The organism is Sulfitobacter sp. D7 (genome assembly GCF_003611275.1).
Lineage (GTDB): Bacteria > Pseudomonadota > Alphaproteobacteria > Rhodobacterales > Rhodobacteraceae > Sulfitobacter > Sulfitobacter profundi.
The window spans coordinates 170,440-282,074 of sequence record NZ_CP020694.1 but is presented as its reverse complement, the minus strand read 5'-3'; the positions used below and the strand labels follow the sequence as shown (position 1 = coordinate 282,074).

At 61.0% G+C, this 111,635-nt stretch carries 108 protein-coding genes, 2 tRNA genes and 2 riboswitches (1 of these 112 running past the window's edge); of the genes, 49 read left to right on the top strand and 61 right to left on the bottom strand.

Going from position 1 to position 111,635, the window contains the following annotated elements; genetic code table 11:
* A protein-coding gene (msrA, locus tag B5M07_RS01305) for a peptide-methionine (S)-S-oxide reductase MsrA (RefSeq protein ID WP_120349909.1) crosses the window boundary here: on the top strand, window positions 1–453 show its 3' portion. It extends 57 nt beyond the left edge of the window; the window shows 453 of its 510 coding nt (coding positions 58–510); the start codon falls outside the window, past its left edge; its stop codon occupies window positions 451–453.
* A gap of 29 nt (window positions 454–482) precedes the next feature.
* Here msrA and B5M07_RS01300 read toward each other — a convergent pair whose 3' ends face one another.
* The 11 genes from B5M07_RS01300 to B5M07_RS01250 all read right to left on the bottom strand — a co-directional run bounded on the left by B5M07_RS01300 (window position 483) and on the right by B5M07_RS01250 (window position 14,670).
* Window positions 483–2,489 (bottom strand): hydantoinase/oxoprolinase N-terminal domain-containing protein, encoded by a 2,007-nt coding sequence (locus B5M07_RS01300; protein ID WP_120349908.1) that lies wholly within the window; start codon window positions 2,487–2,489, stop codon window positions 483–485.
* 11 nt (window positions 2,490–2,500) lie between these two features.
* A complete protein-coding gene (gene queG / locus B5M07_RS01295) occupies window positions 2,501–3,565 on the bottom strand; it encodes a tRNA epoxyqueuosine(34) reductase QueG (RefSeq protein ID WP_120349907.1) in 1,065 nt (354 codons plus the stop codon).
* Window positions 3,565–4,233: an FtsZ-binding protein FzlA gene (fzlA, locus tag B5M07_RS01290; protein ID WP_067624607.1), complete on the bottom strand. Its 669-nt coding sequence runs from the start codon at window positions 4,231–4,233 to the stop codon at window positions 3,565–3,567. The genes queG and fzlA overlap by 1 nt, the downstream gene beginning before the upstream one ends.
* A 58-nt stretch (window positions 4,234–4,291) precedes the next feature.
* Entirely contained in the window at window positions 4,292–5,020 is a 729-nt protein-coding gene (mtgA, locus tag B5M07_RS01285; RefSeq protein ID WP_120349906.1) for a monofunctional biosynthetic peptidoglycan transglycosylase, read from the bottom strand.
* A gap of 7 nt (window positions 5,021–5,027) precedes the next feature.
* Complete coding sequence (locus B5M07_RS01280; RefSeq protein WP_120349905.1) at window positions 5,028–5,732, bottom strand: SGNH/GDSL hydrolase family protein; 705 nt, start codon at window positions 5,730–5,732, stop codon at window positions 5,028–5,030.
* A gap of 117 nt (window positions 5,733–5,849) precedes the next feature.
* Complete coding sequence (gltB, locus tag B5M07_RS01275; protein WP_120349904.1) at window positions 5,850–10,382, bottom strand: glutamate synthase large subunit; 4,533 nt, start codon at window positions 10,380–10,382, stop codon at window positions 5,850–5,852.
* Window positions 10,379–10,813 carry a GFA family protein gene (locus B5M07_RS01270; RefSeq protein WP_067942620.1) on the bottom strand — a complete coding sequence of 145 codons (435 nt, stop codon included), beginning with the start codon at window positions 10,811–10,813 and terminating at the stop codon, window positions 10,379–10,381. The genes gltB and B5M07_RS01270 overlap by 4 nt, the downstream gene beginning before the upstream one ends.
* Window positions 10,810–11,283 (bottom strand): GFA family protein, encoded by a 474-nt coding sequence (locus B5M07_RS01265; RefSeq protein WP_162931780.1) that lies wholly within the window; start codon window positions 11,281–11,283, stop codon window positions 10,810–10,812. The genes B5M07_RS01270 and B5M07_RS01265 overlap by 4 nt, the downstream gene beginning before the upstream one ends.
* Before the next feature lies 1 nt (window position 11,284).
* Window positions 11,285–12,718, bottom strand: coding sequence for an NAD(P)-dependent oxidoreductase (locus B5M07_RS01260; protein ID WP_120349902.1), 1,434 nt, complete (start codon window positions 12,716–12,718; stop codon window positions 11,285–11,287).
* A 159-nt stretch (window positions 12,719–12,877) separates the two neighbouring features.
* A complete protein-coding gene (locus B5M07_RS01255) occupies window positions 12,878–13,684 on the bottom strand; it encodes an undecaprenyl-diphosphate phosphatase (RefSeq protein WP_120349901.1) in 807 nt (268 codons plus the stop codon).
* A complete protein-coding gene (locus B5M07_RS01250) occupies window positions 13,684–14,670 on the bottom strand; it encodes a complex I NDUFA9 subunit family protein (RefSeq protein ID WP_067937423.1) in 987 nt (328 codons plus the stop codon). The genes B5M07_RS01255 and B5M07_RS01250 overlap by 1 nt, the downstream gene beginning before the upstream one ends.
* A gap of 168 nt (window positions 14,671–14,838) precedes the next feature.
* Between B5M07_RS01250 and B5M07_RS01245 the strand changes: the two genes are divergently transcribed.
* From B5M07_RS01245 to sugE, 8 genes are all read left to right on the top strand, one after another.
* Window positions 14,839–14,924: transfer RNA gene (locus tag B5M07_RS01245), tRNA-Leu, on the top strand.
* Between the two features lie 237 nt (window positions 14,925–15,161).
* Window positions 15,162–15,962, top strand: coding sequence for a TIGR04255 family protein (locus B5M07_RS01240; RefSeq protein WP_120349900.1), 801 nt, complete (start codon window positions 15,162–15,164; stop codon window positions 15,960–15,962).
* Window positions 15,962–16,465, top strand: a complete 504-nt coding sequence (locus B5M07_RS01235; protein WP_120349899.1) for a hypothetical protein — start codon at window positions 15,962–15,964, stop codon at window positions 16,463–16,465. The genes B5M07_RS01240 and B5M07_RS01235 overlap by 1 nt, the downstream gene beginning before the upstream one ends.
* An 11-nt stretch (window positions 16,466–16,476) precedes the next feature.
* Window positions 16,477–16,899: a hypothetical protein gene (locus B5M07_RS01230; RefSeq protein WP_254693981.1), complete on the top strand. Its 423-nt coding sequence runs from the start codon at window positions 16,477–16,479 to the stop codon at window positions 16,897–16,899.
* 904 nt (window positions 16,900–17,803) lie between these two features.
* Window positions 17,804–18,169: an IS66-like element accessory protein TnpA gene (tnpA, locus tag B5M07_RS01225; RefSeq protein WP_065331083.1), complete on the top strand. Its 366-nt coding sequence runs from the start codon at window positions 17,804–17,806 to the stop codon at window positions 18,167–18,169.
* Window positions 18,166–18,513, top strand: coding sequence for an IS66 family insertion sequence element accessory protein TnpB (gene tnpB / locus B5M07_RS01220; protein ID WP_017467473.1), 348 nt, complete (start codon window positions 18,166–18,168; stop codon window positions 18,511–18,513). Before tnpA ends, tnpB begins: the two co-directional genes overlap by 4 nt.
* A gap of 69 nt (window positions 18,514–18,582) precedes the next feature.
* Window positions 18,583–20,286 carry an IS66 family transposase gene (gene tnpC / locus B5M07_RS01215; RefSeq protein WP_065331082.1) on the top strand — a complete coding sequence of 568 codons (1,704 nt, stop codon included), beginning with the start codon at window positions 18,583–18,585 and terminating at the stop codon, window positions 20,284–20,286.
* A 32-nt stretch (window positions 20,287–20,318) separates the two neighbouring features.
* Window positions 20,319–20,648, top strand: a complete 330-nt coding sequence (sugE, locus tag B5M07_RS01210) for a quaternary ammonium compound efflux SMR transporter SugE (RefSeq protein ID WP_017467358.1) — start codon at window positions 20,319–20,321, stop codon at window positions 20,646–20,648.
* Window positions 20,649–20,707: 59 nt separating this feature from the next.
* On the opposite strand, the gene B5M07_RS19345 is transcribed toward sugE, so the two are convergent.
* From B5M07_RS19345 to B5M07_RS01175, 9 genes are all read right to left on the bottom strand, one after another.
* A complete protein-coding gene (locus B5M07_RS19345) occupies window positions 20,708–21,049 on the bottom strand; it encodes a hypothetical protein (protein ID WP_065331081.1) in 342 nt (113 codons plus the stop codon).
* 416 nt (window positions 21,050–21,465) lie between these two features.
* Window positions 21,466–22,044, bottom strand: a complete 579-nt coding sequence (locus B5M07_RS19340) for a hypothetical protein (RefSeq protein ID WP_162931779.1) — start codon at window positions 22,042–22,044, stop codon at window positions 21,466–21,468.
* Between the two features lie 279 nt (window positions 22,045–22,323).
* Entirely contained in the window at window positions 22,324–22,626 is a 303-nt protein-coding gene (locus B5M07_RS19335) for a hypothetical protein (RefSeq protein WP_162931778.1), read from the bottom strand.
* Entirely contained in the window at window positions 22,623–22,799 is a 177-nt protein-coding gene (locus B5M07_RS01195; protein WP_120349896.1) for a helix-turn-helix transcriptional regulator, read from the bottom strand. The genes B5M07_RS19335 and B5M07_RS01195 overlap by 4 nt, the downstream gene beginning before the upstream one ends.
* A 104-nt stretch (window positions 22,800–22,903) precedes the next feature.
* On the bottom strand, window positions 22,904–23,539 hold the full coding sequence (locus tag B5M07_RS19330) for a hypothetical protein (RefSeq protein ID WP_162931777.1): 636 nt from the start codon (window positions 23,537–23,539) through the stop codon (window positions 22,904–22,906).
* 71 nt (window positions 23,540–23,610) lie between these two features.
* Window positions 23,611–24,795, bottom strand: a complete 1,185-nt coding sequence (locus B5M07_RS01190; RefSeq protein WP_120349895.1) for a tyrosine-type recombinase/integrase — start codon at window positions 24,793–24,795, stop codon at window positions 23,611–23,613.
* 273 nt (window positions 24,796–25,068) lie between these two features.
* On the bottom strand, window positions 25,069–25,464 hold the full coding sequence (locus B5M07_RS01185) for a response regulator (RefSeq protein ID WP_120349894.1): 396 nt from the start codon (window positions 25,462–25,464) through the stop codon (window positions 25,069–25,071).
* Between the two features lie 75 nt (window positions 25,465–25,539).
* Window positions 25,540–25,719: a hypothetical protein gene (locus tag B5M07_RS01180; protein ID WP_120349893.1), complete on the bottom strand. Its 180-nt coding sequence runs from the start codon at window positions 25,717–25,719 to the stop codon at window positions 25,540–25,542.
* A 129-nt stretch (window positions 25,720–25,848) separates the two neighbouring features.
* Entirely contained in the window at window positions 25,849–26,931 is a 1,083-nt protein-coding gene (locus tag B5M07_RS01175) for an NAD(P)/FAD-dependent oxidoreductase (protein WP_120349892.1), read from the bottom strand.
* Window positions 26,932–27,184: 253 nt separating this feature from the next.
* Here B5M07_RS01175 and B5M07_RS01170 point away from each other — a divergent pair, with 253 nt between their 5' ends.
* Genes B5M07_RS01170 through B5M07_RS01155 form a run of 4 tightly spaced genes read left to right on the top strand, consistent with a single transcriptional unit; the run spans window position 27,185 to window position 31,523 of the window.
* A complete protein-coding gene (locus B5M07_RS01170; RefSeq protein ID WP_120349891.1) occupies window positions 27,185–28,276 on the top strand; it encodes an ABC transporter ATP-binding protein in 1,092 nt (363 codons plus the stop codon).
* Between the two features lie 60 nt (window positions 28,277–28,336).
* Window positions 28,337–29,380, top strand: coding sequence for an ABC transporter substrate-binding protein (locus B5M07_RS01165; RefSeq protein WP_120349890.1), 1,044 nt, complete (start codon window positions 28,337–28,339; stop codon window positions 29,378–29,380).
* Between the two features lie 60 nt (window positions 29,381–29,440).
* Complete coding sequence (locus tag B5M07_RS01160) at window positions 29,441–30,670, top strand: ABC transporter permease (RefSeq protein ID WP_120349889.1); 1,230 nt, start codon at window positions 29,441–29,443, stop codon at window positions 30,668–30,670.
* A gap of 4 nt (window positions 30,671–30,674) precedes the next feature.
* Window positions 30,675–31,523: an ABC transporter permease gene (locus B5M07_RS01155; protein ID WP_120349888.1), complete on the top strand. Its 849-nt coding sequence runs from the start codon at window positions 30,675–30,677 to the stop codon at window positions 31,521–31,523.
* A 62-nt stretch (window positions 31,524–31,585) separates the two neighbouring features.
* Here the strand turns inward: B5M07_RS01155 and B5M07_RS01150 are convergent.
* Window positions 31,586–31,661, bottom strand: a tRNA-Lys gene (locus tag B5M07_RS01150).
* A gap of 104 nt (window positions 31,662–31,765) precedes the next feature.
* On the opposite strand from B5M07_RS01150, the gene dapF reads away from it, so the two are divergent.
* Window positions 31,766–32,599 (top strand): diaminopimelate epimerase, encoded by an 834-nt coding sequence (dapF, locus tag B5M07_RS01145; protein ID WP_120349887.1) that lies wholly within the window; start codon window positions 31,766–31,768, stop codon window positions 32,597–32,599.
* Entirely contained in the window at window positions 32,596–33,849 is a 1,254-nt protein-coding gene (gene mtaB / locus B5M07_RS01140; protein WP_120349886.1) for a tRNA (N(6)-L-threonylcarbamoyladenosine(37)-C(2))-methylthiotransferase MtaB, read from the top strand. The genes dapF and mtaB overlap by 4 nt, the downstream gene beginning before the upstream one ends.
* Window positions 33,850–34,102: 253 nt before the next feature.
* Here mtaB and B5M07_RS19655 read toward each other — a convergent pair whose 3' ends face one another.
* The 5 genes from B5M07_RS19655 to B5M07_RS01115 all read right to left on the bottom strand — a co-directional run bounded on the left by B5M07_RS19655 (window position 34,103) and on the right by B5M07_RS01115 (window position 38,902).
* On the bottom strand, window positions 34,103–35,497 hold the full coding sequence (locus tag B5M07_RS19655; RefSeq protein WP_302649194.1) for a cytochrome c1: 1,395 nt from the start codon (window positions 35,495–35,497) through the stop codon (window positions 34,103–34,105).
* A gap of 11 nt (window positions 35,498–35,508) precedes the next feature.
* Window positions 35,509–36,852 (bottom strand): cytochrome b, encoded by a 1,344-nt coding sequence (gene petB / locus B5M07_RS01130; RefSeq protein ID WP_067265773.1) that lies wholly within the window; start codon window positions 36,850–36,852, stop codon window positions 35,509–35,511.
* 15 nt (window positions 36,853–36,867) lie between these two features.
* Window positions 36,868–37,428 (bottom strand): ubiquinol-cytochrome c reductase iron-sulfur subunit, encoded by a 561-nt coding sequence (gene petA / locus B5M07_RS01125; RefSeq protein WP_007118534.1) that lies wholly within the window; start codon window positions 37,426–37,428, stop codon window positions 36,868–36,870.
* Between the two features lie 190 nt (window positions 37,429–37,618).
* Window positions 37,619–38,227 carry a glutathione S-transferase gene (locus B5M07_RS01120; protein WP_120349884.1) on the bottom strand — a complete coding sequence of 203 codons (609 nt, stop codon included), beginning with the start codon at window positions 38,225–38,227 and terminating at the stop codon, window positions 37,619–37,621.
* A gap of 60 nt (window positions 38,228–38,287) precedes the next feature.
* Entirely contained in the window at window positions 38,288–38,902 is a 615-nt protein-coding gene (locus B5M07_RS01115; RefSeq protein WP_120349883.1) for an FMN-binding negative transcriptional regulator, read from the bottom strand.
* Window positions 38,903–38,960: 58 nt separating this feature from the next.
* Window positions 38,961–39,098, top strand: a riboswitch (FMN riboswitch).
* Between the two features lie 76 nt (window positions 39,099–39,174).
* Here B5M07_RS01115 and B5M07_RS01110 point away from each other — a divergent pair.
* Window positions 39,175–39,657, top strand: coding sequence for a 6,7-dimethyl-8-ribityllumazine synthase (locus B5M07_RS01110; RefSeq protein ID WP_120349882.1), 483 nt, complete (start codon window positions 39,175–39,177; stop codon window positions 39,655–39,657).
* Here B5M07_RS01110 and B5M07_RS01105 read toward each other — a convergent pair.
* The 3 genes from B5M07_RS01105 to thiB are packed head-to-tail and all read right to left on the bottom strand — an operon-like array spanning window position 39,654 to window position 42,842.
* Entirely contained in the window at window positions 39,654–40,346 is a 693-nt protein-coding gene (locus tag B5M07_RS01105; protein ID WP_120349881.1) for a thiamine ABC transporter ATP-binding protein, read from the bottom strand. The two genes, B5M07_RS01110 and B5M07_RS01105, sit on opposite strands and share 4 nt — an antisense overlap.
* Entirely contained in the window at window positions 40,333–41,889 is a 1,557-nt protein-coding gene (locus B5M07_RS01100) for a thiamine/thiamine pyrophosphate ABC transporter permease ThiP (RefSeq protein ID WP_120349880.1), read from the bottom strand. The genes B5M07_RS01105 and B5M07_RS01100 overlap by 14 nt, the downstream gene beginning before the upstream one ends.
* On the bottom strand, window positions 41,865–42,842 hold the full coding sequence (gene thiB / locus B5M07_RS01095; RefSeq protein ID WP_120349879.1) for a thiamine ABC transporter substrate binding subunit: 978 nt from the start codon (window positions 42,840–42,842) through the stop codon (window positions 41,865–41,867). Before thiB ends, B5M07_RS01100 begins: the two co-directional genes overlap by 25 nt.
* Before the next feature lie 34 nt (window positions 42,843–42,876).
* Window positions 42,877–42,978, bottom strand: a riboswitch (TPP riboswitch).
* 92 nt (window positions 42,979–43,070) lie between these two features.
* Between thiB and aroC the strand changes: the two genes are divergently transcribed.
* The 3 genes from aroC to cobO all read left to right on the top strand — a co-directional run bounded on the left by aroC (window position 43,071) and on the right by cobO (window position 45,805).
* Window positions 43,071–44,180 carry a chorismate synthase gene (aroC, locus tag B5M07_RS01090; RefSeq protein WP_120349878.1) on the top strand — a complete coding sequence of 370 codons (1,110 nt, stop codon included), beginning with the start codon at window positions 43,071–43,073 and terminating at the stop codon, window positions 44,178–44,180.
* Between the two features lie 10 nt (window positions 44,181–44,190).
* Window positions 44,191–45,129: a DMT family transporter gene (locus B5M07_RS01085; protein ID WP_067935337.1), complete on the top strand. Its 939-nt coding sequence runs from the start codon at window positions 44,191–44,193 to the stop codon at window positions 45,127–45,129.
* A 70-nt stretch (window positions 45,130–45,199) separates the two neighbouring features.
* Window positions 45,200–45,805, top strand: a complete 606-nt coding sequence (gene cobO, locus B5M07_RS01080; RefSeq protein ID WP_120349877.1) for a cob(I)yrinic acid a,c-diamide adenosyltransferase — start codon at window positions 45,200–45,202, stop codon at window positions 45,803–45,805.
* A gap of 59 nt (window positions 45,806–45,864) precedes the next feature.
* Here the strand turns inward: cobO and B5M07_RS01075 are convergent, their stop codons facing one another.
* A complete protein-coding gene (locus tag B5M07_RS01075) occupies window positions 45,865–47,412 on the bottom strand; it encodes an alkaline phosphatase D family protein (RefSeq protein WP_120349876.1) in 1,548 nt (515 codons plus the stop codon).
* Between the two features lie 207 nt (window positions 47,413–47,619).
* On the opposite strand from B5M07_RS01075, the gene pcaF reads away from it, so the two are divergent.
* From pcaF to B5M07_RS01000, 15 genes are all read left to right on the top strand, one after another.
* Window positions 47,620–48,825: a 3-oxoadipyl-CoA thiolase gene (gene pcaF / locus B5M07_RS01070; RefSeq protein WP_120349875.1), complete on the top strand. Its 1,206-nt coding sequence runs from the start codon at window positions 47,620–47,622 to the stop codon at window positions 48,823–48,825.
* Window positions 48,826–48,853: 28 nt separating this feature from the next.
* Window positions 48,854–49,846 carry a 1,2-phenylacetyl-CoA epoxidase subunit PaaA gene (gene paaA, locus B5M07_RS01065; RefSeq protein ID WP_120349874.1) on the top strand — a complete coding sequence of 331 codons (993 nt, stop codon included), beginning with the start codon at window positions 48,854–48,856 and terminating at the stop codon, window positions 49,844–49,846.
* 5 nt (window positions 49,847–49,851) lie between these two features.
* Window positions 49,852–50,196, top strand: coding sequence for a 1,2-phenylacetyl-CoA epoxidase subunit PaaB (gene paaB / locus B5M07_RS01060; protein ID WP_082849541.1), 345 nt, complete (start codon window positions 49,852–49,854; stop codon window positions 50,194–50,196).
* Window positions 50,197–50,228: 32 nt separating this feature from the next.
* Window positions 50,229–50,951: a 1,2-phenylacetyl-CoA epoxidase subunit PaaC gene (paaC, locus tag B5M07_RS01055; RefSeq protein WP_240791568.1), complete on the top strand. Its 723-nt coding sequence runs from the start codon at window positions 50,229–50,231 to the stop codon at window positions 50,949–50,951.
* Window positions 50,945–51,493 carry a 1,2-phenylacetyl-CoA epoxidase subunit PaaD gene (gene paaD / locus B5M07_RS01050; protein WP_120349872.1) on the top strand — a complete coding sequence of 183 codons (549 nt, stop codon included), beginning with the start codon at window positions 50,945–50,947 and terminating at the stop codon, window positions 51,491–51,493. Before paaC ends, paaD begins: the two co-directional genes overlap by 7 nt.
* A gap of 7 nt (window positions 51,494–51,500) precedes the next feature.
* On the top strand, window positions 51,501–52,565 hold the full coding sequence (locus tag B5M07_RS01045) for a 2Fe-2S iron-sulfur cluster-binding protein (protein ID WP_120349871.1): 1,065 nt from the start codon (window positions 51,501–51,503) through the stop codon (window positions 52,563–52,565).
* A gap of 10 nt (window positions 52,566–52,575) precedes the next feature.
* Window positions 52,576–54,600, top strand: a complete 2,025-nt coding sequence (gene paaZ / locus B5M07_RS01040) for a phenylacetic acid degradation bifunctional protein PaaZ (protein ID WP_120349870.1) — start codon at window positions 52,576–52,578, stop codon at window positions 54,598–54,600.
* Window positions 54,590–55,369 (top strand): PaaX family transcriptional regulator C-terminal domain-containing protein, encoded by a 780-nt coding sequence (locus B5M07_RS01035; protein WP_120349869.1) that lies wholly within the window; start codon window positions 54,590–54,592, stop codon window positions 55,367–55,369. Before paaZ ends, B5M07_RS01035 begins: the two co-directional genes overlap by 11 nt.
* A gap of 55 nt (window positions 55,370–55,424) precedes the next feature.
* On the top strand, window positions 55,425–56,039 hold the full coding sequence (locus B5M07_RS01030; RefSeq protein WP_120352112.1) for a ribonuclease D: 615 nt from the start codon (window positions 55,425–55,427) through the stop codon (window positions 56,037–56,039).
* Window positions 56,036–57,004 carry a KpsF/GutQ family sugar-phosphate isomerase gene (locus tag B5M07_RS01025; protein ID WP_120349868.1) on the top strand — a complete coding sequence of 323 codons (969 nt, stop codon included), beginning with the start codon at window positions 56,036–56,038 and terminating at the stop codon, window positions 57,002–57,004. Before B5M07_RS01030 ends, B5M07_RS01025 begins: the two co-directional genes overlap by 4 nt.
* Before the next feature lie 6 nt (window positions 57,005–57,010).
* Window positions 57,011–57,619: an LPS export ABC transporter periplasmic protein LptC gene (lptC, locus tag B5M07_RS01020; protein ID WP_120349867.1), complete on the top strand. Its 609-nt coding sequence runs from the start codon at window positions 57,011–57,013 to the stop codon at window positions 57,617–57,619.
* 26 nt (window positions 57,620–57,645) lie between these two features.
* Window positions 57,646–58,119, top strand: coding sequence for a lipopolysaccharide transport periplasmic protein LptA (gene lptA / locus B5M07_RS01015; protein WP_386283852.1), 474 nt, complete (start codon window positions 57,646–57,648; stop codon window positions 58,117–58,119).
* Window positions 58,116–58,874 carry an LPS export ABC transporter ATP-binding protein gene (gene lptB, locus B5M07_RS01010; protein WP_120349865.1) on the top strand — a complete coding sequence of 253 codons (759 nt, stop codon included), beginning with the start codon at window positions 58,116–58,118 and terminating at the stop codon, window positions 58,872–58,874. Before lptA ends, lptB begins: the two co-directional genes overlap by 4 nt.
* 308 nt (window positions 58,875–59,182) lie before the next feature.
* The gene (hpf, locus tag B5M07_RS01005; RefSeq protein ID WP_067630564.1) at window positions 59,183–59,749 is read left to right on the top strand and encodes a ribosome hibernation-promoting factor, HPF/YfiA family; all 567 of its coding nucleotides are present in this window, start codon (window positions 59,183–59,185) and stop codon (window positions 59,747–59,749) included.
* 40 nt (window positions 59,750–59,789) lie between these two features.
* Window positions 59,790–60,254, top strand: a complete 465-nt coding sequence (locus B5M07_RS01000; RefSeq protein WP_067630567.1) for a PTS sugar transporter subunit IIA — start codon at window positions 59,790–59,792, stop codon at window positions 60,252–60,254.
* A 37-nt stretch (window positions 60,255–60,291) separates the two neighbouring features.
* On the opposite strand, the gene B5M07_RS00995 is transcribed toward B5M07_RS01000, so the two are convergent.
* From B5M07_RS00995 to B5M07_RS00965, 7 genes are all read right to left on the bottom strand, one after another.
* Window positions 60,292–63,423: an efflux RND transporter permease subunit gene (locus B5M07_RS00995; RefSeq protein WP_120349864.1), complete on the bottom strand. Its 3,132-nt coding sequence runs from the start codon at window positions 63,421–63,423 to the stop codon at window positions 60,292–60,294.
* A complete protein-coding gene (locus B5M07_RS00990; protein ID WP_120349863.1) occupies window positions 63,420–64,661 on the bottom strand; it encodes an efflux RND transporter periplasmic adaptor subunit in 1,242 nt (413 codons plus the stop codon). The genes B5M07_RS00995 and B5M07_RS00990 overlap by 4 nt, the downstream gene beginning before the upstream one ends.
* 42 nt (window positions 64,662–64,703) lie before the next feature.
* Window positions 64,704–65,174: a GbsR/MarR family transcriptional regulator gene (locus tag B5M07_RS00985; RefSeq protein WP_067939715.1), complete on the bottom strand. Its 471-nt coding sequence runs from the start codon at window positions 65,172–65,174 to the stop codon at window positions 64,704–64,706.
* 128 nt (window positions 65,175–65,302) lie between these two features.
* A complete protein-coding gene (locus B5M07_RS00980; protein WP_067629471.1) occupies window positions 65,303–65,869 on the bottom strand; it encodes a PqiC family protein in 567 nt (188 codons plus the stop codon).
* Window positions 65,870–65,872: 3 nt separating this feature from the next.
* Window positions 65,873–67,957 carry a PqiB family protein gene (locus tag B5M07_RS00975; RefSeq protein WP_120349862.1) on the bottom strand — a complete coding sequence of 695 codons (2,085 nt, stop codon included), beginning with the start codon at window positions 67,955–67,957 and terminating at the stop codon, window positions 65,873–65,875.
* On the bottom strand, window positions 67,950–68,609 hold the full coding sequence (locus tag B5M07_RS00970; protein ID WP_201722075.1) for a paraquat-inducible protein A: 660 nt from the start codon (window positions 68,607–68,609) through the stop codon (window positions 67,950–67,952). Before B5M07_RS00970 ends, B5M07_RS00975 begins: the two co-directional genes overlap by 8 nt.
* Complete coding sequence (locus B5M07_RS00965) at window positions 68,567–69,214, bottom strand: paraquat-inducible protein A (protein ID WP_067939709.1); 648 nt, start codon at window positions 69,212–69,214, stop codon at window positions 68,567–68,569. The genes B5M07_RS00970 and B5M07_RS00965 overlap by 43 nt, the downstream gene beginning before the upstream one ends.
* 157 nt (window positions 69,215–69,371) lie before the next feature.
* Here B5M07_RS00965 and B5M07_RS00960 point away from each other — a divergent pair, with 157 nt between their 5' ends.
* Window positions 69,372–69,932, top strand: a complete 561-nt coding sequence (locus tag B5M07_RS00960; protein WP_120349861.1) for a type 1 glutamine amidotransferase domain-containing protein — start codon at window positions 69,372–69,374, stop codon at window positions 69,930–69,932.
* Between the two features lie 51 nt (window positions 69,933–69,983).
* Here B5M07_RS00960 and B5M07_RS00955 read toward each other — a convergent pair whose 3' ends face one another.
* The 11 genes from B5M07_RS00955 to B5M07_RS00905 form a co-directional block, all read right to left on the bottom strand.
* Window positions 69,984–71,087: a CaiB/BaiF CoA transferase family protein gene (locus B5M07_RS00955; RefSeq protein WP_120349860.1), complete on the bottom strand. Its 1,104-nt coding sequence runs from the start codon at window positions 71,085–71,087 to the stop codon at window positions 69,984–69,986.
* On the bottom strand, window positions 71,084–72,055 hold the full coding sequence (locus B5M07_RS00950) for a C45 family autoproteolytic acyltransferase/hydolase (RefSeq protein ID WP_120349859.1): 972 nt from the start codon (window positions 72,053–72,055) through the stop codon (window positions 71,084–71,086). The genes B5M07_RS00955 and B5M07_RS00950 overlap by 4 nt, the downstream gene beginning before the upstream one ends.
* A 17-nt stretch (window positions 72,056–72,072) precedes the next feature.
* The gene (locus B5M07_RS00945) at window positions 72,073–73,530 is read right to left on the bottom strand and encodes a biotin carboxylase (RefSeq protein WP_120349858.1); all 1,458 of its coding nucleotides are present in this window, start codon (window positions 73,528–73,530) and stop codon (window positions 72,073–72,075) included.
* 17 nt (window positions 73,531–73,547) lie between these two features.
* The gene (locus B5M07_RS00940; protein ID WP_120349857.1) at window positions 73,548–76,283 is read right to left on the bottom strand and encodes an aminotransferase class I/II-fold pyridoxal phosphate-dependent enzyme; all 2,736 of its coding nucleotides are present in this window, start codon (window positions 76,281–76,283) and stop codon (window positions 73,548–73,550) included.
* A 65-nt stretch (window positions 76,284–76,348) separates the two neighbouring features.
* Window positions 76,349–77,431, bottom strand: a complete 1,083-nt coding sequence (locus B5M07_RS00935; RefSeq protein WP_067629486.1) for a carbon-nitrogen hydrolase family protein — start codon at window positions 77,429–77,431, stop codon at window positions 76,349–76,351.
* A gap of 67 nt (window positions 77,432–77,498) precedes the next feature.
* Window positions 77,499–77,930, bottom strand: a complete 432-nt coding sequence (locus B5M07_RS00930; protein WP_067940946.1) for a universal stress protein — start codon at window positions 77,928–77,930, stop codon at window positions 77,499–77,501.
* A 12-nt stretch (window positions 77,931–77,942) separates the two neighbouring features.
* A complete protein-coding gene (locus tag B5M07_RS00925) occupies window positions 77,943–80,696 on the bottom strand; it encodes a TRAP transporter permease (RefSeq protein ID WP_067629489.1) in 2,754 nt (917 codons plus the stop codon).
* 103 nt (window positions 80,697–80,799) lie between these two features.
* Window positions 80,800–81,759: a TAXI family TRAP transporter solute-binding subunit gene (locus tag B5M07_RS00920; protein ID WP_067940950.1), complete on the bottom strand. Its 960-nt coding sequence runs from the start codon at window positions 81,757–81,759 to the stop codon at window positions 80,800–80,802.
* 232 nt (window positions 81,760–81,991) lie between these two features.
* Complete coding sequence (locus tag B5M07_RS00915; protein WP_120349856.1) at window positions 81,992–83,593, bottom strand: ABC transporter ATP-binding protein; 1,602 nt, start codon at window positions 83,591–83,593, stop codon at window positions 81,992–81,994.
* The gene (locus B5M07_RS00910) at window positions 83,590–84,405 is read right to left on the bottom strand and encodes an ABC transporter permease (protein WP_120349855.1); all 816 of its coding nucleotides are present in this window, start codon (window positions 84,403–84,405) and stop codon (window positions 83,590–83,592) included. The genes B5M07_RS00915 and B5M07_RS00910 overlap by 4 nt, the downstream gene beginning before the upstream one ends.
* Complete coding sequence (locus tag B5M07_RS00905) at window positions 84,402–85,349, bottom strand: ABC transporter permease (protein WP_120349854.1); 948 nt, start codon at window positions 85,347–85,349, stop codon at window positions 84,402–84,404. The genes B5M07_RS00910 and B5M07_RS00905 overlap by 4 nt, the downstream gene beginning before the upstream one ends.
* A gap of 251 nt (window positions 85,350–85,600) precedes the next feature.
* Here B5M07_RS00905 and B5M07_RS00900 point away from each other — a divergent pair, with 251 nt between their 5' ends.
* Window positions 85,601–86,038, top strand: coding sequence for an HdeA/HdeB family chaperone (locus tag B5M07_RS00900; RefSeq protein WP_120349853.1), 438 nt, complete (start codon window positions 85,601–85,603; stop codon window positions 86,036–86,038).
* 76 nt (window positions 86,039–86,114) lie between these two features.
* On the opposite strand, the gene B5M07_RS00895 is transcribed toward B5M07_RS00900, so the two are convergent.
* Window positions 86,115–87,599, bottom strand: a complete 1,485-nt coding sequence (locus B5M07_RS00895) for an ABC transporter substrate-binding protein (protein ID WP_120349852.1) — start codon at window positions 87,597–87,599, stop codon at window positions 86,115–86,117.
* A 159-nt stretch (window positions 87,600–87,758) separates the two neighbouring features.
* Between B5M07_RS00895 and B5M07_RS00890 the strand changes: the two genes are divergently transcribed.
* The 3 genes from B5M07_RS00890 (at window position 87,759) to B5M07_RS00880 (ending at window position 91,043) form a co-directional block, all read left to right on the top strand.
* Window positions 87,759–89,021 (top strand): Hsp70 family protein, encoded by a 1,263-nt coding sequence (locus tag B5M07_RS00890; protein ID WP_120349851.1) that lies wholly within the window; start codon window positions 87,759–87,761, stop codon window positions 89,019–89,021.
* 198 nt (window positions 89,022–89,219) lie between these two features.
* Window positions 89,220–90,065, top strand: coding sequence for a formate/nitrite transporter family protein (locus tag B5M07_RS00885; protein ID WP_120349850.1), 846 nt, complete (start codon window positions 89,220–89,222; stop codon window positions 90,063–90,065).
* 48 nt (window positions 90,066–90,113) lie between these two features.
* Entirely contained in the window at window positions 90,114–91,043 is a 930-nt protein-coding gene (locus B5M07_RS00880; RefSeq protein WP_067936468.1) for a YihY/virulence factor BrkB family protein, read from the top strand.
* A gap of 3 nt (window positions 91,044–91,046) precedes the next feature.
* Here the strand turns inward: B5M07_RS00880 and B5M07_RS00875 are convergent, their stop codons facing one another.
* Window positions 91,047–91,775 carry a Crp/Fnr family transcriptional regulator gene (locus tag B5M07_RS00875; protein ID WP_120349849.1) on the bottom strand — a complete coding sequence of 243 codons (729 nt, stop codon included), beginning with the start codon at window positions 91,773–91,775 and terminating at the stop codon, window positions 91,047–91,049.
* A gap of 90 nt (window positions 91,776–91,865) precedes the next feature.
* On the opposite strand from B5M07_RS00875, the gene B5M07_RS19325 reads away from it, so the two are divergent.
* Window positions 91,866–92,237 carry a hypothetical protein gene (locus tag B5M07_RS19325; RefSeq protein ID WP_162931776.1) on the top strand — a complete coding sequence of 124 codons (372 nt, stop codon included), beginning with the start codon at window positions 91,866–91,868 and terminating at the stop codon, window positions 92,235–92,237.
* On the opposite strand, the gene B5M07_RS00870 is transcribed toward B5M07_RS19325, so the two are convergent.
* From B5M07_RS00870 to B5M07_RS00860, 3 genes are all read right to left on the bottom strand, one after another.
* Entirely contained in the window at window positions 92,188–92,523 is a 336-nt protein-coding gene (locus tag B5M07_RS00870; RefSeq protein WP_120352111.1) for a phage holin family protein, read from the bottom strand. The genes B5M07_RS19325 and B5M07_RS00870 overlap by 50 nt on opposite strands.
* A 16-nt stretch (window positions 92,524–92,539) precedes the next feature.
* Window positions 92,540–92,845, bottom strand: a complete 306-nt coding sequence (locus tag B5M07_RS00865; RefSeq protein WP_067623987.1) for a DUF883 family protein — start codon at window positions 92,843–92,845, stop codon at window positions 92,540–92,542.
* A 105-nt stretch (window positions 92,846–92,950) separates the two neighbouring features.
* Window positions 92,951–93,760: a response regulator gene (locus tag B5M07_RS00860; RefSeq protein WP_067623984.1), complete on the bottom strand. Its 810-nt coding sequence runs from the start codon at window positions 93,758–93,760 to the stop codon at window positions 92,951–92,953.
* 93 nt (window positions 93,761–93,853) lie between these two features.
* Here B5M07_RS00860 and B5M07_RS00855 point away from each other — a divergent pair, with 93 nt between their 5' ends.
* The 4 genes from B5M07_RS00855 (at window position 93,854) to B5M07_RS19320 (ending at window position 96,613) form a co-directional block, all read left to right on the top strand.
* Window positions 93,854–94,024, top strand: coding sequence for a NepR family anti-sigma factor (locus B5M07_RS00855; RefSeq protein WP_201722086.1), 171 nt, complete (start codon window positions 93,854–93,856; stop codon window positions 94,022–94,024).
* Window positions 94,024–94,581, top strand: coding sequence for an RNA polymerase sigma factor (locus tag B5M07_RS00850; protein ID WP_067623982.1), 558 nt, complete (start codon window positions 94,024–94,026; stop codon window positions 94,579–94,581). The genes B5M07_RS00855 and B5M07_RS00850 overlap by 1 nt, the downstream gene beginning before the upstream one ends.
* 2 nt (window positions 94,582–94,583) lie before the next feature.
* Complete coding sequence (locus tag B5M07_RS00845) at window positions 94,584–96,308, top strand: sensor histidine kinase (RefSeq protein WP_120349848.1); 1,725 nt, start codon at window positions 94,584–94,586, stop codon at window positions 96,306–96,308.
* A gap of 137 nt (window positions 96,309–96,445) precedes the next feature.
* Window positions 96,446–96,613: a hypothetical protein gene (locus B5M07_RS19320; protein ID WP_162931775.1), complete on the top strand. Its 168-nt coding sequence runs from the start codon at window positions 96,446–96,448 to the stop codon at window positions 96,611–96,613.
* Window positions 96,614–96,680: 67 nt separating this feature from the next.
* Here B5M07_RS19320 and B5M07_RS00840 read toward each other — a convergent pair whose 3' ends face one another.
* Window positions 96,681–97,232, bottom strand: a complete 552-nt coding sequence (locus B5M07_RS00840; RefSeq protein WP_067623976.1) for a cupin domain-containing protein — start codon at window positions 97,230–97,232, stop codon at window positions 96,681–96,683.
* A 181-nt stretch (window positions 97,233–97,413) separates the two neighbouring features.
* Here B5M07_RS00840 and gabT point away from each other — a divergent pair, with 181 nt between their 5' ends.
* From gabT to B5M07_RS00815, 4 genes are all read left to right on the top strand, one after another.
* On the top strand, window positions 97,414–98,814 hold the full coding sequence (gene gabT / locus B5M07_RS00835) for a 4-aminobutyrate--2-oxoglutarate transaminase (RefSeq protein WP_205570888.1): 1,401 nt from the start codon (window positions 97,414–97,416) through the stop codon (window positions 98,812–98,814).
* A gap of 250 nt (window positions 98,815–99,064) precedes the next feature.
* The gene (locus B5M07_RS00825; protein WP_120349846.1) at window positions 99,065–100,054 is read left to right on the top strand and encodes a P1 family peptidase; all 990 of its coding nucleotides are present in this window, start codon (window positions 99,065–99,067) and stop codon (window positions 100,052–100,054) included.
* Window positions 100,047–100,856: an alpha/beta fold hydrolase gene (locus B5M07_RS00820; protein WP_120349845.1), complete on the top strand. Its 810-nt coding sequence runs from the start codon at window positions 100,047–100,049 to the stop codon at window positions 100,854–100,856. The genes B5M07_RS00825 and B5M07_RS00820 overlap by 8 nt, the downstream gene beginning before the upstream one ends.
* Window positions 100,853–102,220, top strand: a complete 1,368-nt coding sequence (locus tag B5M07_RS00815) for a tetratricopeptide repeat protein (protein ID WP_162931774.1) — start codon at window positions 100,853–100,855, stop codon at window positions 102,218–102,220. Before B5M07_RS00820 ends, B5M07_RS00815 begins: the two co-directional genes overlap by 4 nt.
* Window positions 102,221–102,235: 15 nt before the next feature.
* Here B5M07_RS00815 and B5M07_RS00810 read toward each other — a convergent pair whose 3' ends face one another.
* The 5 genes from B5M07_RS00810 to hemC all read right to left on the bottom strand — a co-directional run bounded on the left by B5M07_RS00810 (window position 102,236) and on the right by hemC (window position 108,755).
* A complete protein-coding gene (locus tag B5M07_RS00810) occupies window positions 102,236–102,925 on the bottom strand; it encodes a fumarylacetoacetate hydrolase family protein (protein WP_067939374.1) in 690 nt (229 codons plus the stop codon).
* A 98-nt stretch (window positions 102,926–103,023) separates the two neighbouring features.
* Window positions 103,024–104,733 carry a hydantoinase B/oxoprolinase family protein gene (locus B5M07_RS00805; RefSeq protein WP_120349844.1) on the bottom strand — a complete coding sequence of 570 codons (1,710 nt, stop codon included), beginning with the start codon at window positions 104,731–104,733 and terminating at the stop codon, window positions 103,024–103,026.
* A 4-nt stretch (window positions 104,734–104,737) separates the two neighbouring features.
* Complete coding sequence (locus tag B5M07_RS00800; RefSeq protein WP_120349843.1) at window positions 104,738–106,816, bottom strand: hydantoinase/oxoprolinase family protein; 2,079 nt, start codon at window positions 106,814–106,816, stop codon at window positions 104,738–104,740.
* A gap of 62 nt (window positions 106,817–106,878) precedes the next feature.
* Window positions 106,879–107,811 (bottom strand): LysR family transcriptional regulator, encoded by a 933-nt coding sequence (locus B5M07_RS00795; protein ID WP_120349842.1) that lies wholly within the window; start codon window positions 107,809–107,811, stop codon window positions 106,879–106,881.
* A complete protein-coding gene (gene hemC, locus B5M07_RS00790) occupies window positions 107,808–108,755 on the bottom strand; it encodes a hydroxymethylbilane synthase (protein ID WP_120349841.1) in 948 nt (315 codons plus the stop codon). The genes B5M07_RS00795 and hemC overlap by 4 nt, the downstream gene beginning before the upstream one ends.
* Window positions 108,756–108,839: 84 nt before the next feature.
* Between hemC and hemE the strand changes: the two genes are divergently transcribed.
* Window positions 108,840–109,880, top strand: a complete 1,041-nt coding sequence (gene hemE, locus B5M07_RS00785) for a uroporphyrinogen decarboxylase (protein ID WP_120349840.1) — start codon at window positions 108,840–108,842, stop codon at window positions 109,878–109,880.
* A 235-nt stretch (window positions 109,881–110,115) separates the two neighbouring features.
* Here the strand turns inward: hemE and hemF are convergent, their stop codons facing one another.
* Together hemF and idi are read right to left on the bottom strand one after the other, a co-directional pair.
* Window positions 110,116–110,997, bottom strand: coding sequence for an oxygen-dependent coproporphyrinogen oxidase (hemF, locus tag B5M07_RS00780; protein WP_120349839.1), 882 nt, complete (start codon window positions 110,995–110,997; stop codon window positions 110,116–110,118).
* 19 nt (window positions 110,998–111,016) lie between these two features.
* Window positions 111,017–111,547, bottom strand: coding sequence for an isopentenyl-diphosphate Delta-isomerase (gene idi, locus B5M07_RS00775; RefSeq protein ID WP_120349838.1), 531 nt, complete (start codon window positions 111,545–111,547; stop codon window positions 111,017–111,019).
* Window positions 111,548–111,635: the final 88 nt, after the last annotated feature.

Here is a 111,635-nt window from a genome sequence, read left to right as displayed (position 1 = left end):
ATCCGCCGCCGCCCCGGTGTGGTCTCGACCCGCGTCGGCTATACCGGCGGCGACGTGCCCAATGCGACCTACCGCAACCACGGCACCCATGCCGAAGGGATCGAGATCAACTTCGACCCCGAGAAGACCTCCTACCGTGAGCTGCTGGAGTTCTTTTTTCAAATCCATGACCCCACCACGGCGAACCGTCAGGGCAATGACCGCGGGATGAGCTACCGTTCCGCGATCTACTATGTCGACGATGAACAAAAAGCGGTCGCCGAAGATACCATCGCCGATGTCGAAGCCTCTGGCCTGTGGCCGGGCAAAGTCGTGACCGAGATCGAACCCGTTGGCGATTTCTGGGAGGCAGAGCCAGAGCATCAGGACTATCTGGAACGTCTGCCCAATGGCTACACCTGCCATTTCCCGCGCGCCGATTGGGTGCTGCCCAAACGCGCAGCGGCTGAGTAACGATGCTGCCCCCGGCACCGCGCCGGGGGTTAGCCCGCCGCCACGCGCGGCCGCCCCGAGGCTTCGACGGTAAGTGCGGCCTCGACAAACACCTCCCGCCCCTCAATCTCCGCCATACGAATATCGCGCGTCACGTGGCACTCGATCTGTGCGGCCCCGGCTGACTGGGCCCGCCCGCGGGCGGTTTCGGTCAAAGCAGTCTCTGCTTCGGCCAAAGCGCGTTCGGCATCCGGGAAATCCTGTGGGCCATTGGCCAGATGAACGCGAAACACCCCTTCGTGCGGGACGGTGACGGTGCCGCTTTCACGCATGATCACCCGGCCCACCACCGCACCGATGGCATTGGCGACATGGGCGTGGTCGGGCAGGATCATCTCGCTGCCCAGTCTCTTTCCTACCGCCGGGTAATAGGTCGCCGCCGAAGCGCCCAAGCCCACGACAGGCAAGTTCAGACCCGCATCAATCCGCAGCACGCCGCGATGCCCCGACAGGCCACGCTGCATCAAAACATGCCGTGCCAAGGTCTCGGGCGGCAGATCAAAGGCGGGGGATTCTTCGGCAAAAGCAGTCTCTAACAGGGCCAAAGCAGTCTGATCGGTCAGCTGGTCGATGATGATTTTGGCCAGACTCTCAGGCTCGGGGCAGAACCGCAGCCCCGAGCCGCCGCGCTTGCGCCCGAACAGCGCCAACGCCTTGTGGGCAGCCGCGCGGTCCCATGCCGAAAGATGCCCGGCCACATGGCTTGCATCGCTGGGCGTAACCCCCGCCACCTGCACCAGCCCTCGCGCCACCAGCCGGGCCAAAGCGCCCTGTTCGACCCGGTTCCGCAGCACGTCACCCAGGGGCCAGACATCGGTGCCGATCCGCTCCAACAGTGCCAAGTCGCGCGGGACCAGACCCTCGACCTCCTGACCCGGCACGGCCCGCACAAAGCGGCCATCATGCTCCCCCACGACACTCCGCCGCAGTTGGGCGTCCAAGGCTCTATGCACCACCTCGCCCGCCTCCACCGCAAGGAGAGAGACCGGCAGCAGCCGCTTCGGCCCTAGGGTCACGCCCGCGGTCAGACCTTGGGACGTGAAATGCACTTCGCTGTCACCGCCCAAGCCATGGGTCCGCATCGCCACCGCCTCGACCATGGTTCGATAGGGACCAACCTGCGCACCCGCCGGATCAATCGCCGGGCGACCGTCGCGCAACAGCGCTACATCGGTCGTCGTCCCGCCGATATCCGACACCAGCGCCGTCTCTGCCCCGGTCAACCAGCGCGCGCCCACGAGCGACGCAGCAGGGCCGCTAAGGATCGTCTCGATCGGGCGCTCGCGGGCCTGCGCGCTCGACATCAAGGCACCGTCGCCGCGCACCACCATCATCGGGCCGCTGATGCCCAAGCTGCGCAACTGATCCTCGGCCCGGCCAATCAGCCGATCGATCATGCCAATCAGCCGCGCGTTCAGCAAAGCCGTCAGCGCCCGCTTCGGCCCGTTCAGCTTGGCTGAAAGACTGTGAGACGCCGACACCGGACGCCCCGAGACCTCTGCCACCAGTTCCGCGACCCGCTGCTCATGGGCCGGATTGCGCGTGGCGAATTGGCTGGCCACGGCAAAGCCGCTTACATCGGCCCTATGCGTCTCTAAAAAGGCGATTAGGGCTGGCTCGTCCAGCGGCGCAACCTCGGCCCCCGCATGGTCGTGCCCACCAGTCAGCAGCAGGCAAGGGTCACCCCGCAGCGCCTCTGACAGCCCATGCGCTTCAAGATCAGGAGCGCGAAATCCGACATAGATCAGCGCCACGCGCCCGCCCTGCCCTTCGACCAGCGCGTTGGTCGCCAGCGTGGTGGAGAGCGAAGCCATGGCGATCTGATCCGCCGCCACGCCGGACTGCGTCAGCACCGCGCTGACCGCATTGCCCACGCCAACAGCCAGATCGGCGCGGGTCGTCAGCGCCTTGGCCGAAGCGATCACCTCTGACTCATCGCGGATCAGCACCGCGTCGGTATAGGTGCCGCCCGTGTCCACACCCAATAACACCGCCATGGGCGTGCCTCCTATGCCAACAGCTCTGCCGCCCAACGCGCGGCATCGGCCACGGTGGGGTCAGCATCTTCGGTCAGAGATTGCGCCACCGGGCGCAGCCGCGCCAGCCCGGAATTGCCGATGGCATAGAGCACGTTGCGCACAAAGCGATCCCGCCCGATCCGTTTGATCGGAGAGCCGGAATAGCGCGCGCGGAACGCGGTATCATCCAGCGCCGCCAACTCTGCCAAATCCGCCGGCTGCACAGCGGGGCCGTGATAGCGCATATCACTGGCCGCCACGGCGAATTTGTTCCACGGGCAAGCGGCAAGGCAATCGTCGCAGCCATAGATCCGGTTGCCCATCTTCTCACGTAGGTCCAGATCGACCGGCCCTTTGTGTTCGATCGTCAGATAGGAAATGCAACGCCGCGCGTCGAGTTGATAGGGCGCGGGGAAGGCATCTGTCGGGCAAGCCTCAAGGCAGGCGCGGCATGACCCGCAGTGATCCACCTCTCGCGCATCAGGGGCCAGATCAAGCGTGGTAAAAACAGACCCTAAAAAGGCCCAATTGCCGAACTGCCGGCTCAGCAGGTTGGTATGCTTGCCCTGCCAACCGAGCCCCGCCGCCTGCGCCAGCGCCTTTTCCGGCACCGGGGCGGTATCGACGAAAACCTTCACCTCAGGGTCAGCCGCGCGGGCCTCCTCCATCAGCCAACGCGCCAGCCGTTTCAGCCGTTTCTTGACGATATCGTGGTAGTCACGCCCCTGCGCATAGACTGAGATCGCCCCCTTGTCGGGATGCTCCAACACCGCGCGGGGGTCATGGTCGGGGGTGTAGCTTTCGGCCAGCATGATGACCGACCGCGCCTCGGGCCAGAGTGCTGCGGGATTGCCGCGCCAATGCATCCGCTCTTCCATCCAGCCCATCTGCCCGTGAAACCCCGCCTCGACAAAGCGGGCGAGCCTTTCGGGCATTTCGGGCACGTCTTCGGGGCGGCAAATACGGCAGGCGACAAAGCCTTCCTCAAGCGCCCGAGCCACCACCCGCGCCTTGAGGGCCTCCGGCCCGGGGTCGGCGCGGGGGGCGGCGGGCATCAGAAGTCGAGGTTGTTGTAATGCACCGGCGGCGGGAAGCCCGGCAACTGGTCGGCGAGGATCGACCGAAAGGCGGGACGCGATTTGATCTTGGCGTACCAGTCCTTAACCACGTCAGAGCGGTTCCAATCCACGTCCGAGATATAGTCGAGCGACGACAGATGCGCGGCGGCGGCGAAATCTGCCAGCGTCATCACGTCACCCGCCAGCCAGCGGCGGTGATCCAGCAGCCAAGCCATATAGTCGAGGTGATATTTGATCGCCTTGGCCCCGGCCTTCACGTTCTTGCTGTCCGGGTAGCCCTGTTTGGTGACCTTCTTGTTGACCCGCTCGTACAGCAGTTTCGAGGTCACCTCGTCGTGGAATTTGTCGTCGAACCAGCTGACCAGACGGCGCACTTCCAAGCGCTGCACCGGGTCGCTGGGCAGCAATGACGCCTCTGGGCGGGTCTCTTCGATATACTCACAGATCGCGGCGCTTTCCGCCATCATGATCCCGTCAAGCCGCAGCACAGGCACCTTGCCCGCCGGATTGCGGCGCAGGAAATCGGGGTCTTGCTCCCAATAGCGCTCCTCGACCAGTTCCACCTCGATCTTCTTCTCCCCAAGGCTAAGCCGCACCTTGCGACAGAAGGGGGACAAGGGAACGTGAAACAAGCGAGCCGTCATATAAAGTCCGTGTGGTTAAAGGGATTGCACTCTTCCATGCCTGCTGGCGGGAGGATTTTCAACTCTCGAAACAAGCGGCACGACCGTCCGCGCGGATGGTCGCCGCCCCGTCCATGATCTGGGCCGTGCGCTTGCGGGTAAAGTCACCGGGCCGGGAGGCGGAACGCTCTTTCGGGTCGGGCAGGATCGCGGCAAGCCGGGCGGCCTGCGTCGGGCTCAGGTCTGCTGCCGCGACGCCAAAGTAATGCGGGGCCGCAGCACCAACGCCAAAGACACCTTCGTCGAACTCGGCCACATTCAAATAGACCTCGATGATCCGGCGCTTGGGCCAAAGGGTTTCGACCAGCGGAGTCATCCCGGCCTCAAGTGCTTTGCGCAGCCACGAGCGCCCATGCCAAAGATAGACGTTCTTGACCGTCTGCTGGCTGATCGTGGACGCCCCGCGGGCAGAGCCATTTTCAATCGCGGTGCGGATCGCCTGCATGTCAAAGCCCCAGTGGTTGCAGAAATTCGCATCCTCTGCCGCGACAGCCGCGCGGGCCATCACGGGGGCGATCTGCTCAAGCGGCACCCAGTCGCGCTGCACCCCACCCAGACGGCGCGATTCCGAAAGCATGTAGACCCCAGTGGGCGGGTTGACGAAGCGGAACAGCAACACCAGCAGCACAGCCAAGACAAAGGCCAGCGCCAAGGCACGCACCACCCAGCGGCCCGCGCGTTTCTTCAACGGGGGGCTTGTCTTGCTCGATTTCTTGCCCTTGGGGGCGGTCTTTTTCCGTGTCGCCATGGATCAGCTATAGGCCGTCTGCGGGTTTTTGTGAACGGTTGTCGCGCGCGGTGATTTCTTGAGCGAGGTAGGCACCGATCCGGGCAGAGCCACGGGCGGAGGGATGCACGTTGTCCCCGGCGAATAGACCGCGGTCCCCCCGGTCGATCACGTCTTCGGAATCGACGAAATGGATCCTCGGGCGGCCTGCGGCGAAAGTGGCGATGCGGGATTCGATTTCGACCAGATCATCGCGGCATCCGGCAAAGGAGCCTGAGCCGGAGCCTGCGTAATAGCCCATCCACATGACCTGCGCCCCGGTCTGGGCACGGAGGCGTTGCAAGAAGGCGGGGATGCTGCCGCTTTGACCGTCCGGTGCGATCAGCGCATTCACCGAGGCCCCGCAGGCCCCGCAGCCGCAATCGGCGCTCAAATCGTTGGCACCGCCATTCACCACCACCCAGTTCCAGCGCCCGCCGGGGAACTGCTGCTGGATGTCAAAGCCAACGGCAGAGGCGATGGTCGAGCCATTGTCGAGCTGCGCGCCGGGCACGGCACGGCTGGTGACGCTGCGGCCCGTTTGGTTGGCAATGACATCGGGGATGGAGCGGCCTCCATTCCACGCCATGATGGAATCGCCCAGCACGAGGATATCGCCCCCGCCACGCGGTGCGGTGTCGGTGCAGGCGCTGAGGCCTGTGACTATCGCCAATACCGCTAGAATTCTTCGCATGATCCGCCTCCTGTGGAGAGGCAGAGATAGCGCAGAGGTTTTTCAAAACCACCCTTGCCCCGAATCAAGCCGAAGGCGATGGCCCGCCCGCGCGACCGGAGCCGCGCGGGGCAAAGGTTACTCCGCTGGAACTGCCGTCTCTTCCACCGACAGCGGCGCGGGCAGATGCACCAACATCTCCTTCGGGCAGACCTGCAGGAAGTTGTGCTTCTCAGTCTCCCAATGCTGAAGAATATCGGCGGCCTTGCGGCTGTTGGTCTCGGCGACATGACGCTCCAGCAGCCCGTGCAACTGGTCCAACCAATGCTCGACGCTGACCGGGCAGGTCACGATTGTTTCGGCATTCATCAGCTTCGGCGCCAGCCCGTCGGGGTCATAGAGATAGGCCATCCCCCCGGTCATCCCGGCGGCGAAGTTCGCGCCGATCTCGCCCAAGATCACCGCCACACCGCCAGTCATATATTCACAACCGTTACTGCCGCAGCCTTCGATCACCACATGCGCGCCCGAGTTGCGCACCGCAAAACGCTCGCCCGCCCGGCCCGCGGCAAAGAGATAGCCCGCCGTCGCACCATAAAGCACCGTGTTGCCGATGATCGTATTCTCCGACGCCACCACTGGGCTCGCCATCGAAGGCCGCACCACAATCGTACCGCCCGACAGACCCTTGCCGACATAGTCGTTGGCATCGCCCGAGACTTCGAGCTTCAGCCCCGGTGCCGCGAAGGCGCCGAGCGATTGTCCGGCACTCCCGGTCAGCTTCACCGTCAAGTGGTCCGGCTGCAGGGAATTGCGCATACCGAAGCGTTTCACGATATGGCTCGAAACCCGCGTGCCGACCGTCCGGTGCGTGTTCTGCACGGCGTAGGACAGCTGCATCTTCTCACCATCCTCAAGGAAACGCGCGGCATCCCGGACGATCTGCGCATCAAGCGTATCAAGCACCACCTGACGCGGTTTGTCGCGGTCATAGACGTTCTCATGTGCGCCATCGACGGTGATCAACAGCGGGTTGAGGTCCAGATCATCCAAATGCGCCGAACCTCGGCTGACCTGCGTCAACAGGTCCGCGCGGCCGATGACTTCATCAAGGCTGCGCGCCCCGATGCTGGCCAGAATCTCGCGCACTTCGGTGGCATAGAAGGTGATGAGGTTCACCACTTTGTCCGCATTGCCGGTGAACTTGCCACGCAGAGCTTCGTCCTGTGTGCAAACACCCACGGGGCAAGTATTCGACTGGCACTGGCGGACCATGATGCAGCCCATAGCGATCAGCGCGGCGGTGCCGATGCCATATTCCTCGGCCCCCATCATCGCAGCCATGACGATGTCGCGTCCGGTGCGCAGGCCACCATCGGTGCGCAATGTCACCCGGTCGCGCAGGTTGTTCATCGACAGAACCTGATGCGCCTCGGTGAGGCCCATCTCCCACGGCAGACCCGCATATTTGATCGAGGTCGCAGGCGAGGCCCCGGTGCCACCGTTATGGCCCGAGATCAGGATGATGTCGGCCTTGGCCTTGGCCACGCCCGCAGCAATCGTGCCGACACCGCTCGACGCCACCAGCTTGACCGTCACCTTGCAGCGCGGGTTGATCTGCTTGAGGTCATAGATCAGCTGCGCAAGGTCTTCGATCGAGTAGATATCGTGGTGCGGCGGGGGCGAGATCAGCGTCACGCCCTTGGTCGAATGCCGCAGCCGCGCGATCAGATCGGTGACCTTCATGCCGGGAAGCTGCCCACCCTCACCGGGCTTGGCACCCTGTGCGACCTTGATCTCCAACTCTTCGCATTGGTTCAGATACTCCGCCGTCACGCCAAAGCGGCCCGAGGCGACCTGTTTGATCTTGGCCGACGGATTGTCGCCGTTGCTTTCTGGCACGAAATGCGCCGGATCTTCGCCGCCCTCGCCGCTGTCAGATTTCGCGCCAATACGGTTCATCGCCACGTTCAGCGTCTTATGCGCCTCTGGGGAAAGCGCGCCCAGCGACATGCCCGGCGTTACGAAACGCTTGCGGATCGAGGTGATGCTCTCCACCTCCTCCAATGGCACCGGCGTGCCCTTGGGCTTGATGTCGAGCAGGTCACGCAGATGGATCGGCGGGTTGCTCTGCATCTTTTTCGAATACTGCTGCCACATCTGATAGGACGCCTTGTTGCAGGCCATTTGCAGCATATGCATGCTGCTCGCCTCCCAAGCGTGTTTTTCGCCCGTCTTGCGCTGCTTGTAGAAACCGCCAATCGGCATCACGACCCCGTCGCCCTGCCAGCCCTTGGCGTGGACCTCTTCGGCCTTGCGCTGAATGCCGACGACACCGATGCCGGAGATGCGGCTGGTCATGCCGGGGAAATACTCGGCGCACATGGCGCGCGAAAGGCCCACGGCCTCGAAGTTCAGGCCGCCGCGATAAGACGAGATCACGGAAATCCCCATCTTCGCCATGATCTTGAGCAAACCTTGGTCAATCGCCTCACGGTATTTCTGCACCGCCTGCGTCAGAGTCATGTCCAAGAGCCCGCGCTCGATCCGGTCGGCCAAGGAATCTTCGGCCAGATAGGCGTTCACCACGGTCGCGCCGCAGCCGACCAACACCGCAAAGTAATGCGGATCGACACATTCCGCCGAGCGCACGTTGAGCGAGGTAAAGGTCCGCAGACCCTTGCGCACGAGGTGACTGTGCACCGCGCTGGTCGCAAGGATCATCGGCATCGCGACCCGGTCGGCCCCGCTGTGCTGATCGGTCAGCACCAGATGGCCCGCGCCAGAGCGCACGGCGTCTTCCGCCTCGGCCCGAATCCGCGCCAGCCCGGCGCTGAGATTGCCGTTGCCCGCCTCAAATGTGCAGTCGATGGAGACGGTATGCACCTTGAACTGCGCCATCAGTTCTTCGAATTGCGCATTGCCGACGAAGGGACTGTCGAGCACGAGGATCTCGGTCTGGGAGCTGTCTTCGTCGAGCACGTTCTTGAGGTTGCCGAAGCGCGTCTTGAGGCTCATCACCCGGAATTCGCGCAAGGAATCGATCGGCGGGTTGGTAACCTGGCTAAAGTTTTGACGGAAGAAGTGGCTCAGCGGGCGGTACTGGCCGCTCAAGACCGCCGAGGGCGTGTCATCGCCCATTGAGGCCAGCGTCTCTTTCCCGTCCTCGGCCATGGGCGCGAGGATCTGTTCCAACTCTTCGATGGTATAGCCCGCAGCCACCTGACGGCGGCGCAGTTCGGCCCCGTCAAACAGCGGCTTTTCGGTGACGCGGCCAAGGACATCATCCATCTCGGTGATCTTGCCGACCCATTCGCCGAAGGGCTGGTTCGACGCGAGCTTGTTCTTGATCTCGGTATCGTTGAAGAGTTTGCCCTCTTCCATATCGACCGCGATGATCTGCCCGGGGCCAAGCGCGCCTTTGCGCACGACCCGCGCCTCGTCCAGTGGCACCATCCCGGCCTCGGACCCGGCGATCAACATGCCGTCGGAGGTTTCCACATAGCGCATCGGGCGCAGGCCGTTCCGGTCAAGCCCGGCGCAAACCCAGCGGCCATCGGTCATCGCCAATGCGGCGGGGCCGTCCCACGGCTCCATCACGGAGTTGCAGTAGGAATACATGTCGCGCCATGCTTGAGGCAGTTCCACCGCCTGTTTCGACCACGATTCCGGCACCAGCATCGTCTTAGCCATCGGCGCGGAGCGGCCCGCGCGGACCAGCACCTCGAACACGGAATCCAGTGCGGCAGAGTCGCTGGACCCCGAGGCCACGATCGGTTTGATGTCCTCGGCCATGTCACCAAAGGTGGCAGAGGCCATACGGATCTCATGGCTCTTCATCCAGTTCATGTTGCCCTTGAGGGTGTTGATCTCACCGTTATGGGCCAACATGCGGAAGGGCTGCGCCAGCCACCACTGCGGGAAGGTGTTGGTGGAGTAACGCTGGTGATAGATCGCGAAGGCGCTGATGAACTTGTCGTCTTTCAGGTCGGGATAGAATTCGGCCACCTGTTCGGCCAGCATCATGCCCTTGTAGATGATGCTGCGGCAGGACATCGAGGCGATGTACATCTGCGGCACCTGCGCGGCGATGGCGGCTTTCTCGATGCGGCGGCGGATGACATAAAGCTCACGCTCAAAGGTCTCTTCGTCGACACCTTTGGCGTTGGAAATCAGGATCTGCTCAATCTCGGGCCGGGTCGCATTGGCCTTTTCGCCCAACACGGAGATGTCCACCGGCACATGCCGCCAGCCGTAGATGTAATAGCCCATGCGGAGCACTTCGGTCTCCACGATGGTCCGGCAGGTTTCTTGCGCGGCAAAGTTGGTGCGCGGCAGGAAGACTTGGCCCACGGCGATCAACTCGTCCTCGCGCGGGGTGTGGCCGGTGCGGCGGACCTGCTCATAAAAGAAGGGCACAGGGATCTGCACGTGGATGCCCGCGCCATCGCCGGTCATCCCATCTGCGTCAACCGCGCCGCGGTGCCAGATCGCCTTGAGCGCGTTGATCCCGTTCAGCACGACCTCGCGGGTCTTCTCACCGTTGATGTTGACCACAAGGCCCACGCCGCAGGAAGAATGCTCTTCCTCGAAACTATACATGCCCTTATCGGCCATCATCGCGCGTTTGGCTTCTTCGCGGGCCACCCAGGCGTCATCATATTTGGTCATGGCTTGGTTCCTTCCACAAACGCCGCAAATCCTGCTTCGACTTCGGCCTTGGTTTTGATCTCGTGGTCCCCGGCAAAGGCATAGCCGTCGGGCTTCACATCTATGTAAATCTCGGTCTTGAGCGGCAGGCCGCCCGCATTCTCCACCAATCCGGCAGAGAGTGAGTAATAGTCATGCCCCGGCAGCGTGAGGTGATACCAAAGCGTGCTGCCGCAACTGTCGCACCATGCCCGCTCAGCCCAGTCCGAAGAGGCATAGGATTTCACCGGGCCGTCATAGGTCAGGCTGCCCGGTTTCGCGTCAATCTCAAGGAACGCACTGCCGGTCCAACGGCGGCACATCTCGCAGTGGCAGGCACCAAGCGCGTCTTTCAACGGCTCAAAGCTGACCGTGACCGCCCCGCAAAGGCAATGACCGCTCAAAAGGCTCATCGCTTGTCCTCCACATGCAGGGCGCGGGCCCCGTAATCGGCTTTGCTCACCCGCTCCAGTTCCCCGGCCAAGGCAAAGTTGCTTGGGGCGCGGTCGGCATAGACCACGCGCGCCAGCTTTGCCCCGCCAAACCCGTCGAAGAGCCCCGGAGCCAGTTCCAGCAGCTCCGCGTTCTCGCCTTCCGTATCTGCGAACCAAACCGCCGTGCCGCAGGTCTCGCACCACGCCCGCTCGGCAAAGGAGGATGAGGCATAGGTCCGGATCGGCCCCTTGTAGGAAACCCGCGCGCGTGGCACTTCGATCCCCATCTGGACAGAGCCGCTCCACCGGGTGCAGAGGTCACAATGACAGGCCGAAATCGCAGCCAACGGCCCGGTCACATCCACCGTGACCGCGCCGCACAGACAGTGGCCGTGGTGTGCTTCACCCCCCATGGCGTTGTCCGCTTTGATGGCTGCACCAGCACTCATCTCATTCCGCAGCGATGCGCTGCGCCCCGTTGAAATCATCAAGGATTGCCTGCGCGCAGTCGCGGCCATCCTTGATGGCCCAGACCACAAGGCTCGCCCCGCGCACGATGTCGCCCACAGCATAGACGCCATCAAGCGCCGTTGCCCCGGTGACGTAATCGGCTTTGATCGTGCCCCAGCGGTTCACCGGCAACTCCGGTTCGTTCCAAAGGGTCGGCAGGTCTTCTGGCTCGAACCCAAGCGCCATGATGACGAGGTCGGCGTCTTCGACGTAGTCCGCGCCTTCGATCACCTCGGGGGCCTGACGGCCAGTGACATCCGGCGCGCCGAGGCGCATCTTTTGCACCATGACCCCGGTCACCGGATCGCCGACAAAGCCCTTGGGCGCGCTCAGCCATTCAAATATCACGCCTTCTTCCTCGGCGTTTTGCACTTCGCGTTGGCTGCCCGGCATATTGGCCCGGTCCCGACGGTAGAGACATTTGACGCTCTCCGCGCCTTGGCGGATCGAGGTGCGCACGCAGTCCATCGCGGTGTCGCCACCGCCGATCACGACGACTTTCTTGCCCGCAGCGTTCAGGCGACCGCTTTCGAATTCATCGACCGAGTCGCCAAAGCTTTTGCGGTTGGAGGCGGTGAGGAAGTCGATCGCCCGCTCCACGCCGAAACCACCCACACCGGGGGCTTCGATCTCGCGCGTTTTGTAAACGCCGGTGGCGATGATCACCGCGTCATGTTTGCCCCGGATCGCGCCAAAGCTAAGGTCGACGCCCACATCGCAGTTCAATTCAAAGGTCACGCCACCTTCGGCAAGCTGCGCATTGCGGCGCTCGACCACGTCTTTCTCAAGCTTGAAGCCGGGGATGCCATAGGTCAGCAAGCCGCCCGCACGGTCGTAGCGGTCATAGATGGTGACCTGCACGCCCGCGCGGCGCAGCATGTCCGCCGCTGCCAGACCGCCGGGGCCGGCACCGATGATGCCAACGCTTTCAGCGCGCTCTTCGCGCGGGGCGGCGGGTTTGACCCAGCCCTGCTCCCATGCGGTGTCGGTGATGTATTTCTCGATCGAGCCGATGGTGACGGTGCCATGGCCCGACTGCTCGATCACGCAGTTGCCTTCGCACAGGCGGTCCTGCGGGCAGATGCGGCCACAGATCTCGGGGAAGGTATTGGTCGCCTGACTGATCTCATAGGCCTCTTGCAGACGCCCTTCTGCAGTCAGGCGGAGCCAGTCGGGGATGTTATTGTGCAAAGGGCAATGGGTCTGGCAGTAGGGCACGCCGCATTGGCTGCACCGGCTGGACTGTTCAGCCGCTTTCGCATCCGCATATTCGGCATAAATTTCGTCGAAATCCGTCCGGCGCAAATCAGGCGGGCGTTTTTCGGGCATATCCCGCGCAACGTCTGTAAATTTTAGCATGACCTGCTTCGCCATATACCCGTTCCTTCGACAAATTCCGTCAGAAGGCTCGTATACGAGAGCGCCCAAGTAAATAAAAGACAGCAGTGCTGACCTATTTACCTCTTTCCGGGCAAATGGAACGCCCGGAGGTCATTTTTATGCGTCATTTAGGGTCCGATGCGGACCTAACTATCAAAACCCCGCCCAAAGCGCGATGATCACGACACCACCCACAAGGATTCGCCACCACCCAAAAAGCGCGTAGCCATAGCGGCTGATGTAATCGAGCACCCAACGCACCACGAAGACGGCAGAGATAAAGGCCATGACAAAGCCCACGGCGATCTCGCCCATGGCAGAGGCATCCAGCACGTCGCGGTTCTTGTAGATGTCATAGGCAAAGGCGCCCGCCATCGTCGGCATCGACAAAAAGAACGAGAATTCCGCCGCGGCGCGCTTGCTGGCCCCCAGCAACAGGGCGCCAACGATCGTCGCCCCCGACCGCGAGGTGCCCGGCACCATGGCAAGACATTGGATCACGCCGATCTTGAACGCCATGGAAAGGGGGAATTTGGTCGCGTCGGAATAGGTCGGCGCAGGTGCGATGCGATCCACGATCAACAGCACCACCCCGCCCAGCACCAACATGATGGCGATCAGCAAAGGTGTTTCGAACAGGACCGTCTTGATGAAATCATGGGCCAAAACCCCGATGAACACCGCAGGCAGAAAGGCCAGAAGCACCGACCAGATAAACCGCCGCGCCTGCGGATCATGCGGCGCGGCCGAGAATACCGCCCAAAGCCGTGCGGAATAAACCGTCAGGATCGCCAGCACCGCGCCCAATTGGATCACGACTTCAAAGGTCCGCCCGGCGCTCTCAAAGCCCAAGAAGTGACCGGCCAACAGAAGATGCCCGGTCGAAGATACGGGGATGAACTCTGTCAGCCCCTCCAGCAAACCCAGAAAGGCGGCGATCAGAGTGGTCGACTGTTCCATTATCCCTGCCGCAGGTTACGTGCCGATGCTTTGATGGCGTCATATTGCCCCGAGGGTCGGAACCGCCAGAGATAGTCGGGCAGCACCGCGTCCATCGCGGTGGGGGTGATGCCAAGCTCGGTAAAGCCGCGCGCCCCTTCTGCCACAACGTTGTCATTGCGCAGGTTTTTGACCTGATCGCGGGTCAGCATCTTGTTGGTGAAAAGACCAAAGGTCGCGGCCTGCACCATGTCGAACCCAAAGGCGACGATCTTGGCTAAGAACCACGGCATGTTGAGCACCAAACGCCGACGGTGAATCACCTCAAGCATACGCTGCATCAGGCCGCGGAAAGTATCCACATCAGGGCCACCAAGCTCATAGACACCCGCGGGGGCCTGCCCCTCCAGAGCCTTTTCGGCCGCTTTGGCAACGTCATCGACAAAGACCGGCTGGAACCGGGTAGAGGCACCGGCGACCGGTAGGATCGGGCCGGTGCGGGTCATGCCCGCAAAGCGGTTAAAGAACTCATCCTCGGGGCCAAACATGATCGAGGGGCGCAGAATCACGGCCTCAGGCATATGTTTGAGAATGGCGGCCTCGCCCTCGCCCTTGGTGCGGGCATAGTCGCTCTCGGCCTCCATATCCGCGCCGATGGCAGAGACATGCACGAAACGCGCAACTCCTTCGGTTGCGGCCATATGGGCGATACGCTCCGCCCCTTCGGATTGCACCGCGTCGAAACCGTTCTTTCCGGTCTCAACCAAAATGCCCACGCAGTTCACGACCGCGTCCGCCCCACGCAGAGCGTCGCGCACGGAGCCATCGTTGCGAATGTTGCACAAAACAGGTTCGACTTGGCCAACCACACCATAGGTCCGCACAAAGAGCGCTTCGTTGGGGTGGCGCACCGCCACCCGTACCCGCCAACCAGCTCTGGCCATGCGATACGCGATATAGCGTCCGACAAACCCCGAACCGCCATAAATCGTGACCAGCTTAGACATTCTGCCGCTCCTGTAGATAAATTCTCTGACAGGATGTACCCGTGCGCCGCCGCTGTCACAAGGCCAAACCCCCGGTTGTAGCGATCCCCGCGCAGGATTTTCTAGATTTCGCTCAAATTGCGATTGACAGTCACCCGGCTGAGCCTTAGAGCACCCCACACGATACGTGCCCAGGTGGCGGAATGGTAGACGCGCTAGCTTCAGGTGCTAGTACTGGCAACGGTGTGGAGGTTCGAGTCCTCTCCTGGGCACCAATATTCCCCGATAAGTAATTGAAATATATCGGAAATTAGGGATCAGGGGGACCTCCAACCACCTCCCTGACCACCCCAGTCACATCGCTGGACAGCGCAATCATAGAGAATCGCCTAGCAGATTAGCTGCCTTGGCGTCACCGAGAATCAAATTAGTCAAGGAAATTTACTTCCGGGCCCAAGAAAGGACTGGAGTACCGTAGGTTGCTTAGATACAAATTCTCCTAGGGGAGAAAAATGACACGACCAGAACACCTTCCAGACTTTTCCGACCCTCCGCTTGATGAAGTGGTCTTGGGTGTACAGTTTACCCCTGTACCCGGATATCTTGCCGTACACTCTAAAGATCTTTGGGAGTTGTTCCGAGGTGAGTTCCCTTCTGTCGAGGAACAGCCAGTTCTTGATACACACTTCGAAACATTCGGCGGCCCCAACTCCGACCAAGGCCCAAAGTTTCATTTTGGGCAGCCGCCAGTCGGAAGCCGACTTTGGTTCATCTCTGAAGACGGCAACCACATACTTCAATTCCAGCCAGACCGAATGATTACGAATTGGCGGCGTCAGAACTCTCAAGGAACCTATCCGAGATTTGAAGGTATCGCAGACTCTTTCAGCAAAAATCTAACCAAGCTGTTTTCCCACCTTGAAAAGAGCTTCGGACACTCGACCGATGTAAACCAAGCTGAAGTAGCCTATATTAATATCATTCCAGTCGAAGACTTCTCTCACCCATCGAAGTGGTTCAGCTTCTGGAACGACACTCACTTTGAAGTGGAGGGTATTAACACTAGCTTCAGTGAAGTAATAAGGGACGAACACGATAGACCGTTTGCTAGATTGAAGTATGAGATCCAATCGGTTTTTACTCCAGACGGGAAGAGAAGAGCATTTCGATTTTCGCTAACCTATAAAGGTAAACCCGCAGGGCGAGACATCTCTTCTGTAGATGATTTTATCGCGGGTGGTCGTGAAAAGATAGTTACGAGATTTGAAGAACTTACTAGTCAGTCTGCACATGAAATATGGGGCATAAAATAATGAAACGGAATTCGTTGACCAGCTCAGCCTTTCAAGATGAGGTTCCTAACTACTTTGCGGGCACTTCGAATGTATCGTCCATTGGCAGGTTTGGACGCAAAGCTCGCGTCGCCCAACCAACCTCTCCTTGGTTTGAAGAGTTAGAAGACCGTTTAAATGAGCTGACTGCCCTTCCAAGAGGGTGGAATGGGTATGATGGAGCGCCGGTATCATTCACCTGTGCGCAATTTGCGGCAGCTCTCATCGAGAGACTTTTCTGCGCAAATGTGCCCGCCCCACAACTCGTTCCAGGTGATGACGGGACGCTCCAGCTAGAGTGGCACATCAACGGCTTCGATGTAGAGCTCGACGTCCTCGCCCCATATGAAGTGAATGCTAGCCGCTTCGATCATCTTACTGGGGAGGATGAAGAGATCGAAGTACAGGCTGACTTCACTGCATTGACTGAATGGATGTCACAACTAGGTGAGGAGCGCGGTCCTCAGCTGCAAACAGGAACTTAGTACTCTTGCCTGTGCCGCCCTACGACGAAGAGGATATCTCTCCAGAAGCAGTGATTATCCGACGTATTGACCCCAAACAACATATTGTTTGGGACGAAAACAATCAGTGCCACCGTATATCTTCCAAAGCTTACTCCCCTTCATCTGGTGATTATGGAGGTATGTCGGTGGATATCGAGGCTAAGATAATTGCCGCTGGAGTTGAGCCGGCTGAGTTTGTGACTACGCCAGTTTTCACCGGCTCAGTACAATTTTCTGCAAACTCCATCCGCAATCTCAATTTGTGGATTGGTTATGAACCCGTGGATGATAATCCACACCACGGTGAGGTATGGGGAAATCCGCGCCCCAATAAGTTCACCAATGGGCAAAAGCGCGGGCTCCGGCAAGAAGCTACATGGTATGTTCAGCTAGAAAATGTCGAGCTCGTTTAATCTGAGCTGCAGACAACACCAAACAGCGCCTAAGACGCAGCCAAACTTTTCTTACTGAGAAGTCTCGCGCTAGTGCACAAAAGCACTAAGTTACCCAGCTCTGTACTCAATGAGACCTTCAATAAACTTCCCTTCAAAAGACGACGAGCGGGCAAACACCGATTCATGGAGGTAAGAAATTAAAGGACTGCCTGTCGCCTCCGCTAATTCCCTAGAATTTTCGATATAATATGCGAGCTCTGAACGGATATCTTCTGCTGCGCTAAAACCTGTCCGGAACCTGCGCAGAGCTCTCCAAGTTCGAAACGGAACCTCGCCTGTTTCCCAGCTGTCTCGCTCCTCCGCGGAACAAAGACGTCGTTCCAATTTACATAGTGCCCGGTGCGATAACCCAATTCTTCCATCTGGACTTACAAGATAACCCATGACGTCCAGGCCGTCTGCATCACCGAGCTTTGGAGGAGAGAGTTCAAGCGGACCGAAGGAGCACCGATCAAAAGCTTCGGCCAGAATATCCACCATCGTCCGTAGCCCCGCGCGGGTCCGCCCAGCAACGTAAATGTTGTCAAAACAAACCACTATTCTCGCATTGTCGCACTTCGGCATCCGCAGGAGAATACCGTTAATGAACCATGCAAGGATCACGCTTGACGCCGGAGAGCCCTGCAAAAGGCCCCGAGGTCCGCTTGAGTTCTCAATGTCCTCGACCCCATAGGTAGGCAGATTGGAAGCATGCATCCCTCCACCGTCCCTCTGGAATATGAGGTTTCTTGCATCTAAGTTTCTGTAAATCACCTCCTTTGGTAGGTAAGCATCAAGGGAACCCCCTCTATTTTGGGCTGATTTGAGGTGCGATTATTGCGCGAGGCTGGCGATTTGACTGGCGCAATATGAGGGTTTTGAGATGAGTAAACGGCGGGTTGGGCGGGGTTCCAAATACTCGGATGAGTTCAAGCGGCGGTTGGTGGCAGAGAGCCAAGCCGATGGTGTCAGTGTGCCGATGGTTTCTCGCCGTCATGGCGTGCCGACAAGCCGGATTTATTCGTGGCGCAGCGATGACAGGTTTCAACCCGATGGGTCTGATGATGCCGGGTTCATGCCTGTTGAGATTTCAGGCGGCGATCACGATGCAGTACCGATGCTGCCGGAAGCGCGGCCTACAGCCAGCTCCCGGATAGAGATCACGCTGGAGAATGGGCGCAAGCTGAGCGTTAGCGACGGGGTTGATGCTGGCTTTGTGCTGGAACTGGCGCGGGGGCTGGCGGCATGATCCCTGTTCTGGCGGATGCGAAGATCTGGCTGGCGGCGGGTGTGACGGACATGCGGCGTGGGTTCAACGGTCTGGCGGCACAGACCGCGCAGGTTCTGGCGGGCGATCCCTATTCCGGCCATCTGTTTTTGTTCCGGGGACGGCGAGGTGATCAGATCAAGATGATCTGGTGGGACGGTCAGGGTGCATGCTTGTTCACCAAGCGCTTGGAGCGGGGTCGGTTTGTCTGGCCCACGGCCAGCGAGGGTAAAATCAACCTGAGCCGCGCGCAGTTGGCCATGCTGATGGAAGGCATAGACTGGCGCATGCCGCAGAAGACATGGCGGCCCGCGATGGTGGGCTGAGGCAATGTTTTATGGGCTTTCTTGCTGTTTTGGGATTCCCCCTGATGTCCGATTTTGCTATGGAATGGCATGCGTAAGACCCCTCCAAATCTGGCTGATCTGCCACCTGACGTGCAGGCCTTTGTAGCCGCACAAGCGGCGGAACTGGCCCGTAAGGATGCGGAGTTGTTGGGCCAATCGTTGAGCCATGCCTCCGCCCAAAAACGCCTCAAGGATGAGATGGAAGCCGCCCTTGCTGCCGAGCGCACCGCCCATGCGCGGGCCATCCAGAGCCGAGATACCCTCATTGCTGATCTGCGCTTGCAATTGCATGGTCACAAAAAGCACCGCTTTGGGTCAAAGTCGGAAAGCAGCGCGCAACTGGCGCTGGAACTGATCCTCGAAGAGTTGGAGATCGAGCAAGCCGCAGAGACTGAAGGTGATGGTGAGGGCCAGACGTCTTCCGAGGCAGACGTCCCAAAGCCGCCGCGCACCCCGCGCAAACGCAAGCCTTTCCCAAAGGGGCTTAAGCGGGTCAAGAAGACCATCACCCCCGGTGAGACCTGTGAAGACTGTGGTGGCCGCTTCAGGGAGCTGGGAACAGATGTTCTGGAAGAGTTGGAATATGTTCCAGGCCATTACATCGTCAATCAGATCAACCGCCCGCGTTTGGCCTGTAGCTGCTGTGACAAGGTGGTTCAGGCGGAGATGCCAAGCCGCCCCATCCCCAAGAGCTTTGTGGGTCCCGCGCTGATGGCGCATATCCTGTGCTGCAAATACGGCTATCACCTGCCGCTCTATCGCCAAAGCCAGATGTTTGAGAACGAAGGCATCGACCTGAGCGGATCGCTCATGGCCCTCTGGGTGGGCAAATGCACCAAGCTGCTTGAACGCGTGGCAGATGCCATCCGTGACCATGTGTTTGAGGCACAAGCCATCTTCATGGATGATACCACGGTCAAGCTGCTCCAGAAGGGCAAAGGGCGTGGCAAAAACAAGAGCAAAACCGCACGGCTATGGGTCTATGCCCGAGATGAGAGCGCCTGGTCCGGGGCCGCGCCACCCGCCGTGTGGTATCAGTTCTCCACCAACCGAGGTGCGGAACACCCGAGCGAACATCTCAAATCCTACACGGGCTACGCCCATGCGGACGCCTATGCAGGCTATAACGATGCCTACCGCACGGGGCGCATCAAGGAGATGGCCTGTATGGCCCATGTGCGACGGGAGTTTTATGCCCTGTATGAAAGCCTGAAGCTGCCTGTGGCGGGCGAAGCGGTCTTGCGCATTCGAAAGCTCTATGACGTTGAAACACAGGCACGGTTCCTACCACCCCATGAGCGCGTGGCCCTGCGTCAGGAACTCGCCAAGCCCATCTTTGATGATCTGGAGATCTGGCTCAAGGAGCAGTTGGGTAAAATCTCCGGCAAGACGCCACTGGCTAAGGCCATCCGATATGCCCTCGCGCGCCTGCCAAAGGCACGGCCTTATCTCGACAACGGCTTCTTGGAAATCGACAATAACACAGCCGAGCGGGCAGTGCGTCCTGTGGCCGTTGGAAGAAAGAACTACCTCTTCATGGGGTCAGAGGCAGGCGGCAAATCCGCAGCAATCGCCTATACTCTCATCGAGACCGCAAAGATGAACAACGTCAATCCCGAAGCCTGGCTCGCTTGGGTGCTCGAACGCATCCAGGATCATCCCGTCAATCGCATCCCCCTGTTGCTACCTTGGGCATCTCAGGGCATGATCAACGCGCAGAATGCTGAGGTCGGGGATCAACACGCCGCCTGATCAAACTTTTCATTGACGCCTATGGAGGTAAAATGGCTTGGGTTTACTTGTTCTTTGCGGGTCTTCTTGAATGTGGGTGGGTAATTGGTCTGAAATACACTCAAGGCTTCACGAAACTTCAGCCATCTGTCCTGACCGTGCTCGCAATGATCGCAAGCTTCTGGCTCTTGGCTGAAGCAATGAAAGACATTCCCGTAGGTACTGCATATGCCGTTTGGGCAGGTATTGGGGCTGTGGGCGTTGCTATTATTGGAATGACCATCTTGGGAGAGCAAAAAGACTTGGCTCGTGTCGCCTGTCTTCTCTTGATTGTTGCTGGGATTGTTGGGCTGAAACTGGTCGGAACCACGGCCAATCATTAGCGCCGAATGACAATCAACGAGCTGCTATGATCACAGTGCAGAGGGGCTTCCCTGGATGCTTACAATGCGGATACACTTTCGAGGAAATGCTCGGTCAGCATGACATTGACATCTACCATGTCGAGACATTGCGGGAGCTGGCCGAGAAGTTTGTAGATGAAGGGCTTTACGGTGAAATCCCAGAGAGCTTGCAGTATTACTGTTTCTCCTACGACACCCCCTCCAAACTTGTCGATCTGATCAATATAGCGCTTCAATGCACCAAAGATACGGCTGGGCCGGTCCGCATATCCCGGCGCGCGGGTTTCGAGCGTCTTTGCGCTTGTGGCAAGGCCTCGATCTTCGTCGAAGAAATCGAACGTCTTGAAGTTGTCGGGCGTGCGCTCTCCCAAACCGCCCAATCGTTCCAGGTGATCCTACCACGGTCCACCCTGCTCCCTGATCGGCCCGCCCCAGGTGAGGCCGGAGTTTTCGATGACGTCCCAGTCAGGATCAGAGGGCAAGCGGCGCGCCTCTGCCGCCTCATGCAGAAGCGCGTCGCGCATGTCGTCCGCGTCCTGCGCGTCACAGCTCGGCCCGCGCCGCCGCAACGCACCAAAGCAACGAAGAGGCCGTCAACAAGAACGGAGTCTCGCCGGTCTGAAAGCCGCTCAGCAAAGGTTCACCCGAAGAAGCTCTTGGTTGAACGAGATTTGTAAAGATCAGCTCGCGTGACAGGCGCCACCCGGAAAATGTGTAGACAGGCCGACCCAAGTTTTTCCCGGATGGGAAAGGGTAAGAGTTCTGGCTTGTCGTTCCCCTGACTAGGCGGCCCCGTTTATGTCTGCTTTGGTAGTGGCAGTTCATAAAGAGCGTCAGGATTAATGCTCTGGTAGCAGTTCTTCACATCCACCTCAGCAAGGAGACTATGTCCGGACAGCACTAGCTTACGGATGGCCCGGACGGCATCATCACGACTCCGGCCTGCTTGTGGAATCCCGAACAACCCTGGATCGGGCTGAAGTTGGGGTCGAACAGCGAACTCGAGCATCTTATGGCGCGACATTAATACCGGCGAGAATCTACAGATTGGCCGACCTCCGCCTCCATTTTTCTTTTTCTCGTACCAAAAGACAGGGTCAACTTCCGCGCCCCACATGTTCACTGCATCTCTCAGCTCAGTCGCAGTCCTTTGGCAGGGCGTGCCTCCCAGCGCTCTTAATGCTGCGCTCAACCGGACATGCGAGGACCGCAAAAAATCGCGCACAACTGGCTGGGTACGCTTTCCATATTCTGCAGCAAGTTGAATGCGTTGCGACTTCTGAATGAAAGCGGAGTGGGAGTCTGCCTGCATCTTGCGCCAGCTACGCTGTGCGTCTTCCGTTGCAACCCGTTGCAACGATCCAGATCGTTCCATAGCTATTTTCCTCATATCTGGCCTCTATACGCGCACTATTATTGCCGGAGCTTTTTGATCGTAGGTGCGGATTTACCGTTAACGTGAAGCGGGAGAGAAACCGATGGGACGCAACCGCATTGCTGCGCACTATGGCCCGAAACGGGGAGAGGTCCTCGGGAACGGCCCGCCGTTCAGTAAACGTCGCAGTTAATCAGTTCACCTGCAGTATGCATTTCGTTTCTCGCCGAAAGCCCCGCTCAGAAAGCAGGTTTTGCAACGGGTTGCATTGATTCCGGCTCACCCGCTCCGACCCGGTATGTTGAACTTTATCGGCATAAGAACGGAGGCAGGAAAACTATTTCCGGTCTCCTGTTTCCAAACCCTTTCAAGCGCTCGCCTAGAGGTGAAGTACCCAAGTGGAACCCAAAAATCTTGAGCATGAACAGTTTGTCCGGCAAATTTTTGCAGAATCCATTGGAGCCGATCCTCGCACACGATTACCCGATAAAATTTCCAGACGAAGACAACTTCGGAATACAGGTCGGAACATTCACTATGCACCGGAACCAAACGATTGACGGTTTCATCTACCTTCATCATGGACGCTCCAAGAGCGCCAACGCTGTGATGAACTCATCCCTTCTCCAGAGCGAGCGGTGACCGATTTTTACGGGCCCCGGCAGCGTACCGTCTTCGATGCGACGGTAGATAGTTGAGCGACCAAGTCCGGTCAAAATCATGATATCATGAAAGTTATAGTAAAGGGGGGTCATTCTAGGGGCTCCAGCTTGTATCAACTGCACCCAGAATTGGCATAGGGCTCGCCATAAAGCGTGGGTAGAAAGAATTTTTACCCACAGCCTGGCAAGAGTCGGTTTTAACGGCGATACATCTCTATACTCCGTAAGTCTTCTGTGGAGAGTTCGGGTACCGGCAGGCTGAGAGGCCGAATGCCAAAGTACACCGGAACGAGCCAGCGGTTTAAGCTGCTATTATAGGATCGCTGATGATCGGAAGGCTTCACACACTCTTGAAACCAGTAACCCGTCGAAAGAAGTTGATAGAGGCTTTTAGCGCCCGTGCTAACTGAACAGCCTTGCAAGGTGGTAACCTGCACAGCATCCAGCAATCCTAGGGCAGCCCAGAGATGCGCTACATCCTGATATGCTCTAAAAGTTGCCTTGAGTCCTGCATGAGCATTTTCCTTTTTCGCGCCACTTTCGCGCGATTGCACTAATTCGCTAGCGATTATCCAAGTTGCAAGTAGGTCGCTTCCTTCACCAAGATGCTGCAGTAACTGAATCTTTTTTCTGAAAACTCGACCTGCTTTCATTCCTCTATCTACATCTTTTTTTCTACGTTTTAGCAGCTGCAGAAACTGATTAGAGTATTGAAATCCTGCGGAAGATTGGGGCTCGCAATCAGTACCGTAGACCTCTGCACCCAATTTTGCCTCATCCTGCGGCAGCCGCATATATTGGTGAATAGAGAACGGGTTGTTTGGATACAGCATGTGCGCCATCGTACGCAAACCAGCATCAGGCCTAATGCGTCGGGGCATCCCCTCCATGATAGGCAAATACCTCACGCGTTCGCGCCAGACACCGGAGGTCCGCTTGGTTCATTTGTTGTCACGAAGCTAGCCCATTGATCCATTAAGGCCCTACGCCGCTCCAAGTAGTCAGTCCTGCGGTATGCTAGCTCTACTTTGGTCCCAACTGAGTGTGCCAATGCCATTTCCGCAATTTCTCGTGGCACATCAGTAACTTCAGCGCACCATGTCCGGAAACTTGACCTAAACCCGTGAGGCCGCGCTCTTAAATTACGCCTCTCCATCAAACGCGACATAGTTGCATCTGAAATAACTCCACGCCTGACACTAGGAAATAGATAGCCATCTCGCGAAGTTTCAGCTGCCGTAGCAATGACATTCTGCGCGGCATTAGACAGGGGTACCCGGTGCTCTCTACCTGCTTTCGTCTTTTCGGAGGGAATGATCCATGTATCCCCCTCAACTTCACTTAGATGTAGGAAGCGCACATTTGCTGAACGAACAGCGGTTAAGATGAGGAGCCGTAGCGCAAGATGGGTGGTGGTACCATCCGACAAAGTCTCATAGAACGACGGCACTTCTGCCCACGGCAAGGCGGGGACATGCTTGCTTTTTTGCCGTGATTTACCAAGTAATTCTCTGGCTTTGTCAGCAGCCTGGATATCGACGTCTAGGCCCATTGCAGCGGCATGGCGCAGAACTATGCGAATACGCCCCAGAGCCTTTCTTGCGGTTTCACCTTTGCTATCCCAGATTGGTAAAAGGGCGTTCTTAATGTCTCTTTGGTCAATTTCTTCGACCGGAGTCCGTCCGATTCGGGGCACAACATGTAGCTCTAGAGGCGAGAACCAGCGCCCAGCCTTGCCATCCCCTTTCAATTCGGCTTTCTTCGTTTCAAAGGTTTGACGAGCGATAGTCGCGAAGGAATGGTCCTCTCTCGCTGCTTTACGGCGGAGTCGGTCTCTTTCTTTGATAGGATCCATGCCTTTCCTAGCAATCGCACGCCAGCGATTAGCAGCTTCACGAGCTTCTTTAAGTCCGACAGCATCCATCGATCCGAGACCCATTTCCCTGCGTTGGCCATGGATCGTGACGCGCAGGAACCACTGCCCCCCTCCATCTTTTCTCCGGTGGAACCACAGTCCCATACCATCTGCATACTTTCCGGCCGGAAGACTCTTCACCTGCATCACAGTAAGCTTGTTTTTCGCCGCCATCTATCCACCTACCTAACCACCTTTTCTTGTGGGATAGTATGGCTCCGCCTGGGGCAATATGAAACATATATTTTAACTATTTCAACGCGTTAATATTAGAATAGGTGCAGCTTGAAACAAGGTGAAACGAAGAGGTTCAAGTCTTCAAGGCATCTCCTGGGCACCAATATTCCCCGACAGATGATTGACTGTAGATCAGGTCTTAACCGACCCCGATGATACGCGCCCCGCAAGGGGGCGTTATGCCGCCCAGTCTGCGTACAGACGCACCCCCTATTGCACGGCAACGCCTGCGTTTTTCAGACATATCTGCAGCCGTCTCCCAAGCTCTGGCAGACTAAAAGGCTTTTTCAAACAGTCACTTGCCCCCGCGGCCAAAGCGCGGCGCAGCAGATCTGCGTCTTTCCGGGTTGAAATCATGACGACCGGAACGCCGTGGTAGAATGGCAGACCTCTGACATGGCTACAAAACTCAAGCCCGTCCATCGCGGGCATCATGAAATCCGTGATGATCACGTCTGTCGCGATCCGCTCCTTCGCCAGCGCGTCCAAGGCTTGGGCGGGGCATCCATAATCCGCCACGCATGAAAATCCGACTTCGGCGAGGGACGCCTGAATGAACTGCCGCGCAATCTCTGAATCGTCGATAACGATAGCATTCCAGTTCATTTCACCGCACCTTACATTCTAAATAACGCCCCGAGGGCCACCGTAGCGGTGCGGCACTTAATATCGTGTGAATGCTTAAATGCGTTTGCCGACAAACAGCGCAGTGTCGGAACGGATGCAGGCGATCTCACCCTTTTGCCAGACAAGCTCCCCCTGCGCGGTCGCGTATTTGCCCATGCTGACGCAGGCGGTGATCGGGGTCATCTCTGTGACGTTTTGGGCGGCATCAAAACTGTGGCTGAACTGAATGGACATGGCTTGTGCTCCTGAGTTGACGTTAATCAACCTTCACACATGTCGCCGCTCAATGCCTGCTGGCGTCAGGATAACGGCCCTATTCTTAGGTATATGCCACGTCACGTTCAGACCACGAAAAGCGCCCCGTCAGCGACGGTTCAGCAGCTTTTGGTACTTTGGCACGAACAGATCCGCGCCTTTCACCTTTTTCGTTATCCAATCGCCTGCTGTGAACAGCATCAAAAAGCTATTGCCGCGTTCCGGCCCCAAGGGCAGCACGATCGGCGCCTCCGTGCCCCACGGGCGATAGGTTTTCATATCCGCCAGTTTGCGGCCCGTGATCAGCCCGGTGAGGGTCTTTTTCAACCAAGGCAATTGCCGGCTGACCGCGACGATGGTCATGTTGTCACCGGGGTCCGCCACGTCCCCGGCGGCAAAGACGTTGGGCAAGGACGAGGGGCGCAGATGGCCATCGGTCTTGATCCGCTCTGCGGCGGTGACCTCTGCGCCGGGCAGGTTCTTCAGCAGGTCAGAACAAGCGCGCGCCCCCAACACGGGAAAGATCAGATCGAATGCGCGCTCAGGTCCCCCTTCGAGGGTCACACTGCCCGCATGCGGCTCTGTCATAGAGGCGAGCCCTTCGACCTTTTTGCCGAGGATAAGCTCCACCCCGCTGGCCTTTAACTTCTTGCTCAGCGAAACCCCAAGGCTTTCCGGCTTGGCCGCAAAGAGCTTGTCGTCCATGGTGATCACGGTGATCTTTTTGTCGGGCATGGCCTCGGCGATCTCGCCCGCAAGCTCAACCCCCACAGCCCCGGCGCCGATGATGCCGACGGTCTTGGCCGCCTGCAGCTTTTCATGCGCGGCTTGGCTCGCGGCCCGCAGCCCGTCGATGTCTGCGCCTTTGGGCTTGAAGGGCGCGGCATAGCTTGAACCGGTCGCGACGACGATGTAATCTGCGTCGACCCGCGCGCCGCTATCGATGGTCACACCCTCCCCATCCACACCCGTCGCCCGCGCCGCAACGACGCGGCCGCGCTTCAGCAAGCGGTCATAGGGGATCAGCGAGTCCTCGACCAAACCGGGCTGGACCACGGCGCGGATCATCGCAGAGGCATGCACAAAATGGCTGCGCGGTTCGATCAATGTGACATCGGCGATGTCGTCCATCGCCTTGGCCAGTTCCGCCCCCAGATACCCGCCCCCTACGATTGCGATACGTTTGCCCATCGGTGCTGTCTCCTTGTGGTCATCCCAGTCTGCCGGACAATCTTGCCCTTGCGGTTGGCTATCCACATAGGCGCGGGTGCATAAATTTCCCGCCCGGGATGCCAAAACCCGCCGACTGTGCCGCCAAAATGGTCACATGATCACCCGATAAGCGCTCAAAGCGCGGGGCCGATTCTCTTAAACGATACAAGATATTGTTTAGAATCATCGCACCTGCTTAACTCCCCCCAGCGACAGGGAGAGCCGCGACACAATGAAAGACACCAAAGCAGAGACTTTTCTGCGTTTTGACAACGTCAAGAAGAGCTACGATCAGGAAAACCTCGTCGTCAAAGGCTTCGACATGGATGTGCAGGAGGGGGAGTTCATCACCCTTCTTGGCCCCTCCGGATCGGGCAAAACCACCGTTTTGATGATGTTGGCGGGGTTTGAAAGCGTCACCTCGGGCGATATCGCCATCAACGGCAAATCGATCAACAAGACCGCGCCCAACAAGCGCAACATCGGCATGGTGTTCCAAAACTACGCGCTGTTCCCGCATATGACGGTGGCCGAAAACCTCGCCTATCCGCTTAGCGTGCGCAAAATGTCCAAGGCCGATATCAAAGAGCGCGTGGCCGAATATCTCGCATTGGTCGAGCTTTCGGCCTTTGGCGACCGCCGCCCCGGTCAGCTTTCCGGCGGCCAACGGCAGCGTGTGGCGCTGGCCCGCGCGATGATTTTCCAGCCGACGCTCATTCTGATGGATGAACCTTTGGGCGCGCTTGATAAGAACCTGCGCGAACAGATGCAGTTTGAAATCACCCGCCTGCACAAGCAGATCGGCTTTACCGTGATCTACGTCACCCACGACCAAACCGAAGCGCTGTCGATGTCGGACCGGATCGCGGTCTTCAACGATGGCGTCGTGCAACAATGCGCCCCACCGGCGGAGTTGTATGAGCGCCCGGTCAATGCCTTCGTGGCCGAGTTCATCGGCGAGAATAACTTCGTGCAGGGCAAGGTCAGCAAGATCGATGGCGACCTTGCCAAGGTTGAGACAGACACCGGCACCATCACCACCCAGACCTCCGAAGGGCTGACCGAAGGTGCACAATGCCGCGTGTCGATCCGGCCTGAGAAGCTGTTCATTCACCCCACGACCCACGCCCATGACAACGCGCTGACGGCGACCTTTGTCACGCGCATCTATGTGGGCGATTTCATCCGCTATTATTTCCGCCTGCCCGACGGCACCGACATTATCGTCAAAGTGCTCAACGATCTGTCCGCGCCAGAATTCGAAGACGGCGCGACGGCGCAGCTGTTGTCCCTGACGAAAGATTGCATCGCCTTTGCCAATTAAAGGCGACCGAGGGCAAACCGGGGCCCCGCAAAAGACCTGGACACAACAAGGAGAGACCCGATGAAGAAACATCTGACGTATCTGGCCACGACGGCGCTGCTTGCCAGCCCTGTTCTGGCCCAGGATCTGACAGTGACATCTTTTGGCGGCGCCTATGGCGCGGCACAGATGGAGCACATGATTGAACCCTACATGAAGGAATCCGGCACCAACGTCCTGTTCGAAGACTACGGCGGCGGCGTGGCCGAAATGAAGGCGCAGGTCGAAGCTGGCAACATCCTGTGGGATGTGGTCGACATCGAAGTGATCGACCTCGAGCGCGCCTGCGCCGAAGGCTATCTGGAAGTGATCGACCAATCCGTCCTGCCCGATGGCGACGATGGCACCGCAGCGGCCGATGACTTCATCGAAGACGCGCTGGCCAATGAATGTGGCGTGGGTAACATCGTTTGGTCCGTCGTCTTTGCCGTGAACACCGAAAACGGCGAAGGCCCGAAAACCATCGAAGACTTCTTTGACACCGAAGCCTTCCCCGGCAAACGTGGTCTGCGCAAACGCCCCCAAGTGAACATGGAATGGGCGCTGCTGGCCGATGGCGTTGCCCCCGAGGAAGTCTATGAGGTGCTGGCCACCGAAGAGGGCCAAGCCCAAGCCTTTGCCAAGCTCGACACCATCAAGGACGAGATCACTTGGTACGACAGCTGGTCTCAGGCCCCCGTTCTGCTGAACGACGGCGGTGCCACCATGGTGCAATCCGCCAACGGTCGTATCTTTGCCGCGATCAAGGACGATGGCGCCCCCTTCGAGATCGTCTGGGACAGCCACATCTATGACCTCGACGTTTGGGCGATCATGAAAGGCACCGAGAAGAAAGAAGAGGCGATGGAGTTCATCAAGTTCGCCACAGGCACCGTGCCGCTCTCGGGGATGCAAGACGTGGCCTACGGCCCGACCCGCGCCTCTGCTCAGGCGCTGCTGCCCGAAGAGGTCAAGAAAGACCTGCCCACGGCGCATCTTGATGAGGGCGTGAAGGCCGATGGTATCTTCTGGGCCGACTATGGCGAAAGCCTTGGCGAGAAGTTCAACGAATGGCTGCTGCAATAAGCACCCTGCCCCGCGCCTTTCCGGGCGCGGGGACCCCACACCTTACAGATGAGTAATCGCGTGCCCAGCCTCAGTTCCGAAGACGCCGCCAACGCCCGTCGCCAATTGCGCAGACGCCGCACGCAGGCGTTTTTGTTCGTGGTGCCGCTGCTGGTCTTTATCCTCTTTGCCTTTGTGGCCCCGATCACCACGATGCTGTTTCGCAGTGTCTATAACCCGACCGTCGCCGAACTGGTGCCTGAGACGCTGACCATGCTGGAAGACTGGGAGGGTGAGACCCTGCCCGATCCGGCTGTGGTGACGCAAATGGCCATCGACATGAAGCGCATGGCGGGCAACCGCACCTCCGGCAAATTCGCCGATGAGATCAACCGCGCCCTGCCGGGCATGTCGAGCGTGATCAAATCCACCGCCCGCGGTCTGCGCCGTGCCGATGATGCAGAACTCGCCGCCAATGGGGTTGAGATGCTGCTGGCAGAGAATGACCGCTGGGCCAAACCCGCCACATGGCGCGCAATCCGCAGTGCCGGGCAGGCCTATACCTCAAGCTATTACCTTACCGCCGTCGATCTGGAGTACGACGCCGAGGGCGAGATCGTCATGCGCGACACGCAGATCTACAAACAGCTCTATACCAAGACGCTGAAGATGGCGCTGATTATCACCGGGCTGACCATGTTGCTGGGCTATCCGCTGGCGTTCTATATGTCCCAAGCCTCTCCGGCGACGGCGAACTTCTTGATGGTTTTTGTGCTGCTGCCGTTCTGGACCTCGCTTCTGGTGCGCACCACCGCTTGGATCGCGCTGTTGCAAGCGGGCGGCGTGGTGAACTCTACGCTCATCTGGGCGGGGCTGATCAATGAGCCGATTGAACTGCTCTACAATGAGTTTTCTACGATCCTTGCCATGACCCACATCCTGCTGCCCTTCATGGTGCTGCCGCTCTATGCGGTGATGCGCGGGATCGACGCGAGCTTCATGCGCGCCGCGATTTCGATGGGCTCGAACCCCATCGGCGCGTGGTACAAAATCTACCTGCCGATGAGCCTGCCGGGCTTGTCTGCCGGGGCGCTGTTGGTCTTCATCATCTCGGTCGGCTACTACATCACCCCGGCGCTGGTGGGCGGCACCGATGGTCAGATGATCTCCAACATCATCGCCTTCCACATGCAGGTCTCGAACAACTGGGAACTGGCGGCGGCGCTTGGCTCGCTCCTCTTGATCCTGATCCTTGTCCTTTACTGGCTGTTCGACCGTTTCGTCGGCACCGACAACCTCAAGCTGGGATGACGCCATGAGCCCATTGCCCGACTATTACACGATCTGGCACAAAGCGGGCCACTACGGCCTGCGCGTCATGGCGGCCTTGGTGCTCATCTTTCTGATGCTGCCGATCCTCGTGATCATGCCGCTGTCGTTCAATGCCGAGCCGTTCTTTACCTTTACCCAAGGCATGCTGTCGCTCGACCCCGACGCCTATTCGACGCGCTGGTATCAAGAGATTGTCGATGACCAGAAATGGCGCATCGCGATCCGCAACTCCTTCCTTGTCGGCATCGCTGCGGCAAGCATCGCTACGGTGCTGGGGACACTGGCCGCCGTCGGCCTCGCCTCGCCTTGGATGCCGTTCAAACGGGTCATCACCGCGCTGCTGCTGTCGCCGATGATCGTGCCATTGATCATCATCGCGGCAGGCATGTTCTTTTTCTACACGCAGTTCAATCTGGTCGGCACCTTCACCGGGCTGATCATCGCCCATGCGGCGCTCGGCGTGCCTTTTGTCATCATCACCGTCACCGCCACGCTCAGCGGCTTTGACCGCTCACTCTTCGTGGCGGGGCTGAGCCTTGGGGCCTCTCCGATCAAAGTGTTCTGGGACGTGGTGATACCACTCATTCGCCCCGGCGTGATCTCGGGCGGGCTTTTTGCCTTTGTCACATCCTTTGACGAGGTGGTGCTGGTGCTCTTCCTGGCAGGCCCCGAACAGCGCACGATTCCGCGGCAGATGTTCTCGGGTCTGCGCGAGCAGATCAACCCGACGATTCTGGCGGTGGCAACGCTGCTGGTGGTGCTCTCGGCGACGATGCTTTTCGTGCTGGAAGCCCTGCGCCGACGCTCGGCGCGGCTGCGCGGTCAGGAATAGGCGAAACCGCCCGCGGGCGGCACCAAACACCTGATCCACAACCATATTCGGGGGGGGGTGAGTGGTGAGCCGTGATGGGTTCGAACCATCGACCTACTGATTAAAAGTCAGTTGCTCTACCAACTGAGCTAACGGCCCACTAGGCGGGTAACTAGAAATTACGGGCGGCAGGGTCAAGCCCTTAATTACGAAAATAATGCGAGATGCTGGATTAGTTTTCATGCCGGGGTTATATGCCCCGAATGTACAGCGATCAGACCCCCGGATTGCCCTTCATGAAAATGCATGGGCTAGGCAATGACTTCGTCGTGTTTGACGCACGCGCGGAGGCAATCGACGTGACCCCGGCGATGGCGCAGGCCATCGGGCACCGGCAATTTGGCGTGGGATTCGATCAGCTTGCGGTGATTACACAAGGGACGGGCGACGCGCATCTGACCTTTTACAATTCCGACGGATCCCTCTCTGCTGCCTGCGGCAATGCCACCCGCTGCATCGCGCGCTACCTAATGGATGAGTCGGGGCGCGATTCGCTGCATTTGACCACCGCGCGGGGCGATCTGGCAGCGAAAGACGCCGGGGGCGGCCTGACCTCCGTCAACATGGGCCACCCGCAGTTGAATTGGGACGAGGTGCCACTGGCGCGCGAAATGGACACGCTGCACCTGCCGATTAACGGCGACCCCGTCGCCACCGGCATGGGCAACCCGCATTGCACCTTCTTCGTCGATGATGCCGAGGCGATGGACCTCTCCGATCTCGGCCCCCGCGCCGAGCATGATCCGCTTTACCCTGAGCGCACCAATGTGCAAGTCGCGCAGATCGTCGGGCCGGATCACATCCGCATGCGCGTTTGGGAGCGCGGCGTGGGGGTGACGCTGGCTTCTGGCTCGTCCTCTTGCGCCACCGCCGTGGCCGCCGCGCGCCGGGGCCTGACGGGCCGCGCCGTGCGTATCGACCTCGACGGCGGCACACTGCACATCGATTGGCGCGAGGATGGCGTCTGGATGACGGGGCCGACCGCCCATGTCTTTTCCGGCACCTTCACCCCCGGCTTTCTGGAGAGCCTGACATGAGCGCCCCGATCTTCAGCACCATGGGCTGTCGGCTCAACGCCTATGAGACCGAGGCGATGAAAGAACTGGCCGAACAGGCCGGGTTGCAAGACGCCGTGGTGGTCAACACCTGCGCCGTCACCGCCGAGGCCGTGCGCAAAGCGCGCCAAGACATCCGCAAGCTGCGCAAGGCGCACCCCGATGCGCGGCTGATCGTCACCGGCTGCGCCGCACAGACCGAGCCCGAGACCTTTAACGCCATGCCCGAGGTCGACGCCGTGATCGGCAACACCGAAAAGATGCAGGGCGCGACATGGCAGGGCATGGCCGCCGATTTCATCGGCGAGACCGAGACTGTGCAGGTCGACGACATCATGTCAGTCACCGAAACGGCAGGCCATTTGATCGACGGATTCGGCACCCGCAGCCGCGCCTATGTGCAGGTGCAAAACGGCTGCGACCACCGCTGCACTTTCTGCATCATTCCTTACGGTCGCGGCAATTCCCGGTCGGTCCCCGCAGGGGTCGTGGTGGATCAGATCAAGCGGCTGGTCGACAAAGGCTTTAACGAAGTGGTGCTAACCGGGGTCGACCTGACATCATGGGGGGCCGATCTGCCCGCCACGCCAAAGCTCGGCGATCTGGTGATGCGAATCTTGCGTCTGGTGCCCGATCTGCCGCGGCTGCGGATTTCCTCGATCGATTCAATTGAGGTGGATGAGAACCTGATGCAGGCCATCGCGACTGAGCCACGCCTGATGCCGCATCTGCACCTGTCGTTGCAGCACGGCGACGACATGATCCTCAAGCGCATGAAACGCCGCCACCTGCGCGACGATGCGATCCGTTTCGCCCAAGAGGCCCGCGCCCTGCGTCCCGACATGACCTTCGGCGCCGACATCATCGCCGGTTTCCCGACCGAGACCGAAGCAATGTTCGAAAACTCGATGAAACTTGTCGAGGAATGTGACCTGACATGGCTGCATGTCTTCCCCTATTCCGCCCGCCCCGGCACCCCCGCGGCGCGGATGCCCGCGGTGAACGGTGCTGCGATTAAAACCCGCGCGGCACGGCTGCGCGCGGCGGGTGAGCGGCAAGTGCAGCGGCATCTGGAGGCGCAGGTGGGGCAAACGCATGATGTGTTGATGGAGAACCCTCACATGGGGCGCACGGCGCAGTTCACCGAGGTGAGTTTTGCCGCGCCACAGGTCGAGGGCGACATCGTGCGGGCCGAGATCACCGGAATTTCAGGCGCGCAGCTGACCGCCTAGCGCGAAGGGCATCGCCCTCCCTGGGGGGCGATGGAACGAGGCTGTCGTCGGAACGGCTGCCGTACTCGAAACGACTCCGCATCATGAAACCTCGCCCAATCGCCCTCCGGGGGGAGGGAGGGCGATGCCCGGTGTGCCACCGGGGGGACCCTGTTGAGAGGTTTTAGGCCAAATGGCCGCCGTCTTTACGCATGGCCAAAAAAAGGGCGCCGGTTTCCCGACGCCCTTCTCATTTCCAAAAGCCGTGGCCCGATCAGTCGTCCTTGCGGCGGTTCTTGACCGGCGCCCAGAGCTTTTTGTTGGTCAGGTACAGCAGCACCGACAACAGACCCAACAGCACAACCCCGGCAAAGCCAGCCTGCTTGCGCGCGCCCAGTTTTGGCTCGGCGGTCCACATCAAGAAGGCAGAGACATCCTCGGCCATGTGCTGCACGTCATTGGCATGGTCATCCGCGAACTCGACCAGCTCATCCGACAGCGGGGGCGCCATGGCGATCCAGCCGCCGGGGAAAACGGTGTTCTCATAAAGAACCGTGCCCGCTTGCTCTTTCTCTTCGCCTGTGTAGCCGGCCAGAAGTGCGGTGATATACTCCGGCCCGCCGATCCCTTTGAGGAACTGGTTGATGCCCAAACCGTAGGGGCCGTGGAACGCGGCGCGTTTCTTGGCCATCAGGGACAGGTCAGGTGCGTTCGGCAGGTTGGACCCGGGGAAGTGGTCAACCGGGGTGCCGGGGCGGGTGTCGTCCAGCTCGGCGTCATAGACGTCATAGCCTTTTGCGTATTCGATCACCTGATCTTCGGGCATGTTCGGACCGGTTTCGTCCGCCAATGTCCGCATCGCGACATATTCCAGACCGTGGCACGCAGCGCAAACCTCGGTATAGATCTGCAGACCGCGCTGAAGCTGGTTTACGTCATAGCCGCCGAACGGACCATCGAAAGAGAAATCGATGTTGTCGATATGCGGTGTGGCGTGGGAATCGCCGCCGTGGTCATCATCACCGGCATGATCGTCCGAGGCGTGCTCTTCGCCGTGATCATCCGCTTCCATGACGCCAACGTTGGGGTCATCGCCATGCGCTTGGCCGTCGACGTCGTCTTCGACGATCACTTCGTTTTCAGCGTTTTCCTCGGCTGTCGATTGCGCTTCGTCCGAGGCTTCGACTTCCTCGGCAGGTGCTTCTTCTGCGTCTTCGGCGGAAACCTCTTCGGGCGCTTCCTCGGTGGCAGCATCCTCAGTGGCGGTTTCTTCGGCCGGGGCCTCTTCCGCTACTGGTGCTTCCTCGGCAGGCACCGTTTCAGCCGGAGCTTCCTCGGTTGTCGCCTCTTCAGCAGGAGCTTCTTCAACCGGAGCCTCGGCAGCAGGTGCCTCTTCGGTTGCGGTGTCCTCAGCAGGAGCTGCCTCAACCGCTGGTTCCTCTGCCGGGGCCGCGTCGACCTCGGGTTCGGCTGCGGTCGCGTCAGCTTCGGCAGGTGCCTCTTCCGCCGCTGGCGCTTCAGCAGGCGCGGTTTCGGCTTCGGCCTCCGGCGTTTCCGCCGGAGTTGTTAGCAGTTCTTCTTCTGTCGCTGTGTCCTGCGCCAGCACCGCCGTTCCCGGCAGGGCAAGGCCCAGAGTTACCACGGCAGAAAGGAGATTGGTCTTCATCATGGTCATGATCCTTATTCCGCCGGGTTCACAAGCGTCTTGGTGCCGCCTGCCTTGGGCGCGTAATGCGCGTCAAAGTCGGCTTCGATGGTTTCAGGTTGCGCCAGCGGCTTCTCGATCACGCCCAAGAGGGGCAGGATCACGAGGAAGTAGGCGAACCAATAGGCCGAAGCGATCAGTGAGAAGCTCGCATAGGGCTCTTCTGCGGGCATCGCACCCAGCCACATCAGGGCGAAGAAGTCGATCACCAGCAGGGCGAACCACCATTTGAACATTGGACGATACCGGCCCGAGCGCACAGAGGATGTGTCCAGCCATGGCACCAGCGCCATCACGGCAATCGCACCGAACATCGCCAGCACGCCGAAGAACTTGGCGTCGATGATGCCACCGGTCACGAAGGACGCAATCTGCACAACCCAAACCTCAGACGTGAAGGCCCGCAGGATCGCGTAGAAGGGCAGGAAGTACCATTCCGGCACGATGTGTGCAGGCGTCGCCAGAGCGTTGGCTTCGATGTAGTTGTCCGGGTGGCCCAGATAGTTCGGCATGAAGCCAACAACCGCGAAGAACAGCGTCAGGATCACGGCCAGCGCGAACAAGTCCTTGATCACGAAGTAGGGCCAGAACGGCAGCGTGTCTTTCTTGGCGTCTTCCTTCGAGGTGCGGCGCACTTCGACCCCGGTGGGGTTGTTGTTGCCGGTCGTGTGGAAGGCCCAGATGTGGAGAACCACAAGGCCCGCAATCACGAAGGGCAGCAGATAGTGCAACGAGAAGAAGCGGTTCAGCGTCGCGTTATCAACGGCAGGTCCACCCAGCAGGAATGTCTGCAGTGTTTCACCGACGAAGGGCACCGCGCCAAAGAGGCCGGTAATCACGGTCGCGCCCCAGAAGGACATCTGACCCCAAGGCAGAACGTAGCCCATAAAGCCGGTGGCCATCATCAGCAGGTAGATCAGCATGCCAATGATCCATGTGATCTCACGCGGGGCTTTATAGGAGCCATAGTAGAGACCACGGAAAATATGCGCATAGACCGCGATAAAGAACAGCGACGCGCCGTTCATATGCAGATAGCGGATCATATAGCCGCCATTCACGTTGCGCATGATGTGCTCAACCGACGAGAAGGCCAGATCGACATGCGGCGTGTAGTGCATCACCAGAACGATGCCGGTGATGATCTGCAGCGCCAGACAGAAAGTCAGCACGATGCCCCAGATCCACATCCAGTTCAGGTTCTTGGGCGTGGGGATCATCAATGTGTCGTACAAAAGGCCAACGATGGGAAGGCGGCGGTGCAGCCACTTTTCGCCGTTCGAATTCGGCTCGTAATGGTCGTGAGGAATTCCAGACATCTCTCTTCCGCTCCCTTAACCCAGTTTGATCGTGGACTCGTCCACGAATTCGGCGACAGGCACCGGCAAGTTGCGTGGGGCCGGCCCCTTACGGATGCGGCCTGCGGTATCATAGTGCGACCCGTGGCAAGGGCAGAACCAGCCGCCAAAATCACCCGCATCACCCAAAGGCACACAGCCAAGGTGCGTACAAACGCCCATCTGAACCAGCCATTCACCAGTTTCATCCAGCGCGCGGTTCTCGTCCGTGGCAGGCACGTCGCCGCTAAGGTTCTCGTTCTGCGCGATTGGATCGGGCAGCGTCGATACATCGACGGCTTTCGCCTCTTCGATCTCGGCTTCGGTGCGGCGCCGAATGAACACCGGCTTGCCCAGCCATTTCACAGTCAGCTGCGTCCCGACTTCAACGCCGGACACATCCACACGAATGGACGACAGCGCCTTTACGTCGGCAGAGGGGTTCATCTGGTTGACCAGCGGCCAGACGGCGGCACCAACGGCGACGGCACCTGTACCGGCTGTCGCGTAATACAGGAAATCCCTCCGGGTGCCTGCGTGTTCTTCTGCTTGGGACACGGGTTTACTCCAATTCTTGGCCAAATCTGGCCGTCAGACATAGGGGTGGCGTCACCTTGCCACCTGACTTCTCGCCGCTATCTACCGGGATGGACCGCGCCCGTCCAGATGTCAAAGCCGCGCATCTGGGATCAACCGCGCCACAACGCGGCAAAAATACCGCGATTGTGGCAATATCATTACGGCCCGATTACTGCGGCGGCGCCGTATGCATCATCGCGGGACGCGAATCAAAGGCATCGAACCAGGCCGCCAGATCAGGGTTTCCAGCACGCCAATCGCGTGCGCCATGGCGGAAATCGACATAGCCCAACGCGCAGCCAATCGCGATTTGCCCCATATCCAATGGCCCCGCCAAATGCGCTGCCCATTGATTGTTCAGCGTCTTGCAGGCGCGTTCAACCTTGCCCCACTGGCCCTCGACCCATTCCGCCATGCGTTTGTTTTCGGGGCGCAGCTTGCCTTCGTAGACCATGGCGAGCGCTGCATCGAGCATCCCGTCCGCCGTGGCCTCCAGCGTCAAAGTGTCCCACCTGCTTGCGCCTTGGGGGTAAAGCCCCGCTCCGGCGCGGTCATCCAGATAGGCGCAGATCACCCGGCTGTCATAAAGCGTGCATCCGTCCGGTCGCTCCAGTGCGGGCACTTTGGTCAGCGGGTTGCGCACGGCAAAGCCCTCGGCCGGGGCCAGCGGCGTGCCCGAGGTCGGCTCCAGCGCGACATCATCAAGCTGGCCAGTTTCGTGCAGCAGCACCATGACCTTGCGGACATAGGGCGAGGTTTGAGAATAAAATAGTTTCACGTGAAGTCCCCCCTTGGTTGCCCGCACTATTCAACGGGGCCGCGCCTGACGCAACGGCGTTCAAACGCCGCGCATCAATGCCGCCATCACCGCAGGCTCTGTCCCGAACCCATGCGCCGCCATCTGATCCGCCGCCGCCAGACGCACGGCATCATCCTTGTTCTGGCCCAGCTTCCACGTGCCATCGATCCCGGTGACGCGGATCTGGCAGGGCACGATCATACGTAGCATCTTGTCGCGCGCCTCGGGGGTCATCTTGTCCATCTTCCACGGGGTCTTGGGCGCCAGCCGCGCCTCATAGATCGCCGATTGCCGCGCCAGCAGATCGGGCAGTTCCTCTGCCGGGCGCGCCTCTAGCATCCCGGTCAGATGCACGGCGACGTAGTTCCATGTCGGCACTTGGTCTTCGATGCCGTACCAATCGGGCGAGACATAGCTGTCGGCCCCGGTCACCGCCAATCGCACCGGCTGCGGGGCCTTCAGCGCCCGCGCGATGGGGTTTGAGCGCACCAGATGCAGCTCCGCCAGATCCCCGGCAGCGTTCAGAATGAAGGGCACATGCGCCATCAGCGGCCCGTCGGCGGCGTTGATCGCCAGCACGCCAAAGCCCATGTCGCGGGCAAAAGCGAGGTTCCTGTCTCGGCCCTCTTTGCGGTAGATCGGGTTGGGATGCATGGCGGCTCCTGAGCGTTTCTTTTGGTATTGCAGAGCCTTCCCCAACTTGGCAACCTAGCATCATTCTCAGGGCGGGGCGAAATTCCCCACCGGCGGTAAGCGGTTCCCGCAAGCCCGCGAGCGGCCCCACGGGGTGTCAGCAGATCTGGTGCGATTCCAGAGCCGACGGTCACAGTCCGGATGGAAGAGAATGCGAACAGATGTGGGGCTTTGGCCCTGCCTATGCTCGTGATCGCCTTGGGTGGACGTGTCTGAACCTAAAGGAGATCACCATGACACAAGATCGTTCCGCCCGTTTCGCCTTTGTGCGCGCAAGTTGGCATGCGGATATCGTCGACCGCGCCTATGACGGATTTACCGAAGTTATCGACGCCGCGCAGGTCGACAGTTTTGCCGTTCCCGGTGCCTTTGAATTGCCGCTGATGGCACAGCGCTTGGCCAAAACGGGGCGCTATGACGCCGTGGTCTGTGCGGCCTTCGTTGTCGATGGCGGTATCTACCGTCATGACTTCGTGGCGCAGTCGGTGGTCGATGGGCTGATGCGCGTGGGGCTGGACTGCGACCTGCCTGTGCTGTCAGTCTCGCTCACCCCGCATCACTATCAGGAAACCGACCACCACAACGCGATCTACCGCGCGCATTTTGTCACCAAAGGACGCGAGGCCGCCCAAGCCGCCCTCGGCATGACCCAAGCGCTGGAGGTGTTTTCTTCAAAAGAAAACGCCCCGGAAATTTCAAAAATTTCCGCCGCCTAACCCAGATAGGCACGCAGGGCCGGGGGCGGGTTGTCGAGCAATTCCGCCGCTGGCCCCGGCGAATGGGCGCGCCCGCCTTCGACAAAGATCACCTCATCCGCGATGCGCCGCACGTCATCGGGCGCATGGGTCACCATTATCAGCCCCGCCCCGGTCTCTCGGGCGAGGTCTTGGACAAGGTCCAACATCTCAATCCGCAGCGCGGGGCCAAGCGCGGCAAAGGGTTCGTCCAACAGCACCCAAGGCCGCGCCTGCACCAGCACCCGCGCCAGCGCCACGCGGCTCTGCTGTCCGCCCGACAGCGCACCAGGGCGTTTGGCGGCGTGATCGCTCAGCCCCACCCGCGTGAGGGCGGCGTCAATCGTTTCTCGATCCGCTGCTGTCAGCCGCAGGTCGGAGCGCAGGCCAAGCCCGACGTTCTGCCGCACGGTGAGATGGGGAAACAGGTTATTGTCCTGAAACAACATCGTCATACCGCGCTGGCCGGGATGCTGTTCGGTGATGTCCTCCCCCTCCCGCGACAACCGCCCTGCTGCCACCGGCACAAACCCACAGATCGCCGCCAGCAACGTCGACTTGCCCGACCCAGAGGGGCCGATCACCGCATAGCTGCGCCCCGGTGCGAGGGTCATATCGGCGACAAGGCTGAATTCGCCCCGCTCTATGCGCATCTTTTCAAGCGTCAGCATGCCAGCGCCCCCATTTGTCGCAGATGAAAAACAGCGCCAGCGCCAAGACCAGCAGCAACACCGCCGCACCTGCTGCGGCCTCCATCCGGTAAGCGCCCATCAGACGGTACATTTGTAAGGGCAGCGTCGCACGGTCCTGATCGGCGAACAGCGCGATCACGCCGAGGTCACCCACCGACAGCGCCCCGGTCAGCCCGGCGGCAAAGCCCAGTTGTGGACGCAAGCGCGGCAAGACCAACAGACGCCAAAGCGCCCAACCATTCATGCCGAGGGTCTGCGTCAGCGGGCCATAATCCTGCAACGTTTCACGCAGCCGCGGCACCAGAATGCGCAGCACGAAAGGCAGCGCCATCAGCGCGTTCACGAGGGCCGTAACGGGGAGGCTCAGCCGCGCGGGATCCAGCACCGGGTTGATCATGATGAACCAGCCCGTGCCGATCATCAGCGGAGAGGCCGCAAGCCCCATCAGGCCAATCGCCTCCACCCCGCCGCGCCGCCGGGTAGCGATCCAACCCGCCATCGGCAAGGCCAGTGCGGCAAGTACCATCACGCTGAAGCCCGCCACCAGAATGCTATTCAATGTAGCTTGCCACACCGAAGGCGGCAGTTGCCCCAAACCTACCAATCCGCGCAGCACTACAGCCCCCAGCGGCAGCAGCAAAAACAATGCGGCAACCGAAATCACGGTAATGTCCAACGCTCGCTGCCCCCCGCCCAGCGCATCCCAGCGGCGCAGGGGGCGGTCCAGCCCACCGCCCAAGCTGATCGGCGGGATCAGCCAAAGCGCCGCAACCGCCGCAGCACCGGCGAGCACAAGCTGCACCACCGACAAAAGCGCCGCCCGCCCAAGGTCAAAATCAAACCGAAACGCCTGATAGATCACCAGCTCGATCGTCGTCGCGCGTGGCCCACCACCCAGTGTCAGGGCCACGGCAAAACTGGTCAGACAAATCACGAAGATCAGCGCCGCCACGCCGGGCAGCACCTGCCGCAGCATTGGCCATTCCAGCGCCAGAAACAGTGCACGGGGCGTCATCTGCAGCTGCCCGGCCAGTCGAAATCGCTCGGACGGTATGCTCTGCCAGCCTTGCAGCAAAAGCCGTGTCGCCAGCGGAAGATTAAAGAAAACATGGGCCAGAACGACGCCATGCAGCCCGTAGATCGACACGGGCGGCAGGCCCAGAGCCGCGCCAAATTGGTTCAGCACGCCCGAGCGGCCAAAGACCGTCAGCAACCCCAACACCGCTACGATCACCGGTAAGATAAAGGGCGCGCCGAGCAATGTAATCAGCAACCCGCGCCCCCAAAACCGCCGCCGCGCCAAGGCCCGCGCGACCGGCACCGCCAGCAGCACAGACAGCACCGCCGACCACACCGCCTGCGTGACAGTAAAACGCACCGCCGCCCAGTCCGCCGCGCCGAGCCCTGCCCCCACATCGGCCGCCATGAAAACGGCGACCAGGGCGGCAAGGATCAGGCCCGCGACCAGAGCGGCGGCGAAAAGCCCCGTCTTGCTGCTTAGCGCGACAGCGCGGTCAGCCATTCGTTCAAGGCCTCCTCACGGAGCGCAGGTACTTCGGCATTGGGCACCAATAGCGCCTTGCCGGGTTGGATCATCCCGTCGAACCCTTCGGGCAGACCGCCCTCAGGTGTCACGGCGGGATACATCCAGTTGGTCGTCGGCAACACCGATTGCGCCGCGTTGGACACGAGGTATTGCAGAAACTGATCGGCCAGCTCCGGCTGATCCGACCCCGCGAGCTTCCCCGCCACTTCGATCTGCATGTAGTGGCCTTCGTCAAACAGCGCCGCTGTCTTGCTGTCATCCTCCTCTGCGATCAGGTGATAGGCGGGGGATGTGGTGTAGCTCAGCACCATGTCGGCCTCGCCTTCGAGGAACAGGCCGTAGGCCTCGGACCAGCCCTTGGTGACGGTCACGACGTTATCCGCCAGTCCTGCCCAAACCTCGGGCGCCTCATCGCCATAGGCCGTTTTGACCCACATCAGCAGACCCAGACCGGGGGTTGAGGAGCGCGGGTCTTGGATGACGATCTTCAAATCGCTCTCGGCCAGCGCTTTGAAATCGGTGGGCGCGGAGAGGTCCGTGCCATGGACAAAAGCGAAGTAGCCCCAGTCATAGGGGACGAAGACGTCATCTTCCCAAGTGATCGGCAGATCATAGTCAGCCTGCAACCCGCTCGGCGCGAACAGCTCAGTCTCCTTCGCCGCCGCGACAAGGCTGGTGTCGAGCCCCAGTACGATATCCGCGTCAGAGCGCGCGCCCTCAAGCTTGAGCCGCGCCAGCAGTGCCGCGCCATCGCCCATGCCAACGAATTTCAGGTCGCAGCCGCATTCGGCCTCGAACCCCTCTTCAATGGCCGGGCCGGGGCCCCATTCGGTGACGAAACTGTCGTAGGTATAGACCGTCAATTCAGGCGTTTCGGCCCATGCAGCCGATGCGCCCAAGACGCCCGCAGCAAGTGTAAGATACTTCATTGCATCCTCCTTTTGCGGCGAAAGGTAAAAGGTGGATGTCTGTCCGGACCTTCCCTCCGCCGGTGTTAACCGGTTCAGGTTCAACGGGTCCGCACAACACGTACATCTCAGCCCAAAGGCCCCCCGAGGTAGCGTCAGGGGTAGATCGGACCTGCACAATTGGCAAGGCAAATCCCCTTGAGGCAGGGCGCTGCCCCGGCTAAGGGTTTGACAACAGGAGGTCCGCCCATGTCGATCAACAGCTTTGGCCATCTTTACCGGGTCACCACATGGGGCGAAAGCCACGGTCCCGCCCTTGGCGCCACGATTGATGGCTGCCCCCCCGGCGTGCCGATTGACGAGGGCATGATCCAGCAGTGGTTGGACAAGCGCAAACCGGGCCAGAACAAATACACCACGCAGCGGCGTGAAGCGGATGAGGTGCGGATTCTCTCGGGCACCTTCGAAGGGGTAACAACCGGCACGCCAATCCAGCTGATGATCGAGAACACCGATCAGCGCTCCAAAGACTACGGCGATATCAAGGACAAGTTCCGCCCCGGTCATGCCGACATCACCTATTTCCAGAAATACGGCATCCGTGACTATCGCGGAGGTGGGCGTTCCTCGGCCCGTGAAACGGCGGCGCGGGTGGCGGCGGGTGGACTGGCGCGTGAGGCGATCAAGGTGCTGGCCCCGAACCTGCAGATCACCGGCTATATGGTGCAGATGGGTCCGCATAAGATCGACCGGGATGCGTTCGATTGGGACCAGATCGAGCAGAACCCGTTTTGGGTGCCCGACGCTAAGGCGGCAGGCGATTGGGCCGAGTACCTCGACGGGCTGCGCAAATCGGGCAGCAGCGTGGGTGCGATCATCGAAGTCACCGCGCGCGGCGTGCCTGCGGGCATCGGCGCCCCGGTCTATGGCAAGCTCGACACCGATCTGGCCGCCGCAATGATGAGCATCAATGCCGTCAAAGGCGTGGAAATTGGCGAAGGCATGTCAGCCGCGATGCTGACCGGAGAGCTGAACGCGGACGAGATCACCATGGGGCCAGAGGGGCCGGAGTATTCCTCCAACCACGCGGGCGGTATCTTGGGCGGGATCAGCACCGGGCAGGACGTGGTCGTGCGTTTTGCGGTAAAACCGACCTCCAGCATTCTGACCACGCGACGCACCATCACCAAACAAGGCGAAGAGACCGAGATCATCACCAAGGGCCGCCATGATCCCTGCGTTGGCATCCGCGCCGTGCCGGTGGGCGAGGCGATGATGGCCTGCGTGCTGCTGGATCACCTGCTGCTGCACCGCGGTCAGATCGGCACTAACCGCGGACGGATCGGCCCCGAAGCATGAGGACCAGAGCATGAAAGTCGATGATTTCTCCGCCCGCCCCGCCCTTGGCGTCGGGCTGAAGATCACGGCGATCCTGCTCTTTACCTGCATGTCTGCGATCATCAAATCGCTGGCCGACGATGTGCCCGCGGGCGAGTCCGTCTTCTTTCGGTCCTTCTTTGCCATTCCGGTGATCCTGATCTGGCTGGCGCAACGCGGCAAACTGAAAAGCGGGCTGAAGACGAAAAACCCGATGGGCCATGTCTGGCGCGGGCTTTTCGGCACCACGGCAATGGGGCTGACCTTCACCGGCCTCGGCCTGCTGCCCCTGCCCGAGGTCACCGCCATCGGCTTTGCCACACCGATTTTCACTGTGATCCTTGCCGCCGTGTTGCTGGGCGAACAGATCCGTCTGATCCGCGTGACTGCCGTGGCGATCGGGCTGGTCGGGGTGATGATCATCCTCTGGCCGCGTTTCAGCAGCATCGGTACGATGGAACAGACAGCCACGATTGGTGCGCTGTTGATCCTGATGGCGACGATGGTGCGCAGCCTTGTGCAGATCCACATCCGGCAATTGGTGCAGAACGAAGACACGGCGGCGATCGTCTTTTACTTTTCCGTCACTGCATCGGTCTTGGCGCTTTTCACCCTGCCCTTCGGCTGGGTCATGCCTGATCTGCAAACCTTTGGCTTGCTGGTGTTGGCAGGGTTAATCGGCGGAGTGGCGCAGATTCTTATCACCTCGGCTTATCGCTTTGGCTCGGCTTCGATGCTGGCGCCATACGACTATACCTCGATGCTCTTTGCCATCTTGCTGGGCTATGTCTTCTTTGCCGAACTGCCGACGATGATGATGCTGGCAGGCGCAGCCCTAGTGATCAGCGCGGGCGCACTGGTGATTTGGCGAGAGCGGCAGCTGGGGATGGAACGCGGCAAAGCGCGGTCTGTCACCGATCCCAAGGCGTGATTCATTGCGGGCTTTCGCCTGACCAATCCTCTCCCTATGGTGCCCCGAAACCGGATAGAGGAGATGACCGATGAGCGACGCGGATCCGCAAGACCACAAGGAAAAGATGCAGCAGCGTCAGGCCGAGCAGCGCGCCAAGGTGGCCGAACTGCAAGACCCGGAAAAGGGGCTGGTACTGGTCCATACCGGGCCGGGCAAGGGCAAATCCTCCTCTGCTTTCGGAGTCGTGGTGCGCGCGCTTGGCTGGAAACAGCGCGTCGGTGTGGTGCAGTTCATCAAGGGCAAATGGAAAACCGGCGAACGGCTGTTCTTTGAACAGCTCGACGAGGTGACATGGCACACGATGGGCGAAGGTTTCACTTGGGATACCCAAGACCGTAACCGCGACATTGAAGCCGCCGAAGCTGCATTTGGCAAGGCGCGCGAGATGATGGCGAGCGGGGAATATGACCTTGTGGTGATGGACGAGATCAACATCGCTATCCGCTATGAATACCTCAAGATCGAAGATGTGATCGCCGGGCTTGATGCCCGCGACAAGCGTACCGCCGTGGTGCTGACGGGCCGCGACGCCAGGCCCGAGCTTTGCGACTATGCCGATCTGGTGACCGAGATGTCAGAGGTCAAACACCCGTTCAAAGCAGGCATCAAAGCACAGCGCGGCGTCGACTACTGAAACGAAAAGGATCGCCCGCATCCGGGCGATCCTCTCAATCCGACCGTTCAAACGGGTCTTTAGATCGCGGCCCCCTTGGGGTCGAGCGTCACCGAGTAGAGCTCGGTGTCGGCACGGTCCATCAGGCGCACTTTCATCTGCTGGGTCTTGGCGTCGATATCGACCAAGCCAAAGAATTGCAGACCAGCAGAAGGCGGCAGGTTCACCTGACCCTCCTCCGGCGCTTTGACGTATTTCAACTCGGGGCCAAAGGTGCCGTCCAACTCGTTCGGGCCAAAGGTGCCCGCGTGCAGCGGGCCCGAGACAAACTCCCAAAACGGGTCGAAATCCTGAAACTGCGCCTTGTCGGGGTTGTAGTAATGCGCGGCGGTGTAATGCACATCCGCCGTGAACCAGACGACGTTGTCGACCTGCGCGGTCTTGATGAAACGCAGCAGCCCCGCGATCTCTTGCTCGCGCCCCTTGGCGGCACCGTTGTCGCCATTGGCAACCGCTTCGGCCCCGCCGCCGACGACCAGTCCGATGGGCATGTCGCAGGCGATGACCTTCCACGTGGCTGCCGAATTGGTCAGTTCCCGCTTGAGCCATGCCATCTGCTCGGCCCCGAGGATCTCTGTGGCCTGCGACATCTCGGTCTGCATGTTCTCGCTGTTCGGCCCCCGGTAGCTGCGCAGGTCAAGGAAGAAGACATCCAGCATCGGACCGTAGTTGATCTTGCGGTAAACCCGGCCCGGCTCGGCGGGGGTGATACGCAGCGGGGTCATCTCGTGAAAGGCCTGCGAGGCGCGGGCGGCGAGGACGTGGATCGACTTTTCGCTATAGCGGTCGTCTTCCATCAGGCTGCGCGAAGAGGACCAATTGTTCACGACTTCATGGTCGTCCCACTGCATGAAGGTCGGCACATGGGCGTTCATCTCGCGCACATGATCGTCCATCAGGTTGTATTTCCACTGGCCGCGATATTCGTCCAGCGTCTCGGCCACTTTGCGTTTCTCATCGATGATCGTGGTGTTTTTCCACAGCGTGCCATCCTCAAGCTGCACCTCATCCTCAAGCGGGCCATCGGCATAGATGGTGTCACCGGAATGCAGGAAGAAATCGGGGCGGTGTTTGGCCATGGTCGCATAGGTGCGCATGCCCTCATCGTCGATGCCCCAGCCCTGACCGGCGGTATCGCCCGACCAGGCAAAGCGCACGTCGCGGCGCGCGGTGGGCGCGGTGCGGAACTGGCCGATGATCGGCTCTGAAGTGGCGTTGATGTCGCTCAGGTCGGCAGCGGTGAAGCGGTAAAAGATATCCTGATCCGACGGCAGCCCTTCGACCAGACGTTTCACGGCCAGATCGTGGTTCGGCAGCGCGTTCATCGGTGCAAGCTGCCGGGCGTTGGCGAAGCTTTCGGTTGTAGAGATTTCAACCTGCACCCGTGCCGGGCGGTCGGTGCGGGTCCAGATCATGCCGGATTGCGTGTCGACATCACCCGATTGCACCCCATGGGTAAACACCGGGCGCGAGGCGGCACGGCTGAGGCTGGGCATGGCAAGGCTTGCGGCAAAGGCGGTGGAGCCCGCCAGCACAGCGCGACGGGTCGGGCGGATCAATTTGGTCATCTTTGGCTTCCTCTGAGGGTGGCGATGGCCGCACAGAACCCCCGCCGCGTGACAGAGCGCCGACAGATGCGTGACTCTTTGGCAAAGCTTTGGCGACAGCGCTGTAACGTGTTACCGAAATTAACTCCGCAATTCTATTCAGTAACATTTTGATTGAAACGAATCGCCCTGATGTGTAAATTGTGGGGCAACAACAGGAGCACCCCCATGCAGGCATTCATCTGCGACGCGCAGCGCACCCCCATTGGCCGTTACGGTGGCGCACTCTCTTCGGTTCGCGCCGACGATCTGGCCGCGACCCCGTTGAAGGCGCTGATGGAGCGGAATCCTTCGGTGGATTGGGCGCGCGTCGATGATGTCATCATGGGTTGCGCCAACCAAGCGGGCGAAGACAACCGCAACGTCGCGCGCATGGCCGCCCTGCTGGCCGGTCTGCCCGTCGACGTGCCGGGCGCCACGATCAACCGCCTCTGCGCCAGCGGCATGGACGCCGTCGGTGCCGCTGCCCGTGCGATCCGCGCGGGTGACATGGATCTGGCCATCGCAGGCGGGGTAGAGAGCATGTCACGCGCACCTTTCGTCATGCCTAAGGCCGAAACCGCCTTTTCCCGCAACAACGCCGTCTATGACACCACCATCGGCTGGCGCTTTGTGAATCCCAAAATGAAGGCGCAGTTCGGCGTCGATTCCATGCCCGAAACCGCCGACAACGTCGCCGCCGACCATGATGTGTCGCGCAAGGACCAAGACGCTTTCGCCGCCCGCAGCCAGCAACGCTGGGCCGATGCGGATGAGAAAGGCATCTTTGCCGAGGAAATCGCCCCCGTTACCATCCCGCAGCGCAAAGGCGATGATGTGATCGTCGACCGCGACGAACACCCCCGCCCCGGCTCCACGCTGGAAAAACTCGGCAAACTGCGCGGCATCAATGGCGCGGACCTGACTGTGACTGCAGGCAATGCCTCGGGCGTGAATGATGGCGCGGCGGCGATGCTGCTGGCGTCAGAGGCAGGCGTGAAAGACCACGGCCTCACCCCCATCGCCCGCGTTGTTGCCATGTCTGCCGCAGGTGTCGAGCCGCGCGTCATGGGCATCGGTCCGATCCCCGCAGTCCGCAAGGTGCTGGACCGCGCAGGCCTGACGATCGAACAGATGGACGTGATCGAACTCAACGAGGCTTTCGCCTCCCAAGGCCTCGCCACCCTCCGCGCCTTGGGCGTGCCGGATGACGCAGCCCATGTGAACGCCAACGGCGGCGCCATCGCCATCGGCCACCCTCTGGGCATGTCGGGCGCACGTCTGGTGATGACGGCGGCGCTGCAGCTCAAGCGGACGGGCGGCAAATACGCGCTATGTACAATGTGTGTGGGCGTGGGACAGGGCGTCGCCCTGATCCTCGAAAACGCAGGCTGAGACTTCTTTCCGGGAAAGGAACAGAACGATGTATGCACAGATGATCAAATCCACCGGCAAGGGCATCAAATCCCTCGACGATATGGACCCCGAAGAACGCGCCTTTCAGGAGCGCATCAATGCGGGCGGCAAGATCGAGCCCAAGGACTGGATGCCCGACGGCTACCGCAAGAACCTGATCCGCCAGATCGGTCAGCACGCGCATAGCGAAATCGTCGGCCAATTGCCCGAGGGCAACTGGATCACCCGCGCGCCCACGCTGGAGCGCAAGGCAATCCTCTTGGCCAAGGTACAGGACGAGGCGGGCCACGGGCTCTACCTCTATTGCGCGGCCGAGACGCTGGGCGTGACCCGCGACCAGATGACCCGCGACCTGCTGTCGGGCAAAATGAAGTACTCGTCAATCTTCAATTATCCGACCCTAACATGGGCCGATATGGGCGCGGTGGGCTGGCTGGTCGATGGCGCCGCGATCATGAACCAAGTGCCGCTGCAGCGGACCTCGTACGGTCCTTACGCCCGGGCGATGGTGCGGATCTGCAAGGAAGAATCCTTCCACCAGCGCCAAGGCTTCGACATCATGATGAAGATGGTCAAGGGCACAGAGGCGCAGCGCAAAATGGCCCAAGACGCGCTGAACCGTTTCTGGTTTCCGGCGCTGATGATGTTCGGCCCCTCAGACAAAGATTCGGTCCATTCCGCGCAGTCGATGGCGTGGAAGATCAAGATGAACACCAACGACGAGCTGCGCCAGAAGTTCGTCGACGAGACGGTGCCGCAGGCCGAATACCTCGGTCTCACGATCCCCGACGAAACCCTCAAGTTCAATGAGGAAACCGGCCATTACGATTTCGCCGAGCCGGATTGGGAAGAGTTCTTTCAGGTGCTCAAGGGCAATGGCCCCTGCAACACCGAACGGCTGGCGGCGCGCAACAAGGCTTGGGACGAAGGCCGTTGGGTGCGCGAGGGGCTTTTGGCCCACGCCGAGAAAAAGCGCAGCAGACAAATGGCAGCGGAGTAAGCGACATGAGCAGCCCTGAATCCAGTGAATACGACGGCACCGAAGCCGCCCCGCACGGCAAGGCGCGGACCACCGAATGGCCCCTGTGGGAGATCTTCATCCGCGGCCAGCACGGGTTGAGCCACCGCCATGTCGGCAGCCTGCATGCGGCGGACGCGGAAATGGCGATCAAGAACGCCCGCGACGTCTATACGCGCCGCAACGAAGGCGTGAGCATCTGGGCGGTCGAGGCCAGCGCCATCGCCGCTTCCTCGCCCGAGGAAAAAGGCGCGCTTTATGAGCCTGCCAATGACAAGGTTTACCGGCACCCGACGTTCTTCGACATTCCCGACGAAGTGGGGGCGATGTGAGCACCGATCCCAAGTTCGAATTCCTCTGCCGGATGGGGGACAACGCGCTGGTTCTCGGCCACCGCGTCTCCGAATGGTGTGGCGTGGCCCCGGTGCTGGAAGAAGACATCGCGCTGGCGAACGTGGCGCTCGACCTGATCGGCCAGACGCAGTTGTGGCTGGGTCTGGCGGGCGAGGTTGAGGGCGAAGGTCGCGATGCGGACAAGCTCGCCTTTCACCGCGACGTTTGGGATTTCCGCAATGTCCTGCTGGTGGAACAGCCCAACGGCGACTTCGGCCAGACCATGATGCGGCAGTTCCTCTTCGACGCATGGCATCTGGCGCAGCTGACCGCGCTGATCGATTCCAGCGACAAGGAAATCTCTGCCATCGCCGAGAAATCGGCGAAGGAAGTGACCTACCACCTCGAACGCTCCTCTGACACGGTGATCGGGCTCGGCGACGGGACCGAGGAAAGCCACCGCCGTATGCAGGCGGCGCTTGATCTGCTCTGGCCTTATGTCGGTGAGATGTTCCTTGGTGATGACGTCGACGCGGCGATGGTCGAGGCGGGCATCGCGCCCGAACCGGAAAGCCTGCGCGCGAGCTATGACCAACTCGTCGGCGACACGCTGGTAGCCGCGACCCTGACCAAACCCGAAGACGATTTCGCCCACAAAGGCGGGAAAAGCGGCGCACGGCACAGCGAACATCTCGGCCATATGCTGACCCAGATGCAATGGCTGCAGCGCGCCTACCCGGACGCCACATGGTGAAACCCAGCCCCCACAGCCGGCCGGCCCCCGCGCCGGTGCCGGGGGTGGTGCGCGATACCGCCCCGCGCGGTGCCGCGTTGGCCGGAAAGCCCACGTTAGAGACGGTTTGGGCATGGCTTTCGGCGATCCCGGACCCGGAGATCCCGGCCATTTCGCTTACCGATCTCGGCATCATCCGCGATGTGGCGTGGCAGGGCGACTCGCTGGTCGTGACCATCACGCCGACCTATTCGGGCTGCCCGGCCACCAGCATCATCAACCTCGATATCGAGATGGCGCTGCACGGCCATGGGATCGAAAAGCTGGAGTTGAAACGCCAGCTTTCCCCGCCCTGGACCACCGAGTGGATGACCGACACCGGCCGCGCCAAGCTGGAAGCCTACGGCATCGCGCCACCCCGTCCCGCCGGTGGGCCGCAACATTGTCCGCATTGCAAATCTACCGCGGTGGAGCGGATCAGCCAGTTCGGCTCGACCCCCTGCAAGGCGCAGTGGCGCTGCACCGAATGCCGTGAACCCTTCGACTATTTCAAATGTATCTGAGGCCCCGATGAGCCAGTTTCACCCCTTGTTAGTGACTGATATCCACCACACCATCCGCGACGCGGTGGTGCTGACGCTAAAGCCGGAGGACCCCGGCGCCTTCGCCTTTACCCAAGGCCAATACCTGACCTTCAAGCAGGATTTCGACGGCACCGAGCTGCGCCGCAACTATTCGATCTGCGCCGGGTTGGACGATGGCGAGCTAAAGGTCGGCATCAAGCGCGTCGATGGCGGGGCATTCTCGACCTATGCCAATACCGAATTGAAGGTCGGCGATACGCTCCACGCCATGCCGCCGCAGGGCAAATTCTTCACCGCGATCGAGCCGGAGGTGGCGAAAAACTACCTCGGCTTCGCGGGCGGATCGGGCATCACCCCGGTGCTGTCGATCCTGAAAACCGTGCTGAAACGCGAGCCGAACTCGACCTTCACGCTGGTCTATGCCAACCGCGCGGTGAACACGATCATGTTCCGCGAGGAGCTGGAGGATCTGAAAAACCGCTACATGGGCCGCCTGACGGTGATCCACATCCTCGAATCCGGTCAGGATATGGAGTTGTTTGAGGGCCGTATCGATCAAGCGAAATGCGATGCGCTGTTTAAACATTGGATTCAGATCGACAATATCGACACCGCCTTCATCTGCGGCCCCGAACCGATGATGCTGGCGATTGCCGAGGCGCTGAAGACCAATGGGCTGACCGACGAACAGATCAAATTTGAACTCTTCAGCGAAAGCCAGCAGGGCCGTCTGGCCAAACAGGAAATGGCCAAGCGCAGCGAGGGGCAGAGCGGCACCGAAATCACCGTCATCATCGACGGCGCGCGGCGCAGTTTCACCATGCAGAAGGGCCAATCGGTGCTGGAAGCCGCACTAGAGAACGGGCAGGAAGCGCCGTTTTCCTGCAAGGCCGGGGTCTGTTCGACCTGTATGGGCAAGGTGCTGGAGGGCGAGGTCGAGATGATCTCGAACCACGCGCTGGAGGATTACGAGGTCGAGCGCGGCTATGTGCTGACCTGCCAGAGCTACCCGCTGAGCGACACGCTCACCATCGACTACGACACGCACTAAAGGAGCCGACATGCGCGATATTCACAGTTACGCGGCAGGCGAATGGCTGGCCCCGGGCGCGGGCGCCCGCAACATCGCCAGCGCCATCACCGGCGAGGTCATCGCGCAGGCCGGCAACGATGCGCTCGACGCGCAGGCCATGCTCGGCTTTGCCCGCGACCACGGCGGCCCCGCCCTGCGCGCCATGACCTTCCACGACCGCGCGCGCATGCTGAAGGCGCTGGCGCTGCACCTGATGGAGCACAAGCAGGCGCTTTATGATCTGAGCTACGACACCGGCGCGACGCTGTCGGACCACAAGATCGACGTGGACGGCGGCATCGGCACCATGCTGGTTTTCGCCTCCAAAGGCCGGCGCGAGATGCCGGACGCGCATGTCTATCTCGACGGTGCGCCCGAGCAACTGGGCCGCGCCGGGCAGTTTATGGGGCGGCATATCTGCACCCCGCTGCAGGGCGTGGCGGTGCATATCAACGCCTTCAACTTCCCGGTCTGGGGTATGCTTGAGAAGCTCGCGCCCACGCTGCTGGCTGGCGTGCCCGCCATTGTCAAACCCGCCACCGCAACCTGCTACGTCACCGAACATTGCGTGCGGCTGATGCTCGACAGTGGGCTGCTGCCGAAGGGCGCGCTGCAACTGGTCAGCGGCGGCTTGGGCGACATGCTCGACCACCTCGACTGTCAGGATGCCGTGGCCTTTACCGGATCTGCCGATACCGCGCTGAAACTGCGCAGCAATCCCTTGTTGCTGCAGAACTCCGTGCGTTTCACCTCGGAGCAAGACAGTCTAAACGCCTCGGTCCTTGGCCCCGACGCCGTTCCCGGCACGCCAGAGTTCGACCTCTTCGTCAAGGAAGTGCAGCGCGAGATGACTGCGAAGGCGGGGCAGAAATGCACCGCCATCCGCCGCATCATGGTGCCGCAGGCGCAGGTCGACGCGGTGATCTCTGCTCTGTCAGAACGCCTCGCCAAGACCACCATCGGCGACCCCCGCGCCGAGGATACGCGCATGGGCGCGCTGGTCTCGGGCAGCCAAAAACGCGATGTGCTGGAAAAGGTGGGGCTGCTGAGTGCCGAGGCGGAACGGGTCTTTGGCGACCCCGACAACTTTACCGTCAACGGCGCCGACAAAGACAAAGGCGCCTTCCTGCCGCCGATGCTGTTCCACTGCGCTGATCCCGACAGCGCCGAGCGCGTGCATGACACCGAGGCTTTCGGCCCCGTTTCCACCCTCATGCCCTACCGCGATCTGGCCCATGCCTCGCAGTTGCTGAACCGCGGCCAAGGCTCTCTTGTCGCCTCGATCATCACCAATGACGGTGAGGTGGCGCGCGAGCTGACGATGGGCTCCGCAGCCTTTCACGGACGGCTCTATTTCAACAACCGCACGTCGATGGGGGAGGCCACGGGCCACGGCTCTCCGCTGCCGCATATGGTGCATGGCGGGCCGGGCCGCGCAGGCGGCGGCGAAGAACTGGGCGGCATTCGCGGCGTGATGCATTACATGCAGCGCACGGCCATTCAGGGCAGCCCCGACATCCTCACCGCGATCGGCAAACAATGGGTGCCGGGGGCGGAAGAGATCACCGACCGCGCGCACCCCTTCACCCGCCGTTTCACCGAGCTGGATCTGGGCGAGACCTTCAACTCGCCCACCCGAGAAGTCACACTGGAGGATATCGAGACCTTCGCCCATTTCACCGGCGATACTTTCTACGCTCATATGGACGACGAGGCCGCCGCCGCGAACCCCTTCTTTCCGGGCCGCGTGGCACACGGCTACCTCTTGCTCAGCTTCGCCGCGGGCCTTTTCGTGCAGCCCGACCCCGGCCCGGTGCTGGCCAATACCGGGCTCGACAGCCTGCGCTTTCTTGAGCCTGTCTCGGCAGGCGACAGCATCAAGGTGCGGCTCTCGGTTAAGCACAAGACGCCGCGCAATGAGGAATATGGCGAGGTGCGCTGGCATGTGACCCTGACCAACCAACGCGAGGAGGCAGTCGCGGAATATGAGCTGCTGACGATGAATGCTCTCTGATCCCTCCCTTCCCGTCATCGCGGCCTTTTCGGGCCTGGGCGGCCAGCGGGTCTGGTCGCTGATGGTCAGCCTCTTCGGCGACCTGGCGCAGGGAGAGGGCGATGCGATCGACGGGCCGGTGCTTTCGACGATCATGACAGCACTTGACGTGCGGCCGGAGGCGAGCCGCGTGGCGCTGCATCGGCTCCGCAATGACGGTTGGTTGCAATCCCATAAGGTGGGGCGGATCAGCCAGCATAGCCTGACCGCGCAGGGCCGCGCGGAAAGCGCCGCCGCCAGCCCCCGCATCTACGCCGCGCCGCCGGAACTGACCGAGCCGTGGCAGATGGTAATGACCGAAGAGAACGGGCGCGAGACCGACAGCGCCCTGCGGGGCGCGGGTTTTATCGCCGCCCTGCCCCGCGCCTATGTCGGGCGGGCCGATAGCGCGGTGCCCAAAGGCTGTCTTGCCCTGCCCGGCACGCCGCCGCCCGACTGGCTGCGCCGCGCGGTGGAGCCTGCTGAGCTTGAGGCCGACTATGCCGCGCTGCTGGCTGCGCTTTCTACCTTGGACGCCAAACTGCCGGATGCAGACAGGTTGAGCGCCTTGGATGTCGCGGTTCTGCGCTGTCTGATCGTGCACAACTGGCGGCGGCTGGTGCTGAAACACCCCGCCCTGCCCGGCGGGTTGATCCGCCCCGAGTGGTCCGGCTACCGGTGCCATCTACTGGTCGACCGTTTGCTGCGCCGCTATCCCCGCCCCGCATTGCAGGATCTGGCCACCGCCTGACCCGGGGCAAAGCCTCCGCTTTCCCATGCCGGACAAGCACGATATAGACGTGCTCATGACAAATTTCCTCTATCAGAACGACCTGCCGGATGACCTCGACCTTGGGCCGATGGTCGCCATTGACTGCGAAACGATGGGGCTGCATCCGCATCGCGACCGGCTCTGTGTTGTGCAGCTTTCGGGCGGCGATGGTCACGCGCATCTGGTGCAGGTCGTCAAGGGCCAGACCGAGGCGCCGAACCTCTGCGCGCTGTTGGAAGATCCGCATGTGCTGAAGCTGTTCCACTACGGCCGTTTTGACATCGCCGCGATGCGCAACACCTTTGGCGCCACCGCAGCGCCGGTCTATTGCACCAAGATCGCCAGCCGTCTGGTGCGCACATATACCGACCGGCACGGGTTGGCGAAGCTGTGCCAAGAACTGCTGAGCGTCGACATCTCGAAACAACAACAATCCAGCGATTGGGGGGCTGAAAAGCTGACCCAAGCGCAGATCGACTATGCCGCGTCGGATGTGCTCTATCTGCACCGTCTGCGCGATGAACTTAACAAACGCCTGATACGCGAAGGTCGGATGGACATGGCGCAGGCCTGTTTCGATTTCCTGCCGATGCGCGCCCGGCTGGATCTGGAGGGATGGCCGGACACGGACATCTTCGCACACGCATGAACACACCTTTCCTCGACACTGCCCGCCGCGTCATCCTCTGCGAATCCGAGGCGCTGACGCTGCTGGCCGACAGCCTTGATGACCGCTTTCGTGCCGCTGTCGATCTGATGCGCGCCTGCAAGGGCCGCGTGATCGTCACCGGCATCGGCAAATCGGGCCATATCGGCAACAAGATCGCGGCGACGCTGGCCTCTACCGGCACGCCCGCGCAATTCGTGCACCCGGCAGAGGCGAGCCACGGCGATCTGGGGATGATCACTGCGGCTGATGTGGTGCTGGCGATTTCAAACTCGGGCGAGGCACCGGAACTGGCGAACCTCATCGCCTATTCGCGCCGCTATGCGATCCCGCTCATCGGCATTACCAGCCGCCCCGACAGCAGCTTGGGCCGCCACAGCGATGTGGTGCTGGAGTTGCCCCGCGCGGCAGAGGCCTGCGGCACCGGCGTGGTGCCGACCACCTCGACCACCTTGACGCTGGCGATGGGCGATGCTGTGGCCGTGGCCCTGATGGAGAACCGCGCCTTCACCGCCGAGCATTTCCGCGACTTCCACCCCGGCGGCAAATTGGGCGCGCGGCTGAGCCGTGTGGCAGACTTGATGCATGTGGGCGATGCGCTGCCTTTGGTCGCCGCAGATGCGCCCATGGCCGACGCGCTGAGTGAAATCAGTCGCAAGGGTTTTGGCGTGGTCTGCGTGGTCAATGACGCGGGCACGCTTGAAGGCATCATCACCATGGGCGACCTCGCGCGTCATTTAGATGGGCTGATGACCATGACCGCGCGTGAGGTCATGACCCCCTCACCTGTCACCATCAGCCCTGAAGAACTCGCCGAGAAAGCCGTGGGCGTGATGAACAACCGCAAGATCACTTGCTTGGTCGTGACCGACCCTGTGCAGGACGACGGCAAATCGCCCGTGGGCCTGCTGCATATCCACGACTGCCTGCGCGTTGGGCTGGGGTAGCCTGCGATGAAGGGTGACCGCCACTCTCGCGTCGTCTCTTGGCTGAAAGTGCTCTTTCCGCTGATCGCGCTGGCGCTGCTGTCGACCCTGTTTTTGCTGTCGCGCGCGATTGAACCGCAGGCGGTGATCCCCTTTGCAGATAAAGAAGTGCAAGAGCGGCTGCGCGACCAGCAGATCACCGGCCCCTTCTATTCCGGCACCACGGCGGAGGGCGATCTGATCTCATTCTCGGCGGAAAAGCTGACCACCCCCGGCGGGGAAACCGGCACCAACGAGGCCGAAGAGATCGAGGCGACGCTGGACCTGCAGGGCGGTGCCAAGATCACTCTGCAATCCAACAGAGGTCGGTTTGACACCGGCGCGGAAGAAGCGGAACTGGCGGGCGATGTGCGGGTTAGCACCTCAACCGGCTACCAGATTCTGTCGGACCGGATGACTTCGAACCTCACCACACTAGATCTGCTATCACCCGGCCCGGTCAAAGCCACCAGCCCCGTGGGCGAGATCACCGCCGGGCGCATGGCCATCACCAACCGCCAGAACAGCGCCGGATCGCAATTGCTTTTCACAAAGGGTGTGAAACTGATATACACGCCGCAAGCAACGAAAGAGTAACTGCCTTGAGACATTTGATTATTTTGATGCTGCCGCTGTTTCTCGCGCTGCATGCCGCCCCTGTCTCTGCCCAATCTGCCGATGTGGCCTTTGGCGCGCTAGAGCAAGATACCAGCCTGCCCGTCGAAGTGACCGCCGACAACCTATCGGTCGACAACGCCACGGGCACCGCGGTCTTTACTGGCAATGTGTTGATTTCGCAGGGCGAAATGACCCTGTCCGCCGGCAAGGTCGAGGTGATCTATCGCGCGTCGGATCAAGGCATCGCCAAGTTGGAAGCAACCGGCGGCGTGGTCTTGGTCGCGGGTGAAGACGCCGCTGAATCGCAGCGGGCCGACTATGATATCGACGCAGGCACCTTGGTAATGAGCGGCGATGTGCTGATGACCCAAGGCCCAAGTGCGCTGAGCGCGCAGGAAATGACGGTAAACCTAAACGACGGCACGGCGCAGATGTCAGGCGGCGTGAAGACCATTTTGCAGCCCGGCAGCGGCAACTGATGCCGCCCGAGCTTAAAGTCGCCGGGGGCGAATCCGGCCTGCGCATTCAGCATTTGCGCAAGTCTTATCGCAAGAAAGCGGTAATCCGCGACTTTTCGATGGAGCTTGACCGGGGTGAGGTCGTGGCGCTGCTGGGGCCGAACGGGTCGGGCAAGACCACGACTTTCTACGCGGTGGCCGGGCTGGTCACGCCCGAAGGCGGGCGCGTCACGGTGGATGGCAAGGATGTCACCACCCTGCCGATGTACCGCCGCGCGCAGTTGGGAATCGGCTATCTGCCGCAGGAAATGAGCATCTTTCGCGGGCTGTCGGTGCAAGACAACATCAGCGCGATTCTCGATATCCGGGTCAAACACCGTCACCAGCGCCGCGAACGGCTCGAAGAGCTGCTGACCGAGTTTTCCATCGAACACCTGCGCCGCGCGCCTGCGCTGGCCCTGTCGGGTGGGGAGCGTCGCCGGGTCGAAATCGCCCGCTGTCTGGCCGCCAATCCCAACTATCTGCTGCTTGACGAACCCTTTGCCGGGGTCGATCCGATCTCTGTCGGGGACATCCGGCAATTGGTTGCCGACCTTAAAAAACGTGGCATCGGCGTGCTGATCACCGACCACAACGTCCGCGAAACCCTAGAGATCGTGGACCGCGCCTATATCCTGCATGAGGGCAAAGTTCTGATGTCCGGAACGCCCGAAGAAGTTGTGCAAAACGAGAATGTGCGCCGCGTCTACCTTGGCGATAACTTCCGTATTTCCTAAGACTTAGCGCGTTTCGCCCGGCCTTTCAGCCCTCGGCAGGGCCCTGCCTGCACTTTGCGGAAAACCGCTCTGATTGTAGCGATAAAAGAATGGCGGGTGCATCGGCGCCATTGACTTTCAAACGGAAACGCGGCCTCATTGACCTATGGTGACATCGCGTTCCTGTTTGATCCTGCATCGCCCTTCCCGCGAAGGAACGGTTAAAATCATCCTGGTCGCAGCACCATTCCTCCATATCTGAAAGTTGTCGCGCTCCACGCATGTGGACCGTTTGGCAATGTTCGGAACAAGAAAGACAAGGAGACGATATGCGGTATCAGATCAGTGGCAAACAGATCGACATTGGCGATGCGCTCCGGACACATGTCCGGACCGAACTGGACGAGGCGGTCAGCAAATATGCCGAACGCCCGACAGATGCTCTGGTGGTGTTTTCCAAAACAGGTCACGAATTTGCCTGCGAGGCCACCGTGCATCTTTCCACCGGTCTCAATGCGTCGGCCAAGGCCAAGGCGACAGAGATCTATGCCGCCTTCGATAGCTGCTGCGAAAAGATGGAAAAACAGCTGCGCCGCTACAAGCGCCGCCTGAAGGACCATCACAAAGAACGCGCCGAACCGGTTGAACTTTTGGGTGCGTCCTCCTATATCCTCGCGTCAGACAGCGATTCAGATGCGCAGGAACCTGATACCCTCCAACCCATGATCATTGCAGAGATGCAGACAAAGGTGCCAACTTTGTCTGTCGGTGAAGCGGTGATGCAGATGGAATTGTCGGGCGACCCGGTGCTGCTGTTTCGCAAGGAAGGCCAGGAAGGGATGAACGTCGTGTACCGTCGAGAAGACGGCAACATCGGCTGGATCGACCCTTCGTAACCCACGGCGGTAATATCCGCCAAAGAGCAGGGCGAGCGGAATGGATTTCGGCAAACTCCTCAAGCCAGAGGCCGTGAAGGTTTTGACTTCGGCTTCGAGCAAGAAGCGTCTGATGCAGGATATCGGCGAACTCGCCCAGCAAGCCTATGGGCTGCCGGCCGGCCAAGTGGTGGATGCGCTGATGACGCGCGAAACCCTCGGGCCGACCGGAGTCGGCCACGGCGTCGCCCTGCCCCATGCGCGAATGGACGGGATCGACAAGGTTGTCGGTGCTTTCGTGCTGCTGGACAAACCGATTGATTTCTCTTCGGTCGATCGTCAGCCAGTCGATGTGGCCTTTGCCCTCTTCGCCCCCGAAGATGCGGGGGTGGAGCACCTCAAGGCGCTGGCACTGGTGGCCCGCACGCTGCGCGACACCAGCATCTGCACCAAGCTGCGGTCGAACCCCGACCCGGCCACGCTTTACACCATCCTGACCGAGGACAAGGCCGACAAGGCCGCCTGATCTTGGGCCGCCTGATCTTGGGCCGCATGACCTTGGCTTAGATCGCGACCGGTTCCGGCTCTTGCGGGGTCGGCTCGGCGCGTTTCGCTTTCTTTTCTCCCAACATCAGCATCGCCGGTGTCACCACCAGCGTCAGCACAGTGGCCACCACCAGACCGCCCGCGATGGCCGAACTCAGCTCGGTCCACCACTGGGTAGAGGGGGCGCCATAGACGATCTCACGGGTGAAAAAATTGATGTTGAGGCCGATCACCATGGGCATCAGGCCAAGCGCCGTGGTGACCGAGGTCAGCACCACCGGACGCAAACGCTGCGCCCCGGTGCGCAGCGCGGCCTCCAGCGGCGACAGCCCCGCTTTTTTGAGGTCATTATAGGTGTCGATCAAAACGATGTTATTGTTCACCACGATCCCCGCCAAGGCGATCACACCGATCCCCCCCATGACCACCCCAAAGGGCCGCCCGGTGATCAACAGGCCGAACAGCACCCCGGCAATCGAAAACACGATGGCCGACATGACGACAAAGGCTTGGTAGAAGCTGTTGAACTGGATCACGAGGATCACGAACATCAGGAAAATCGCGGTAATAAACGCCCCCGCGAGGAAAATCATCGATTCCTGCTGGTCCTCCGCCTCCCCGGCGAAAGAGGCTTCGACACCCGGCGGCAGGTCCATCGCGTCAATCGCGCTGCGCAGGGCGACGGTTTGGTCGTTCACCAGAACGCCCGGTGCGACATTGGCCTCAATCGTCACCACCCGCTCTTGATCCACCCGCGTGATCGTACCGGTGCGGGGACTTGGCTCAAAGGTCACGAAGTTCGAGATCGGCACCAGCCCCGCCGAGGTCGGCACCCGCAGCGATTGCAACTCTTCCAGTGTGCGCTCATCCGACGGGAAGCGCACGTTGATGTCGATGGAGCCTTCGGCATCATCGGGCCGGTAATCCGCCACGGTGATGCCCCGCGTCAGCAGTTGCACAGCCTGCCCCAGTGTCGAGATATCGGCCCCAAACCGCGCCGCCTCAGAGCGGTTCACCGCGATGCGCCATTCCACCCCCGGCAGGGGGCGCGAGTCGGTCACGTCGGTAAAGCCGCCGATATCGGCCATCTTTTCGCGGATTTGGTCGACCACCTGTTGCTGCACCTCAGGATCATGGGCTTGGACCCGCAGATTGACCGGCTTGCCCGCCGATGGGCCGTTCGAGGCGGTCTGAACCTGTACGTCGATCCCCGGAATGGCCGCCATCTCGGTCCGGATTTCTTCGCCGATCATGGCAGCGGTCCGCCGTTCGTCCCATTCGGTGAACTCAACCTGAATGGTGCCGATCAGGTCGGCGCTGTCGCGGTTGCTGCTGCCGGTGCGGGCATAGACGCTGGCAATCTCGTCGTAGGCAAAGAGACGTTGCTCGACCTGCCGCACCAGCGCGTCTTGTTCGTAGATCGAGAAATTGTCCCGCGCGCGCACCTGTACCTGCGCAAAATCAGGCTCTACCTCAGGGAAAAAGGTGATGCCGTTGCCAAATTGCGCATAGGCGGTGAAGCCGCCCATCAGCATGGCAATGGCAAGGATCAGCGTCATCCATGGCCGCAGAATGGCGAATTGCAGCAGTTTGACATAGCCGCCGGTGAAGCCCTTCAGGTCACGCGGATCCCCCTGTTCGGCGGCATAGAGCGTGGCCTTATCCTTAGCGGATTGCGGGGGCCGTTTGCCGATGATCCCGCCAACCACGGGAATGAAAACCAGCGCCATGAAAAGCGATGCGGTCAGGGTCAGGATCACGGTGATGGGCAGGAACTTCATGAACTCCCCCACCGTGCCGGTCCAAAACAGCAACGGAAAGAACACGCTGAGCGTCGTGGCGGTAGAGGCGATGATCGGCCATGCCATACGCTTGGCGGCATGGGCATAGGCAGCGCGGGGCGCATGCCCCTCTTGCAGGCGGCGGTCGGCCAGTTCGGTGGTCACAATGGCCCCGTCCACCAGCATCCCCACCACAAGGATCAGCGAGAAGAGCACCACGAGGTTCATCGTATAGCCCATGACCCAAAGCGCCGTGACCCCAGCCAAAAACGCCCCCGGAATCGCCAGCCCCACCAGCAGCGCCGAGCGGACGCCCAAGGCCCAGACGATCACGATCATCACAAGGATCACCGCCGCGATGACATTGGCCTCAAGATCGCTGAGCATGTCTTGGACCTGCTCGGATTCGTCTTGGGTGTATTTGACTGTGATGCTGTCGGGCCATTCCGCGCGCATCTCGTCGATCAACTCACGCACGGCGGCGACTGTTTCGATGATATTCGCGCCGGAGCGTTTCTTGATCTCAAGCGCCAGCGCGGGCTGGCCGTCGATACGGGCAAAACCGGTGGGGTCTTTGAACGTCCGGCGGATCGCGGCGACATCGGCGAAGGTCACCACCGTATCGCCACGCACCTTGATCGGCAGCGACATGACATCTTCGACATTCTCGATCAGCCCCGGCACTTTGAGCACCAGCCGCCCCGCGCCGCTTTCAATCGCCCCCGCCGCAATCAGGCGGTTGTTGCGGTTGATCTGGCTGATCAGCTCTTCAAAAGAGATGTTGTAGGTCTCGAACACTGTGGGGTCGATCAGCACCTCCAGAAGTTCCGTACGCTCACCGCCGACATCGACCTCAAGCACGCCTGACAGCCCCTCAATCGCGTCCTTCAACTCCTCCGATATGGTGTTGAGCGTCCGTTCCGGCACCGGGCCGGACAGGATCGCTGTCAGGATCGGGAAAAGCGCTGTGTTGATCTCGGTCACGACCGGATCGGTGGCGTCTTCGGGCAGGTCCGACTTGGCCCGGTCCACGCCTTCGCGCACCTTGTCGAGCGCCTCGTCGGAATCAAAACCCGGCTCGAACTCCAACTGCACCGAGGCATGACCTTCGGCGCCGTTGGAGGTGATCTGTTTCAGCCCGGTAATGGCACTGAGTTCGGTCTCAAGCGGTTCGACCAATAGCCGTTCGCTATCTTCCGGAGAGATACCTTCGAGCGAGGTCGAGACATAGAGTGTCGGGATCGGAATCTCGGGCGAGCTTTCCTTGGGGATGCCGATATAGGCATAGGCACCGACGGCCAAGATCATCACCAAGCTCAGGATCACCACGCGGGCGCGGCTGAAAGCGGCGTCGATCAGCGCGTTCATTCCACCTGCTCCGGCTGGGCGGCTTCGGCGCTGCCGGTGATCTGCCCATCACCGGCTGGCTGTTCCTCCAATTCGTCAATCTCAGGCACGCCCGCCATCGGCTGCCCCTCGGGGCTTGAATCCGTGCCGGTTTCGGGCTGGGGGTTAACGGTCTCTCCGTCGTTCACGAAACCCTGCCCGATGGTGATGATTTCGGCCTCTTCCGGCAGGCCCGCAATCCAGATACCATCGGTCTGGGCACGCACGATCGCGATCTTGTTGAAAACGACCTTGTCCTCGTCATTCACGGTTTTGACACCCAATGTGCCATTGGTGTCCAAGGACAGGATCGCCGGAGAAACGAAATGCGCGCGGGTCTCGCCCGTAGGAATACGCACGCGGGCCGAGATACCGGCAGGAATCGCACCATCGGCGTTTTCGACCCTAACCTCGGCGGTAAAGGTCCGGGTTTCGGCGCTGGCGCTGCTTGAGACGAATTGCACCTTGCCCTGCGCCTCTGTCCCGGTGATGAACACGACCTCGGCGCTTTGCCCTTCCTTGATGTCTTTCAGCGACTGCTGAGGCACCTGCACTTGGATCGTCAGCGGGGTGTTGTCGACCAGACGTGCGATTTCCTCACCGGTGGAGACGAACTCTCCGGCAGAGATATCCAGCATCTCTAACCGACCGGGAAAGGGGGCGCGGATTTCGGTGTTGTTCAGCGCCTCTTCGGCTGAAGTGACCGACGCCTGCGCGGCGGCCAAGGTCGCCCGCGCTTGGCTGACCCGGTCCACGGTCGAGACGCCCCGGTCCAGTAGGGCTTCGGCATTGTCGTATTCCCGCTGTGCGCGGCTTAATTCCTCGCGGGCGCGGGCCAGATCGGAATCGCGCGCCGTGGTGCTGAGCCGCGCGATCAACGCGCCCGCGTCGACCACATCGCCCTTGGCGACCAGCACCTCGGCGATTTCTCCGCCTGCTTCGGCGCGGACCATCGTGTCGCGGTCCGGCAGGGCCTGACCTTCGGCCACAAAGACCTGCGTCACACTTTTGGCTTGAGAGCCGCGCACGGCCACTGTCACCGCCTCGGGCGAGAGGGGGGCAGGTGCGGCTTCCTCGGTTTCTTCGGCGGGAATGATATAGCCGCTGCCCATCCAAAGTCCGATCAACAGCGCGATTCCACCGGCGATGAATTTCGACCGTTTCGAGCCAGCATCGCTGTCGAATGAAAGCGTCTGGCGCTCTTGAGATGTGTCACTCATTGATCGAACTCCATCACCGCGTTCCTGTTTGCAGGTCGCGCGTCAATTCTTGGGTTTGCTCACCCGGGTTGCGACATCATCAAGCGCGGTGCTGATCGCGTCGTAAAACTCGGCAAAGGAATCGAGCCTCGCGCGTACGCCGTCGGCCTCTTCGGGCAGTTTGCTGATCGTGTCGCTAATCTCGGCCTTGGCGTGGCGCGTGCCTGCCAGCGCGAATTTTGTCATCGCGGCATAGGCGTCATCGGCAAGTTGAAAGTAGTCCTGCCGGTCGCCGGTTTTGTTCACCCGCCGGATCAGGCCCCGCTCTTCCAGCACGCGGATTGATGTGCTGATCGTGGCGCGGCTGACGGACAAACGGCGCGACAGCGCGCCAAAGGCAATCGGCTCGCCCTCGAAAACGAGCATGGCAAAGACCTGTCCCGACATGCGCGGCAAGCCTTCGCCCATGGCGATCACGCCCATGCGCGTGATGAAATCATCGCGGACTTGGTCGATTTGGTCTGTGGTATCCATCTGTTCCCCGTCAACGACACGCTGCGTTGACGTTAGATAAACAAGGCCCGGCACAAATCAAGTCTATTCAGAAAATTCCGAACAGACTGAACACGACATGCCGCAAGGTCATTTTCGGGCGAACTGCCCTACTTCAACCCGTTTTGCGCGATGTAGCGGGCCAGATCGAGCACAAGCTGGCCGCGCGCTGTGGCGATCGCATTGGCCCCGCCTTCGGGGTTGAACGGCACGCTGAGGTCAAACAGGCCCGAACGCTCCCGACGGTCATCGGGGACGGCCACGAAATACTGACCAGAGGCGCGAAATTCTCCGGCTTCGGTGGCCACCATTTCGGCAAAGCGCACTTCGAGACGGGCATCGGGGAAAGCCTCAAAAGGCCAAGGCTCAGACGCGATGCGCCGCCCGGTCATCCGCGCGAGGTTCTGGCTCAGCTCCAGCGCCACGGCCCGTTCGGGGGCATCGGCCCACAGCACATCGGTCGAACTGACCAGACTGCCGTCGGCCATCTGCAGCGAAATCTCTTCGGCGGCGGCATAGGTCGGCAGGGACACATCGCGCACCTCAACCGAGCTAAAAGCGATCGAAGTCTTTTCTGTGACCGCCGGGGCGCGCACGGTGAAACGCTCAGCAGCGCCGCCACAGGCCGCCAAGGCTGCCAGCAGGCCGAGGGTGATCAGAGGTCTTGCAACATTCATGCTTTACCGTCCCAGCAATAGAGAATTGGGGTTACGTTCGATGGTCCGCGCCAAAGATGCAAGCGCATCGGCGGCTTTCTGGATGTCGCGCAGGGTGCGCTCGGCGCTGCGGCTTAGCTGTTCGCCTTGGTTATAGCCTTCTATGGTGCGGCTGGCCTGCGCGAAAAGCGCGGTCAAACGTTCGACCACCTGCGGCAGATCGCGGGCCGAGACGGCGATGCTATCCGCCGCATTGCGGGCCGAGGCCAAGGTGCGGTTCACATTCTCAACCGCGCCGCCTTCGCGCAATTCTACCAACGTGGCGTTCACCTCATCCAATGCCCGCTTGAGCGCGCCCGGCAGGGCCACCGCGTCTTCAGTGCCGATCACCGCATCGGCGGATTCGGTTAGGTCCGTCAGCGCGACGACCAACTCTTCGACTTCCAGTGTTTCGGCCTTGGCCGCCACGGCCTGAATGCGCTCTACCAACTCTGGCACGCCCTCAACCGAAGACGATACCGCGTTCGCCGCCTCCGATGCCCCTTCAAGCGCGGTGGACAGGCGCTCGGCGATCCGCTCTTCCTCAAGCTGGGCCACCAGTTCTTCGATCCGCACCAGCGTGCCGTTCAAGGCGACCGGCACGTTCTTGACCTCTTCGGAGGAGACCAGCCCCGTCAGTTCACCCAAAAGGGTCCGCACATCCTGCGGCGTTTCGCGCAGGTCTTCGTCGGAGACGAAAGCCTCTGCCGAATTAAGGAAAGTAATCGCACTGTTGAGCAACTCTTCGATCGGCAGGCTGTTGATGCGGGTAAAGACCCCTTCGACCGTGGCCGCCGCATCGGAAACATCGCTTTCAGTGGTCGGCATCAGCGCAAGACCGTTATCAGCCGCTTCCAACGATGCCTCAGGCACGTCTTCCACCGTCACGAACTCAACCTTCAAGCCGCCGGTCAACAAGCTGGCCGAGGCCAGCCGCGCACGCAGGCCGTTTTCCACACGCTCTTGTAAGAAGGCCAGCGCGGCTTCGGCGGTTACGTCGTCTTGCAACCCCAGATGCGCCGGTTGGATCGACAAGATCGCGTTGAGCCGAACCCGGCTATCGCCAAAGCGTTCGAAATCCACGAGGCCCGACAGGGTCTCGACCTCACCGATCTCAAGCCCGCTCATTTCAACCGGGGCGCCGACGATCAGCCCTGAGATATTGTCGTCGAACACAACGCTCAACTTGAGCGGATCCACTTCGGAAGCGTTAAAGACAGAGTTCCGCGCGGTTTCCTTGTCGGGGTAGATCTCAAACACCGTCCCGTCAGACACCTGCGCCCCGCCCGAGACGAAGGTGTCAAAGGTGATGCCGCCGCCCACGAGGGTAGCGAGCGAGGAAAAGTCAATCTCGGCCCCCGCCGGGCCGATGTTGACGCTAAAGCCGGAGGCGTCCCAGAAACGGGTGGATTCATTGATCAGTTGGCGGTGCTCTTCAAAGATCAGCGCCTCAACAATGGCAAAGTTGCCCCGCGGGGCAATCTTGGCATAGCCTACGCGGCCCACTTCGATGCCCTTGTAAAGGATCGGCGCATTGTCGGTCAGCTGGCCATTGGCGGTGGACCGAAAGGCAATCTCAAGCCCGCCCTGACCGCCACGGATCAAAGGCTCGGTCGATGACCCCTGAAAACGCTGCGCCGCCGGGCCGACCTGCTGGTCCCATGACCCTTCGATATAGACACCGCTCAGCACCGTGCTGAGGCCGGTAATGCCCTGCGCGGTGACTTCGGGCTGTACGACCCAAAAGACCGCACCGTTGTCGATATAGGGGGCCACATCTTTGTCGAGCCGGATATGCGCCGTCACCCGGTCCAGATCCGAGGTGAAGCCGACCTTTTCGACCACACCGACCGTCACATCGCGAAAGCGCAATTCGGTCTCTCCAGCAGAGATGCCCGCGCCCTCTTCGAACTCCACAATGATCACCGGGCCGCGTTCGCTATAAGAGCGATACGCCACGAAGAGCGCCACGATCAGGGCAAGGATCGGGATGATCCAGATCACCGACGCCCCACTGAGGAACATCTTGCGTGTCGGAGAAATCGGTACGTCGGGAGGCGTCTTAGTCATCGGTTTTCAGGCCCTCGTCCTTGGTCTGAGCGTCCCAGATCATGCGGGTATCAAACGCTTGCGCCGCCAGCATGGTAAAGATCACGGAGAGGGCGAAAAAGATGCTCGCGGTACCGGGATTGATGGCGGCCAGTGTCTTGAGTTGCACCAGAGCGGATAAAATCGCAACCACAAAGATATCGATCATCGACCAGCGGCCAATGTACTCAACCACTTCGTAAAGGTAGTGCCGCTGCCGCTGCGAGGTGACAGAGCGCCGTTTGACGCTGATCGCAAGAAAGGCCACGGCCATGAACTTGGCCAGCGGAATGGCAACAGAGGCAAAGAGGATGATAAAGGCGATCCCCCAATTGCCGTATTGCGCCAGTTCCACCGCGCCGCCGATGATGGTGCTTTCCTCGACCTGAAACAGCGTCCGGGTCTTGAGCATCGGGTAGGTGTTGGCGGGGATGTAGCACATCAGCCCAACGGTCCAGAACGCCCAGACACGCTGAAGGCTCAACCGATCGCGTGAGACCAGCTTGCTGCCGCAGCGGCTGCAGGTCTGCGTGCCCATCGGCGCGGGCTTGCTACAACGGGTGCAGGCCACGACGCCCAATTCCCGCGCGCTCAGGATGTCTTGGGATGTTCCAGAGAGTTCCATACAGACCATTTGCATAAGAATCTGTCCTGCGCGATGACGAGGATCACCAGCGCGCCGAACATGTAAAACGCCGGGCCAAAGCCGACATCGGCCAGATCGGCCACTTTAACCAGCGCCACCGCACAGCCGATGGCAAAGACCTCGGCCATCGACCAAGGGCGCAGTTCCTCTGACAGGCGAAAGGCGGCGACGGCATGCCGCGCGGCCGGGCGATCCAGCACCACGGGGATCAACACATAGAGCGTCAGCAATACCCGCAAAAGCGGAATGAAAAAGATCAGCGCCGCCGTGGCCAGCGACAGAAAGATCATCGGCCCCCCTGAAAAAGCAAGCGCCGCATCCAGCACCGACACCGCGTTGCGGGCCCCCGCCGCGTCAATCGTAAGGAAGGGAAAGACCGCCGCCCCGATGATCAACACCATGACCGCAACCGCCACGGCGATGATTTGCAAACCTGCGTTCCTGCGCGGCGTGATCAGGGCCGTGTGGCACCGCTCACAAGCCGCGCGTTCCCCATGGGCGGGGCGGCGTAGCCGGTAGACGGCGTCGCATTGCGGACAGACGATCAATTCGTCCATGGGCAGTTCGGCGAGGGGGGTGTCGGGGTGATCCATTCTGAACGCATATATGATGCCGCTCTTGGCTGTATCAACAAATATTCGCGGCCCTGTGGCGCATCTGCACCGGCGGATCACTGCCCTCGCGCGAATGTGAGCGGAACAGGGGACCATGCACATCGTTGGTCCAGCAGAAATCACAAAGGAGAAAGCAATGACCGATATCACCAATGCAAAGATCCTGATCCTCGCCACCAACGGTTTTGAGCAGTCCGAACTGGAAAAACCCCTGAACGATCTCCGCGACCGCGGCGCCACTGTCCATGTGGCCACCCCCGACGGGAATGAGATCAAGGGCTGGGACGAAGACGACTGGGGCAACACCGTGCCCGCAGACCTCGCCCTTCGGGACGTAAATGTTGATGACTACCAAGGCATCGTGCTGCCCGGCGGCCAGATCAACCCTGACCTGCTGCGCGCCAACGATGACGCTGTGGCCCTGATCCGCAAGTTCCACGACAGCGGCAAGACCGTCGCCGCGATTTGCCATGCCCCATGGCTGCTGATCGAAGCGGGCATCATCAAGGGCCGCAAGGCAACCTGCTTTAGCTCCATCGCGACCGACGTGAAGAACGCTGGCGCGCAGTATGAAGACAGCGAAGTGGTGGCCGACCAAGGCCTCGTGACCAGCCGCTCGCCCGAGGATCTCGACGCATTCGTCGCCAAGATCGTCGAGGAGATCGAAGAAGGCAAACACGACCGCAAAGCGGCCTAAGCCTGAGCTTTCGTTCCAAGATTGACCCCCGGCCCTCGCGCCGGGGGTTTTTCATGCGCGGTCCAAACGTAGGCCAAGCTCCGCCAGCACCGCATCGGTGTCCGCCCCGATGGCACGCGGGGGGCTGGGCAACTGGGGCGCAGTTGCGCCAAAACGCGGCGCATGGCCCGATTGCAGCACATCGTCCACCCGCACCACATTGCCGCGTGCCGCCATCTGCGGGTGGTCCGGCGCTTCGGAAAAGCTGAGCACGGGGGCCACGCAGGCATCCGAACCGTCGAAATGCGCGGCCCAGTCATCACGGGCGCGGGTTGCGAATATCGCGGCGAATTCGGCGGTCCGCGCCTCCCAAGTCGCCCGGTCGTTCTGGCTGGCGGCTAGGTCCGCAGGCAGACCCAGCTTCTCCAACAGGATCGCGTAGAACTGCGGCTCCAACGCGCCCACAGAGATGAATTTTCCATCGGCGCAAGTGTAGCAGCGGTAGAAGGGCGCGGCCCCGTCAAGCCAATTGGTAGCGCGTTCCTCGGTCCATGTGCCTTGGGCCAACATGCCGTGGATCAACCCCATCATCGCAGGCACCCCGTCGACCATCGCAGCATCGACAACTTGACCTTTGCCGGTCACCCCCCGCTCGATCACTGCCGAGAGGATGCCAAACAGCAAGAACATCGTGCCGCCGCCGTAATCCGCCACCATGTTCAAAGGCGGCACCGGGGGCGCACCCGCGCTGCCCATGGCGTGCAAGGCCCCTGTTAGAGCCAGATAATTGATGTCATGCCCCGCCGTCTGCGCCCATGGGCCGGTCTGACCCCAGCCGGTCATGCGGCCATAGATCAGCTTGTCAGAGCAATCTGTTGGGCCGAGGCCCAAACGCTCCATCACGCCGGGGCGAAACCCTTCGATCAGCACATCGGCAGAGGCAATCAGCGCCCGCGCTGCCGCGATCCCTTCGGGGGTTTTCAAGTTCACCACCACCGACCGCTTGCCACGGCGGTTGATATCGGACGGGTCCGCCGGGGCGGCTTTGCGGTCGACCGTGATGACATCCGCGCCCAGATCGGACAGCAGTTGCCCCGCCAATGGGGCGGGGCCGAGGCCGGAGAACTCCACCACCCGCAGCGACGACAGCGGCCCTTTGCGCGCCGCCCTACTCATGCCGCCCCCGGTACCAAGACCTGCCGCGCGCCTTCGGTGAAATCCGACAGCGACAGCGCCCAAGTCGTGCCGGGCCAGCGCAATTCCATCTCGCGTTTTCGTGGACGGTAAACAGCGGTGTAAAGCGTGCCGAACCCGGCGTTGAATGCCGTGGAATAAAGCGGAGGTTTCAGAAACGCCCCGATGAATTTCTCTTCCGGGTCGCGGTGCAGACGCAGACGTTGCAAAAGATAGCGCTCCCGCTCGACCGTGGCGGTAAAACGGGCGTGGCTGATCCATTCCACATTTTCCTGGTGATTGGTCGCCACCGCGGCGCGGGTGATGATAGCCGGGCGGTCAGGGGCCATCATCGCGGTCAGGTAGCTCCGCTTCCGATCGAGCACGGTGACGTTATAGCTCATATGCGTCGGCACCCGTGCCAGCACCTCTCCCGCCTCTTGCGCGGTTTCGCAGGTCTGCAGCACATAGCGTAGGATCAGCGGCACGCCGAACCCTTCGCCTACCACGCGCCGCCCGCCAAAGGTCAGCGAGATCGACAGCCCCGCATCATTCACTCCATCGACCAGCCCCCAAAGCCCATCCGATGTGCCCATGACCTGCCGCCCCTGCCAGCCCGAGCGCAGCACCATCGCGTCGAATGCATTGGGATTATAGTCATAGTTGCGCACCATGACCGGCTCTTTCCCGGCCCAGATCGCCTGTGAACAGGCCGAGAGATAGGGCGGCGGGCAATAGAAGCTCAGAAACCGCGCCGCGTGATCGCCGCCGCCCGCGAGGGTGCAAAGCTCATCATAAAGCGGCAGCATCTCGGGCATATGTTTGCCCAAGGCGCGGCGGCATTGGGCATAGGTCGGGCGCGCGGCCTCTCCTTCCTTCAGCCACCATGCGTGGTAGTCAGGCCAATAGGCTGCGAAGAGACCGGCCCACTTGGGGCCGGGCTGATCTTCGGACATTGCGCGCCAGTACATCGCGGCCTTTCATCTTGCTACAGGATCTTGAACGCCGGATCAGAAAGCTCCGGACCAGCAGACGCGGTGGGCAGGGGTTTGCCGTCCACACTGCGTTTGATCCCATGGATCCACTTTTTCGCGCGCTCATTCAACTGGAAAGACTTGGTCATCGACCGCCCCCGCGTCACAAGGATGCCGATATCCGCGCCTTCGTAGCGGTAATCACCCGGTTGCAGGATGCGCAGGAAGAAGGCTTCGTTCTCGCTCTCCACCGCGCGGCGGTGATAGTCGAAGCGGTCAAAGACCACGCTGCCGTCTTCCTTCATCTTGTAGATGCCGGTCTCGGGCGCTTCGGTGCAGATGTCGACACTGTCATCGGTGTGTTTGATGACCATCTGGCTCCAACCGTCGATGTTGTCCGGATCGGCCCAGCGGGCGTTCAACTCATCCACGTCGAGGTTGAACTTCTTGCGGCTGAACTCCAACAGGTGGAACAGGAAGAGCGGCGCATCGGCATGGGCGAAGGCGGCGTGGTTGGTCATCGAAGACGCGCCTGTGATGCGCGGGTTCAACTCACCCAACCACAGATCGCCGGTCTTTTTGTCGATCAGGAAATCGAGCTCGAAATAGCCGCGATAACCCTCCTTGCGCAGCTGCTCCCCGAACTTGAAGGTCAGATCGCGGGCCTTCTCCCGCACCTTCGGCGGGAAGGCGGTGGCGAGGATTTCATTCCCGCACCAGCCGCCGCGATAGGGGGTCAGTTCTTTGAAACCCACAAGTTCGGTCATCAGCGGGCCGACGATGGTGCCCTCCTTGGTCGCACAGGCCTCGATCGCCGCGCCACGGCAATCGATCCGCTTCATGATCTTGATCTCGCCCTCGCCGATGATCTCGCTCTCGTGGCGGCGGAAGTCGGCTTCGGACTTGATGAAGAAGGTCGTGTGCCCGCTGTCGCCATAGGCCGACTGCAACACCAGATCATGACCGATCCCGGCCTCCTCGCAGGTCTTTTTCAGGTCGTCGTAAGATTTCACCTCGGCCAGAACGTTCGGCACCGAGGGCACGCCCGCCTTGTTGCCGATGCGCACGGTTTCGATCTTGTTGTCCATCGACTGGCGCAGCTTGGCTTTCGGGAACCAGACCTCGGCGCCCAACTCCTTGCTGAGACGCTCGGTCTCTTCGTCGAACATCAAAAAGACGAACTTGGGCTTGCCGCCGCGGCGCTTGATAAAGTCGATGACCTCTTTGTGCTGCAGCAAGTAGTTGTTGATGTCCTCGATGCTCTGGAACTCTGCATGGGGCTGTTCCGAGGGGCAAAAGACGTTGGGGTGCTTACCGCCGTAGCAGTCGATATAGCAGATGTATTTGAAATTCTTCACCCATTCATCAAGGCCCAACAGATTGAAGTTGGTGGCCGAGATGAAATAGACCGGGTCCTCGTTTCGGTGAAAGAACCGGCGGATTTCGGAGATATTCTTGAGAATTTTTACCATGTCGTGGGTCCTTTTGGTCAAACGGGTGAAGAAGAAAGGTCTTTGCGGCGCACGCGTTTCAGCGCCTCCGCGGTAAAGACGCGCAGGCCCAGATCGGGCCGGTATCCGTGGATCTCGCTCACGTCCAAGGCACGCATAAAGTCGAGAATTTCCTGACTGACGACCTGTCCGGGGACAAGGATCGGAAAGCCGGGCGGATAGGGGATGATGAAACTGGCCGAGACAACGGTATCGCCCGCGTCCATCACCTCTTGGAGTGAGCCGTTCAGGTCGAGGTAGTCACAGTTTTTCTCATCATAGGCGAGGAAGAAGGGCGTGCGAATGTCCCCCTCTGGCGTATCCGCGGCGCGGAAGGCTTCGTGGAAGCAACTGAAATCCGGCAGCGGGGGGTAGTTTTCCATCAGGTTGGTGACACGCCGATCGAACGATAGCCGTTCCATCCGGCTGGCATCGTCCAAAAGATCGTCGAGCGATTTGGCGATCTCGACCAGCACTTCGATCAGATAGGCGACCGAAGAGCGCGTGGTGCCGATGTTGGTCATGAACAACACGGTATTGCGCGAGGTCTTGTTGATCTGGATGCCGTATTTATCCATTAGGATCTGCGTCTTGAAGGTATCGCCATCCCAGCCGGTGCCGCCCACGGCGAGGGTCACGCGAGTGGCGTCGAGGACAAACTCGTCCTGTTCCCAGCAATCCCACATGTCGGTCCAGCCCTGTTCGGTGTCGTAATAGCTGGTCACCCCGCTTTCGCGGTGGGTTTCGGGGATCATGTCGCCCGCGGTCAGCACTTTGAAATACTTGCGCAACAACGGGTGTTCACTGATTGCGCGGCGCATCGACATCGCCGCTTCGACCTGCCGCTGCACGAACTCAAAGCCCTCAAGTTCGACCTGCCGCCGCCCCACATCCAGCGAGGCGATGATCTGGTAGTTTGGCGAGGTTGACGTGTGCGTCATATAGGCTTCGTGGAAGCTTTGTTCGACCTCGCCTTTGAAGTCCTGATCGTTGACATGGATCATCGACCCCTGCCGCAGGGAGGTCAGGGTTTTATGGGTCGATTGCGTGGCATAGGCCCGCACCCGCGCCTGCGGCGGCGGGATCAGCCGGGTGTTGAGCAGGGTCTCATCATCCGCGTCTTTCAGCGTCTTTTGCTGCGCTTCATAGGCGTCGGCATGGGCGTCAGACTTGAATTTCTCGCGCAGGGTGTTGGCCGCGTTCATCGCCGTGCGCTGGCGATATGTGGGACTAAACCGGGCGAAAGCGAACCACGCCTCATCCCAGAGGAAGATCAGATCGGGCTTGATCGCCAGACATTCCTCCATCACCCGCTCGACGTTATAGACCAGCCCGTCGAAAGTGCAGTTGGTCAGCAGAAGCATCCGCACCCGATCAAGCTTGCCCGCCGCTTTCAGCTCCAGCAGCCGGTGCTTGATTTCGCGCAGGGGCACCGCGCCATACATCGAGTATTCATTCAGCGGATAGCTGTCGAGATAGCTGACCTGCGCGCCGGCCAGCACCATGCCGTAGTGATGCGACTTGTGGCAGTCGCGGTCGACCAGCACGATGTCACCGGGCCGCACCAGCGCCTGCACGACGATCTTGTTGCAGGTTGAGGTGCCGTTGGTGGCGAAAAACGTCTGCTTAGAGCCGAAAGCCCGGCTGGCGAGTTCCTGTGCCTCTTTGATCGGGCCATGCGGTTCCAACAGACTGTCGAGACCGCCGGACGTGGCGGAAGTTTCCGCTAAGAAGATATTAGGCCCGTAAAACGCCCCCATGTCCTGAATCCAATGGCTGCGGGTGATCGACTTGCCGCGGCTGATGGGCATGGCGTGGAAAACGCCTGTGGGCTGCTTGGAATATTCCACCAGCGCGGTGAAGAAGGGCGACTTGTTGCGCGCCTGCACCCCGCGCAGGATATTGAGGTGCAACTCCATGAAGTCTTCTTGGTTGTAGAAAACCCGCCGACAAATCCCCAGATCCAGCCCGGCGATATCCTCGACCGAACGTTCGGTGACCAGATAGGCGTCCAACTCGGGCCGGACCTTGGCGATCATCCGGCAAAGTTCGGGGCCATAGCTTTCAGGTTCAAGCGCGTCGATCTCATCCTGCCCCCCCGCGCGGGCGAGGTAGCGGGTCAGGATCTGCTGATCGACCTTTGATTTCAATGTCAGGCCGGGGCGGACGACGATGGCTTGGATGTTGTGGTTGAACATCACCGCAATCAGCGCGTCTTCGAGGCTCGGCACCACGACGGCTTCGTAGATAAACGGGTCTTCGCTGCGGCGCATGCGGGTGACATTGCTGCGCAGCCAGCGCTCTTGCTGTTCGTTCACATTGTCAACGATAAGCACTTCGAAATAGGGCTTGGCCAGAGCGCGCGCCTCGGGTGGGAGCATCGCCTCGTCGTCATGTTCGTCTTGATCCAGACTGTCGCGTTCCAGCGGGATCGTGCGCCGCCGGTAAGCGCCGGTGGTCAGCGCACGGGTCACCCGGTTCACGGCAAAGGCCAGATCCTCGAAATTGCCATGGGCAAATTGACGGCGCATGTGGTCAAAGGCGGACATGCCCGGAAAGGCCCAATAGGGCTCGATCAGGGCCAGCGAGTCGAACAGCGCCTCGATTTCCTTGCGGCCCTGCGCCGCGCCTTTGCCCTTAGGGTCACGCGACATGGCGGCGGCGGCGGCGCGCAGGGCGCTCCACCGATCCGACCGCAGTTGAATGGCCGAGGAATAGTCGTTCATAGAATGCATCAGTCGTCCTCTGCTGGAGGGCCGACCGATGCCTAGGTACCGCAGTGTGCGAACCTAACCTCGGCCTAGCCGCTGGTATTGTCGTTCTGCCCGGGTGTTTCGGGCGTTGTTTGTGGGTCTGGCATGGCCGCAGCAGGTGCCGCGGGCGCCGGTGTCTGTGCCACTTCCGGCGCGGTGCCGGCGGTGGCGCTGGCAAGCGGTTCCGGCGGGAAACCGTTCTTGCCCTTATAGGCGGGGATCTCGGCAGGCACCTGCTGGGCGGGCACATCGACATGCAGCCCCGCGCGGCTGCCCTGCTGCGGAACTTCGAGCGGGCCGAGGGTGTGCAGGAAAGCATCCGCGCCGCTGTCGCGGTCATAGACCGGGAAATCGGTCGGGCGATCACGGAAGGATTTGAGCAACTGGCCCAAGCCCTTCATCCCCGTCTCACGCTGGCGGCGCACCATGTTGAGATCGATCTCAATCGGGAACATGTCTTCTTGGCCTGCCGACTGGTGCAGCACCATCGAGGTCGGATCAACGACACAGGACTTGCCCACACCGCCAGCGCCAAGGCCGTTCACGTCAAAGATATAGCACTGGAACTGCGCCGCCGTGGCCCGCGCGATGGCAAGCTCTGCGTCGCGGTCCGTGGTGCCAGTCAAAACCGGGTGCAACAGCACTTCGACACCCTGAGAGGTCAGCTGGCGCGTCGTCTCGGGGAACCACATGTCATAGCAGATCGACAGGCCAAAGCGGCCCACATCCGGCACATCGAAGATGCAGAATTCATTGCCCGCCGCGATCCCGGCCTCATAGGGCCGGAATGGGAACATCTTGGCATAGCGGCGCACCACTTCGCCTTCGGGGTTGATGACGACGGAAGTGTTATAGACCCGGCCATCTTCGGGATGCTTTAGGAACATCGAACCGGGGATCAGCCAGACGCGGTGCCGCCGCGCGGCGGCCTGAAACTGTTCAATCGTCTCGTTCTCGGGCGGCAGGGCAAACCGGTCGAGCGGGCCGAAAGGCGCCAGTTCAGAGAACAGCACCATCTGCGTCCAAGGGAAGCGTGCCATCAGAATGTCGAGCCGCTGGATCATGCCATCGACATTGGGCTGCAAGGCATTGACGTACATCTGCACGCCGGCAATCGCGAAAGGGGTCATGCGTGAATACTCCGAACAACGCGGCGCAATGGACCATTTCCCTGCTTATCTCCGCGACGCACGTGTCTTACGCCCTCACGACCAAAACGGAAACAGGCGAACGACGCACAATGCGGTCGGCATTGGAGCCAACGAGGAATTCACGCAGGCTGTCGGGGTGTTCTGATCCCATGACCACCAGATCGGCGTTTGATTTCTTTATCGTTTTCAGCGCCTCGCGGTGGATTTTGCCGAACTTGAGGTGCTGCTTCACCTTTACGTCATCAGGCACTTCCCGCTCGACAAGCTTTTCAAGCGCCTTGGCCGCGCGGCCCGTGGCCTGTTTTTCGTAATCTGCGGGAAAGAACCCTTCGACCAGCGGCGTGCCCATGTCAGGCACGACCGACAGGATATGCAGGGTGCCCTTGGACAGGCGGATCATATCCACCGCCTGCGGCAGCGCTTTCTCCCATGATTTTGGGTCACTCAGGTCAACAGTCAGCAAGATATTGTCAAACATGGTGCGCCCTCCTCAGGCTGTCGCGGGCTTGCGGGTGTCACGCGCGGCACGGCCCCGTTGCAGGAAGACGACCAGTGCCAGCAGCAACAGCGCGGGGATGAACATCCAATATTTGCTGGGTTGCGGCATCGGTTTCAGCACGCGCAGCACCTCTTGGTCCCAATCAAGGCCCGCGCCCTGCGCAGGGCTATCGTAGAGGACATCGTCGATGATCATCTTGTCGCCATCCTCGCGGAACATGAGACCTGCGGCTTCCAGCTTCTCGGCCCCCGTCTCGCCCGCGCCAATCGGCAGCAGCGCGACGAATTCCAGCGGATCGCCCAGATCGTTCACTCCCGCAACGCGCAGGCGCAGCCGCTCACCGGCGGGCGTTTCCTCAGCCGCCTGCACGATCTCGGTCGGCGCTTCTTCGCTATAGGGCGGATAGACCATGTCCATCCAGAACCCCGGGCGGAACAGGGTAAAGGCAATCAGCAGCAACGCGATGGTTTCATAGAAACGGTTACGCGCCAAAAACCAGCCTTGGGTCGCGGCGGCAAAAAGCAACATCGCCACAGTTGCCACGACAAAGATGAACAGCCCCTGCCCCCATGTGACCCCGATCAACAGCAGTTCCGTGTTGAAGATAAACAGGAACGGCAGCGCCGCAGTGCGCAGGGAGTAGAAGAAGGCCACGAGACCCGTGCGGATCGGATCACCGCCCGAAACGGCGGCGGCGGCAAAGCTTGCCAGACCCACCGGCGGGGTCACGTCGGCCATGATGCCGAAATAGAAGACAAAGAGGTGCACAGCGATCAGTGGCACGATCAGCCCGTTCTGCTGACCCAATGTCACGATCACTGGCGCCAACAGCGCCGAAACCACGATGTAGTTCGCAGTGGTGGGCAAGCCCATGCCAAGGATCAGCGACAGGACCGCGGTCAGGAAGAGGATCGCAAGGATATTGCCGCCCGAGAGCACCTCAACCACATCCGCCAGCGCCGAGCCGACGCCGGTCTGGCTCACCGCGCCGACGATGATACCAGCCGTTGCCGTGGCGATGCCGATACCGATCATGTTGCGTGCGCCGGTGACCAACCCGTCGATCAGGTCAAGCACACCCGCCTTCACGTCGTTCACAAACTGGCTTTCGCCGCGGAACATCGCCATCAACGGGCGCTGTGTCAGCAGGATAAAGATCATGTAAGCCGCCGCCCAAAAGGCCGAAAGGCCGGGCGACAGACGGTCGACCATCAGCGCCCAGACCAGCACGACCACGGGCAGGATGAAATGCAGCCCCGACCGCGCGGTCGGTCCGGGCATCGGCAGCGATGTCACCTCAGCATTGGGATCGTCCAGCTTCAGCGGCTCTTCTTTGCTGGCGACATAGAGCAGACCAACATAGACCGCCGTGAGGAAGACAAAGATGATGTAGCCCGCCGTCTCAGGGAAGGCCGGGCGGATCCAGCCCATTAGGTAGTAAACCGCGAAAGACAGGGCGCAGATGGCGATGATCGCAAAGGCGATGCCGATCAACTGCTGCACCAGCGGCTTGGGCGTATAGGCGCGGGGCAGACCCTGCATCCCGGCTTTCATCGCTTCAAGGTGCACGATGTAGACCAGCGCGATGTAAGAGATAACCGCAGGCAAGAAGGCGTGTTTGACCACGTCGAAATAGGGGATGCCGACATACTCGACCATCAGGAACGCCGCAGCGCCCATCACAGGCGGCATGATCTGACCGTTGACCGAAGAGGCCACCTCGACCGCGCCGGCTTTCTCGGAGTTGAAGCCCACTTTCTTCATCAGCGGAATGGTGAATGTGCCGGTGGTCACAACGTTCGCGATGGAGGAACCGGAAATCAGGCCGGTCATGGCGGATGCCACAACAGCCGCTTTCGCTGGTCCGCCGCGCATGTGCCCCATGAGGCTAAACGCGACCTGAATGAAATAGTTGCCCGCGCCCGCACGGTCCAAAAGTGAGCCAAACAGCACGAAGAGGAACACAAAGGAGGTAGAGACCCCAAGCGCAATGCCAAAGACGCCCTCGGTCGTGATCCACTGGTGGTTCACGATCTCCGACAGGCTGTTGCCCTTATGGGCGATGATGCTGGGCATAGAAGGGCCAAGCACGGTGTAGAAAAGAAAAATGCTCGCCACGATCATCAACGCAGGCCCAAGGGCGCGGCGGGTGGCTTCGAGCAGAATTAACAATCCGGTAACACCTGCAATATAGTCTGGCAGGATTGGTGCACCGACGCGGTTGGCGATCTCGCGGTAGAAGATAAAGAGGTATAGCGCACAAAAGGTGCCGACGATGGCCAAGGCCCATTCCCAGATTGGAACGCGGTTCTTGGGCGAGCCGAGCAGCACTGTCGCAATCACGAAAAGTGCGGGGATCGGGATCCACCAAATCGCGGTCGAATCTTTGGTGCTGACCATAAAGAGCGCGGCAAGAACGGCCGGAACGATGACACCAAGTGCCACCTGAAAACTCGTGCGCGTGGCCGGGAACACCATGATGCCAAGGAATACGGCAAAGCCCAAGTGAATGGAGCGGGCCAGCGTATCATTGAACAGACCAATGGGTGACGCGATGTAGAGTTGAAACAGCGACCAAGCCAGTGCCACCAACAGCAGCAAAGTGCCCATCAGCCCGCTGACAGCACGGCCGCCCGTATCAGAAGAAGCGACAAGTTCGTCCAGTTCCGCCTGGCTCAGTCCGCCTCGGTCACCGGTTGCGGCGGTTTCGACAGCCGCCGCCTTTTGCTGGTCCTTCTCAGACATATCGTCCCCCTGTCGGCTCCACCTTGGGGTGGATGCGCATATTGTTTTTTTCGGGTCTCTGACGGCAGCGTACCGCCGCCAGAGCTATCATGTCACGCGAAGATTACTCGATCCAACCTTGCTCTTTGTAATACTTCTCTGCACCGGGGTGCAGCGGCGCAGACAGACCGCCCGAGATCATCTCTTCTTGGGTCAGGTTCTCGAACGCCGGGTGCAGACGCTTGAAACGGTCGAAGTTGTCAAAGACAGCTTTCACGACCTGATAGACCACATCGTCATCCACATCAGCGGATGTCACAAAGGTCGCTTTCACGCCGAAGGTTTTGATGTCGCTGTCGGTGCCCTTGTACATGCCGCCCGGCACGGTGGCCTCGGCATAATAGGGGTTGTCGTCGATCAGACCTTGGATCGCATCACCATCCACGGGGATCAGCTTGGCGTCGATGGTCGACACGGCTTCTTGGATGGAGCCATTCGGGTGGCCAACGGTGTAGATGATCGCATCCACTTTGTTGTCGCCCAGAGCGGCGGCCTGCTCAGCGGGCTTCAGCTCGGAGGCCAGTGCGAAATCGTCCAGCGTCCAGCCCTTGGCGTCCATTACGACTTCCATGGTGGCGCGCTGACCGGAACCGGGGTTGCCGATGTTGACGCGCTTGCCTTTGAGGTCGTCAAAGGACTCGATGCCGCTGTCGGCACGGGCGATGACGTTGAACGGCTCACCGTGCACGGAGAAGACCGCGCGCAGGTTGTCGAACTTGTCGCCTTCGAACTGCGAGGAGCCGTTGTAGGCGTGGAACTGCCAGTCGGACTGGGCAACGCCCATATCCATGTCGCCCGCTTTGATCGCGTTGATGTTGGCGATGGACCCGCCGGTCGACGGCGCGGTGCATTTCAGGTTGTGATCCGCTGTGCCTCGGTTCACCAGACGGCAGATCGACTGACCGACGACGAAGTAAACGCCTGTCTGGCCACCGGTGCCGATGGTGATGAACTTTTCCTGCGCCATGGCCGCAGTGCCGGCCACCATGGCACCGGTCATCGCGAGCATTTTGAACATTTTCATAAGATGTCTCCCATTGTTATATTTGGCGGACCACCCTTTAGGCGGACACCATTGCATGCACAAGTAGAGCGCCGCAGCCTTTAGGCAATTGACTGGGCAGGGAAATTTCTAACGCGCCGTTCAGGCCCAAGCAGACATGCCCTTGTGGCGGGAATCCCCGAATTCAGGTTAGGTCGGATTTCCATCGCGATCAATGCAACTCCCTTTCATGGCGTAACCCGACCCCAAAAGCCTACCCTACAGGCTGGGGCAAATCCGGCAGAACCGGCGCGGCGGCGATGAGTGATTTGGTATATTCATGCTGCGGCGCGTCAAAGACCTGCGCTGTCTCTCCGGCCTCTACGATCTTGCCGGACTGCATCACCAGCACCCGGTCCGTCACCGTGCGCACCACCGACAGGTCGTGCGAAATAAAGAGATAGGTCAGGTCATAATGGCTGCAAAGCTCGGCCAGCAGATCAAGGATCTGCGCGCGGACTGAGACATCCAGCGCGCTGACCGCCTCGTCGAAAAGGATCAGCTCTGGCCGGATGATCAGCGCGCGGGCAATGGCAATCCGCTGGCGCTGCCCGCCAGAGAATTCGTGAATGTATTTGCGCGCATCTGCGGGGCGCAGCCCCACGGCGGTCAGCGCTTCGTCAATCGCGCGTGTCCGCTCCGCCCCCTGCGGCGCGCTGTCGAGCAGGTGAAAAGGCTCGGCCACCAACCGATCAACCCGGTGGCGCGGATTGAAGCTGCCGAAAGGGTCTTGGAACACCACCTGCATCTTGCGGCGCACCGCAAGGTTCGGCTTTGTCCCGGTAAAGACGGGCTGACCATCGACGGTGATGCTGCCCTCTTGCACCTGTTCCAGACCCAAAATCGCCCGCGTCAGGGTCGATTTGCCGCAACCGGATTCCCCCACCAAGCCCAAACGCTCCCCCCGGTTCAGGGTAAAGCTGAGGTTGTCCACCGCGCGGAACCTGCCGGGCGCACCAAACAGCGTTTTGCGCGGCAGATGATAGTCACGGCAGACGCCCTTGACCTCCAACAGCGGCTGGGGCGCGGGCGGCTTGGGCAGGTTCACCTCATGGCGGGAGGCGTCGAAAAGCATCTTGGTATAGGGGTGGCGCATGTCATGCAGCAGGGTTTGGGTTTCCCCCTGCTCGACGATCTGACCCTTGCGCATGACGATGATGCGGTCGGCCATATCGGCCACGACGGCAAGGTCATGGGTGATCATCAACAGCCCCATACCGTCTTCGCGCGCCAGACGGGTCAGCAGGGTAAGGATTTGTGCCTGCGTGGTGACATCCAACGCCGTGGTCGGCTCATCGGCGATCAGCAGACGGGGGCGCAGGGCGATGGCGATGGCGATCACCACGCGCTGACGTTGCCCGCCGCTCAGCTCATGCGGATAGCGCGACAGGGGGAAACGATCTTGCGGCAGGCCGACGCGGGTCAAAGTATCGGCGGCGCGGGTCTCAGCCTCGGCGCGCGACACGCGCGGTTCATGCACGCGGATGGTTTCGGCCACTTGGCGGCCAATGGTCTGCACCGGATTCAGCGCGGTCATCGGCTCTTGAAACACCATGCCGATGTCATTGCCCCGCACGCCGCACAGGGCCGCTTCGCTCATCTGGCTCAGATCATCATCGCCCAGCATGATATGGCCGGTGGTCGTGCCCCCCTTGGGCAGCAGTTGCATGGCGGCCAGCGCGGTCATCGACTTGCCCGAGCCGCTTTCCCCGGTCACGGCCACGATCTCTCCCGGTGCGACAGAAAAGGTCACCCCGTCGAGGATGCGCAGCCCGTGGATCGACAGCGAGAGATTGGAGACAGTCAAAAGCGTCATGTGCGTGCCAGCCTCAGGCGCGGATCCAGCATGTCTCGCAGCCCATCGCCCATCAGATTGAGCCCCAACACCGTTAGGATGATCGCAAAGCCGGGCATCAAGGCCATATGCGGCGCGATGCTGACCATGGTTTGAGCATCGGCCAGCATCCGCCCCCAAGACGGCACCGGAGGCTGTGCGCCAAGGCCAACATAGCTCAGCCCCGCTTCGGCAAGGATACCCAGAGAGAATTGGATGGTCCCCTGCACGATCAGCAGATTGGCGACATTGGGCAGGATATGCTCCGCCGAGATACGCGCGGCGGATTTACCGGCGACCCGCGCGGCAAGGATGAACTCCCGCTGCCAAAGCGACAGCGCCGCGCCACGGGTGATGCGGGCGAAAACCGGGATGTTGAAGATGCCGATGGCGATGATTGCGTTGATCGCCCCGGCACCAAAGACCGCTGTGATCAAGATGGCGATGACGATGGCCGGAAAGGCAAAGACCAGATCATTGCCGCGCATGATGACCTCATCGACAAGGCTCCCGCGCCGCGCAGCCGCCCAAAGGCCCAGCGGTACGCCTGCACCCATGCCGATGCCCACCGCCACCAACGCCACAGCGATAGAGGTGCGCGCGCCGACCATGATCATGCTCAGAATATCGCGCCCGAAATGATCGGTGCCCATGGGATGCGCCATTGAGGGGCTGTGCAGTTTGTTGGCGATGTCGAGCCCGGCATAGTCATAGGGCGTCCAGACAAAGGAAATCAGCGCAGCCAATAGAAAGACCGAAGTCAGCGCAGCACCAAGGATCAAATTGCGGTTCATGTGCGGGCCCTCAGCCGGGGATCGACGGCGGCATAGGCCAGATCGACAAGGAAATTCACCAAGATCACCGAAAAGACCAAGAGCATCACCACCGACTCGACCACGATCAAATCCCGCGCCGAGATCGACTGAAACACCAGCCGCCCAAGGCCCGGCAGGTAAAACACCTGCTCAATGATGATCGACCCGGCCAACAGGAAAGAGAACTGCAGGCCGATGATCGTGAGCACCGGGATCAGCGCATTGCGCAGCCCGTGCCGCCAAAGCGCCTGTCGCGCGGTCAGCCCCTTGGCCCGCGCGGTCCGCATGAAATCTTCGCCCAGAACATCCAGAAGGGCCGAGCGCATGACCCGCGCGAGGATCGCCGCCTGCGGCAAGGCCAGCGCGATGGCAGGCAGGGTCAGCGCATGCAGCCCGGCGAAAAGCCCCTTGTCCCAGCCGACGAAACCGCCTGCCGAAAACCAGCGCAGGTTGATCGAAAAGATCAGCACGAGGATCATGGCGAACCAAAAGTTCGGCACCGCCACGCCCAATTGCGTTGCCCCCATGACGCCAACGTCGCCCGCCCGCCCCCGGCGGGAGGCGGCGTAGATGCCCGCCGGAAAGGCCACGATGACAGAGAGGAAAAGCGCATAAAGCGCCAAGGGCACAGAGACCCAAAGCCGGTCACCGATCATCTCGGTCACCGGGGTGCGATAGGTGTAGGACGTGCCGAAATCGCCGCGCAGCATGCCACCGACCCACTCAAGGTAACGCTCCGGTCGGGACTGATCGAGCCCCAGTTCACTGCGCAGCGCGGCCAGTGTTTCTGGCTGTGCATTCAGGCCCAGCATAAAGGAGGCCGGATCGCCGGGGGCGACCTCGATCACCATAAAGATCACCAGCGACGCGACCGCGAGACTGATGAGCAGGGAGAGAAATCTTTTCAACGCATAGCGCAACATAGCGCGGAGGTTAGGCGGCACGCTCGGGAGGGTCCAGAGCCCGCGTGCAGTTTCCCAGAGGAGAAAGAGAGAAATGCTGAATTTTTAAGGCCCAGGCAGCGCGGGGCCGGGGTGCACATCGAAAGAATTTAGCATTGTGAGCATGTTATGCACTGAAACTGCCGTTTTCCCGTTCCTAATCGCTATGCGCTGGAACCATATCCGTTATGCGGTGTTGTCTTCGGGAGAACAGACAAAACTGGAGAATAAAAATGAAAACGACTTTGAAAACACTTGCGATCGCCGGCCTTCTGGGCACCGTTTCCGCACCCGCCTTCGCCGCTGCTCACATGGACATGGCCACCATGACCTGCGCCCAGTACCAAGAATTGAGCGATGAAGACAAAATGAAAGTCGCTTCCATGGCAATTGCCGAGCTGGAAGATGGCGACCACGGTGGCTCCATGATCACCGAAACCAAAAACGACGGTTCCGAGCCGAGCGACATCTCTGCTGCTGAAGCGACAGACGCTGAAGAAACCGAAGATTCCCTGATCGACGATACAAAAGCCGTCGAAGATTCCGAAGAAGCTGACGAGATGGCCGACACGGAAATGGAGCAGGAAATGGAAGACTTCATGGTCGTCTGTAACCAGAACCCCGACGCGCTGGTAAGCGAAGCCGCAGCAAACCTGCGTGGCAAAGACTAATAGGTCTTCGCATCTAATTAAGAAGGGCGCGCCTCACGGCGCGCCCTTCTTTAATGCTTAAACGCGATCCTATGGATCACTCCGCCCAGCTTACACCGGTCAGGTCGGTGGCCTGCGTGGGCGCGTTTACCCAAAGCCCCTCGACACCCGCCTTGGCAATCGTCGGGAAAGCGAGCTGGAACAGATAGCCGTTCACATAGTCTTCGGCGATCATGCGCTGCGCCTTGGCCAGCATCTCGGTCCGCGCTGCGGGTTCTGCCGTCTTGTTGAACTCGGTTATCAGCGACTGGAACTCAGCATTGTCATATTGGAAGTAATAGTCCGGGTTGGCATAGATGTTGATGTCCATCGGCTCTGTATGGCTGACGATCGACAGACCGAAATCCTTGCCTTTGAACACCGTTTCCAACCACTGTGCCCATTCGACATTGGTGATCTGCGCCTTAATGCCAACTTCGGCCAGCTGGGCTGCGATGATCTCTCCGCCGCGGCGGGCGTAGGATGGGGGCGGCAGGTGCAACGTCGTCTCGAACCCATCGGGGAAACCAGCCTCGGCCAGCAGCGCCTTGGATTTTTCAGGGTCGTAGCTGCTCATCTCAGTCAGATCGACGTAGTCCGGGTTATGCGGCGCGAAATGGGTGCCGATGGGCGTGCCATAACCAAACATTGCCCCATCGATGATTGCCTGACGGTCGATGGCATGGGCCACGGCCTCGCGGACTTTAGCGTTATCGAAAGGTTCGCGCTTGTTATTGATCGATAGGATCGTTTCCCCCTCGGTCGAGCCGATCAGCACTTGGAAACGCGGGTCCGCTTCGAACTGGGGGATATTTTCCGGCGCGGGGAAGCCGGTGAAAACATCGACATCCTCGGCCATGACCGAAGCGAAAGCCGCTGTCGGGTCCGAGATGAACTTGAAGGTCGCGCTGGCCAGCGCGGGGGCCTCGCCCCAGTAGTCGTCATTCCGGGTCAGAGTGATCTTGTCGCCCTGATTCCAGTTCTCAAACTTGAACGCACCAGTGCCAATCGGGGTCTGCTTGATCGTCTCGACCGTTTCTGGTGCCACGATCACCGCGTCGCCCCAGGCGAGGTTGAACAGCATGTTGCCATTCGGTTCGCTCAGTTTGACTTCAACGGTCTGCGGATCAATGACGTTCACTTCGGAAATCGCGGCATAGAGCGCCTTTTGGGCATTGGCGCTGTCTTCGGCGTTGATCCGGTCGAGGGTGAATTTCACGTCCTCGGCGTCCATCGCGCTGCCATCGTGAAAGGTGACCCCCTCGCGCAGCTTGAACGTATAGGTCAGCCCGTCTTCGGAAATCTCCCAGGACTCAGCCAAGCCCGGCACGACAGAGCCATCGCCCATGAAACGGGTCAGCCCTTCGAAGACATTTGTATAAAGCACCGAGTCTATCGCCCCGGCCGCGGCAGAGGTCGGATCAAGGTGCGGCGGCTCAAGCTGCATGGCGACGGTGATGTCGTCCTTGGCGAAGGCGCTGGTGGCGGCGACAACCAATGCAGCACTGGCCACACCGGTCATCAAACGGTTCAAACGGTTCATGAAGTTCTCCCATATTGGCGTATTTTTTTGCGAGGCTAGCCAAAAGCCGCGCGACGCGCCAGCCTTCGTTGCCAAGCCCGCGCGAGAAGGGTATCGCGGGTGCTTTGCACGGGCGCGCTGCGCATCGGACCGCCCGTGAGAAGGCATTAGGAGAACGTCATGGCCAGGCTGGGGATTGATTTTGGAACGTCCAACACCGCGGCGGGCATCGCCGTCAACGGCACCCCGCAACTGATCGCACTAGAGGCCGAGGCGCAGACCCTGCCGACGGCGGTATTTTTTGATTTCGAAGCGCGTGAAATGCGGATCGGCGCCGCCGCCTCTGACGCGCTGCTGGCCGGGGCCGAGGGCCGTTATATGCGCGGGCTGAAAAGCCTGCTTGGCACCCGGCTGATGCGCGAGCGGCGGGTGCTTTTAGGTGAACGGCTGGACTTTATCGACATCGTGGCGCGGTTTCTGGCGCGGGTGAAAACGCAAGCCGAAGCCGCCACGGGGATGCAGTTCGACACAGCACTCTCTGGCCGTCCGGTGCGCTTTCATTCAGCCGATGACGCGCGCGATGCGCAAGCGCTGACAGACCTGCGCGAGGCCTATGGTCGGGCCGGTTTCGACCATGTGGATTTCATGAACGAACCCGAAGCCGCCGCGCTTGCCAACCGCGCCGCGCTGCGACCGGGGGATCTGGGGCTGGTGATCGATATCGGCGGCGGCACCTCTGATTTCACGCTTTTCCGCCAGCGCGGGAATGATGAGATCGACATTTTGGAAAGCCACGGCATCCGCCTTGGCGGGACCGATTTTGACCGGTCCTTGTCCATCGGGCGGGTGATGCCGCAGCTTGGGATGGGCAGCGAAATTCGCCATGCTTTCGGAGGCGACACCCACATCGCGCCCAATGCGATCTTCAACGATCTGGCCACTTGGGCGAAAATTCCGTTTCTCTACGGCGCTGACACCCGCAAGGCGGCGGCGGAATTGCATAAGTTTGCCGAACACCCCAAGCGTCTGGCACGATTGGTAAAAGTGCTTGATGAAGAGCTTGGTCATGATCTTGCTTTTGCCGTCGAAGCGGGCAAAATCCGCGCCAATGGCGCAGGGGCCCAGGGGGATGCAGAGCCGGTGATCGACGTGTCGATGCTCAAACCCCGCGCGACTTTGCCCCTGCCCCGTGACTGGATGCGCAAGCGGCTTTCGAAACTGGCCGCACAGATGGGGGATGCAGCGGAGACGACAGCGCGGAACGCAGGCATCGCGCCCGGCGCCGTGGACCGGCTGATCTTTGTCGGCGGGTCGAGCCTGATGGAGGTGGTCGAGGCCGAAATGCGCACACGCTTTCCGCACGCGGAAGGGCATCGGGGGGCGGCGCTGACGGCTATTGTCGAGGGGTTGGCGTTGAGTGCCGGTGGGGGAGAACGCGGCTGATCCGTCTGATTGAGGGTGCGGGATCGGTATTTAAGAAAGGATGAAGTTGAAGGGGGGGGACGCTCCCCCCGGTGGGGGCGAGATTGGCGGGGCGTTGTTGTTTGGGGCGCGCGGATTAAGCAGCCTGGGGCTTTTTACTGTGCAGGGGGCTTCGGCGGGCTATGTTCATCATGTCCATGAATTTCAGGAAGAACGCGAATGGCCCCACTGATCCAGAAAAAGCCCCCTACCTCTGCCGTGCATGAAGAGGCGGAAGAACGCTCTGTCAGTGAGGCGGCGGCGCTGTCGCCCAAGCTGATCTATGAGGTGATCCGGCGCGAGGGGCGCGATGAGTTGAACCGCACCAACCGGTCGTTGATCTGGTCGGGGATATCCGCGGGGATGCTGATCAGTCTTTCGGTCTTGGGGGAGGCGATTTTTCGAACCTATTTGCCGGATGCGGGCTGGCGTTTTCTGTTGGAGAACCTCGGCTATTCATTGGGGTTCATCGCGGTCATCATGGGCCGGATGCAGTTGTTTACCGAAAACACCATCACCACGGTCTTGCCCCTGATGCAGGAACGTAGCCTGAATATTCTGTGCAGGCTCATGCGGCTTTGGGCCGTTGTGCTGGGGGCCAATGTGATCGGGGCCTTCGCGGCGGCCGCGCTGTTTATCTATACGCCCGCCATCCCGGCGGAGGTTTTGCCCGCCATCATCAGCCTTTCGGAACACGCGACGGGCATGCCGGCGGCGGAGGGGTTTTGGCGGGCCATTCCGGCGGGGGTCATCGTGGCATTGATCGTCTGGATGCTGCCCGAAGCGGATGAGGCGGCGTTTTTCCTGATCCTGACCTTTACCTGGCTTATTGCTGCGGGGGATTTCACCCATATCGTCGCCGGGTCAGTCGAGATGGCAGCGCTCATTCTGCATGGCGGGCTGGGGCTTGGTCAGGCGATCTTTGGCTTCTTCCTGCCGGTGCTTGTCGGCAACATCATCGGCGGCACGTTGATCTTCACCCTTGTTGCTTGGGGGCAGGTCCGCGACGATGTGGAGGACAGCTAACGCGAAGCGGTCCCGGTTTTGGCCGGGGCCGAATTGAAAGGATTGGCATTGGTGCTGCGCAGACCTCCGACCCGACCGGCGATCTATTGGGATGCTTTCAAGGCGAGCCTAAAGCAAGCGGCCGACGATAACCTTGCGCTGATCTCGGCCGGGGTGGCGTTTTTCGCGATGCTGTCGTTGTTTCCCGCGCTGGCGGCGCTGATTGCGCTTTTGGGGCTGATCTCGGACCCTGTTGTGGTCATTGCCCAGTTGGAGGATGTGCGCGGGCTGCTGCCGGATGATGTCTATGACATTATCAATACGCAGGTGACCGGGCTGGTTACCGCGCGGGCCGATACCTTGGGTTGGGCCGGTATTGTATCGCTGCTGGTGGCGCTGTGGTCTGCGCGGGCCGGTGTGGGTGCGATGGTGATCGGTCTGAACGCTGTCTATAACGAGCGCAACCGCAATGCTGCGAAACATTACCTGCATGCCTTGATGTTGACGGTGAGCCTTGTGGGGGTCGGGATCGTGGCGCTGCTGGCGGTGGTGGTCGCACCCATCATTCTGGCGTTCATCCCGCTTGGCCCCTTTGGCAACGCCGTGGCCGACCTGCTGCGCTGGACCGTTGCGACGGCGGTTTTGTTTGCCGGTGTGGGTGTGCTTTACCGTTTCGGGCCGAACCGGCGCGCGGCGCGATTGCCTTGGCTTAGCAGCGGGGCGATTTTGGCGGTGATGTCTTGGGCGGTGCTTTCGATCGGGTTTTCCTATTACGTCGCCAATTTCGGCAACTACAATCAGGTCTATGGCTCGATCGGGGCTGTGATTGCGATGTTGGTCTGGCTTTGGATCAGCAGTTTTCTGATCCTATTCGGCGCGGCCCTGAACGCGCAGGTCGAACGCCGGACGCGCCCGGACAGCACCATCGGCCCGGCCAAACCGCGCGGGCAACGTGGGGCCGAGGCCGCAGATACCTTTATCGATATCACGCAAGAGTAGCTGTTAAAGCAGGGGGCGCTTTTGGCGACCCTCAAGTTCGGTCACCCCCGCTTTCGCCAAGGCGCCGAGGTCGTTGATCTGAAGCACCCTGTCGGACCACGAAAGCAACTGGCGTTCTTTCAGGGCACCGAGGGTTTTGTTGGTGTGCACTACCGACAGGCCAAGCGCATCGGCCAAGTCGCGTTGTGAATAGGGCAGCAGCATCTGGTTGTGGGTGACCATCCCCAGCGACTGGCCACGTTCGAAAATCTTGACCATCGCCCAAGCGATGGCCTGCATCGCGGTGCGTTGGCCAATGGTGGCAAGGACTTCGCCCATGAAATGCTCTTCGATCGCGGCCAACCAAGTGATATCAAAGGCGCGTTCGGGGTGGTTTTTGAAGAAATTCCAGAACTCGCTGCGGTTGAAAACGCAAAGCCGCATATGGGTCCGGGCTTCGACGGAATGGCCCATTTCACCCATGATGCCTGCCTGCAGGCCGATGAAATCGCCGGGGAAGACAAAGCTGATGACCTGCCGGTTGCCGTTTTCCAAGGTCTTGTCGCGGATGCCCATCCCGGTCAGGGCCGTGTAAAGCTGGGGTGAGTTTGACCCCTCAAGCAGGATCGGCGTGCCCGGCTCAACCGTCAGCTCACCGGACTTGAACTTCTCCATGAAGTTCACTTCATCTTTCGACATCGGCAGGAAGGCATCTTTGCGACGGAGAGGGCAATAGCGGCATTGTGTCGTCATCAGATAAAATTTGCCTTCTTATGTCTTAGTTTAATGCGCCCTCGTGGCGCGCCCCCTAAATCGACAACTTTGCTAACCCGGGGGAAGACCATGTCGATTTTGATCTACGAACCGGACCCGTTGGTCTGTTCAGACATAAATGAAACGCTTTCTGCTGCGTTTCCGCAATCGCAAATTCGCGTTTTAGAGACGTTTGATCTCAGCAAGCTGGTGGAAAACATCGACAACATCGAATTCGCGGTTCTGTCGCTGCGGCGCGATCAGTTGCACCAGCATCTGTCGGATCTGTCGAACCTGCGGGAGTGGTTTCCGATCGTCTGTATCATTAACGATACGCCCCGACTGGCGGAGGCCGAAAGGAGGCTCAGGTTCATCACCCGCCCCTTTTCCAGTGGCAATCTGCTCAGCGCTGTTAACGGCGCGCTTTCTGACCCGCGGTTATGCCAGCCAGAAATGCCATGACCAAGTTCTTGAGACCGTCATGTTCGGTCGCGGAGGGGTCTTCCTGACGGGGGGCCTGAGCGGCGGGCGCGCGGTCGGATCCGGCCATGGCAAGCAAGAGAAAACCAACACCAAAATAGACCGCGCCGAGGATCAGCGCGGCGGTGAGCGCTGTGGTGACGGTGATGAGATAAAGCCATGCCGCAAGCGTGAGAAACAGCAGCCCGATCAGCAGAAAGAGCGCGGCCCCGGCGCTGAGCATCGCGGTGCGCAGCGCACGTCGCAGGGAGCCGCGCAGATGGTTCATCACCGAGGAAAGCATCTTAGCGGCGGGCCGTCACAAGACCGACAAGGAAACCGATGCCTGCGGCGATGCCGAGGGCGGTACCGGGCTGGGCTTGCAGGAATTCCTCGGCTTGCTTTTGGGCCTCCATCGCCTTCAGGCGCCCTGTGTCGGCAAAATCATTCGCCGCGTTGCGGGCGTTGTCGCGCATCTCTTCCGACTTGGCCTTGCCGTATTCGCCCAAGGTTTCGGTCAGCGATGCGATGTCTTTTTTAAGAAGCGCGATCTGATCCGACAGATCGTCGATGGTCAGATCTTTTGCGGCAGCGGTCGGGGTCTTGGCCATGTGGGCCTCCTGAATGTTTGACTGACGATAGGCAGCGCGGGCGCTGAATGCAAAGGGTTCCCTGCGCAAAGCAAAGCGCGGGGAACCCTGTTTTTCTGGCCCGGCTTAGGCGTTGAGCGTTTCCGTGGAGGAAAAGAACATCGCTTGCGAGACAGCCGAGACGACCTGATCCACCGAGTAAGGTTTGGAGATCAGGAATGCAGGCTCTGGCTTGTCACCGGTCAGCAGACGCTCGGGGAAGGCTGTGATAAAGATCACCGGACGCATGCCAAGCTCGTTCAGCAGATCGTTCACTGCATCGATACCCGAAGAGTTATCGGCCAATTGGATGTCCGCGAGGATCAGGTCCGGCACATCGGCTTTGCCCAGTTTCACCGCTTCATCACGGGTGCGCGCGATACCAGTCACCCGGTGGCCCATCTCGGCGACGATGGATTCAATGTCCATCGCGATGATGGCTTCGTCTTCGATGATCATCACCGAACCGGAGGTGCTGTCGGCCATTTCGCGGTGTGCGATCTGGATCAGCTCATCGGCCTCGGCCTCATCCACGCCAATGATCTTGGCGATTTCACCATGCGAAAAGCCTTCGATCGTGTGCAGCAGCAGCGCTTCGCGGCTGTTGTTGGTCAGGCTCGACAGATGCCGCTGCGCCTTGGCGCGGGGGCCGCTTTCGCCTTCTTCCACCGGGGCACCTGCGCTGGCCCAGATACCGTACAAAACCTTGAAAAGACCCGTCTTTGTGTCTACTCCATCGAGCACCGAGCGATCAACCAGGATGGCTTCCAGCGCCGCCGCGGCGAAGGTGTCACCACTGGTCTGGCTGCCAGTCATCGCCCGCGCGAACCGGCGAAGGTAGGGGATATTGGCACCCAGTTCATCGCTGATGCTGGTCTTTTGTGTCGCATCGTTCATCTAGTCGAATCCTTTTTACTTTTCTTGGAACCAAACACGTCGACATTGTGTTTGGTTCCAGTATGCATGCATAATTATTCAAACGAGACGACGATGCCAGAGGTGATGTTAGTGAATTCAGGAAACAAGGACGAGCGCGAGCGCGTCATCGACGACAACCTCAAGCGTGTCTTCGATGAGACGCTCGATGAAGGCATCCCTGATCGTTTCAAGGATCTGCTTCAGAAGTTGAAGGAACAGGATTCAGAAAAAGGAACGTCATAATGACCCGTCCCGATCCGCGCGACGAGCTGGTAGAACATCTGCCGGCTATGCGGGCCTTTGCCATCAGCCTGACACGCAATGGTGCCACGGCAGACGACATGGTGCAGGATACCTTGGTCAAGGCGTGGACCAACATCGAAAAGTTCCAAGAGGGCACGAACATGCGTGCTTGGCTCTTCACGATCCTGCGGAACACCTACTATTCCTCGCGCCGCAAGGCGAAACGTGAAGTCTCAGACGTGGATGGCGTGTTGACCGACGGGCTGGCCGAAAAGCCCGCACATGATGGTCACATGCAGATGACGGATTTCCGCAAGGCGCTTGCCCTGCTGAAGGATGAGCAACGCGAAGCGCTGCTTCTTGTGGGGGCCTCTGGCTTCTCCTACGAGGAAGCTGCAGACATGTGTGGCGTTGCCGTAGGCACCATCAAAAGCCGCACCAACCGGGCTCGTGCCCGCCTTGCTGAACTGCTGGGTCACCATGACGACGAGTCGCTTGAAATGACCGATGACGCGACAATGTCAGTCCTATCCGCTTCTAAAGTTTCTTCTTTCTAAATATGACGTCTGGCTTCTTCAGCGGTGATCTGATGCGTGGGCTGACGATCCGTATTTTGCTGTTTCTGTCTCTCGCGCTTTTGCCCATCGGGCTGATCGCGGTTGTGCAGACACGGCAGATTGCGGATCAAAGCCGCCAAAGCGCAGAGCTATCGCTGATCGCCGTCACAGAACAGGCCTCTGCCGCGGAACGCCGGGTGATCCAAGAGGCTTTCGGCGCCGCCGAAGCGCTCACCTCGATCGTGCGTCTCAGGCGGGACGACCCAGAGGAATGCACCGCCTTCCTTAAGGAATACAAACAAGCGTCAGACATCTATTCGCTTGTGGGTTTCATCGGGCTAGACGGGAAAATGACCTGCTCCTCCACGGGGCAGGATCATGACTTTTCCGAGGATGAGAACTTTCAAACACTGGTGGAAACACCGGTCCGTCGTGCGATGCCGGTGTTGCAAGGGGCGGTCAGCAATCAGATGGTCACGCTGATCAACGCGCCGGTCTACGAAGAGCGCGAATTGATCGGCTTCATGGCGCTCAGCATTCCCGAAGACGCCATCAACGCGATACGCGAACCCAAGAGCAAACACAGCAGCGTCGCGATGATGACCCTCAACAAGATGGGCCACATCCTGACCACCGAAAACGGGCTGGCCGTTGCCAAAAAGGAATACCCCAGCGATGTCGCCTTGTCGCTGTTGACCACCAAAGAACCCAACGTCTTCCTTTCAGAGAATTTCGATGGCCAAGACCGCGTCTATGTGATCGTCCCAATCGTGCCAGACACGGTCTTTGCGCTGAGCGTATGGCCCAAAAACACCCCGTTTCTGGACACGGGCGTTTCCACCCGCCTGAGCGCGCTTTTGCCCATCGTCATGTGGCTGGCCAGCTTGATCGTGGCCTTCTGGGCGTTGAACCGGCTGGCGATCAACCACATTCGCAAGCTTGGCCGGCAGATGCGTCGCTTTGCGCTGAACCGCACCCTGCCGCGCGGGACGCTTGGCCCCTCGGTGCCCACCGAATTGGTCGAGATGGAATCCGCTTTTGTCGGCATGGCGGAATCGATCCTGCGAGATGAGGCGACGCTCGAAGACAGCCTTCGGCAAAAGAACATCCTGCTGAAAGAGGTCCACCACCGGGTCAAAAACAACCTTCAGCTTATCTCGTCGATCATGAACATGCAGATCCGGCAGGCCAAAAGCGAAGACGCGCGTTTTGTCCTGCGGCGCTTGCAGGATCGTATCCTCAGCCTCGCCACCGTGCACAAGAACCTCTACCAGAATGACGATCTGGTGCGGGTCAACGCCAGCGAACTGCTGAACGAGATTGTAGGCCAGATGTTATCGGTCGGGCTGGCCTCTGGTTCGGGCGTGCAGGTTGAGCAATCATTTGAGCCGATCAAGATTGACGCCGACGATGCGGCCCCCCTCACCCTGCTGGTGTCAGAGGCGCTGACCAACGCGCTGAAATACGTCTCGACGGTCGAACATGGCAAAGGGTTCATTTCGCTCAAGCTGATCCAGACCGGGCCGGAACAGGCGATGATTGAAGTCCGCAACACCATCGGCAACCCCGAAGAGGTGAAATCCGGCACCGGGCTCGGCTCTCGTTTGATCCTTGCCTTTACCCGCCAGTTGAACGGTCAGGTCGAGGTTGAAACCACGGATGGCGTATACCAAATCCGGGTTAATTTCCACGTCCCGACCGACAGCAAGATGATCTACGACTACTGACGCGCTATCGGTCAGCGGAATCTGGCCGGAAACGTGGCCCGCAGGTCACAGACTCGTTACAGGCGAAAAATTTGTCGGAACCCTTTGGCTTGCGCGCGGTTGAGCACCTGAAACGCAGTGCAAAAAGGAACACGGAGATGACCACAGAGCTCTTTCTCGGCGGTCTGACCATCCTGACCTTAGCCGCGGTCATCATCTTGGCCCTCACTACGGGCCGACGGGAACTTCATTCGGATGAGGACCGTGCCGGGCGCGACAAACAGCAACCGGAGACCCAAAGGTCGAACTACCGGTCAGACTATTAAGACCTGACACCCCTATCGACCGCCCCGAGCAGAACGCTCGGGGCGGTCGATATTTATAGGGTGCCTTTTAGAAGCTGGGCGGCGTGCAGGCGCTGACAATCTCACAAGGGTCGGTGCCAATATTGCGGAACCGATGTGGCAGGCGGCTGTCGAACAGGTAGCCATCCCCGGCGTTCAACAGGCTGACTGCGCCATCGACCGTCACCTCTATGCTGCCGCGCACCACCACGCCCGCTTCTTCGCCCTCATGGCTCAGAAACTCCGGCCCGGTATCCGCGCCGGGCTCATAGGTTTCATGCAGCACCTGAAGCGCGTGATGCGCGGCATTGCCCAATTGGCGCAGCGATACGCCGCCCTGATGGCTTGGCGAAATCTCGGTCAGTTCCTGCGCGCGGTAGAAAACCTTGGCGCTGTCGTCCTCCTCAAGGATCGAGAAGAACTCCGCCATGCTGATGGGAATCGCGTCCAGCAGGCTTTTCAGCGATGCGACTGATGGGCTCGTCCGGTTCTTTTCGATCAGCGAGATCGTGCCATTGGTCAGCCCGGCCTTGGCCGCAAGCTCACGTTGGGACAACCCATGTTTCTTGCGGATCGCTCTAAGTTTATCGCCGACGTTCAATGACTTGTCCTTTGTGGGCATCGGCGTTGCGACCGGGCATCGTGGCGGAGGGGCAACCGATGATCTTGGGAATTGTTAGATAGGCTCTGCCTTCGCGATTGACAATTATATTAAACGGAATATGGATTTTTTAAACGACACGTCACTGCCCCTCTCTCTTTCGCAATAAGGTATCTGTTCCATGTCCAGCACCGTCAAGAAATCGCACCGCAAATCCTCTGCCAAGGCCAAAGCCGCGCCGCAGATGACAGTGGTCGAAGCAAATCCCGCCACCAAACCCGACGGTCAGACGAATGCCGACCTCGTCGCGCGCCGCGACGCCGCCGTGCCGCGCGGTGTGGCCTCTGCCGCGCCGATCTATGCGAAATACGCCGAGAATGCCGAACTGTGGGATGTCGAAGGCAACCGCTACATCGATTTCGTCGGGGGCATCGGCGTGCTGAACACCGGCCATCGCCACCCCAAAGTGGTCGAAGCCGCCAAGGCACAAGAAGATCACTATACCCACACCAGCTTTCAGGTCGTGCCCTACGGCCCCTACATCGAACTGGCTGAGAAACTGAACGCGCTCGCCCCGGGTGAGGCACCCAAAAAGACGCTGCTTGTCACCACCGGCGCCGAAGCCGTTGAGAACGCAGTGAAAATCGCCCGCGCCGCCACCGGTCGTCCGGGCATCATCGCCTTCACCGGCGGCTACCATGGCCGCACCCTGCTGACGCTGGGCATGACCGGCAAGGTCACGCCCTACAAAAAAGACGTGGGCCCTTTCCCGGCAGATGTCTTCCGTGCGCCTTTCCCTTCGGTGCGCGACGGGATCACCGTGCAGGACGCGCTGACCGGGTTGAAGAACCTCTTCCTCACCGATGCCCAGCCCGAGCGCGTTGCCGCGATCATCATCGAGCCAGTGCTCGGCGAAGGCGGCTATACCCCTGTGCCTTTCGACATGCTGCAAGAACTGCGCGCAATCTGTGACCAGCACGGCATCCTGCTGATCGCCGACGAAGTGCAGGCCGGGTTTGGCCGCACCGGCACATGGTTCGCGATTGAGCATTCCGGCGTCGCGCCGGACCTGATCACCGTGGCGAAATCCATGGCCGGTGGGTACCCGCTGGCCGGTGTGATTGGCCGCGCCGATGTGATGGACGCGATGGCCCCCGGCGGTCTGGGCGGCACCTATGGCGGCAACCCGGTGGCTTGTGCTGCAGCGCTGGCGGCGATTGAGGCGATCGAAGACGAAGGTCTGCTGGCCCGCTCCACCGCGATGGGCGAAACGCTCAAAGCCCGCTTTGCCGAAATCGGCGCGCGGTCGGCGCCCTACCGCTTCTGGGATATCCGCGGCCTTGGTGCCATGGTCGCCGTCGAATTCGTAACCGACTTTGACAGCGCCAAACCCGATGCCGATTTCACCAAGCGCGTCATCGCCCACGCCCTCAAGCGCGGCCTGCTGCTGCTGAGTTGTGGCATGCATGGCAACGCCGTGCGCGTGATGGTTCCGCTGACCGCATCTGACGCCATCGTCGAAGAGGGCCTCGCGATCTTTGAAGAAGCCGTCGCCGCCGCTGTCGCCGAAGAGCAAAAATAAACCAACCGGCCATGCCGGACGGATCGGGCGCGCGGGGCAACCTGCGCGCCCATTTTTATGGCGCGCAACTGGTGGGGCAGATCTCTGGCAGCACAGGCCTTGGCATCCGCTGGGGAAGCGCGCAAACTCCGCCTGAAATCAATGCCGGAGTGACGATGCCCCTGTTAGACCCCTCGCCCATTTGCACCATTACGGGGATGTTTCACGTGAATAGCGCGGCAGCCCGCGGATGCGCCCAATGACCGCGCCGATGCGCCCCGGCCCGCGCAACCTGATCACCGATGTGGCAGGGCTGAAGGTCGGCAACGCGCAGGACGCGCGGCTGAAATCCGGCAGCACCGTGCTGATCGGCGACGCGCCCTTCACCGCCTCCGTCCACGTCATGGGCGGCGCCCCCGGCACGCGCGAGACCGATCTGCTGGCCCCCGACAAGACCGTGGCGGCGGTCGATGCGCTGGTGCTCTCGGGCGGCTCTGCCTATGGGTTGGATGCCTGTTCGGGCGTGGTGGATGCCCTGCGCGCGCAGGGGCGCGGGTTTCGCGTCGGCGATGCGCTGATCCCGCTGGTGCCCGGCGCGATCCTGTTTGATTTACTCAACGGCGGAGACAAGGATTGGGCGCAGAACCCCTATGCCGATCTGGGCCGCAAGGCCATGGAAGCGGCCGGCGAAGAGTTTGAAATAGGCTCTGTCGGCGCGGGCACCGGCGCGCTCAGCGCGATGGTCAAAGGCGGGCTCGGCTCGGCCAGTTTGCAACTGCCCGATGGCAGCATGGTCGGTGCGCTGGTGGGGGCCAATCCGGTGGGCGCCGTCACCACCCCCGGCGACCGCCATTTCCACGCCGCCCCTTTTGAGATCGAAGGAGAGTTTGGCGGGCTGGGGCCCGACCCCTCCGCCGGGCTGGGCCTCTTCTTTGAAAGCCGCAAGATGGCGGCCATGTCGGCCCGCGCCAATACCACCATCGCCATCGTTGCCACCGATGCCACGTTGGCCAAAGCCGAATGCCAGCGCGTTGCCGTGGCCGCCCATGACGGCATCGCCCGCGCGGTGGTGCCCGCGCATATGCCCAATGACGGCGATCTGGTCTTCTCCCTCTCGACCGCGGCGCGACCTGCGGGGGATGTGGCGATGATCGGCCATGCCGCCGCGCTTTGCCTGTCGCGCGCCATTGCCCGCGCGATCTATGCCGCCTCCCCCGCCCAAGGGGATCTTCTGCCTTGTTGGAGCACGCTGAATGCCTGATCTACCCCTCTCCGATATCTCCCTTCATTACGAGGTCGACGGCAGCGGCCCGCCACTGCTGATGCTGGCAGGCATGCTCAGCGACAGTGCAAGCTGGGGTGCTTTGGCACCGCTGCTTTCGGATCATTTCACGCTGATCCGGCCTGACAACCGCAGCACCGGGCGCACAACGCCGTGGGACGCAGAAACCTCCGTCGGGCAGATGGCCCGTGATGCGCTGGCGTTGATGGATGAACTGGGGCACGCAAAGTTTCACGTTGTCGGCCATTCCATGGGCGGCCTGATGGCGATGGAGCTTTTTGGCCTTGCGCCCGAGCGCATCCAAGCGATGAGCATCCTCGCCTCTGCCCCGGTCCGTGCGCCGCGCACCATGGCGGTGTTCGACGCGCTGCTGGCCGTGCGCCGCGCGCCGCAAGGGGAGCAGCTTTGGCTGCCCGCGCTCTACCCTTGGATCTTTGCCCCCGGCTTCTTTTCCGATCCGACAAATACTGAGACCGCCCTTGCCGCCGCCTTGGCCTATCCCCATGCGCAAAGCGCGGATGCCATGGCCCATCAGCTCGAAGCGCTGCGCGGCTTTCGCCCCACGGTGCGCCCAGCCGATCTTCGGTGCCCGACCCAAGTGTTGCACGGCGCCGAAGACCTGCTGATCCCCCGCGCCGCCGCCGAGGACGCCTTTACGCAGATCTCGAACGTGACGCAGACCACCCTGCCAAACGCAGGCCACTCGATCCATTGGGACGCTGCCGAAGCTGTCGCCCAACACCTGCGCCAATTCCACGCCACCGCCGGAGACCCGAGATGACACAAGACCTTTACGGATTGGAAACCTCTGCCAGCCGCCCGGAAACCCTGCAGGCGATCGATGATTTCATCCACGGCTTTCTGTCCTACCAGCCCAAAGCCGCAGGCATCATCGCCGCAGCCGATACCGACCCGGAGGGGCCGCTGGTCAATGCCTATGCCGCCCTTTTGTGGATGTTCCTTGAGCACCCCATCGCTCCGGAAAAAGCCCGCCCCTATCTGGAACGCGCCACAGCCGCGACCGGGGCCAACGCCCGGGAGCAAGAGATCATCCGCGCCGTGGGCCACTGGATCGACGGCGATGTGCCCGCCCTCGTCGCTGCCTGTGACGCCATCACCGACCAATGGCCGCGCGATCTGGCGATGCTGAAACTGGCGCAATACCACCTGTTCAACTCAGGCGATGCCGCTGGCATGTTGCGCCTTGCGCTGAAATCCCTGCCCGAGGCCGAAGACATCGCCTATACCCACGGCATGATCGCCTTTGGCTATGAGCAATGCCACCTGCTTGACCGGGCCGAGGCCGCCGCCCGCCGCGCGATGGAGTTGCGCCACGATGAGCCTTGGGCGCATCACGCGCTGGCCCATGTGATGCTAACGCAAGGCCGCGTGGCGGAAGGCGCGCGTTTTATGGAAAGCGTGGCCGAGACATGGACTGATCTGAACTCCTTTATGCGCAGTCACAACTGGTGGCATCTGGCGCTGTTTTACTTGTCTCAAGGCCGCCACGATGATGTGCGCGCCGCCTATGACCAGCACATCTGGGGGCTGGAGAAGGACTATTCCCAAGACCAAGTCGGCGCTGTGTCCCTGCTGGCGCGGATGGAGTTCGCGGGCGTCGATGTGGGCGACCGTTGGGGCGATGTGGCAGACCATGTGGCAGCGCGGGGGGCGGATACGGTCAGCCCCTTCCTGACGCTGCAATACCTCTATGCCCTCTGCCGTACCGGACGGCCCGAGGCGGCAGAGATGCTTGCGGCAATCAAGGCCCGCGCGGCCGAAACCACGGCCCATGACCATGCCGCATGGGCCGAAGTCGCGCTGCCTGCGGCCCGCGGCATCGCCGCCCATGCTAAGGGGGATTGGGCCACAGCGATCCGTGAGCTTGGCATGGCCCTGCCCCGCATGGCCGAATGCGGCGGCAGCCATGCGCAGCGCGATCTTTTCGAGCAAATCCTCCTTGATGCGCTGGTGCGCGATGGCCGCGCCTCTGCCGCGCAGCAGGTGCTTGAGATGCGCCGCACCTATGACCCCGAAGGCGTGCCGCTGAACCTGATGCTGGGCGCGGTCTATGAAAAGAGCGGTTTGCCAGATCTGGCCGCCCAAGCCCGCGCGCGGGCAGAACGCACGCTGGCCGGAGCCTAGACCGGGCCGCGTACTTTAGGCGCGCGGGCCGACGGTGACCTCGAACTCAGAGATGCCGTCGACCCCCCCGGTGATCACATCGCCGGGCTGCACAGCCGCGACACCGGCGGGCGTGCCGGTCATGATGATGTCACCCGGTGCCAGCGTCACGGCCTGCGACAGGGTGGCGGTATGTTCGCGCACCGACCAGATCATCTGTGACAGATCGGCCTCCTGTTTCATCTCGCCGTTCACGGCCAGCCATAGGCGGCCCTTCTCCACCGAGGCGACATCGGCGATGGGCAGGATCGGCGCGATGGGCGCGGAATTGTCAAAGGCTTTGGACCAATCCCACGGGCGGCCCATCTTCTTGGCCTGTGCCTGAAGGTCGCGGCGGGTGAAATCGATGCCCACAGATGCGCCCCAGATGTGATCCATTACATCCGCTTCTGCGATGTTTGCGCCGCCCTTGCCGATGGCGATGACAAGCTCTGCCTCGAAGTGGAAATCCTCCGTCAGCGGCGGATAGGGCACGGTGCAGGGCGTATCCAGCGTGGCATCGGCGGGTTTGGTGAAAAAGAACGGCGGGTCGCGCATGTCATTGCCCATCTCAAGCACATGCGCCTCATAGTTACGGCCCACGCAAAAGACGCGGCGCACCGGGAAACGGTCGCTGGTGCCTTGAACGGCAAGGCTGCTTTGCTTTGGGGGGTCAATCACATACATCACTGGGTTCCTCTTGGCATGATGGGGCCAAGGAACACCCGCGCTTTGTAACAGTCAATGACCCCCGTGCGCTTATAAACCCTTGAGCGATAACTCTTTCACAGGTCCGTGCCCTTGCGGATCGCCTCTTGCACCTCGCGGATGTCTTCGGCGCTCAGCCCATAGTCCGCCGCAGCCACCTCGGCGCTTATATAGCCGCGCAGAAGGTCGCGTTTCACCAAGTCCTTGGGGCGCTCGATGGCGGGGCCGTAGCCCGCGCCCCCCGGAAAGGCCATCATCACCTTTGCCCCATGCGGCACGAACTGTTTGCCCTTGCCGCGCATCGGCGTGCCATCGTCGCGGGCGATGGTGGTCGGGGCACCGGGGGCACCGCCCTGCCGCCCACGGGCGGGATGATCGACGCGGTCAAACATGGCCTGCATGTCGAACTCATGCCCCGCGCGGGCGCTGACTTCCATGTACTGCCCCAGCCCCCCGCGCTGGCGACCCGCGCCGCCGCTGTCGGGGCGCAGTTCTTTGCGCCAGATCACCACAGGACCGGCATGTTCCGTGGCCTCCACCGGCATGGTCATCACGCCCGAGGGGAAGGCTGTGGCGTTCAGCCCATCATGCTGCGGCCGCGCGCCCGAACCACCGGAGTTGAAGGTCAGCACCTCGGCCCGGCGCGCGCCTGCGGGGGCTTGCGCATCCGTGCGCGGGCGCAGACTGACTTGGAAGTTGCACAGGCAGCCCGCGCCCTCGGCAGGGACAAGATTGGGCAGAATCTGATCCAGCGCCGCGTAGACTGTATCGGGCACGAAGTGACCCACGATGTGCCGCAGGGCCACGGGTGCCGGGTGCACGGCGTTTACGATGGTATCTTCGGGCGCGGTGATCCGAAACGGCTCTAGCGAGGCGGCGTTGTTGGGAATCTCCGGCGCGATGGCGCATTTCAGCGCGTAGCAGGCATAGGCCTTGGTATAGACCAGCGGGCAGTTGATGCCCTTCTTGTCGATCCCGCTGGTGCCCGCGAAATCCGACAGGATGTGATCCTCTTTGATGCTCACCGTAACCTTCAGCGTGATCGGCGTGTCGAACCCGTCGATGGTCATCTCGCCGGTCGCCTGCTGGCGTGGCAGCGCCGCGATCCGCTCCAGCGTGGCGCGGCGGGAATTGTCGAGGATGAAACCCGCGATGCCGGTGAGATCGTCGAGGGCAAACTCCTCCATCATGTCGATCAACCGGCGGTGGCCGATCTCGTTGCAGGTGGTCAGCGCGTAGATGTCGCCGACCAATTGATCCGGCTCGCGCACGTTGCCACGGATGATCCGCACCAGTGTCGCGTCGACCTTGCCCGCATCGGCGAATTTCATGATCGGCAGGTAGAGCCCTTCTTCGTAGACGCTCGCCGCATCCGCACCAAAGCCACGCCCGCCGATGTCGACGATATGCGCGGTGCAGGCAAAGAAGCCGACCAGCTTGCCACGGTGAAAAGACGGCGTGACCATGGTGATGTCATGCAGATGGCCCGTCCCCTCCCAAGGGTCGTTGGTGATATAAACGTCGCCCTCAAGGATGTTCTGCCGCCCGATGCGGCGGATAAAATGCGCCACCGCGTCGGCCATGGCGTTGACGTGGCCGGGCGTGCCGGTGACCGCCTGCGCCAGCATCTGACCGTCGGTATCATAGACCCCGGCCGAGAGATCGCCCGCCTCGCGCACCGAGGTCGAAAAGGCGGTGCGCACCAGCGCCTGCGCCTGTTCCTCAACGACCGAGATCAGCCGGTTCCACATGACCTGATAGGCGACGTTGGAATGTGTCTGTGCCATGGGCTTACCCTCTCACGGTGATGTCGATGCAGCCGTCCGGCTGGCAGATGGCGCGGCGTGACGCGGGCAGGATGATCGTCGTCTCATCCTCGGTGATCGCGGCGGGGCCTTGGGCGGTCTGGCCGGGGGCCATCTGGGCGCGCAGGACCACGTCGGCATCGCAGTATTCGGCGAGCGCCGGGTCGAACATACGCCGTGTTAGAGCCACATCTGCCGCCGTACCCGGAGACTGCTCTGCGGTGCGGGCGACCGCCTCGGGCGGGGTGGTGGCATTGACCGACCAGACCGTGATCTCGATATCCAACCCCTCGACGGTACGACCGAAAAGCTTGGCGTAATCCGCCTCAAAAAGCGCCTCGAACCGGACGGCATTGGGGTTTAGGGCGTCTGCCTCGTCCAGCACGATGGGGATCTCCCAGCCCTGCCCGCTGTAGCGCATGTAGACTTTGTATTCCGACAGAATTTCCGCTTGGGCGTCGCAGTTGCGGACAAAGCCGGTGGCCTCTTCCTGCAGTTCGGCCAGCAGCGTCTTGATGCGGCCCGCGTCGAAATCCGACAGCTTCATATAGACCGAGCGGTTGGCCTCGAAGCTGAAGGGCGCGCGCAGGAAGCCGATGGCCGAGCCGACCCCGGCGCCGGGCGGCACCAACAGACGTTCGACGCCCAGTTTCTCACAGAGCCGCCCGGCGTGCAGCGGAGCCGCACCGCCGAAGGCGATCATCGTGTAGTCGCTGAGATCCTCGCCGTTTTCCACCGCATGGACCCGCGCGGCATTGGCCATGTTCTCGTCCACCACCTCGGCCAAACCGAAGGCGGCGGTGGCGGCGTCCATGTCGAGTTCCTGCCCAATGACCTGATGCAACGCCGTCTCGGAACCTGCGGTATCCAGCCGCATTGAGCCGCCCGCGAAGTTGTCGGGGTCAAGCTTGCCCAGCACCAGATCAGCATCGGTCACCGCGGGTTTCGCGCCACCCCGGCCATAACAGGCGGGGCCGGGCTCGGAGCCCGCGCTTTCTGGCCCGACCCGGATTTGGCGCATCGCGTCCACATGCGCGAGGCTGCCGCCGCCCGCGCCGATTTCCACCATGTCGATCACCGGGATCGAAATCGGCATGCCCGACCCTTTTTTGAACCGATAGGTCCGCGCCACTTCGAACACCCGGCTGGTCTTGGGCGTCTGGTTCTTGATCAGGCAAATCTTGGCCGTCGTGCCGCCCATGTCAAAGCTCAGCACCTTGTCGAGCCCGTAGCGGGCGGCGATGTTGGCGGCAAAGACCGCGCCCCCCGCTGGGCCGGATTCCACCAGCCGCACGGGGAATTCGGCAGCGCTTTCGATCGAGATGATGCCGCCGCCCGAATGCATCAGGAAGATGTTGCAAGAGACACCCTCTTCCTGAAGCCGCCCTTCAAGCCGCCCGAGGTAGCTTTTCATCAGCGGCTTGATATAGGCATTGGCGACCACGGTGTTGAACCGCTCATACTCGCGCATCTGCGGCGACACTTCGGAAGAGATCGAGACCATGACCCCTGGCAGCCGCTCTTCCAGCACCTCGCGGATCAGCCGTTCATGCGCGTCATTCAGGTAGGAATGGATCAGCCCCACGGCGACGCTGTCATAGCCAGCGTCCGCGATACGGTCGGCCAGCGCCTCAACCTCGGCCCGGTCCAGCGGGACCAGCACGGCCCCGGTGGCATCGACACGTTCGCTGACCGTGTAGCGCATCTGCCGTGGCAGCAGCGGTTCGGGCAGATTGAGGTTCAGGTCATATTGCTCGAACCGGCTTTCGGTGCGCATCTCGATCACGTCGCGGAAACCTTGGGTCGTGATCAGCGCCGTCTTGGCCCCGCGCCGCTCGATCAGCGCGTTGGTGGCCAGCGTTGTGCCGTGGATGATCTGGGTCAGGTCGGCAGGGGTGACCCCGGCCTTGGTGCAGACCTGATGCATCCCGTCGATGATCGCGTTCTCGGGCGCGGCATAGGTGGTCAGCACCTTGGTCGAGAAACTTTCGCCGCCCTTTTCCAGAACCACGTCGGTAAACGTGCCGCCAATATCAACGCCCAATCGGATGGTTTCTGCTGCCATGTCTCACTCCTATTTGGGCGCAGGATAGGGGCGGGCGCAGCATCGGTGCAAATTATTATATTCTATGGGTGTGAAAGTTTTTTTCGATCCTCTGCATCGAAAGCCCGGGCGCAGTCACGGGCCAGTTCGGCGGCGCGGGTGACATAGGCGGGCGTGCGATCCGCGTGATAGCGCGCGGCGACCTGCAAGGGGCGCGGATGCCATGCGACGGGCAGGGTTTGCAACGCCCCATCGGCCAGCGCGCCTGCCACCATGACACGCGGCATCACCGCCACGCCCATCCCGTCGAGCACCATGTTCATCGCCGCCGATAGGCTGCTCGAAGGCACCAAACGGGCCTTGGGCGCGGTGGTGCCATCGAAATGGCGGATCAAATCGGAATGGGCCTGCGTGTGCCGCGCATGGCCCAGCACCGGATGGCGCAGCATCGCGGCAAAATCGGGGGCGGGGCCGATCTGCGCGGCCAATTCAGGGGCAGCGACCCAGATGTAGTCATAGGTCGCCAAGTCCACCTGCCCGCTCGCCGGGGTCGAGAAGGGCGCGGTTTGCAACGTCAGGTCAAGCGCATGGGCGGCAAGCTCTTGGTCCAGATCGCGGGACAGGTCGACGGTAAGTTCGACGGTGAGGTTGGGATAGACCTCGGCCAATGCGCGCAGGAAGGGGCGCAGCCATGTGCTGGCGACCACCTCGGTCACCCCAAGGCGCAGGCTGTCGTCGATCAAGTCAGGCCGCGCGGCGGTCTCGACCAGTGCCTCGGCTTCGCGCAGCACGCGGCGGGCTTGGGCCAGCAGGGCGGTGCCTTTTTCGGTCAGCCGGATCGACCCGGCGTCGCGCTGCATAAGGGTGACACCCAGTGTCGCCTCCAGCCCGGAGATCCGGGCCGAGATATTGGGCTGTGTCGTGTTCAGATGTGCAGCGGCGCGGCGAAAGCTGCCAAGGTCCGCGACCCAGATCAGCGCTTCAAGCTGTTTCAGCGTGAAGAGATTGCCGATCATTCGCGCCAGTCAAAGAAACCCGGTCCGGCCTCGGCCAGAAGCTTGCGGGCCATCGCCTCGCCCGCCGCGGCGCCGTCGGAAATGGCGCAGGTCACGTCGTCGCCGATGGCGTCTGACCCGTCCGGGCGCAGCACCTGACCGCGCAGGCGCATCTCGGTGCCGTTGAGTTCGGCCAGCCCGGCGATGGGCGTCTCGCAAGAGCCGTCAAGCGTTGCCAGAAACGCGCGTTCGGCGGCCAGTTGTTCGCCCGTGGCGCGGTCATGGATCGCGGCCAACATGTCGGCGGCGCGGCTGTCATCAACACGGCGTTCAACCCCAATCGCCCCCTGGGCGATGGCGGGCAGCATGTCATCGGGATGCACGGCGGCCTGCGGCACATCGTCCATTTTCAGCCGGTTCAGCCCGGCCATGGCAAGGAATGTCGCTTCGGCCACGCCGTCATCCAGCTTTTTCAAACGGGTCTGCAGATTGCCGCGAAACTCGACCACTTCCAGATCAGGCCGACGCAGTTTGACCTGCGCACGACGGCGCAGGCTGGAGGTGCCAACGACCGCGCCCTGCGGCAGGTCGGCGATGGATTTCAAATGCGGCGAGATAAACGCATCGCGGCAATCCTCGCGCGGGAGATAGGTGTCGATCAACAGCCCACCGGGTTGCAGCGTCGGCATATCCTTCATCGAATGCACCGCGATGTCGATGGAGCCGTCGAGCAGCGCGGCCTCAATCTCGCGGGTGAACAGCCCCTTGCCGCCGATCTCTTTCAACGGGCGGTCGATGATCTTGTCGCCGGTGGTCTTGATCACCACGATCGTAAACGCTTCAAACGGCAGGTCAAAGGCGGCGGCAAGCCGGTCGCGCACCTCATTCGCTTGCGCGAGCGCCAGAAGCGATCCGCGTGTGCCGATGTTGAGGGGCCGGGCCGGGGTGGGGAGCTGATACGTCATGACGCATCCCTACCCCCGTCGACATGAACTGACAACTGCTGTACCTGCGCTACCTACGGGTTTGCCACAATTAGGAACGCCATAATGACTGCGAATAAGACCATCCTGCGCGCCCTTGCGGGCGAAACCCTGCCGACCCCACCGATCTGGATGATGCGGCAAGCTGGGCGCTACCTGCCGGAGTACCGCGCGACGCGGGCCAAGGCGGGGGATTTCCTGTCGCTCTGCTATAACCCCGAACTGGCCGCCGAGGTGACGTTGCAGCCGATCCGGCGCTATGGGTTTGATGGCTCGATCCTTTTTGCCGACATCCTGCTGGTGCCGCAGGCGCTTGGGGCGGACCTGTGGTTTGTCACCGGCGAAGGGCCGCGTCTGTCGACGATCACCACCAAGGCCGAGATGGAAGCGCTGAAACCGGCGGATGCCATTCACGACCACCTCGCCCCGATTTACGAGACCGTGCGCATCCTGTCGCGCGAACTGCCCGAGGAAACCACGCTGATCGGTTTCGCCGGCGCACCTTGGACCGTGGCGACCTATATGATCGCGGGCAAAGGCACGCCGGATCAGGGGCCAGCCCATGCCTTGAAAGATGAGAACCCCGAGGTGTTCGATGCGCTGATGGAGCGGATTACGCTGGCGACGATAGAATACCTCGATATGCAGATCCAAGCCGGGGCCGAGGTGGTGAAGCTCTTCGACAGCTGGGCCGGATCGCTTCAAGGCACCGATTTTGACCGTTATTCGACCGAGCCGCTGCGCCAGATCATCAGCGCGCTCAAGGCCCGCCATCCGGGCGTACCGATCATCGCCTTCCCGCGCGGTGCCGGGGCGCGGTTTGCCAATCTGCATGCCGCGACTGGGGCGGACTGCATTGCCGTGGATGATGCGGTGAGCGCAGAATGGGTCGCCGAGAACGTGCAGCCGCATGGCTGTGTGCAGGGCAATCTGAAATCCTCGCATATGGTGACGGGCGGGGATGCGTTGGTCGAGGAGACGCGGGCGATTGTCGATGCGTTGTCGAAGGGGCCGCATATCTTTAATCTTGGCCACGGGATTACGCCGGATGCGGACCCGGAGAATGTACAATTGATGATTGATACCGTGCGCGGGACGCGCGGCTGAACACTCGCGCTAAGAGATGAGGGCCATCGCCTGCCCGCGGGTGGGCGATGTCACGTTGGTTCATGCCACTTTATGCCTCAGCCTTGGTGCGAACTCACGAGGTTACGCCCAGCCTCACCAAATCGCCTACCCGGTCGTACCGAAGGTGCGCCAAATATGGCGGCACGCCTCCGGCGTGACGGGCGAGCAGGCGATGGCCCGGCGCCTGCGGCTTGATTCCGGGCTGAACGCTACCTCAAACCCACTTCGCCATAGGCGGCAGGCTCATCAGCACCGCATCGGGGTCATGCCCCGTCTCCAACCCGAACTTCGTCCCCCGGTCATAGACGAGGTTATACTCCGCATAGAGCCCACGGTGGCGCAGTTGCACGTCCTTATCGTCCATGTCCCACTCGATCTCGCGCCGTTTGTCGACCAGTGGCACATAGGCGGGCAGAAATGCCCGGCCCACATCCTGCGTCAGGGCGAAATCCGCCGCCCAATCACCGCTGTTGCGGTCGTCATAGAAAATCCCGCCCACACCCCGCGCGCGTTTGCGGTGCGGGATGTAGAAATACTCATCCGCCCAAGTCTTCAACTCGTCATAGAGCATGGCACCATGGGGGTCACAGGCCGCCTTCATCTCGGCATGAAAATGCGCGGTGTCCTCGTCATATTCGATGCAAGGGTTCAAATCCGCCCCGCCGCCGAACCACCATGCATGAGGGGTCCAGAACATGCGGGTGTTCATGTGCACGGCAGGCACATGCGGGTTTTGCATATGCGCAACCAGACTGATCCCCGAGGCCCAGAAGCGCGGATCATCGGCCATGCCCGGCAGCCCTTTGCGCGCGGCCATCGCTGCCTGCGCCCGTTCGCCCAAGGTGCCGTAGACGGTGGAGATATTCACGCCCACCTTCTCAAACACGCGCCCGCCGCGCATGACGGACATCTCACCGCCGCCAGCGTCTGATCCGTCAGGCGCGGTGCGGGTGGTGTTGCTGACCACGAACCGTCCGGCTTCTTCCTCGCCCACATGACGTGCTTCGATGTCATGAAACGCCTGAACGATGTCATCGCGCAGCTTGCGGAACCAATCTGCCGCGCGTGTCTTTTGGTCTTGCATGTCTTCGGTCATCTCTGGCCCGCCTTTGCTGTTATTTAATCGCCCCGCCGCCGAGGATCAGACCTTCGTGTTCGGCCATGTAGATCCGCAACCAAGGCGTATATTCTTCGGGGTTCTGCGCGAGATTGGTGTGCAGATCGCTCAGGCTGATCCAGCGCGTCGCCATCACCTCATTAGGGTTTTCCGTGATCGACAGTGCCCGGTCTGCATGGGCGAGAAAGACCTCAACAACCTCATGCTCAATCAGCCCACCACCAACATCGGCGCGGTATTCGACTTGGCCGCGATGCTGAAGGTCCAACCCGGTGATCCCCAACTCCTCATCCAAACGCCGGGTGGCGCAGACTTGGGGCGGCTCATCCCATTGCGGATGCGTGCAGCAGGTGTTCGCCCAGAGGCCGGGGGTGTGGTATTTGCCAAGCGCGCGCTGCTGCATCAGCAGCTTGCCCTCGGCAATGACAAAGACCGAAACCGCCATATGCCGCAAACCGCGTTCATGCGCGGCGAGTTTTTCAACCGGTTGCAGGGTGCCGTCGACCCAAGCGGGGACCATGATCTCCATCAGAGGCGGCTCGCCGTTGTGTTCATCTCACCCTCGAAGCAGAAGAAATTCACCGGCAGTTATCGGAGGAATTCCTCTTGGTCTCAAC

What these genes read in the sequence shown, in the direction of transcription:
- B5M07_RS01075 (WP_120349876.1), bottom strand. Translation starts at nt 47,412, where the DNA reads ATGACCAAATTGATCCGCCCGACCCGTCGCGCTGTGCTGGCGGGCTCC.
- B5M07_RS19320 (WP_162931775.1), top strand. Translation starts at nt 96,446, where the DNA reads ATGACCACAGAGCTCTTTCTCGGCGGTCTGACCATCCTGACCTTAGCC.
- B5M07_RS01170 (WP_120349891.1), top strand. Translation starts at nt 27,185, where the DNA reads ATGAAAGACACCAAAGCAGAGACTTTTCTGCGTTTTGACAACGTCAAG.
- paaD (WP_120349872.1), top strand. Translation starts at nt 50,945, where the DNA reads ATGGTGAAACCCAGCCCCCACAGCCGGCCGGCCCCCGCGCCGGTGCCG.
- B5M07_RS00980 (WP_067629471.1), bottom strand. Translation starts at nt 65,869, where the DNA reads ATGAATGTTGCAAGACCTCTGATCACCCTCGGCCTGCTGGCAGCCTTG.
- B5M07_RS01265 (WP_162931780.1), bottom strand. Translation starts at nt 11,283, where the DNA reads ATGAGTGCTGGTGCAGCCATCAAAGCGGACAACGCCATGGGGGGTGAA.
- B5M07_RS01025 (WP_120349868.1), top strand. Translation starts at nt 56,036, where the DNA reads ATGAACACACCTTTCCTCGACACTGCCCGCCGCGTCATCCTCTGCGAA.
- B5M07_RS00810 (WP_067939374.1), bottom strand. Translation starts at nt 102,925, where the DNA reads ATGTATGTGATTGACCCCCCAAAGCAAAGCAGCCTTGCCGTTCAAGGC.
- B5M07_RS00885 (WP_120349850.1), top strand. Translation starts at nt 89,220, where the DNA reads ATGGCCCCACTGATCCAGAAAAAGCCCCCTACCTCTGCCGTGCATGAA.
- B5M07_RS01270 (WP_067942620.1), bottom strand. Translation starts at nt 10,813, where the DNA reads ATGAGCCTTTTGAGCGGTCATTGCCTTTGCGGGGCGGTCACGGTCAGC.
- B5M07_RS01190 (WP_120349895.1), bottom strand. Translation starts at nt 24,795, where the DNA reads ATGGCGGCGAAAAACAAGCTTACTGTGATGCAGGTGAAGAGTCTTCCG.
- gltB (WP_120349904.1), bottom strand. Translation starts at nt 10,382, where the DNA reads ATGACCAAATATGATGACGCCTGGGTGGCCCGCGAAGAAGCCAAACGC.
- idi (WP_120349838.1), bottom strand. Translation starts at nt 111,547, where the DNA reads ATGGAGATCATGGTCCCCGCTTGGGTCGACGGCACCCTGCAACCGGTT.
- B5M07_RS01105 (WP_120349881.1), bottom strand. Translation starts at nt 40,346, where the DNA reads ATGCTGACGCTTGAAAAGATGCGCATAGAGCGGGGCGAATTCAGCCTT.
- pcaF (WP_120349875.1), top strand. Translation starts at nt 47,620, where the DNA reads ATGCAGGCATTCATCTGCGACGCGCAGCGCACCCCCATTGGCCGTTAC.
- B5M07_RS00805 (WP_120349844.1), bottom strand. Translation starts at nt 104,733, where the DNA reads ATGGCACAGACACATTCCAACGTCGCCTATCAGGTCATGTGGAACCGG.
- B5M07_RS00990 (WP_120349863.1), bottom strand. Translation starts at nt 64,661, where the DNA reads ATGAGTGACACATCTCAAGAGCGCCAGACGCTTTCATTCGACAGCGAT.
- B5M07_RS00960 (WP_120349861.1), top strand. Translation starts at nt 69,372, where the DNA reads ATGACCGATATCACCAATGCAAAGATCCTGATCCTCGCCACCAACGGT.
- B5M07_RS00870 (WP_120352111.1), bottom strand. Translation starts at nt 92,523, where the DNA reads ATGAACCATCTGCGCGGCTCCCTGCGACGTGCGCTGCGCACCGCGATG.
- hpf (WP_067630564.1), top strand. Translation starts at nt 59,183, where the DNA reads ATGCGGTATCAGATCAGTGGCAAACAGATCGACATTGGCGATGCGCTC.
- B5M07_RS00920 (WP_067940950.1), bottom strand. Translation starts at nt 81,759, where the DNA reads ATGAAAATGTTCAAAATGCTCGCGATGACCGGTGCCATGGTGGCCGGC.
- gabT (WP_205570888.1), top strand. Translation starts at nt 97,414, where the DNA reads ATGTCCAGCACCGTCAAGAAATCGCACCGCAAATCCTCTGCCAAGGCC.
- B5M07_RS00905 (WP_120349854.1), bottom strand. Translation starts at nt 85,349, where the DNA reads ATGTTGCGCTATGCGTTGAAAAGATTTCTCTCCCTGCTCATCAGTCTC.
- tnpA (WP_065331083.1), top strand. Translation starts at nt 17,804, where the DNA reads ATGAGTAAACGGCGGGTTGGGCGGGGTTCCAAATACTCGGATGAGTTC.
- B5M07_RS00875 (WP_120349849.1), bottom strand. Translation starts at nt 91,775, where the DNA reads ATGACGACACAATGCCGCTATTGCCCTCTCCGTCGCAAAGATGCCTTC.
- B5M07_RS00940 (WP_120349857.1), bottom strand. Translation starts at nt 76,283, where the DNA reads ATGCATTCTATGAACGACTATTCCTCGGCCATTCAACTGCGGTCGGAT.
- B5M07_RS01255 (WP_120349901.1), bottom strand. Translation starts at nt 13,684, where the DNA reads ATGGAACAGTCGACCACTCTGATCGCCGCCTTTCTGGGTTTGCTGGAG.
- lptC (WP_120349867.1), top strand. Translation starts at nt 57,011, where the DNA reads ATGAAGGGTGACCGCCACTCTCGCGTCGTCTCTTGGCTGAAAGTGCTC.
- B5M07_RS01115 (WP_120349883.1), bottom strand. Translation starts at nt 38,902, where the DNA reads ATGCATCCCAACCCGATCTACCGCAAAGAGGGCCGAGACAGGAACCTC.
- B5M07_RS00955 (WP_120349860.1), bottom strand. Translation starts at nt 71,087, where the DNA reads ATGAGTAGGGCGGCGCGCAAAGGGCCGCTGTCGTCGCTGCGGGTGGTG.
- B5M07_RS00915 (WP_120349856.1), bottom strand. Translation starts at nt 83,593, where the DNA reads ATGACGCTTTTGACTGTCTCCAATCTCTCGCTGTCGATCCACGGGCTG.
- B5M07_RS01030 (WP_120352112.1), top strand. Translation starts at nt 55,425, where the DNA reads ATGACAAATTTCCTCTATCAGAACGACCTGCCGGATGACCTCGACCTT.
- B5M07_RS00820 (WP_120349845.1), top strand. Translation starts at nt 100,047, where the DNA reads ATGCCTGATCTACCCCTCTCCGATATCTCCCTTCATTACGAGGTCGAC.
- B5M07_RS01195 (WP_120349896.1), bottom strand. Translation starts at nt 22,799, where the DNA reads ATGACCCCCCTTTACTATAACTTTCATGATATCATGATTTTGACCGGA.
- paaA (WP_120349874.1), top strand. Translation starts at nt 48,854, where the DNA reads ATGTATGCACAGATGATCAAATCCACCGGCAAGGGCATCAAATCCCTC.
- B5M07_RS00945 (WP_120349858.1), bottom strand. Translation starts at nt 73,530, where the DNA reads ATGGTAAAAATTCTCAAGAATATCTCCGAAATCCGCCGGTTCTTTCAC.
- B5M07_RS01300 (WP_120349908.1), bottom strand. Translation starts at nt 2,489, where the DNA reads ATGGCGGTGTTATTGGGTGTGGACACGGGCGGCACCTATACCGACGCG.
- B5M07_RS01085 (WP_067935337.1), top strand. Translation starts at nt 44,191, where the DNA reads ATGAAAGTCGATGATTTCTCCGCCCGCCCCGCCCTTGGCGTCGGGCTG.
- mtaB (WP_120349886.1), top strand. Translation starts at nt 32,596, where the DNA reads ATGAGCGCCCCGATCTTCAGCACCATGGGCTGTCGGCTCAACGCCTAT.
- tnpB (WP_017467473.1), top strand. Translation starts at nt 18,166, where the DNA reads ATGATCCCTGTTCTGGCGGATGCGAAGATCTGGCTGGCGGCGGGTGTG.
- B5M07_RS00985 (WP_067939715.1), bottom strand. Translation starts at nt 65,174, where the DNA reads ATGGATACCACAGACCAAATCGACCAAGTCCGCGATGATTTCATCACG.
- sugE (WP_017467358.1), top strand. Translation starts at nt 20,319, where the DNA reads ATGGCTTGGGTTTACTTGTTCTTTGCGGGTCTTCTTGAATGTGGGTGG.
- B5M07_RS00850 (WP_067623982.1), top strand. Translation starts at nt 94,024, where the DNA reads ATGACCCGTCCCGATCCGCGCGACGAGCTGGTAGAACATCTGCCGGCT.
- lptA (WP_386283852.1), top strand. Translation starts at nt 57,646, where the DNA reads ATGCTGCCGCTGTTTCTCGCGCTGCATGCCGCCCCTGTCTCTGCCCAA.
- B5M07_RS01045 (WP_120349871.1), top strand. Translation starts at nt 51,501, where the DNA reads ATGAGCCAGTTTCACCCCTTGTTAGTGACTGATATCCACCACACCATC.
- B5M07_RS19325 (WP_162931776.1), top strand. Translation starts at nt 91,866, where the DNA reads ATGTCGATTTTGATCTACGAACCGGACCCGTTGGTCTGTTCAGACATA.
- B5M07_RS00895 (WP_120349852.1), bottom strand. Translation starts at nt 87,599, where the DNA reads ATGAACCGTTTGAACCGTTTGATGACCGGTGTGGCCAGTGCTGCATTG.
- B5M07_RS19330 (WP_162931777.1), bottom strand. Translation starts at nt 23,539, where the DNA reads ATGCTGTATCCAAACAACCCGTTCTCTATTCACCAATATATGCGGCTG.
- hemE (WP_120349840.1), top strand. Translation starts at nt 108,840, where the DNA reads ATGACTGCGAATAAGACCATCCTGCGCGCCCTTGCGGGCGAAACCCTG.
- cobO (WP_120349877.1), top strand. Translation starts at nt 45,200, where the DNA reads ATGAGCGACGCGGATCCGCAAGACCACAAGGAAAAGATGCAGCAGCGT.
- fzlA (WP_067624607.1), bottom strand. Translation starts at nt 4,233, where the DNA reads ATGACGGCTCGCTTGTTTCACGTTCCCTTGTCCCCCTTCTGTCGCAAG.
- B5M07_RS00975 (WP_120349862.1), bottom strand. Translation starts at nt 67,957, where the DNA reads ATGACTAAGACGCCTCCCGACGTACCGATTTCTCCGACACGCAAGATG.
- B5M07_RS00995 (WP_120349864.1), bottom strand. Translation starts at nt 63,423, where the DNA reads ATGAACGCGCTGATCGACGCCGCTTTCAGCCGCGCCCGCGTGGTGATC.
- B5M07_RS01260 (WP_120349902.1), bottom strand. Translation starts at nt 12,718, where the DNA reads ATGGCGAAGCAGGTCATGCTAAAATTTACAGACGTTGCGCGGGATATG.
- B5M07_RS19335 (WP_162931778.1), bottom strand. Translation starts at nt 22,626, where the DNA reads ATGATGAAGGTAGATGAAACCGTCAATCGTTTGGTTCCGGTGCATAGT.
- B5M07_RS01240 (WP_120349900.1), top strand. Translation starts at nt 15,162, where the DNA reads ATGACACGACCAGAACACCTTCCAGACTTTTCCGACCCTCCGCTTGAT.
- B5M07_RS19340 (WP_162931779.1), bottom strand. Translation starts at nt 22,044, where the DNA reads ATGGAACGATCTGGATCGTTGCAACGGGTTGCAACGGAAGACGCACAG.
- B5M07_RS01250 (WP_067937423.1), bottom strand. Translation starts at nt 14,670, where the DNA reads ATGTCTAAGCTGGTCACGATTTATGGCGGTTCGGGGTTTGTCGGACGC.
- B5M07_RS00965 (WP_067939709.1), bottom strand. Translation starts at nt 69,214, where the DNA reads ATGGATCACCCCGACACCCCCCTCGCCGAACTGCCCATGGACGAATTG.
- B5M07_RS00930 (WP_067940946.1), bottom strand. Translation starts at nt 77,930, where the DNA reads ATGTTTGACAATATCTTGCTGACTGTTGACCTGAGTGACCCAAAATCA.
- queG (WP_120349907.1), bottom strand. Translation starts at nt 3,565, where the DNA reads ATGCCCGCCGCCCCCCGCGCCGACCCCGGGCCGGAGGCCCTCAAGGCG.
- B5M07_RS00935 (WP_067629486.1), bottom strand. Translation starts at nt 77,431, where the DNA reads ATGACCCCTTTCGCGATTGCCGGCGTGCAGATGTACGTCAATGCCTTG.
- B5M07_RS00795 (WP_120349842.1), bottom strand. Translation starts at nt 107,811, where the DNA reads ATGATCGGCAATCTCTTCACGCTGAAACAGCTTGAAGCGCTGATCTGG.
- paaB (WP_082849541.1), top strand. Translation starts at nt 49,852, where the DNA reads ATGAGCAGCCCTGAATCCAGTGAATACGACGGCACCGAAGCCGCCCCG.
- B5M07_RS00910 (WP_120349855.1), bottom strand. Translation starts at nt 84,405, where the DNA reads ATGAACCGCAATTTGATCCTTGGTGCTGCGCTGACTTCGGTCTTTCTA.
- B5M07_RS00925 (WP_067629489.1), bottom strand. Translation starts at nt 80,696, where the DNA reads ATGTCTGAGAAGGACCAGCAAAAGGCGGCGGCTGTCGAAACCGCCGCA.
- B5M07_RS00860 (WP_067623984.1), bottom strand. Translation starts at nt 93,760, where the DNA reads ATGAACGATGCGACACAAAAGACCAGCATCAGCGATGAACTGGGTGCC.
- tnpC (WP_065331082.1), top strand. Translation starts at nt 18,583, where the DNA reads ATGCGTAAGACCCCTCCAAATCTGGCTGATCTGCCACCTGACGTGCAG.
- hemC (WP_120349841.1), bottom strand. Translation starts at nt 108,755, where the DNA reads ATGACGTATCAGCTCCCCACCCCGGCCCGGCCCCTCAACATCGGCACA.
- mtgA (WP_120349906.1), bottom strand. Translation starts at nt 5,020, where the DNA reads ATGGCGACACGGAAAAAGACCGCCCCCAAGGGCAAGAAATCGAGCAAG.
- B5M07_RS01100 (WP_120349880.1), bottom strand. Translation starts at nt 41,889, where the DNA reads ATGGCTGACCGCGCTGTCGCGCTAAGCAGCAAGACGGGGCTTTTCGCC.
- B5M07_RS00845 (WP_120349848.1), top strand. Translation starts at nt 94,584, where the DNA reads ATGACGTCTGGCTTCTTCAGCGGTGATCTGATGCGTGGGCTGACGATC.
- dapF (WP_120349887.1), top strand. Translation starts at nt 31,766, where the DNA reads ATGTACAGCGATCAGACCCCCGGATTGCCCTTCATGAAAATGCATGGG.
- paaZ (WP_120349870.1), top strand. Translation starts at nt 52,576, where the DNA reads ATGCGCGATATTCACAGTTACGCGGCAGGCGAATGGCTGGCCCCGGGC.
- B5M07_RS00890 (WP_120349851.1), top strand. Translation starts at nt 87,759, where the DNA reads ATGGCCAGGCTGGGGATTGATTTTGGAACGTCCAACACCGCGGCGGGC.
- B5M07_RS00950 (WP_120349859.1), bottom strand. Translation starts at nt 72,055, where the DNA reads ATGTACTGGCGCGCAATGTCCGAAGATCAGCCCGGCCCCAAGTGGGCC.
- petB (WP_067265773.1), bottom strand. Translation starts at nt 36,852, where the DNA reads ATGTCTGGAATTCCTCACGACCATTACGAGCCGAATTCGAACGGCGAA.
- B5M07_RS00865 (WP_067623987.1), bottom strand. Translation starts at nt 92,845, where the DNA reads ATGGCCAAGACCCCGACCGCTGCCGCAAAAGATCTGACCATCGACGAT.
- paaC (WP_240791568.1), top strand. Translation starts at nt 50,229, where the DNA reads ATGGGGGACAACGCGCTGGTTCTCGGCCACCGCGTCTCCGAATGGTGT.
- thiB (WP_120349879.1), bottom strand. Translation starts at nt 42,842, where the DNA reads ATGAAGTATCTTACACTTGCTGCGGGCGTCTTGGGCGCATCGGCTGCA.
- B5M07_RS01235 (WP_120349899.1), top strand. Translation starts at nt 15,962, where the DNA reads ATGAAACGGAATTCGTTGACCAGCTCAGCCTTTCAAGATGAGGTTCCT.
- B5M07_RS01175 (WP_120349892.1), bottom strand. Translation starts at nt 26,931, where the DNA reads ATGGGCAAACGTATCGCAATCGTAGGGGGCGGGTATCTGGGGGCGGAA.
- B5M07_RS00970 (WP_201722075.1), bottom strand. Translation starts at nt 68,609, where the DNA reads ATGGTCTGTATGGAACTCTCTGGAACATCCCAAGACATCCTGAGCGCG.
- B5M07_RS19655 (WP_302649194.1), bottom strand. Translation starts at nt 35,497, where the DNA reads ATGATGAAGACCAATCTCCTTTCTGCCGTGGTAACTCTGGGCCTTGCC.
- B5M07_RS00815 (WP_162931774.1), top strand. Translation starts at nt 100,853, where the DNA reads ATGACACAAGACCTTTACGGATTGGAAACCTCTGCCAGCCGCCCGGAA.
- B5M07_RS00900 (WP_120349853.1), top strand. Translation starts at nt 85,601, where the DNA reads ATGAAAACGACTTTGAAAACACTTGCGATCGCCGGCCTTCTGGGCACC.
- B5M07_RS00800 (WP_120349843.1), bottom strand. Translation starts at nt 106,816, where the DNA reads ATGGCAGCAGAAACCATCCGATTGGGCGTTGATATTGGCGGCACGTTT.
- B5M07_RS01165 (WP_120349890.1), top strand. Translation starts at nt 28,337, where the DNA reads ATGAAGAAACATCTGACGTATCTGGCCACGACGGCGCTGCTTGCCAGC.
- B5M07_RS01280 (WP_120349905.1), bottom strand. Translation starts at nt 5,732, where the DNA reads ATGCGAAGAATTCTAGCGGTATTGGCGATAGTCACAGGCCTCAGCGCC.
- B5M07_RS01110 (WP_120349882.1), top strand. Translation starts at nt 39,175, where the DNA reads ATGACACAAGATCGTTCCGCCCGTTTCGCCTTTGTGCGCGCAAGTTGG.
- B5M07_RS01180 (WP_120349893.1), bottom strand. Translation starts at nt 25,719, where the DNA reads ATGTCCATTCAGTTCAGCCACAGTTTTGATGCCGCCCAAAACGTCACA.
- B5M07_RS01185 (WP_120349894.1), bottom strand. Translation starts at nt 25,464, where the DNA reads ATGAACTGGAATGCTATCGTTATCGACGATTCAGAGATTGCGCGGCAG.
- B5M07_RS00825 (WP_120349846.1), top strand. Translation starts at nt 99,065, where the DNA reads ATGCGCCCCGGCCCGCGCAACCTGATCACCGATGTGGCAGGGCTGAAG.
- aroC (WP_120349878.1), top strand. Translation starts at nt 43,071, where the DNA reads ATGTCGATCAACAGCTTTGGCCATCTTTACCGGGTCACCACATGGGGC.
- hemF (WP_120349839.1), bottom strand. Translation starts at nt 110,997, where the DNA reads ATGACCGAAGACATGCAAGACCAAAAGACACGCGCGGCAGATTGGTTC.
- B5M07_RS01000 (WP_067630567.1), top strand. Translation starts at nt 59,790, where the DNA reads ATGGATTTCGGCAAACTCCTCAAGCCAGAGGCCGTGAAGGTTTTGACT.
- B5M07_RS01035 (WP_120349869.1), top strand. Translation starts at nt 54,590, where the DNA reads ATGCTCTCTGATCCCTCCCTTCCCGTCATCGCGGCCTTTTCGGGCCTG.
- B5M07_RS00855 (WP_201722086.1), top strand. Translation starts at nt 93,854, where the DNA reads ATGCCAGAGGTGATGTTAGTGAATTCAGGAAACAAGGACGAGCGCGAG.
- B5M07_RS01155 (WP_120349888.1), top strand. Translation starts at nt 30,675, where the DNA reads ATGAGCCCATTGCCCGACTATTACACGATCTGGCACAAAGCGGGCCAC.